This is a genomic window from Leucothrix mucor DSM 2157, from assembly GCF_000419525.1.
GTDB classification, from domain to species: domain Bacteria; phylum Pseudomonadota; class Gammaproteobacteria; order Thiotrichales; family Thiotrichaceae; genus Leucothrix; species Leucothrix mucor.
Genome location: NZ_ATTE01000001.1, coordinates 3842501 through 3957843 on the forward strand (window position 1 = coordinate 3842501; position 115343 = coordinate 3957843).

Annotated in this window: 108 protein-coding genes (2 of these 108 running past the window's edge); 55 read left to right on the forward strand and 53 right to left on the reverse strand. The window is 47.7% G+C overall.

Translation table 11 applies throughout. The features are described 5' to 3' along the window. Positions 1 to 792 carry the 5' portion of an allantoinase PuuE gene (puuE, locus tag LEUMU_RS0117480; RefSeq protein WP_022953594.1) on the reverse strand. It extends 153 nt beyond the left edge of the window, so only the first 792 of its 945 coding nucleotides appear in the window; it begins with the start codon at positions 790 to 792; the stop codon falls past the left edge of the window. A 97-nt stretch (positions 793 to 889) separates the two neighbouring features. Here puuE and uraH point away from each other — a divergent pair, with 97 nt between their 5' ends. Beyond that, positions 890 to 1240, forward strand: a complete 351-nt coding sequence (uraH, locus tag LEUMU_RS0117485) for a hydroxyisourate hydrolase (protein ID WP_022953595.1) — start codon at positions 890 to 892, stop codon at positions 1238 to 1240. A gap of 53 nt (positions 1241 to 1293) precedes the next feature. On the opposite strand, the gene corA is transcribed toward uraH, so the two are convergent. Next, complete coding sequence (corA, locus tag LEUMU_RS0117490; RefSeq protein ID WP_022953596.1) at positions 1294 to 2355, reverse strand: magnesium/cobalt transporter CorA; 1062 nt, start codon at positions 2353 to 2355, stop codon at positions 1294 to 1296. Positions 2356 to 2549: 194 nt separating this feature from the next. On the opposite strand from corA, the gene LEUMU_RS0117495 reads away from it, so the two are divergent. Beyond that, entirely contained in the window at positions 2550 to 3065 is a 516-nt protein-coding gene (locus LEUMU_RS0117495; RefSeq protein WP_022953597.1) for a glycine cleavage system transcriptional repressor, read from the forward strand. An 11-nt stretch (positions 3066 to 3076) separates the two neighbouring features. On the opposite strand, the gene LEUMU_RS0117500 is transcribed toward LEUMU_RS0117495, so the two are convergent. The 8 genes from LEUMU_RS0117500 to LEUMU_RS28220 form a co-directional block, all read right to left on the reverse strand. Beyond that, positions 3077 to 3805, reverse strand: coding sequence for an LrgB family protein (locus tag LEUMU_RS0117500; protein ID WP_022953598.1), 729 nt, complete (start codon positions 3803 to 3805; stop codon positions 3077 to 3079). Beyond that, positions 3805 to 4167 carry a CidA/LrgA family protein gene (locus LEUMU_RS0117505; RefSeq protein ID WP_022953599.1) on the reverse strand — a complete coding sequence of 121 codons (363 nt, stop codon included), beginning with the start codon at positions 4165 to 4167 and terminating at the stop codon, positions 3805 to 3807. Before LEUMU_RS0117505 ends, LEUMU_RS0117500 begins: the two co-directional genes overlap by 1 nt. A 3-nt stretch (positions 4168 to 4170) precedes the next feature. Further along, complete coding sequence (locus tag LEUMU_RS26635) at positions 4171 to 5082, reverse strand: hypothetical protein (RefSeq protein WP_022953600.1); 912 nt, start codon at positions 5080 to 5082, stop codon at positions 4171 to 4173. Positions 5083 to 5105: 23 nt separating this feature from the next. Then, entirely contained in the window at positions 5106 to 6491 is a 1386-nt protein-coding gene (dbpA, locus tag LEUMU_RS0117515) for an ATP-dependent RNA helicase DbpA (protein ID WP_026744885.1), read from the reverse strand. Between the two features lie 120 nt (positions 6492 to 6611). Further along, positions 6612 to 7826, reverse strand: a complete 1215-nt coding sequence (locus tag LEUMU_RS28210) for an NYN domain-containing protein (protein ID WP_022953602.1) — start codon at positions 7824 to 7826, stop codon at positions 6612 to 6614. A 189-nt stretch (positions 7827 to 8015) separates the two neighbouring features. Further along, positions 8016 to 8636 carry a class I SAM-dependent methyltransferase gene (locus LEUMU_RS0117525; protein WP_022953603.1) on the reverse strand — a complete coding sequence of 207 codons (621 nt, stop codon included), beginning with the start codon at positions 8634 to 8636 and terminating at the stop codon, positions 8016 to 8018. Between the two features lie 171 nt (positions 8637 to 8807). Continuing rightward, positions 8808 to 9974 carry a phosphatidylglycerol lysyltransferase domain-containing protein gene (locus LEUMU_RS28215; RefSeq protein WP_051156062.1) on the reverse strand — a complete coding sequence of 389 codons (1167 nt, stop codon included), beginning with the start codon at positions 9972 to 9974 and terminating at the stop codon, positions 8808 to 8810. After that, positions 9908 to 11365 (reverse strand): putative bifunctional lysylphosphatidylglycerol flippase/synthetase, encoded by a 1458-nt coding sequence (locus LEUMU_RS28220; RefSeq protein ID WP_051156064.1) that lies wholly within the window; start codon positions 11363 to 11365, stop codon positions 9908 to 9910. Before LEUMU_RS28220 ends, LEUMU_RS28215 begins: the two co-directional genes overlap by 67 nt. An 80-nt stretch (positions 11366 to 11445) precedes the next feature. Between LEUMU_RS28220 and LEUMU_RS0117535 the strand changes: the two genes are divergently transcribed. Both LEUMU_RS0117535 and LEUMU_RS0117540 read left to right on the forward strand, forming a co-directional pair. After that, complete coding sequence (locus LEUMU_RS0117535; RefSeq protein ID WP_022953604.1) at positions 11446 to 12495, forward strand: succinylglutamate desuccinylase/aspartoacylase family protein; 1050 nt, start codon at positions 11446 to 11448, stop codon at positions 12493 to 12495. Between the two features lie 215 nt (positions 12496 to 12710). After that, a complete protein-coding gene (locus tag LEUMU_RS0117540) occupies positions 12711 to 13181 on the forward strand; it encodes a Dps family protein (RefSeq protein WP_022953605.1) in 471 nt (156 codons plus the stop codon). Between the two features lie 51 nt (positions 13182 to 13232). Here LEUMU_RS0117540 and LEUMU_RS0117545 read toward each other — a convergent pair whose 3' ends face one another. Further along, entirely contained in the window at positions 13233 to 13736 is a 504-nt protein-coding gene (locus LEUMU_RS0117545) for an META domain-containing protein (protein ID WP_022953606.1), read from the reverse strand. Between the two features lie 177 nt (positions 13737 to 13913). On the opposite strand from LEUMU_RS0117545, the gene rph reads away from it, so the two are divergent. From rph to dtd, 7 genes are read left to right on the forward strand one after another with little or no spacing between them, the layout of a single operon-like run. Continuing rightward, the gene (rph, locus tag LEUMU_RS0117550) at positions 13914 to 14633 is read left to right on the forward strand and encodes a ribonuclease PH (protein WP_022953607.1); all 720 of its coding nucleotides are present in this window, start codon (positions 13914 to 13916) and stop codon (positions 14631 to 14633) included. 24 nt (positions 14634 to 14657) lie between these two features. Further along, on the forward strand, positions 14658 to 15242 hold the full coding sequence (rdgB, locus tag LEUMU_RS0117555; protein WP_022953608.1) for an RdgB/HAM1 family non-canonical purine NTP pyrophosphatase: 585 nt from the start codon (positions 14658 to 14660) through the stop codon (positions 15240 to 15242). Next, complete coding sequence (locus LEUMU_RS0117560; RefSeq protein ID WP_084708127.1) at positions 15239 to 15985, forward strand: lysophospholipid acyltransferase family protein; 747 nt, start codon at positions 15239 to 15241, stop codon at positions 15983 to 15985. Before rdgB ends, LEUMU_RS0117560 begins: the two co-directional genes overlap by 4 nt. Positions 15986 to 16041: 56 nt before the next feature. Next, on the forward strand, positions 16042 to 17238 hold the full coding sequence (locus tag LEUMU_RS0117565; protein ID WP_022953609.1) for a M48 family metallopeptidase: 1197 nt from the start codon (positions 16042 to 16044) through the stop codon (positions 17236 to 17238). Positions 17239 to 17242: 4 nt separating this feature from the next. Further along, the gene (ttcA, locus tag LEUMU_RS26650) at positions 17243 to 18139 is read left to right on the forward strand and encodes a tRNA 2-thiocytidine(32) synthetase TtcA (protein WP_022953610.1); all 897 of its coding nucleotides are present in this window, start codon (positions 17243 to 17245) and stop codon (positions 18137 to 18139) included. 40 nt (positions 18140 to 18179) lie between these two features. Beyond that, on the forward strand, positions 18180 to 19130 hold the full coding sequence (pip, locus tag LEUMU_RS0117575) for a prolyl aminopeptidase (protein WP_022953611.1): 951 nt from the start codon (positions 18180 to 18182) through the stop codon (positions 19128 to 19130). Next, on the forward strand, positions 19127 to 19567 hold the full coding sequence (gene dtd, locus LEUMU_RS0117580; RefSeq protein WP_022953612.1) for a D-aminoacyl-tRNA deacylase: 441 nt from the start codon (positions 19127 to 19129) through the stop codon (positions 19565 to 19567). Before pip ends, dtd begins: the two co-directional genes overlap by 4 nt. Positions 19568 to 19605: 38 nt before the next feature. On the opposite strand, the gene LEUMU_RS0117585 is transcribed toward dtd, so the two are convergent. Further along, positions 19606 to 20070, reverse strand: coding sequence for a DsrE family protein (locus LEUMU_RS0117585; RefSeq protein ID WP_022953613.1), 465 nt, complete (start codon positions 20068 to 20070; stop codon positions 19606 to 19608). Between the two features lie 173 nt (positions 20071 to 20243). Here LEUMU_RS0117585 and LEUMU_RS0117590 point away from each other — a divergent pair, with 173 nt between their 5' ends. Then, the gene (locus LEUMU_RS0117590; RefSeq protein WP_022953614.1) at positions 20244 to 20960 is read left to right on the forward strand and encodes a rhodanese-like domain-containing protein; all 717 of its coding nucleotides are present in this window, start codon (positions 20244 to 20246) and stop codon (positions 20958 to 20960) included. A 77-nt stretch (positions 20961 to 21037) separates the two neighbouring features. Here LEUMU_RS0117590 and LEUMU_RS0117595 read toward each other — a convergent pair whose 3' ends face one another. The 3 genes from LEUMU_RS0117595 to LEUMU_RS0117605 are packed head-to-tail and all read right to left on the reverse strand — an operon-like array spanning position 21038 to position 23148. Then, on the reverse strand, positions 21038 to 21583 hold the full coding sequence (locus LEUMU_RS0117595) for a YggT family protein (protein WP_022953615.1): 546 nt from the start codon (positions 21581 to 21583) through the stop codon (positions 21038 to 21040). A gap of 12 nt (positions 21584 to 21595) precedes the next feature. Then, on the reverse strand, positions 21596 to 22429 hold the full coding sequence (gene proC, locus LEUMU_RS0117600; RefSeq protein ID WP_040504541.1) for a pyrroline-5-carboxylate reductase: 834 nt from the start codon (positions 22427 to 22429) through the stop codon (positions 21596 to 21598). 35 nt (positions 22430 to 22464) lie between these two features. Further along, positions 22465 to 23148 (reverse strand): YggS family pyridoxal phosphate-dependent enzyme, encoded by a 684-nt coding sequence (locus tag LEUMU_RS0117605; RefSeq protein ID WP_022953617.1) that lies wholly within the window; start codon positions 23146 to 23148, stop codon positions 22465 to 22467. A 46-nt stretch (positions 23149 to 23194) separates the two neighbouring features. Between LEUMU_RS0117605 and LEUMU_RS0117610 the strand changes: the two genes are divergently transcribed. The 11 genes from LEUMU_RS0117610 to hrpA all read left to right on the forward strand — a co-directional run bounded on the left by LEUMU_RS0117610 (position 23195) and on the right by hrpA (position 39436). Next, the gene (locus LEUMU_RS0117610) at positions 23195 to 24229 is read left to right on the forward strand and encodes a type IV pilus twitching motility protein PilT (RefSeq protein WP_022953618.1); all 1035 of its coding nucleotides are present in this window, start codon (positions 23195 to 23197) and stop codon (positions 24227 to 24229) included. Positions 24230 to 24254: 25 nt separating this feature from the next. Next, the gene (locus LEUMU_RS0117615; RefSeq protein ID WP_022953619.1) at positions 24255 to 25424 is read left to right on the forward strand and encodes a PilT/PilU family type 4a pilus ATPase; all 1170 of its coding nucleotides are present in this window, start codon (positions 24255 to 24257) and stop codon (positions 25422 to 25424) included. Further along, the gene (locus LEUMU_RS26655) at positions 25421 to 26569 is read left to right on the forward strand and encodes a PilT/PilU family type 4a pilus ATPase (protein ID WP_022953620.1); all 1149 of its coding nucleotides are present in this window, start codon (positions 25421 to 25423) and stop codon (positions 26567 to 26569) included. The genes LEUMU_RS0117615 and LEUMU_RS26655 overlap by 4 nt, the downstream gene beginning before the upstream one ends. Positions 26570 to 26588: 19 nt before the next feature. After that, complete coding sequence (locus LEUMU_RS26660; RefSeq protein ID WP_022953621.1) at positions 26589 to 26831, forward strand: hypothetical protein; 243 nt, start codon at positions 26589 to 26591, stop codon at positions 26829 to 26831. Between the two features lie 158 nt (positions 26832 to 26989). Next, the gene (locus tag LEUMU_RS0117635; RefSeq protein ID WP_022953622.1) at positions 26990 to 28513 is read left to right on the forward strand and encodes a hypothetical protein; all 1524 of its coding nucleotides are present in this window, start codon (positions 26990 to 26992) and stop codon (positions 28511 to 28513) included. Between the two features lie 13 nt (positions 28514 to 28526). Further along, the gene (locus LEUMU_RS0117640; RefSeq protein WP_022953623.1) at positions 28527 to 30362 is read left to right on the forward strand and encodes a hypothetical protein; all 1836 of its coding nucleotides are present in this window, start codon (positions 28527 to 28529) and stop codon (positions 30360 to 30362) included. Positions 30363 to 30410: 48 nt separating this feature from the next. Next, a complete protein-coding gene (locus LEUMU_RS28225; RefSeq protein ID WP_022953624.1) occupies positions 30411 to 31235 on the forward strand; it encodes an OmpA family protein in 825 nt (274 codons plus the stop codon). 15 nt (positions 31236 to 31250) lie between these two features. Further along, positions 31251 to 33470 (forward strand): primosomal protein N', encoded by a 2220-nt coding sequence (locus LEUMU_RS0117650; protein WP_022953625.1) that lies wholly within the window; start codon positions 31251 to 31253, stop codon positions 33468 to 33470. 104 nt (positions 33471 to 33574) lie between these two features. Then, entirely contained in the window at positions 33575 to 34228 is a 654-nt protein-coding gene (locus LEUMU_RS28230; protein ID WP_022953626.1) for an SPOR domain-containing protein, read from the forward strand. A gap of 152 nt (positions 34229 to 34380) precedes the next feature. Next, positions 34381 to 35607: a GGDEF domain-containing protein gene (locus tag LEUMU_RS28235; protein WP_169446453.1), complete on the forward strand. Its 1227-nt coding sequence runs from the start codon at positions 34381 to 34383 to the stop codon at positions 35605 to 35607. Next, a complete protein-coding gene (gene hrpA, locus LEUMU_RS0117665) occupies positions 35579 to 39436 on the forward strand; it encodes an ATP-dependent RNA helicase HrpA (RefSeq protein ID WP_022953628.1) in 3858 nt (1285 codons plus the stop codon). The genes LEUMU_RS28235 and hrpA overlap by 29 nt, the downstream gene beginning before the upstream one ends. 23 nt (positions 39437 to 39459) lie before the next feature. Here the strand turns inward: hrpA and LEUMU_RS0117670 are convergent, their stop codons facing one another. From LEUMU_RS0117670 to LEUMU_RS0117705, 8 genes are read right to left on the reverse strand one after another with little or no spacing between them, the layout of a single operon-like run. Then, complete coding sequence (locus tag LEUMU_RS0117670) at positions 39460 to 40116, reverse strand: hypothetical protein (RefSeq protein WP_022953629.1); 657 nt, start codon at positions 40114 to 40116, stop codon at positions 39460 to 39462. Beyond that, entirely contained in the window at positions 40113 to 40739 is a 627-nt protein-coding gene (locus LEUMU_RS0117675) for a hypothetical protein (RefSeq protein WP_022953630.1), read from the reverse strand. The genes LEUMU_RS0117670 and LEUMU_RS0117675 overlap by 4 nt, the downstream gene beginning before the upstream one ends. After that, positions 40729 to 41754, reverse strand: coding sequence for a MotA/TolQ/ExbB proton channel family protein (locus tag LEUMU_RS0117680; RefSeq protein ID WP_157474379.1), 1026 nt, complete (start codon positions 41752 to 41754; stop codon positions 40729 to 40731). The genes LEUMU_RS0117675 and LEUMU_RS0117680 overlap by 11 nt, the downstream gene beginning before the upstream one ends. Positions 41755 to 41790: 36 nt before the next feature. Beyond that, the gene (gene dacB, locus LEUMU_RS0117685) at positions 41791 to 43254 is read right to left on the reverse strand and encodes a D-alanyl-D-alanine carboxypeptidase/D-alanyl-D-alanine endopeptidase (protein WP_022953632.1); all 1464 of its coding nucleotides are present in this window, start codon (positions 43252 to 43254) and stop codon (positions 41791 to 41793) included. A 57-nt stretch (positions 43255 to 43311) separates the two neighbouring features. Beyond that, positions 43312 to 44781 (reverse strand): 4-hydroxy-3-polyprenylbenzoate decarboxylase, encoded by a 1470-nt coding sequence (ubiD, locus tag LEUMU_RS0117690; RefSeq protein WP_022953633.1) that lies wholly within the window; start codon positions 44779 to 44781, stop codon positions 43312 to 43314. Between the two features lie 9 nt (positions 44782 to 44790). Next, positions 44791 to 45192, reverse strand: a complete 402-nt coding sequence (gene fur, locus LEUMU_RS0117695) for a ferric iron uptake transcriptional regulator (RefSeq protein WP_022953634.1) — start codon at positions 45190 to 45192, stop codon at positions 44791 to 44793. 59 nt (positions 45193 to 45251) lie between these two features. Further along, positions 45252 to 46430 (reverse strand): 8-amino-7-oxononanoate synthase, encoded by a 1179-nt coding sequence (gene bioF / locus LEUMU_RS0117700; protein WP_022953635.1) that lies wholly within the window; start codon positions 46428 to 46430, stop codon positions 45252 to 45254. Between the two features lie 59 nt (positions 46431 to 46489). Next, on the reverse strand, positions 46490 to 46720 hold the full coding sequence (locus LEUMU_RS0117705) for a sulfurtransferase TusA family protein (protein ID WP_022953636.1): 231 nt from the start codon (positions 46718 to 46720) through the stop codon (positions 46490 to 46492). 209 nt (positions 46721 to 46929) lie between these two features. On the opposite strand from LEUMU_RS0117705, the gene dapF reads away from it, so the two are divergent. From dapF to LEUMU_RS0117725, 4 genes are all read left to right on the forward strand, one after another. Beyond that, a complete protein-coding gene (gene dapF, locus LEUMU_RS0117710) occupies positions 46930 to 47760 on the forward strand; it encodes a diaminopimelate epimerase (protein ID WP_022953637.1) in 831 nt (276 codons plus the stop codon). Beyond that, the gene (locus LEUMU_RS0117715; RefSeq protein ID WP_022953638.1) at positions 47757 to 48455 is read left to right on the forward strand and encodes a DUF484 family protein; all 699 of its coding nucleotides are present in this window, start codon (positions 47757 to 47759) and stop codon (positions 48453 to 48455) included. The genes dapF and LEUMU_RS0117715 overlap by 4 nt, the downstream gene beginning before the upstream one ends. Then, positions 48445 to 49353, forward strand: a complete 909-nt coding sequence (gene xerC, locus LEUMU_RS0117720; RefSeq protein ID WP_022953639.1) for a tyrosine recombinase XerC — start codon at positions 48445 to 48447, stop codon at positions 49351 to 49353. The genes LEUMU_RS0117715 and xerC overlap by 11 nt, the downstream gene beginning before the upstream one ends. A 113-nt stretch (positions 49354 to 49466) precedes the next feature. Further along, positions 49467 to 49709, forward strand: a complete 243-nt coding sequence (locus LEUMU_RS0117725; protein WP_022953640.1) for a type B 50S ribosomal protein L31 — start codon at positions 49467 to 49469, stop codon at positions 49707 to 49709. 85 nt (positions 49710 to 49794) lie between these two features. Here the strand turns inward: LEUMU_RS0117725 and LEUMU_RS0117730 are convergent, their stop codons facing one another. The 7 genes from LEUMU_RS0117730 to dnaA form a co-directional block, all read right to left on the reverse strand. Beyond that, complete coding sequence (locus LEUMU_RS0117730; protein WP_022953641.1) at positions 49795 to 50445, reverse strand: hypothetical protein; 651 nt, start codon at positions 50443 to 50445, stop codon at positions 49795 to 49797. 127 nt (positions 50446 to 50572) lie between these two features. Then, positions 50573 to 51145 (reverse strand): thioredoxin family protein, encoded by a 573-nt coding sequence (locus LEUMU_RS0117735; protein ID WP_022953642.1) that lies wholly within the window; start codon positions 51143 to 51145, stop codon positions 50573 to 50575. A 92-nt stretch (positions 51146 to 51237) separates the two neighbouring features. Then, a complete protein-coding gene (locus LEUMU_RS26680; protein WP_022953643.1) occupies positions 51238 to 52566 on the reverse strand; it encodes a DUF1287 domain-containing protein in 1329 nt (442 codons plus the stop codon). 119 nt (positions 52567 to 52685) lie between these two features. Then, positions 52686 to 55097 (reverse strand): DNA topoisomerase (ATP-hydrolyzing) subunit B, encoded by a 2412-nt coding sequence (gene gyrB / locus LEUMU_RS0117745; RefSeq protein ID WP_022953644.1) that lies wholly within the window; start codon positions 55095 to 55097, stop codon positions 52686 to 52688. 72 nt (positions 55098 to 55169) lie between these two features. Further along, positions 55170 to 56252, reverse strand: a complete 1083-nt coding sequence (gene recF, locus LEUMU_RS0117750; protein ID WP_022953645.1) for a DNA replication/repair protein RecF — start codon at positions 56250 to 56252, stop codon at positions 55170 to 55172. Between the two features lie 10 nt (positions 56253 to 56262). Continuing rightward, complete coding sequence (gene dnaN, locus LEUMU_RS0117755) at positions 56263 to 57375, reverse strand: DNA polymerase III subunit beta (protein WP_022953646.1); 1113 nt, start codon at positions 57373 to 57375, stop codon at positions 56263 to 56265. A 30-nt stretch (positions 57376 to 57405) separates the two neighbouring features. Next, positions 57406 to 58863: a chromosomal replication initiator protein DnaA gene (gene dnaA / locus LEUMU_RS0117760; RefSeq protein ID WP_026744890.1), complete on the reverse strand. Its 1458-nt coding sequence runs from the start codon at positions 58861 to 58863 to the stop codon at positions 57406 to 57408. Positions 58864 to 59566: 703 nt separating this feature from the next. Between dnaA and rpmH the strand changes: the two genes are divergently transcribed. Genes rpmH through mnmE form a run of 4 tightly spaced genes read left to right on the forward strand, consistent with a single transcriptional unit; the run spans position 59567 to position 63149 of the window. Continuing rightward, entirely contained in the window at positions 59567 to 59701 is a 135-nt protein-coding gene (rpmH, locus tag LEUMU_RS28615; protein ID WP_084708129.1) for a 50S ribosomal protein L34, read from the forward strand. Positions 59702 to 59755: 54 nt separating this feature from the next. Beyond that, a complete protein-coding gene (gene rnpA, locus LEUMU_RS26685; protein WP_022953648.1) occupies positions 59756 to 60136 on the forward strand; it encodes a ribonuclease P protein component in 381 nt (126 codons plus the stop codon). Positions 60137 to 60145: 9 nt separating this feature from the next. Next, complete coding sequence (gene yidC, locus LEUMU_RS0117770; RefSeq protein WP_022953649.1) at positions 60146 to 61795, forward strand: membrane protein insertase YidC; 1650 nt, start codon at positions 60146 to 60148, stop codon at positions 61793 to 61795. A gap of 16 nt (positions 61796 to 61811) precedes the next feature. Further along, positions 61812 to 63149, forward strand: coding sequence for a tRNA uridine-5-carboxymethylaminomethyl(34) synthesis GTPase MnmE (gene mnmE, locus LEUMU_RS0117775; protein ID WP_022953650.1), 1338 nt, complete (start codon positions 61812 to 61814; stop codon positions 63147 to 63149). A 101-nt stretch (positions 63150 to 63250) separates the two neighbouring features. Here mnmE and LEUMU_RS28240 read toward each other — a convergent pair whose 3' ends face one another. Both LEUMU_RS28240 and LEUMU_RS0117785 read right to left on the reverse strand, forming a co-directional pair. Further along, complete coding sequence (locus LEUMU_RS28240; RefSeq protein ID WP_022953651.1) at positions 63251 to 64555, reverse strand: glycoside hydrolase family 26 protein; 1305 nt, start codon at positions 64553 to 64555, stop codon at positions 63251 to 63253. A gap of 255 nt (positions 64556 to 64810) precedes the next feature. After that, complete coding sequence (locus tag LEUMU_RS0117785) at positions 64811 to 65392, reverse strand: peroxidase-related enzyme (protein ID WP_022953652.1); 582 nt, start codon at positions 65390 to 65392, stop codon at positions 64811 to 64813. Between the two features lie 224 nt (positions 65393 to 65616). Here LEUMU_RS0117785 and LEUMU_RS0117790 point away from each other — a divergent pair, with 224 nt between their 5' ends. The 7 genes from LEUMU_RS0117790 (at position 65617) to LEUMU_RS0117820 (ending at position 73506) form a co-directional block, all read left to right on the forward strand. Further along, a complete protein-coding gene (locus LEUMU_RS0117790) occupies positions 65617 to 66867 on the forward strand; it encodes a YbiU family protein (protein WP_022953653.1) in 1251 nt (416 codons plus the stop codon). Between the two features lie 91 nt (positions 66868 to 66958). Next, a complete protein-coding gene (locus LEUMU_RS0117795) occupies positions 66959 to 68002 on the forward strand; it encodes a LacI family DNA-binding transcriptional regulator (RefSeq protein WP_022953654.1) in 1044 nt (347 codons plus the stop codon). A 24-nt stretch (positions 68003 to 68026) separates the two neighbouring features. Further along, positions 68027 to 69283, forward strand: coding sequence for an ABC transporter substrate-binding protein (locus tag LEUMU_RS0117800; protein ID WP_022953655.1), 1257 nt, complete (start codon positions 68027 to 68029; stop codon positions 69281 to 69283). A 94-nt stretch (positions 69284 to 69377) separates the two neighbouring features. Further along, the gene (locus LEUMU_RS0117805) at positions 69378 to 70274 is read left to right on the forward strand and encodes a carbohydrate ABC transporter permease (protein ID WP_022953656.1); all 897 of its coding nucleotides are present in this window, start codon (positions 69378 to 69380) and stop codon (positions 70272 to 70274) included. Next, positions 70267 to 71142 carry a carbohydrate ABC transporter permease gene (locus LEUMU_RS0117810; RefSeq protein ID WP_022953657.1) on the forward strand — a complete coding sequence of 292 codons (876 nt, stop codon included), beginning with the start codon at positions 70267 to 70269 and terminating at the stop codon, positions 71140 to 71142. Before LEUMU_RS0117805 ends, LEUMU_RS0117810 begins: the two co-directional genes overlap by 8 nt. Positions 71143 to 71149: 7 nt before the next feature. After that, positions 71150 to 72262 (forward strand): ABC transporter ATP-binding protein, encoded by a 1113-nt coding sequence (locus LEUMU_RS0117815; protein ID WP_022953658.1) that lies wholly within the window; start codon positions 71150 to 71152, stop codon positions 72260 to 72262. 50 nt (positions 72263 to 72312) lie between these two features. Continuing rightward, the gene (locus tag LEUMU_RS0117820; protein WP_022953659.1) at positions 72313 to 73506 is read left to right on the forward strand and encodes an AGE family epimerase/isomerase; all 1194 of its coding nucleotides are present in this window, start codon (positions 72313 to 72315) and stop codon (positions 73504 to 73506) included. A gap of 82 nt (positions 73507 to 73588) precedes the next feature. On the opposite strand, the gene LEUMU_RS26695 is transcribed toward LEUMU_RS0117820, so the two are convergent. The 3 genes from LEUMU_RS26695 to LEUMU_RS28245 form a co-directional block, all read right to left on the reverse strand. Continuing rightward, positions 73589 to 73939: a hypothetical protein gene (locus LEUMU_RS26695; RefSeq protein ID WP_022953660.1), complete on the reverse strand. Its 351-nt coding sequence runs from the start codon at positions 73937 to 73939 to the stop codon at positions 73589 to 73591. A gap of 184 nt (positions 73940 to 74123) precedes the next feature. Next, positions 74124 to 74972: a sulfurtransferase gene (locus tag LEUMU_RS0117830; RefSeq protein ID WP_022953661.1), complete on the reverse strand. Its 849-nt coding sequence runs from the start codon at positions 74970 to 74972 to the stop codon at positions 74124 to 74126. Between the two features lie 74 nt (positions 74973 to 75046). After that, positions 75047 to 76168 carry an extracellular catalytic domain type 1 short-chain-length polyhydroxyalkanoate depolymerase gene (locus LEUMU_RS28245; RefSeq protein WP_051156065.1) on the reverse strand — a complete coding sequence of 374 codons (1122 nt, stop codon included), beginning with the start codon at positions 76166 to 76168 and terminating at the stop codon, positions 75047 to 75049. 141 nt (positions 76169 to 76309) lie between these two features. Here LEUMU_RS28245 and fdxA point away from each other — a divergent pair, with 141 nt between their 5' ends. After that, complete coding sequence (gene fdxA / locus LEUMU_RS0117840; protein WP_022953663.1) at positions 76310 to 76636, forward strand: ferredoxin FdxA; 327 nt, start codon at positions 76310 to 76312, stop codon at positions 76634 to 76636. On the opposite strand, the gene LEUMU_RS26705 is transcribed toward fdxA, so the two are convergent. After that, positions 76602 to 77321: a GDSL-type esterase/lipase family protein gene (locus tag LEUMU_RS26705; RefSeq protein ID WP_022953664.1), complete on the reverse strand. Its 720-nt coding sequence runs from the start codon at positions 77319 to 77321 to the stop codon at positions 76602 to 76604. The two genes, fdxA and LEUMU_RS26705, sit on opposite strands and share 35 nt — an antisense overlap. A gap of 89 nt (positions 77322 to 77410) precedes the next feature. On the opposite strand from LEUMU_RS26705, the gene LEUMU_RS0117850 reads away from it, so the two are divergent. After that, positions 77411 to 78163, forward strand: a complete 753-nt coding sequence (locus LEUMU_RS0117850) for a 5'-methylthioadenosine/adenosylhomocysteine nucleosidase (RefSeq protein WP_022953665.1) — start codon at positions 77411 to 77413, stop codon at positions 78161 to 78163. An 83-nt stretch (positions 78164 to 78246) separates the two neighbouring features. On the opposite strand, the gene LEUMU_RS0117855 is transcribed toward LEUMU_RS0117850, so the two are convergent. Beyond that, the gene (locus tag LEUMU_RS0117855; RefSeq protein ID WP_022953666.1) at positions 78247 to 79134 is read right to left on the reverse strand and encodes a MurR/RpiR family transcriptional regulator; all 888 of its coding nucleotides are present in this window, start codon (positions 79132 to 79134) and stop codon (positions 78247 to 78249) included. 206 nt (positions 79135 to 79340) lie between these two features. On the opposite strand from LEUMU_RS0117855, the gene LEUMU_RS0117860 reads away from it, so the two are divergent. The 8 genes from LEUMU_RS0117860 to LEUMU_RS0117900 all read left to right on the forward strand — a co-directional run bounded on the left by LEUMU_RS0117860 (position 79341) and on the right by LEUMU_RS0117900 (position 88192). Further along, a complete protein-coding gene (locus LEUMU_RS0117860) occupies positions 79341 to 80390 on the forward strand; it encodes a TRAP transporter substrate-binding protein (RefSeq protein ID WP_022953667.1) in 1050 nt (349 codons plus the stop codon). Positions 80391 to 80466: 76 nt separating this feature from the next. Beyond that, entirely contained in the window at positions 80467 to 81006 is a 540-nt protein-coding gene (locus tag LEUMU_RS26710; protein WP_022953668.1) for a TRAP transporter small permease subunit, read from the forward strand. Continuing rightward, positions 81003 to 82331 (forward strand): TRAP transporter large permease, encoded by a 1329-nt coding sequence (locus tag LEUMU_RS0117870; RefSeq protein WP_022953669.1) that lies wholly within the window; start codon positions 81003 to 81005, stop codon positions 82329 to 82331. Before LEUMU_RS26710 ends, LEUMU_RS0117870 begins: the two co-directional genes overlap by 4 nt. A 7-nt stretch (positions 82332 to 82338) precedes the next feature. Beyond that, positions 82339 to 83115: an N-formylglutamate amidohydrolase gene (locus tag LEUMU_RS0117875; protein WP_022953670.1), complete on the forward strand. Its 777-nt coding sequence runs from the start codon at positions 82339 to 82341 to the stop codon at positions 83113 to 83115. Beyond that, positions 83115 to 84485, forward strand: coding sequence for a glutamine synthetase family protein (locus LEUMU_RS0117880; protein ID WP_022953671.1), 1371 nt, complete (start codon positions 83115 to 83117; stop codon positions 84483 to 84485). The genes LEUMU_RS0117875 and LEUMU_RS0117880 overlap by 1 nt, the downstream gene beginning before the upstream one ends. Before the next feature lie 4 nt (positions 84486 to 84489). Then, a complete protein-coding gene (locus LEUMU_RS0117885) occupies positions 84490 to 85881 on the forward strand; it encodes an aldehyde dehydrogenase family protein (protein WP_026744893.1) in 1392 nt (463 codons plus the stop codon). A gap of 33 nt (positions 85882 to 85914) precedes the next feature. After that, positions 85915 to 87531, forward strand: coding sequence for a GMC family oxidoreductase (locus tag LEUMU_RS0117890; protein WP_022953673.1), 1617 nt, complete (start codon positions 85915 to 85917; stop codon positions 87529 to 87531). A 235-nt stretch (positions 87532 to 87766) separates the two neighbouring features. Further along, the gene (locus LEUMU_RS0117900) at positions 87767 to 88192 is read left to right on the forward strand and encodes a PACE efflux transporter (protein WP_022953675.1); all 426 of its coding nucleotides are present in this window, start codon (positions 87767 to 87769) and stop codon (positions 88190 to 88192) included. Here the strand turns inward: LEUMU_RS0117900 and LEUMU_RS0117905 are convergent. Beyond that, positions 88189 to 88704 carry an MOSC domain-containing protein gene (locus tag LEUMU_RS0117905; RefSeq protein WP_022953676.1) on the reverse strand — a complete coding sequence of 172 codons (516 nt, stop codon included), beginning with the start codon at positions 88702 to 88704 and terminating at the stop codon, positions 88189 to 88191. The genes LEUMU_RS0117900 and LEUMU_RS0117905 overlap by 4 nt on opposite strands. A 172-nt stretch (positions 88705 to 88876) precedes the next feature. On the opposite strand from LEUMU_RS0117905, the gene LEUMU_RS0117910 reads away from it, so the two are divergent. Together LEUMU_RS0117910 and LEUMU_RS0117915 are read left to right on the forward strand one after the other, a co-directional pair. Next, positions 88877 to 89119: a type II toxin-antitoxin system ParD family antitoxin gene (locus LEUMU_RS0117910; protein WP_022953677.1), complete on the forward strand. Its 243-nt coding sequence runs from the start codon at positions 88877 to 88879 to the stop codon at positions 89117 to 89119. Beyond that, positions 89116 to 89415 (forward strand): type II toxin-antitoxin system RelE/ParE family toxin, encoded by a 300-nt coding sequence (locus LEUMU_RS0117915; RefSeq protein ID WP_022953678.1) that lies wholly within the window; start codon positions 89116 to 89118, stop codon positions 89413 to 89415. Before LEUMU_RS0117910 ends, LEUMU_RS0117915 begins: the two co-directional genes overlap by 4 nt. Positions 89416 to 89420: 5 nt before the next feature. On the opposite strand, the gene mtgA is transcribed toward LEUMU_RS0117915, so the two are convergent. The 4 genes from mtgA to LEUMU_RS0117935 form a co-directional block, all read right to left on the reverse strand. Further along, complete coding sequence (gene mtgA, locus LEUMU_RS0117920; protein WP_026744895.1) at positions 89421 to 90131, reverse strand: monofunctional biosynthetic peptidoglycan transglycosylase; 711 nt, start codon at positions 90129 to 90131, stop codon at positions 89421 to 89423. 13 nt (positions 90132 to 90144) lie between these two features. After that, positions 90145 to 91395 (reverse strand): ribonucleotide-diphosphate reductase subunit beta, encoded by a 1251-nt coding sequence (locus LEUMU_RS0117925; RefSeq protein WP_022953679.1) that lies wholly within the window; start codon positions 91393 to 91395, stop codon positions 90145 to 90147. 93 nt (positions 91396 to 91488) lie between these two features. Beyond that, positions 91489 to 94362, reverse strand: coding sequence for a ribonucleoside-diphosphate reductase subunit alpha (locus LEUMU_RS0117930; protein WP_022953680.1), 2874 nt, complete (start codon positions 94360 to 94362; stop codon positions 91489 to 91491). 557 nt (positions 94363 to 94919) lie between these two features. After that, complete coding sequence (locus LEUMU_RS0117935; RefSeq protein ID WP_022953681.1) at positions 94920 to 95876, reverse strand: hypothetical protein; 957 nt, start codon at positions 95874 to 95876, stop codon at positions 94920 to 94922. 99 nt (positions 95877 to 95975) lie between these two features. Between LEUMU_RS0117935 and LEUMU_RS0117940 the strand changes: the two genes are divergently transcribed. Further along, on the forward strand, positions 95976 to 96989 hold the full coding sequence (locus LEUMU_RS0117940; RefSeq protein WP_022953682.1) for a CDP-6-deoxy-delta-3,4-glucoseen reductase: 1014 nt from the start codon (positions 95976 to 95978) through the stop codon (positions 96987 to 96989). Between the two features lie 17 nt (positions 96990 to 97006). Here LEUMU_RS0117940 and LEUMU_RS0117945 read toward each other — a convergent pair whose 3' ends face one another. Beyond that, positions 97007 to 97912, reverse strand: a complete 906-nt coding sequence (locus LEUMU_RS0117945) for a phosphoribulokinase (protein ID WP_022953683.1) — start codon at positions 97910 to 97912, stop codon at positions 97007 to 97009. Positions 97913 to 98962: 1050 nt separating this feature from the next. Here LEUMU_RS0117945 and rimO point away from each other — a divergent pair. The 3 genes from rimO to LEUMU_RS0117960 all read left to right on the forward strand — a co-directional run bounded on the left by rimO (position 98963) and on the right by LEUMU_RS0117960 (position 102132). Then, entirely contained in the window at positions 98963 to 100303 is a 1341-nt protein-coding gene (gene rimO / locus LEUMU_RS0117950) for a 30S ribosomal protein S12 methylthiotransferase RimO (protein WP_022953684.1), read from the forward strand. Between the two features lie 74 nt (positions 100304 to 100377). Continuing rightward, positions 100378 to 101067, forward strand: a complete 690-nt coding sequence (bamJ, locus tag LEUMU_RS29330; RefSeq protein ID WP_022953685.1) for a BamJ family beta-barrel-assembly machinery protein — start codon at positions 100378 to 100380, stop codon at positions 101065 to 101067. 15 nt (positions 101068 to 101082) lie between these two features. Next, entirely contained in the window at positions 101083 to 102132 is a 1050-nt protein-coding gene (locus LEUMU_RS0117960) for a coproporphyrinogen III oxidase (RefSeq protein WP_022953686.1), read from the forward strand. A 54-nt stretch (positions 102133 to 102186) separates the two neighbouring features. On the opposite strand, the gene LEUMU_RS0117965 is transcribed toward LEUMU_RS0117960, so the two are convergent. From LEUMU_RS0117965 to speA, 9 genes are all read right to left on the reverse strand, one after another. Further along, a complete protein-coding gene (locus LEUMU_RS0117965) occupies positions 102187 to 103791 on the reverse strand; it encodes a sensor histidine kinase (RefSeq protein WP_026744897.1) in 1605 nt (534 codons plus the stop codon). After that, positions 103782 to 104483, reverse strand: coding sequence for a response regulator transcription factor (locus tag LEUMU_RS0117970; RefSeq protein WP_022953688.1), 702 nt, complete (start codon positions 104481 to 104483; stop codon positions 103782 to 103784). Before LEUMU_RS0117970 ends, LEUMU_RS0117965 begins: the two co-directional genes overlap by 10 nt. After that, positions 104480 to 104995: a M23 family metallopeptidase gene (locus LEUMU_RS0117975; RefSeq protein ID WP_022953689.1), complete on the reverse strand. Its 516-nt coding sequence runs from the start codon at positions 104993 to 104995 to the stop codon at positions 104480 to 104482. Before LEUMU_RS0117975 ends, LEUMU_RS0117970 begins: the two co-directional genes overlap by 4 nt. A 113-nt stretch (positions 104996 to 105108) precedes the next feature. Next, positions 105109 to 107094, reverse strand: coding sequence for a sensor domain-containing diguanylate cyclase (locus tag LEUMU_RS0117980; protein ID WP_169446455.1), 1986 nt, complete (start codon positions 107092 to 107094; stop codon positions 105109 to 105111). Between the two features lie 250 nt (positions 107095 to 107344). Then, the gene (locus tag LEUMU_RS0117985; RefSeq protein WP_022953691.1) at positions 107345 to 108796 is read right to left on the reverse strand and encodes a pyridoxal phosphate-dependent decarboxylase family protein; all 1452 of its coding nucleotides are present in this window, start codon (positions 108794 to 108796) and stop codon (positions 107345 to 107347) included. A 20-nt stretch (positions 108797 to 108816) separates the two neighbouring features. After that, the gene (locus LEUMU_RS0117990) at positions 108817 to 109863 is read right to left on the reverse strand and encodes an alpha/beta fold hydrolase (RefSeq protein WP_022953692.1); all 1047 of its coding nucleotides are present in this window, start codon (positions 109861 to 109863) and stop codon (positions 108817 to 108819) included. 182 nt (positions 109864 to 110045) lie between these two features. Next, entirely contained in the window at positions 110046 to 111212 is a 1167-nt protein-coding gene (nspC, locus tag LEUMU_RS0117995) for a carboxynorspermidine decarboxylase (RefSeq protein WP_022953693.1), read from the reverse strand. A 2-nt stretch (positions 111213 to 111214) separates the two neighbouring features. Beyond that, positions 111215 to 112423, reverse strand: coding sequence for a saccharopine dehydrogenase family protein (locus LEUMU_RS0118000; protein ID WP_022953694.1), 1209 nt, complete (start codon positions 112421 to 112423; stop codon positions 111215 to 111217). Between the two features lie 47 nt (positions 112424 to 112470). Continuing rightward, positions 112471 to 114393 (reverse strand): biosynthetic arginine decarboxylase, encoded by a 1923-nt coding sequence (speA, locus tag LEUMU_RS0118005; protein WP_022953695.1) that lies wholly within the window; start codon positions 114391 to 114393, stop codon positions 112471 to 112473. 180 nt (positions 114394 to 114573) lie between these two features. Between speA and LEUMU_RS26715 the strand changes: the two genes are divergently transcribed. Next, complete coding sequence (locus LEUMU_RS26715; protein WP_022953696.1) at positions 114574 to 115188, forward strand: tetratricopeptide repeat protein; 615 nt, start codon at positions 114574 to 114576, stop codon at positions 115186 to 115188. Between the two features lie 45 nt (positions 115189 to 115233). On the opposite strand, the gene LEUMU_RS0118015 is transcribed toward LEUMU_RS26715, so the two are convergent. Continuing rightward, on the reverse strand, positions 115234 to 115343 hold the 3' portion of the coding sequence (locus LEUMU_RS0118015; RefSeq protein ID WP_022953697.1) for a D-amino-acid transaminase. It continues 751 nt past the right edge of the window; the window shows 110 of its 861 coding nt (coding positions 752–861); its start codon lies off the right edge, out of view — the gene reads right to left on this strand; its stop codon occupies positions 115234 to 115236.

Sequence of the window (115343 nt, forward strand, 5' to 3'; positions counted from 1 at the left end):
AATTGACAGCATTTTGGGCTCGGTCTCCCCTTCGGCATACAGCACATCAAAGGAATCCCGCAGATAACTAAAGAATTGCTCTCCACTATTAAAGCCTTGAGGTGTGGCAAAGCGCATATCATTAGTGTCTAAGGTATATGGAACCACCAGATGCGGCTTTGTGCCATCCGCAGTAGTTTCAACTTCCGTCCAGAATGGCAAATCATCACCATAATAGTCGGAGTCGTAACTAAACCCACCCTGCTCAACCAATAGGCGGCGGGTATTTGGACTATCGCGGCCGGTGTACCAACCTTTAGGTTTGCTACCGGTTAGCGACTCAATAATCTCAATCGCCTGCTGCATATGCTCCCGCTCTTGCTCTTCGGGCATTTCCTGATAATGAATCCAGCGCAAACCGTGGCAGGCAATCTCATGGCCTTGCTCGACAAATGCCTTAGTCAGTTCAGGGTGACGTTGCAAAGCCATCGCAACCCCAAAAATAGTTAGCGGTAATTCACGCTTTTCAAACTCTTTCAGGATTCGCCAGACACCAGCCCGCGAGCCATACTCATAGATAGACTCCATACTTAAGTGTCGATCGGGATAAGACTGCGCACCAATGATCTCCGACAGAAACTGCTCCGAGCCCTTATCGCCATGCAATACACAGTTCTCGCCACCCTCTTCGTAGTTCAGCACAAACTGCACTGCAATTCGGGCATTGCCAGGCCAATTTGCCTGTGGCGGCTTGCCTCCATAACCGATCAGATCGCGGGGATAATCATTACCAGGGTTCGCTTGTTGGCTCATTGCTCAGGCTCCTTAAAGTATCCGGCTCAATTGAGCGCGGGTTTTCGTTGATATTACAAAGTCGCAGCGTTAAATTGAATTAAAAGGAGAAATAAATATGGGTAAGTTAACCACGCACATTTTAGATACTGCACATGGCAAGCCGGCGACTGGCGTTGCGGTTCGACTATTCAGCATCGGCAGCGAACGAGTTTTACTGAAATCTGATACGACTAACTCTGATGGCAGACTGGATACTCCCTTATTAGAGGGCGACACCATGGCTAAAGGCACGTTCGAGATCGAGTTTGATATCGGTGAGTATTTTCGTAAATTGAAGGTCCCCATGGATGATCCTGCATTTGTCGATGAAGTGGTTCTGAGATTCGGGATTGCCAATGTGGACCAGCATTATCATGTGCCACTAGTGGCAACGCCTTGGAGTTATTCCACCTATCGTGGGAGTTAAGCCTTAAAGGCTAAATACCCACGATGGCTGTAAGCACTACGCACCTGCCGCGCTTACAGCCAGTTTTTGCGCCGGAACAGCCATACCATCACTGCGACAATCCCAATCATCACCCCCCATAGTACGGGATAGGCATAGGGCCACTGTAACTCGGGCATATTAGCGAAGTTCATCCCGTAAACGCCCGCCAGAAAAGTCAGAGGAATAAAGATGGTTGAGATAATCGTTAGTAGGCGCATGACATCATTCATACGGTTACTGGCGCTGGATAAGTAAACATCAAGCAAACCACCCAGCATTTCCCGATAGGTCTCAATGAGATCAATAATCTGAATGGCATGATCATAGCAATCACTAAAATACGGGCGATGTTCTTGGTCTAGCTTGCCCTCATCATCCCGTAATAGATGACTCAGTACTTCCCGATGTGGCCATAAGCCGCGTCGAAGCAGTAATAAATCACGGCGAACCCGATGCAACTCTGTCAGCACTTCTTTATCCGGCACCTCCAGAATACGCGCCTCCAAATCCTCAACCGCCTCGCCGAGTTCTTCCAATATCGGAAATGCAGCATCAATGACCGAGTCCATCAATGCATACAACAGATAATTAGCATCTTGTTTACGCAAGCGCCCTACGGGGTCCTTCAACCGTTTGCGCACCGGATCGAAAATTGCGCCATCGCCCTGACAAAAACTTAAAACACCGTGCTTGCCGACAAATAAACTAATTTGCTCCAGCTCAATATCATCACCGACCATTTTGGGTAAGTTAAGCACGATGAAGAGATGCTTTTCATGTACATCCAGCTTAGGCCGCTGCCCGGCGTTTAATACATCTTCCAGTGCCAGTTTATGCAGACCAAATGACTCCCCTAATTGTTGCATCCGTGAAGTAGACTGATTACCGATCGTATCCAGCCACGTAATATGATCAACCTCATCCGCCGGTTTAAAACTGATTACATCTGCCTCGGTATTCGGCACATAACTAATGATCGCACCATTGTAAGTCCAAAGCGTGGAATGTGCCTGAATATCCGCCCCTTCCTCAGACTCCACTAACGTACCCGGCGCCGTTCCCGGCAGATGATAAAACTTGTTAAATGGCTTCATACGCGAGCGATACTCTTCAGGCAGTTTAGGAATTACAGCAAGGTGCAAAATAACAGATAAATTTCTTGGGCTAAACTGTCATGGCATCCGTTGAACGCCACCATCACTCGCAATAAGGCAGATCATGGCTACCACCCACTGATAACTTATGTCAGTATGCCTTCATTAACAACACAGTTCTGGAGGAGTCCTTTATGCAAATGTCACTCGTTTTAACGGTTTTAAGTGATGACCGTCCGGGTTTGGTAAAAATGCTATCCGATGTCCTAAAAGAATATCAGGGCAACTGGACCGAAAGCCGCATGATTCATTTGGCTGGAAAGTTTGCTGGCCTACTGATGGTGTCGGTACCGGAGTCAGAATTTGATGATTTGGTTTCTGCGTTGCACGATCTGGAAGATGACGGACTGGAAATCAGCGTCGATGCGACTGCCAGCGAAATTGCTGCTGACACGGTTGAAACGCTGGAATTGGAAGTACTAGGCCAAGACTCACCCGGCATTATCAACCGCATGACCAATCAGCTACTGACCTTATCCGTCAATATTGAAGAGCTGAGCTCTGAGCAACGCAGCGCGCCCATGTCTGCCGAGCTATTGTTTTATGCCAAGCTAAGTTTAGGGCTGCCAAAAGACGTGACTGCACAACAGGTTCAGGATGCTTTGGAAGAATTGCCCAATCAGCTAATGGTTGATATCAACTTCAGCTAAAGCAAACCCGCTTACATAAAACCGATTACATCCAGTAGCCACGGCAAAATCACCGCCGTGGCGAACGCAGATAGCGCCATCGCCAAGCCAGAGAATGCACCCATCTCAGGGCTAACTTGGAATGCTCGTGCGGTACCAATACCATGAGCAGTGACACCCATCGCAATTCCCTTCACGCTATCATCCTTAATACCCATAAGCGCCAGTATTTTGGTGCCAAACACAGCACCCAGAATACCAGTCACAATAACCAGTACCGCAGTTAATGAAGGCAGGCCTCCAATTTGCTTGGAAATACCCATAGCGACCGGCGCAGTCACTGACTTGGGTGCCAGCGATAGTTGCGTCTGCAAACTGGCTCCCAGCCAGCGCGCGATGTAAACAGAGCTTAATATGCCAATGGTAACACCGGACAATAAGCCCACGGCTACCGGAAACCATAATCTCTTAAGCTTGGAAAATTGCTGATACAAAGGAACTGCCAGCGCAACCGTGGCAGGCCCCAATAGGAAATGCACGTATTGTCCACCAGCAAAGTAGGCTTCGTAAGTGGTCCCTGTGAGCATTAAAAAACTAATCAGCACCGCAACAGAAATGACCACCGGGTTTAATAAGGGATGCATATTGGTCAGAACGTATAACCGGTACGCCAGACTATAAGCCACCATGGTGACAGTTAACCCCAATAGTGGCGAAGCTGATAAATAAACCCAGAGTGTTGCTAAATCCGTTTCTGGCATTATTTAGGTTCCGGCTTAGAGATCAAGCGATTGCAAGCCACCATAATACCGGCAGTGGCTGCGAAGGTAATAATGGCACTTAGCAAGATTGCCACACTGATTGGCAGCCACTCATTACCGATGCGCTCAAAGTGAACCATAATGCCAACGCCCGCAGGCACAAATAGCAGGGATAAGTGACTCAATAAATTACCAGAGGCAGTCGCCAGCGAGTCAGGCGTGCCGCGACGCACTAATAAAGTGATAAACAGTAAAATCATTCCCATCACCGGGCCGGGTACAGGAAGCTTCAGGTAAAGTACCGTAAACTCCCCCACTAGCTGATAAATCAGCAATAGCGTTAACCCGTTCAGAAATATCATGACCTATTCCTTATCGTTACTACGCCCGAGTATCCGGTTCCAAGCCAATTTGCTTGAGCCTTTACTCAAGGCATACGCCAATACACCAATCACGAATAAAATTGGCAAGTAGTACCAGAAGAACGCCATTAACGCTGACCAACTCTCCCAGCCCCAAACATTCGTTGCGCCCTGATAAGCGAATACGGAGCCTAACCCAGGCATCAAACCGATCACAAAAGCCGCCGGTGCGGCTAACAATCCGTGCCAGTCAAAACCATCGGCCAACCAAGCGTAGATTGCAAACATCTCAATGGTTGCCATCAAGAAGTAAATCGACACCCAAGCACATCCCGAGCGGCTCTTCCATTTACTGTTACGACGCTCATGCAGTAATTGCATCGCATACAGAATCCGGCCGCTATCCCCACGCTTTAGCGAAGGAAACACTTCCAGCAGGATTTCAGCGCCTTTCAGCACGCCGTCATCCCCACCTTTCAGGCACTCAGCCATCGTTTTTGGAAATAAGGGGCGCAGTACTTCCATGTCTTCGGAGGTAGACTCTTTAGCCAGAAACGCCTGTAACGACTCACCGGCAGCCTCTACCCGCAAACGCTCTTCACGCCACATCTTGCGGCCTTTTTTCAAGCGCTCAGAGTAGTCAGCAACTTCTTTCCATTGATCACCAAAGCGCTGGCGAAACACAGTGAACTGCAAACCTTTGCGTGAAAGCTCCGAGAACGCTTGGCTCAGGTCCTGATACTCATCTTCAAAAAATAATTCACCATCACGCTCAGGCTCCCAAATGATCAGTACTTCACGCTGATCATAAGCCTGTCGATACGTCGTCTCATCTACCCCAAATTGCGCATGCACTAACTCATAAGCGTTATCCGCCTGAAGTAGTCCACCCACCTTAATTCCATATACAAACATATAGGATTATTTTCCCGAACCGTTTAGTCCCGCACTGCGCGCGCGCGGAAGGTACGGCCTTTTAGTTTTCCAGTACTCAACTTTTTAAGTGCCGGTTGTAATGCCTCACATGCAACTGCAACATAAGCCCAATTATCAAACAAATGAATTTTACCCACTTGCTTACCGGCAATCCCCTGCTCGCCGGTTAATGCGCCAAGGATATCACCCGGCCGCACTTTTTGCTTTTTACCCCCATCAATCAAAATCGTACTCATATTTGGCTGAATAGGTGCCTGATCCAACAAGTTCATTGGCGGTAACTCTTCAGCGCCATTGATAGGGTCAATATCACCATCGATGAGCGCTACACGATGCGCTTCATCTTCGCTGTATAAAGAGCAAGCAATACCTTTACTGCCCGCACGGCCCGTGCGTCCGATGCGGTGTAAGTGAATTTCAGGATCGAAAGCAATGCGGTAGTTAACCACCATATCAATGCCATCAATATCCAAACCACGCGCCGCGACATCCGTTGCAATCAATACCGATACGCTCTTATTCGCAAAGCGCACCAGTGTTTTATCACGGTCACGCTGCTCAAGGTCACCATGCAAAGCCACCACACTAAAGCCGTTTTGATGCAAAGCATCCGCCACATCTTGAGTTTCACGTTTAGTATTACAAAACACCACCGTCGACTCAGGGCGGAAATGCTGCAATAGCAAACGCAACGCCATCAGTCGATAAGCATCTTCAGTTCGGTAAAAGTGTTGAGTAATCACTGAGTTTTCGTGAATGGATGGTGCTTTAACCATAACTGGCTTCTGCATAATCCGATTGGCGATCTTTTTGATCTGACTAGGAAAGGTTGCGCTAAATAGCATCGTTTGACGCTGCTCTGGCATCTTTTCAATAATCGCGTCGATGGTATCCTGAAAGCCCATTTCCAACATACGATCGGCTTCATCCAACACTAATGTGTGTACATGGTCCAGATTAAGCGTGCCACGGCGCAGATGATCATCAATACGACCTGGCGTTCCAACGATAATGTGCGCGCCATGCTCTAGCGAACCCGCTTGAGGGCCGAACGGCATACCGCCACATAAGGTCAGGATTTTAATATTGTGAATCGAACGCGCCAACCGGCGAATTTCTTTAGCGACCTGATCGGCCAACTCGCGAGTCGGGCACATAATCAACGCCTGAATCCGAAAGCGTTTAACCTCTAAACGCTCCAGCAGGCCAAGACCAAACGCAGCGGTTTTTCCGGAGCCGGTTTTACCCTGAGCGATAATGTCTTTGCCTTCCAGAATGTCTGGCAAGCTCAGCGCCTGAATCGGCGTCATCTCCTTGTATTCAAGAGAATTAAGATTCTCCAGTAATTCGGGTTGTAGTCGTAGAGATGAAAAAGCTGTCTGGCTCACAATAGTATCCTGATAAATAGCGGAGCCAATTGACTCCGACAATAGTTTACATCGTTTTAGTCACTAGCTAGGATCAAAATTGAGAATTTATGATCAATACATTAGGTAAGCCAAACACGCTTAGTAGTTCAGATTAATCAGCTTAGTACTGGCATCGGATACCAATTGGTGCTGCTCCTGCAAGCTATAACGACCATATAACAACGCTTCTATGACTGTTAAATCAATGACTTGCTTATGCTCATCAATTGCAGTTAGCAAGCGAGTCAGCAGTGAAAAGTCGATATCCCGAATATAATCCGGCTTCTTCTCCAGCTTCCAGAGCTTGGTATCCCGAGCAGCCCCATCGCTTTTCAGTGACAGGTTGAACAAACCTGACTTCATAAACACCGTCAGACTGTGATGAATCAAATCGCGAGAGACGTGACGATTAAGGTTTGCCGCAAGGCGATTTTCCAAATCCACCATCGACATGGCTTCCAAAGCCGCAGTCGCATGATAGATACGAACCAAAACGCTTTTACTAACTGGGTGCCAACGCTCGTTACGTAAATAGCGCTGATATTGTTCCAGTGTAGTCTCGTTCTTTTCAGTACTTTCAGAGCTTGTTTCAGGTGCAGCCGGTTTCGGTGTTTCCAGCTTCATATCAATGTAAGCCACCATCTCATGGCTGTCGGTGATCGGCGTTAAGCGAATGGCATTAATCCGCTCAAGAAACGCTTTAAAGGTTGGGAAACCGTGCTTTTTCTCATCAAACTCCGGATCAATCAGCAGCATGCGTTTTTTCAGCTCAGAGCAATGCGCATAACCGTTTAAGTTACGTAGCGTATTGCGAGCTAATGCCATAGCCTTATTAAATCCGGAGCTGGTCAGGCGTTGCGGCTTTTCGCGGACAATATCGGTATACACATAGCGTGAGCAGGAAGATTCCACACTTTTGCTTAATGGAGACTTTGGCCCTACACCAATGACTTCTTTACCCATTGCCCTCAGCGCGCGAAACAGCGGAGAAAAGTCAGAATCACCCGTGGCTAGCACAAAGCAGGTCAACTCCGGCATCCGCCATGCATAGTCCATTACATCAATAGTGAGTTGAATATCGGCCGAGTTTTTACCACTGACCGGATGAAAATTGTGAGATAAATCAAAGCCGAAGCGATCAAGGCTTACTTGTAGTGAACTAATAGCGTTATTTGACCAGTTGCCATACGCTTTTCGTACCGTTACCGAACCCTGATCGTGCAGGGTTTCCATGAGATATTCGGGACCACAGTGTTTAACCCAATTCGTCAGGTTTTCCACATCCACGAAGATCGCAATATTTTTAGCAGTCATGTCTTATCCCCTGTTGTTAGCCGGTTTTAGAATATTATTGATTTCAATTGGCTGTAGCGGACTTTCAGATCATTCATTCACCTCCGTTAATCAATTTTTATAAAAGAGAGATGTTTTTAGAATATACAGCAGAATCGCTGAAGAACAAGCCCTAAAAGCTAAACATTGGTTCAGGTTCGAAGAGTGGCTTTAAGTGCGGCGAAAGACATCCACACGAGCTGGTGGCAAATTGGCCCAGATCAATTGTTTATGCTTTGGTTTGAGCTGCTCATCCTCATCAATTGAGGTAACGGCTAGGTTATAGCTGAATTGCACGAAAACACCGTCTTTGACTAGCAACTGTTTAATTTGTTGTTTGATGGCAGAGACGACCGGCTTGGGGAGTGAGCGAAATGGCAAACCAGAAACAACAGCACTAATCTTGTCAACATCCGCTGGGAGCAAGCTGTCCAACACACTGGCATCGCCTTCGATCACACGGATTTGTGGGAACTGTTTACGCAGCAAAGCCGCTAAGGTTGGCGAGCGCTCCACGGTAATTAAACGATCTGGCGCAACACCCTGCTCCAACAACGCTTTAGTAATAATGCCAGTGCCGCCACCCAGCTCCACCACAAAACCTGATTGCTCACAATCAACCGCAGTCGCCATCGCTGTGGCTAGCTTAGCAGAGCTCGGACAACAGGCCCCGACTTCCCGTGGATGCATAAGGATTTCTTTAAAGAAAATCAAATTCGGACTGATTTTACGCTGATACTTTCCCGCCTTTTCCGCAAAAAACTCAACTTGTCGCTGCACCAATGTGATCATAAGGTTTAATTTTCTATTCGTCGTTGGTAAGAAATTATCTATTATTATTAGTGATTTTCCCCAGAGGCCAACCAAGGCCAGAGCGGTGATCAATGCTATCAAAAGAACTCAGTTGATAGCAAAATAAACCAACAACTATTCAGTTGGTTCTAAGCGCTATCTATTCTGTCTCTATTTTTTCAATGCGCCTTTTAAGCTACCCGAAATCAGTACTGCTGCATCCAGTAAGCCACGCGGCGCATATAAATTACTGCGTACGGCCAGATAGCTTGGCTGCCATACTGGGTTAAACTTTTCTTTGTAGCGCCGCAAACCTTCGAAATTATAGAACTGTTCACCGTGCTGGAACATTAAATTACCAATCTGATGCCACACGGGTGCTAAGCGATGCTTTTCCAGCCCTGATAATGGAGACATTCCTAAATTAAACCAGTGGTAGCCCTGCGCTTTCGCCCACAAAATGGATTCCACAAACAAGTAATCCATTACACCTTTTGGTGCATCACTGTGATAACGCATTAAATCAATCGCTACCTCTTGCTGCTGACCACTGCACCAGAGATTACCAAAGCCAACCACTTTCCCTTCAAAACGCACCACGGCACAAGGAAAGTGATGTAAGTAGTCGGTATTAAACGAGCCAATCGAAAAGCTTTTCTCACGCGTATTTTTGCTGCCCATCCAGTTTTCAGAAATCTGCTGAAGCTCGGGCAGTAACGGCGCTAGCTGTTCGGCTGATAATACCTCAAAGCTCAGATTCTCACGCTTACCTTTACTTAATGCTTGGCGTAAGTCGGCCTGTTTTTTACCTTCCAGTGTGAAGTTAGGGAGCTCAACCAAGGCACTCTCACCTAACTTTAATAACGCCATCCCCATATCGATATATAGCGGTAACCACTGAGTTGAGACCTGATAAAAAACGGTTTGCCCGCCTTGCAGGTCACATTGCTCGCGGAAGGTCCATAGCAACTCTTCAAAATCCAACTCATCGCCGACCGGATCACCCATTGTAATCCAGCTCTTACCCTGAATTTGATACATCAGAAAACTGCGGCCGCTGTCGCTAAACAGAATGAACTTATCCGCCAGCAATACCAAAGCAGCATGCGCACACTGGCTATTGACTAGAATCGCAGCGGCTTTATCGAGACTTTCCTGATCAGGTAATTCCGGTGTGATGCAGCTCGGCCGCAACAAACGATATAGCGCAAAACCAATTCCCAGCACAATCAAAACGACACTGGCCCGTAAAAAGCGTGAGACATTGCCATCTAATGCAAAAGACCACCAAAGGTCCGCTCGGTATTCAACATGCTTAAAGGCAAAAAACCAAGCCATAAGCTGCCGCCAACGATCACGCCTGTCAGCAGCAACCACTCAGGTGTCATTGCCTGTGCCATGAGCGAGGTTTTACGGTAAAACGCGCGTCGTCCGCTCCAAAGCAACGCCAGCATAGTTAATGACAATAGTGCTATTTCGTAATCTAAGCCTTTGAATAGGCACGTTACGGCACTTAACATTAGCAGCCAAGCCGTAATATGCCATGCGCCATCCAAACGATTAAACAGTCCATGCGCCAGAATTAACAAGCAAAATCCCGTGGCGCTGGCTAACAAATGAGAGGCTTCAATCAAGCTTAATGGGATAAATTCACCCAATAAAGTTTCCCGAGCGGGATCATTGGGTATTGAACCGGAGAATAGTAAAAACGCTCCCAACATAAACACTAGCGTTCCCAGTACTTGCGGGAAGAAGCGATTAATCCAGCGCTGCGCTTTATCACCCCAGCTTTGCACGGTACTGCGATGCTGTCCCCATTCGTGGACCAATAACAGCACGATGGTCACCAGAAACGGCAGGATGTAATAAAACAGTCTAAACACTAACAAAGTCGCCAGCATAATATCCTGCGGGACTTGTGGCAGCGCCAAGGTCATTGACGCTTCAAACACGCCCAAGCCACCCGGTACATGACTGATAATGCCAATCACCATAGACAGCACAAAAGCGGTGAGAATTTCGGTATAAGTGACTTGCACACTGTCCGGCAGCAGCAAATGCAGCATGTATACGATGACAAAAATATCCAGCACAACCAGAATGATTTGCTGCAAGATCATCGAGCCTGATGGCAAGGCGAGTTGCCAATGCCGGAGCGTAATCAGCCGGCCATTCTTTCCAGTCCACAGCATAATGCCCGCTAGCGCCAGCAAGATTGCTACACCAGAAGCGCGTAGTTCTGTTTCCGACAGCATCGACAATTCAGTCAGTACAACCGGCTCCACCGCTAAGGCAATACCCAGCATGGCGGAGATACCAAAGGTAAACGTCAGTGAGGTCAGCAGGATGACATTCGCGATTTGCGAAGTATTGAGCCCCGCCAGTGAATACAAACGATAGCGAATGGAGCCACCAGATAATGCCGCTAGCCCCACGTTATGACCAACCGAATAAGCCGTAAATGAAGTCAGCGCCACTTTAGAGTACGGGATTTTCACCTTCATATAGCACAATGCCAGCACGTCGTAACAAGTCAGCATGAGGTAGGCAACCACAGTCACTAACCCCGCCAATACGAGCTGCCAAGGCGAAATGGCATGTAGGGCCGCGAGCACATCGCCGGGGTTGATCGACTTGGCAATCTTCGATAAGCCAAACAAAGCCATGCCAAAAATGCCGAGGCTGAGGAGTGCGACCAGCCAATGCCAGTTAAATTGCGGTAATTTCATTCGCTACCTTATGAAAATAAATGTAACTTTTAGGAGTGTCTACGCGTCATATAGATGGTTAATCATAAACATGAGCTATTATGAAAGAAAAAAATCAAAATGATATGCTAACGTTTGGGGAACATGTCATTGCTCCCGGCGAGCGAAAAAGCATTGAACTGCCGGTCACTGACCTTTACACCCACACCACGCTGACCATGCCGATTCAGGTTATTCGCGGTAAGCGCCCCGGCCCTATCTTGTTCGTCAGCGCAGCGATTCACGGCGATGAAATCAATGGTATTGAGATTGTTCGGCGCGTACTGGACTATAAGGGCTTGGAGAAACTACGTGGAACCTTAATCGCAGTTCCCATTGTGAATGTGCAGGGCTTTTTAGCGCAAACCCGCTACACGCCAGACCGTCGAGACCTCAACCGTAGCTTTCCCGGTAATAGCAAAGGTTCAGTTGCTGGCCGCTTGGCTCATCTATTTGTTGAAGAAATCGTTTCTAAATCAGACTGCGGCATCGACTTACATACTGCCGCAATTCACCGCGATAACCTCCCTCAGATTCGCGCCAAACTAGACAACCCTGAAACGCAGGCACTGGCTGAAGCCTTTGGCGCGGCGGTTATCATGAATGCTAATTTACGCGATGGTTCACTACGCCATTATGCGGCAGAAAATGGCATTCCTATGTTGTTGTTTGAAGCCGGTGAAGCATTGCGTTTTGATGAGTCCTGCATTCGTATCGGTATGCGCGGTGTGCTGAATGTCATGCGCCAACTGGGTATGTTGCCTAAGAAAAAATCTAAAAAACAGATCAGCTCGGTGATTGCGCATTCCTCGCATTGGGTGCGGGCACAGAGTAGCGGTATTTTGCGTGCCAAAGCTGAGCTTGGTACCCACGTTAAGAAGGGGCAGTTCTTAGGGACTATTTCCGACCCGTTTGGCATGCAGGAAGAAACCATTAGCTCGCCCTATCGCGGCATTATCATTGGTTGTACCAATCTACCCCTATTGCACGAAGGCGATGCGGTCTTTCATATCGCGCACTTTGATGATGAGCATGGAGCAATCGAAAGCATCGAAGCGCTGCACACTGAAACGGCAGAATGGGAAAATCCAATGTGGGCTGAAGTAAACTAAGCCGATACTACTCACCTGGCAATCGCACTTAAACAGCCATAGCCTAAGCCCTATGGCTGTTTCATTTTCAGTGATTGATTTAGTCGAATGTAACGTCCGGTATTATCAATTTCACTTTCTAAAGTGAGCCTCCTACACTGTGTTCATTGATTTGAGGCGGCTCCAATCGGAGGCCACCATTCATTCTTTCACGACTATTCTTGGAGAATATCGCAATGAGCACAATCGACATTGGCATTAATGAAACGGATCGTACAAATATCGCCAACGGCCTCAAGCGTCTACTGGCAGACTCTTATACGCTCTACTTGCAAACCCATAATTTCCACTGGAATGTTACCGGTATGCAGTTCCGCGAATTGCACCTGATGTTTGAAGAGCAATACACCGAGATGGCGATTGCGGTGGATGATGTGGCAGAACGTATTCGTACACTGGGCGTTGCTGCACCGGGTACTTACAAAGCCTTCGCAGAGCTGAGTTCAATTAAAGAAGTCGATGGCGTACCAGAGGCAACTGAAATGGTTGCACTGCTAACCAAAGGCCATGAGCAGGTGGTGAGAACTTGCCGCGAAGTACTGAAAATCGCACAAGCTGCGGATGATGAGTCTACTGCATCACTGGTTTCTGACCGGATGCGTCTGCATGAGAAAACAGCGTGGATGCTGCGAGCTATTCAGAAGTAAGCTCAAACGTTATGAAAAAGCCGGGACTTGCTCCCGGCTTTTTATTGTCTATTACTTTTTAATGACCGCAGGTGTGCCTTTAAAATTCATCACGCGAGCATCGTCGGTTAACAAAGCCAGCGAAGTGCCATCTACTCTGTAGGATGTTACTTTTGATAAGTAATCGCTGACTTCACCATCTGCCTGCATCAAAGTACCTGGGCAAGCACGACGCGTACCCATCATTGGGCCGATTTTGATCTTATGCGCTGCCTCTAAAGTGATGCCACCGCCCATAATATTACAGCCGCCACGCACGCCGATTCGGTTATCGACCAAAGTCACTGAATAACGGTTTGCCGCATCGCCTGACTTCAGAGTCGGAGACGCTGTTTTCCCAACCATGCCGACACTGCTTAATTGCCAAGTCATCGCAGCAAGCGCTTCACTTAAATCAGCCGGTTTAGCTGTTACAGGGGTCGCTTTAGGGGCCGTTGCAGAGGTTCCGACACAGGCAGTGAGTAGCACAGTGCTCAAAACAGTCGCAATATAGGCACTTAGTGGTCTTGTTTTCATTATTACTACTCCGGTAAATTTAGTGATTTTAACCATTCATATCCGGCTGTAAACCCTAATGTCGACTTTTTACGCTCGCTTAACCTTAACTCAAATCCAGAAAGCAAAAATTAATCCCCCTCATTCGCGCCCAAGCCGTATAATTCATCCCATTTAGATTTTCCCTCAGGAGCTCCTATGAGACCAAGCGGTCGTGCCACCGATGAAATGCGTAAGATAAGCTTTACCCGTGACTTTACGTGTCATGCAGAGGGCTCAGTATTGGTTGAGTTTGGCAACACCAAAGTGCTGTGCACTGCCAGTGTTGAAGAAAACGTACCCGGCTGGATGCGCGGCAAAGGTAAAGGCTGGGTGACTGCAGAATACGGCATGCTACCTCGCTCTACGCACTCTCGCATGGGACGTGAAGCAGCGCGCGGTAAGCAAACCGGTCGTACTCAGGAAATTCAACGCCTGATCGGACGTTCTTTACGGGCTGTGATGAATTTAGAAGCACTGGGCGAGCGTCAGGTTATTATCGACTGTGATGTGATTCAGGCTGATGGCGGCACCCGTACTGCATCAATCAGTGGCGCTTATGTGGCCCTGCATGATGCGATGACCAAGCTAATGAAAAAGCGCAACCTGAAGCGCAATCCACTGCATGCCCAACTGGCCTCTGTTTCTGTGGGTATTTTCAATGGCGCGCCAGTATTGGATCTGGACTACCCTGAAGATTCCAATGCCGAAACGGATATGAATGTGGTTATGAATTCTGGTGGTCATTTCATCGAAGTTCAGGGCACGGCGGAAGGCCACGCCTTTACTCGGACAGAAATGAACGACATGCTGGCCTTGGCAGAAAAAGGCATTAACGAGATTATGGCGGCACAAAACACAGTGTTAGGCCTGGAGTAACGACCGGTTAAGAGGACCAATGAAATGCAAGTAGTACTCGCAAGCAGCAACGCCGGCAAGGTGCGTGAATTCATGCAACTGCTGGCCGGTGTCGGGATGGATGTGCGTCCGCAGTCTGAATTTAATGTGCCAGATGCGGATGAGACCGGCCTCACCTTTGTCGAAAATGCCATTCTAAAAGCACGAAACGCGGCAGAGCTAACTGGCTTACCGGCAATTGCCGATGACTCAGGAATCGAAGTGGATTCGCTGCAAGGCCAGCCCGGCATTTACTCAGCGCGTTATGCGGGCATTGGTGCGGGTGCTGCGGCTTGCAATCAAAAGCTGCTGTATGAGTTGAAAGGTGTTCCGGAAGCTCGGCGTACTGCACGCTTTCGTTGCTGCATTGTGATGCTGTTGCATGCCAATGATCCATCCCCCATTATTGCCGAAGGTACTTGGGAAGGTCGGATTTTGGAACAACTGAGTGGTGATCAGGGTTTTGGCTACGATCCCTTGTTCTTTGTGCCAACTCACAATATGGCAGCAGCACAAATGGACCCTCAGGAAAAAAACCGCATTAGCCACCGAGGACAGGCTTTACAACACTTACTGGAGCGCTTGTCATGAAACGATCTCCAATAATGACGGCTTGGTTGGGTTTTCGCTCGCTGTTACTGCTGGCAGGATTTTTTCTGATTACCGGCGTGATGGGCGTGTTTTCACCCTTTCTCGGTATTTTCCCTTACCCATGGCGAGTGAAATACCTGCAAACCTGGGCAGGCTTGAGTATTGGCTGGGCGCGCCTGACCTGTGGCATCAAGTGGAAGGTGCAGGGCTTTGAGAATCTGGATCTTAATGAGCCAGCGATTATCTTGCCAAATCATCAGTCGACTTGGGAAACCATGTTTCTGCTGAACTTCATGCCTTCTATGTCATTTGTGATAAAGCAGGAGTTGTTGAGCATTCCATTTTTCGGTTGGGGCATGGCCAAGTCACGCCCGATCGCAATTGATCGTAAGGCTGGTGGCTCAGCTGTTGAACAGATCAATGTGAATGGTAAAGAGCGCTTAGATGGCGGTAACTGGGTGTGTATTTTTCCGGAAGGCACTCGCGTAATGCCACAAGGAAAACCACTACGCTTCAAGCAAGGTGGAGCGTTACTGGCGCTTCACAGTGGTCGTCCAGTGTATCCGGTCGCTCACAATGCCGGTGAATGCTGGCCGCGTAATGGTCTGATCAAAACACCGGGAACGATTACGGTGAGCTTTGGCCCACGCATTGAAACTACGGGAAAAACTTCAGAACAAATTATTAAAGAAGTTGAAGCTTGGATTAAAGCGGAGCGCGCGAATTTGCCACCGGTTCGCTAATCCTTGCGTATTTGTAACGCCCGCACCGATAAAACAAGAAAAACGGAGAGGACATCATGAAACCAGAAGCCATTCGTTGCCAAAACGATCTTCAGCTATATAACACGCTGCTGACTTATCCCGACGTGATCAAAGTGAATGAGATGATCGCGCGTCATGAAGAAAAAGGCCCGACCGGATTGCGGCGTCATTTACTCGCCACGTCGGTGCGTTTGAGTAAAGGCATGGCACCGGATGTGCATCGCATGGCGGATGAGTGCATCGAAACGCTGCAAATGGATATCCCTCTGGAGTTGTATGTTTACCCTAGCCCACAGTTTAACGCCATGTGCTTTAAACCGGAGGAAGGTCGACTGCATGTGATGTTCTCCTCCAGCCTGCTGGAAGGCTTTAAGGATGATGAACTGAAGTTTGTAATCGGCCATGAGCTTGGGCATCACGTTTACAAGCATCATGATATTCCCATCGGTTATTTGCTCAAAGGTGAAGCGCCGGTTGGTCCTCGCTTAGCGCTGGAGTTGTTTGCCTGGTCTCGCTACGCTGAAATCTCTGCAGACCGTGCCGGTGCTCATTGCGCACAAAATCTGGATGCCGTGGCACGGGCTTTATTTAAACTGGCCTCTGGTCTAACCGGCAGCTTGGTGCAATTTGATTTGCAGGACTTCCTAAAACAAGTCAATGAGATGCAGTTAGTCGATGCAGAGCCCGGACAAGGCGCACCCAAGCAAGACTGGTTCTCAACTCATCCATTTAGCCCCATGCGAGTTAAAGCATTGGATTTGTTTGATCAGTCTGAACTGGGTAATGGCACGCTTTCCAAAGATGATTTGGAAGTGGCGGTTCAGGGCGTCATGAGCCTGATGGAGCCTAGCTATCTGGAAGGCCAAACTAAAACCGCCATTCATATGCGCCGCTTATTATTTGCAGCCAGCTTGTGTGTTGCCGATGCCAGTGACGGTATTTCTGAGGAAGAAATCAAAGCGTTTGAAGCGTTCTTCGGCAAGGGTGAATTTGATAAGAATCTCAATATTGAACAACTAAAAGTCACCCTAGATGAGCGCATTAAAACCGCTAAAGAACTGGCCTCAACACCACAATTGATGCAGGTCATGCGCGACTTATGTACTATGTCACGCGCCAGTGGCCACACCACTGAGGCAGAACGTGATGTGATGAATGAAATCGCTGATAAATTAGGTGTCCCGCGCAGTTTTATCTGTCAGGCACTTGCTCAAGCTGTAGAACCGGATTAATACCATGAACCAACCACAAGCCACTGCTTCCATCGAATTTTCCAAGTTGCAAAAGCGCCTGCGCAAAGCAAGCGGTGAAGCCATTGTGGATTACAATATGATTGAGCCCGGCGACCGGATTATGGTTTGCCTGTCCGGCGGTGCCGACAGCTACACCATGTTGGATATACTGCTACACATGCAGCAAAAAGCGCCGATTGAATTCTCAATCGTTGCGGTAAATCTGGACCAAAAACAGCCCGGTTTCCCTGAGCATGTGCTGCCTGCCTATTTAGAAAAACTAGGCGTTGAATATAAGATTTTAGAGGAAGATACCTACAGTATTGTGGTGGATAAAGTACCCGAAGGTAAAACCACCTGCGCGCTGTGTTCACGTTTACGACGCGGTATTCTCTATAATGCGGCACAGGAACTGGGCGCAACTAAAATTGCCCTTGGCCACCATCGCGAAGATATTTTAGAAACTGTGCTGCTGAATATGTTCTATGCCGGTAGCTTGAAAACCATGCCACCTAAATTGGTGTCGGATGATGGCCGCAATATTGTGATTCGCCCATTGGCTTATTGCAAAGAAGCGGATATCAAAGCCTACTCCCAAGCTCAGGCGTTCCCAATTATTCCCTGTAATTTATGCGGCTCACAGCCAAACCTTCAGCGCCAGGCCATGAAGCAATTGCTCAGTGAGTGGGATCGTGATTTTCCCGGCCGCTTATCAAGCATGATGAGTGCGCTTGGCAAGGTCAGCCCATCCCATCTGCTCGATCGTAATTTATACGATTTTGTGGGCATTCAAACTCAGGATAAGCCCTTGGAAGATGGCGATACCTTGTTTGATGCACCACAGATTCCCATGCCAGTATCACCAAGCACTCAATCCGTGATACCTATCTGGAAAAAATAAGCTATTATCAAAGGCTGTTTACTGAGCAATTGAGTGGTATATGTCAGACTTGTATCCAGCGATCCACCCGAATCATCACTTTATGCTTAAGGTCGATGATATTCATACCTTATATGTAGAAGAAAGCGGCTCCGAGGATGGGATTCCGGTGATCTATCTGCATGGTGGACCGGGAACAGGCTCAATGCCTTATCAGCGCTGCCTGTTTGATCCCGAAGAATATCGCATTATCCTGTTTGATCAGCGTGGCTGCGGACACTCCACGCCACATGCTGACTTGCGCAATAACACCACTCAGGATTTGATCAGCGATATTGAGAAAGTCCGTGAAAAACTGGGTATTGAGCGCTGGGTCGTCACCGGTGGTTCTTGGGGTGCAACGCTTGCACTGGCTTATGCTCAAGCGCATCCTGATCGAGTGTCTGGCTTGATTGTGCGGGGTATTTTCCTCGGCACTAAATCAGAAGTGAATTGGTTTTACCAGCAAGGTGCCAACCAATTCTATCCCGATTATTGGCAAGATTACATTGCACCGATTCCCGAAGCGGAACGTGGCGATATGCTCAAGGCTTACCATAAGCGATTAAATGGCGATAATGAGATTGCACGCATGGGTGCTGCAAAAGCCTGGGCAGTTTGGGAAGCGCGTGCGGCCACGCTTAACCCGCACCCTTCGCTGATGGAACAGTTCTCAACGCCGCATCGCGCGTTAAGTTTGGCAACCATTGAAGCGCACTACTTTATGAACAACTGCTTCTTTGAAGACAATCAATTACTGAACAATGCGGACAAGCTAAAAGACATTCCAGGCTACATTATTCATGGCCGCTATGACATGATTTGCCCGCTGAAACAGGCTTATGACCTACATAAGAAATGGCCATTGGCTGATCTGTTTATTGTGCAAGGCGTTGGCCATGCAGCGAATGAGCCAGCCATCAGCGCTGCCTTGGTAAATGCCAGCAAAGGCATGCTAGGAAAGCTTTCATGATTGGTTTGATCCAACGGGTACAAGCGTCGCAGGTTGAGGTTGATCAGCAAGTCGTTGGTAAAATTAATCGTGGAATTTTACTGCTGCTTGGCGTGCAAAAAGGCGATACCCAAGCACATGCCGACAAATTGCTACATAAAGTCATCAATTATCGAATTTTTCAAGATGATGCAGACAAGATGAATCTGTCACTGCTGGATATTGGTTGCGAGTTGCTGGTCGTCTCGCAATTCACCTTGCCTGCGGATACCCGTAAAGGCCTGCGCCCAAGCTTTACTCCAGCCGCCGACCCACAAACCGGTCGTGAATTGTATGATTATTTTACGGAAAAAGCAGCTACCAGCTTAACTACAGGTGTTCAAACCGGTGAGTTTGGTGCTGATATGCAAGTGAGTCTGATCAATGACGGGCCTGTCACTTTCTGGCTGGAAGTGTAAATACTACCAGCCACCTCTAGAGAGTATTCGTTCAGCGATTAAGGACGTACGTAGGAATAACCTTCTTCCTGCAACTCGATAATTCTGGCAACACCGGTTTGCGTCATACCGACATTTTTAATTAATTCAGGCCGCTTACCGGTTTCTGACTCAATCGTATCCATAGTGTTACCGCAGGCAGTAAATGTCACTTCTTGCTGCAACAAGCTGGTAATTCGCTCCAGTGATTTGCTTTCCTTCGTCAACATGCTCAAGCCCGGACCATAAGCCACTAGCTCAATCGTAATATCATCAATGCCGTAGTGCTTTTGCAGGTTAACGATATTATTCAGCGCCATTGCTTGTATATCCGGATCAGCAGTATTCACCTGCATCACTAAGCGATGTTCGATATCTTCCATGGCGCTATCATCTGCGACCACCGGATTACTGGTTAGCGCAGCGCCTCCGGCCAGCAACAAACCACTCAGTAATAAAGCCGTGCTCAATAATTTCAATGTCATGGTATTCCTTCCTTTTTTATCTCGTGTTTATTCCTTGGCTATCGGCCAGAGCCACGCTCCAGCGCCATCTTCAAAGAAATATTGACGGCATCCAAGCGGATATGCAACTAATACAGGGGGCAAGCCTGAGAAATGGCTTATATCTAATTTAGGATTTATCCGGAGGCGATCACATGAAAGCAATACAATCACTCAGCGCGCTAAGTCTGGTACTTGGCATCGGCTTTAGCACTGCAGCACTAGCCGAGAGTCATGGCGGTAAGCCAGTAGGAATTACCGCCGACTTAATGAGCCTTTCAGTAATGCACAATGGCAAGCCCGTCACCATCCAGCGCAATCAAGATAATGAAGCGGTGATTAATCCTGACTTTGCTAAAACCTCTCGCGCCTGCCCGCCGTTTTGTATCCAACCGATGAGCGTAGCTGAGGGTGTAGAAACCTTGGGTGAGTCAGAAGTCATTGATTATATTGCCAAGATGAGTGCGGGAGACTCCAATATTATGGTTGTTGATTCACGCACGCCAGACTGGGTGAAGAAAGGTACGATTCCCGGCTCCGTGAATGTTCCATGGACGAGTTTGGTACCAGCGCAAGGGGCAACCACGGAAGGCATTATCAAGGTGATGATGGATAGTTTTGAGGTAACGCTAGCCAATGATGCCGATGTAATGGATGTTGATGAAGCCATTACCGATGGCGACCCTGCCGAAGTATTTGACTACTCCCGCGCCAAAACGCTGGTGCTGTTTTGTAATGGCATGTGGTGCGGACAATCACCCGCCAGTATTAAAACCTTACTGAAGTATGGCTACCCGACTGAGAAACTTAAATATTATCGAGGCGGTATGCAGACTTGGGAAATTCTGGGCTTAACGACAGTAAAACCCTGATTGTTGATTGCTTAAAACGAAAAACGCGGGCCGTTACTTTACGTAAGGCCCGCGTTTTTATGGATTACTTTAGCGAGTTAAAACAGTCCGCTTAGAATAATCTGTAGGATATATAAACCCAACATTGCCACCATCGGCGATAGGTCCAGCATACCAACCGGCGGCATTACCCGACGGATTGGAGCCAGCAACGGTGCAGTCAGACTATTGATCAAAGGCACAACCGGATTACCATTTGCGCTACCAATCCAGCTAATCACCGCCATCAGGATCAAAGCGATAATATAAACCCAGATCACGCCATTTAGCAGATCACGCAGCGCGATAATCAACACACCAAATACATTCGCGCTCTGCCCGACAATTGCCAGCATTAGCAGCATTTTAACCACTGTCAGCGCATAGGCCAGCACCACCGCTGAGGTATCCAGCTTACCCATCGACGGAATAAAACGGCGCATGGGAACCAGTACCGGATTGGTAATCTTAACCAGAAACTGAGATAAGGGATTATAAAAATCGGCCCGCGCATACCCCAGTAAAAACCGTAAGATGACCGCTGTGATATACAGCGATAGCAAGGTTTCGACCAGAAAAAGACCGATTTGCTGAATGACTGACATAGTAAATTATCCTTATGATTTTTCGATAGCGGTTTTAGAACCACTCAGTGCAACAGAACGTAACGCTGCGGCTTGCAGGGCTTTGTCAAAAATGTCTTCCAGACCTGCACCTTGTAACTGAGCGATAGCCGCTTCAGTCGTGCCACCTTTAGAGGTTACTTTTACGCGTAACTCGCCTGCATCATCCGGACTTTCCAGTGCTAACTTAGCCGCACCAAAAGCGGTTTGCACAACCAGTAAACGCGACTCTTCTTTGGTTAAACCAAAGCGCTCAGCCGAAGCTTGCATGGCTTCCATCACCAAGAAAAAGTACGCTGGGCCAGAGCCTGAAATGGCAGTCACGGCATGCAGTTTTTCTTCGTCATCAAACCACAAGGTCATACCGACAGCACGCATAATGCTCTCAGCCAGACTGCGCTGTTCATCGCTGACATTAGCGTTTGCATATAAACCTGTCATGCCGGACTGTACTAAGGCAGGCGTATTCGGCATGCAACGCACAACCGGCAATAAACCACCCAACCAACGGCTTAAGCTAGACTCACTGACACCCGCTGCAATCGAGATAATTAACGGCTTTTTCTTTTGTACGGTTTCCGCCAAGCTTTCGCACACGGCTTGCATGACCTGTGGCTTGACCGCCAGGATAATGACTTGCGCATTGCTAATCGCATTCAAGTTATCGGTCGTGGTATGACAAGCGGGCCATTTACCACGAATCATATCCAACTGATCTTCAGTCGGATCGGAGACGGTCACTTCAACCGCGGCGTTATCTTCTACTAAACCGGCAATCAGGCTGCGCGCCATGTTTCCGGCACCAATAAACGTAATTTGTGTTTTCATTTCAGTATTCATCGTTTGATTGTATCAATTTCCGATCAGTTTCGGGCACCAAAGATGGCCGTTCCAATGCGAACCATGGTTGCGCCTTCAGCAATGGCGGCTTCCATATCGTCACTCATACCCATTGACAAGGTATCCAAATCATAACCCGCTGCATTTAAATCAGCCTGAGCTTTGGCTAATATCGCAAAGTTGGCGCGTTGCTGGACGGGATCATGAGTTGCTTCCGGAATCGCCATTAAGCCTCGCAACTTAATACCCGGCAATTCGCTCACTTGTGCGGCTAACTCTGGTAGCTCTGCAACACTCACACCAGACTTACTGGCTTCATCGTTCACATTCACTTGTAAACACACCTTCAGCGCAGGCAAATCGGATGGGCGTTGTTCACTTAATCTGCGGGCAATTTTCAAGCGATCAATAGCGTGTACCCAATGTGCAGTTGCTGCGACATCCTTGGTTTTATTGGATTGCAGCGGACCAATGAAGTGCCACTCAATTTCCAGCGCTGACAACTCCTCCGCCTTTTCCAACATCTCCTGAGCATAATTCTCACCGAAGGCACGCTGACCGCAATCATAAGCTTCGCGAATAGCATCTGCAGGGTGGCGTTTACTCACGGCCAAAAGCCGGACACTGTGAGCGGGACGGTGATAGCGTTCGGAGTATTGTGCAATCTCCGCGCCAATTGTCTGAAGGTTTTGAGGGATTTTAGACATTTGTGGTAGGGTCGGATTGTATTCTCAATAATAAAAAAACATCATCATGGATATTACACAACTGCTGGCATTTTCGGTAAAAAATAACGCGTCTGATCTGCACATTTCAGCAGGTCAACCTCCTATTATTCGTGTTGATGGCGACATGCGCCGCGTCAATCTACCCATTCTGGAACATAAAGATGTTCACAGCATGGTGTATGACATCATGAATGACAAACAACGTAAAGACTTTGAAGAAAACTGGGAAACTGACTTTTCCTTTGAGATTCCGGGTGTCGCACGCTTTCGTGTTAACGCATTTAACCAAAACCGTGGTGCGGGCGCCGTATTCAGAACCATCCCGAGTAAGATTCTCTCGCTGGAAGATTTGAATGCACCATCTATTTTTAAAAAGATCACAGATAACCCGCGTGGACTCGTACTAGTAACCGGCCCGACCGGCTCGGGTAAGTCGACCACGCTAGCCGCAATGATCGATTATAAAAACAAAACGGATTATGGCCATATTCTGACACTGGAAGATCCAATCGAATTTGTTCACGAGAGCAAAAAATGTCTGGTCAACCAACGAGAAGTGCATCGCGACACCAAGAGCTTTGAAGCCTCATTGCGCTCAGCGTTGCGTGAAGATCCGGATACTATTCTGGTTGGAGAGATGCGTGACCTTGAAACCATTCGCTTGGCGCTAACGGCAGCAGAAACCGGTCACTTAGTATTCGGTACGTTGCATACTACCAGCGCACCAAAAACCATTGACCGTATTGTGGATGTGTTCCCAGCAGCGGAAAAAGACATGGTTCGCTCAATGATTTCAGAATCCCTGCAAGCCATTATCTCGCAAACATTATTGAAGAAAACCGGCGGCGGACGTGTTGCCGCACATGAAATTCTAATCGGAACCCGAGCCATTCGCTCGATGATCCGTGAAAACAAAATTGCTCAAATGAAATCAACACTGCAAACCAGCTCTGGCGAAGGTATGCAGACATTAGATCAGTCATTGCAGAAGTTAATGTCCCAAGGCCTGATCTCCCGTGAAGTTGCTATGTCCAAAGCAGACAGCGCTGCATCCATCTAAATAATAAAAATAATACCCGGAGTGAATGAGCGGTATGGATAAAGAAGGTGCAATGGCATATGTGCATAGCCTGCTACATAATGTCTTAAAACAAAAAGGCTCGGATCTGTTTGTGACCGCAGGCGCACCGCCTAGTGTCAAAATTAATGGCTTAATGACACCACTATCGAGCCAAGGCTTGAGCGAAGAGCAGGCAAGAATGTTGGTTCGTTCAATCATGAATGACAAACAACTGCGAGCGTTTGAAGAGTATATGGAAGGGAACTTTTCCATTAGCCTGCCCGGTTCCGACCGCTTTCGTGTGAATGCGTTTACGCAGCGTGGTTGCTCCGGCATGGTGTTGCGACATATTCCCAGTGAAATTCCGAGCTTTAAGAAGTTGGGCGTGCCGCCGGTATTGAAAGACATCACGATGGCAACGCGTGGCTTAGTGATTATGGTTGGTGCAACCGGCTCAGGTAAGTCGACCACCCTCGCCTCCATGGTTGATCTTCGAAATGAATCAACCCAAGGACATATCATCACGATTGAAGATCCGATCGAATTCACGCATCCCCATAAGAAATGCTTGGTGACTCAGCGAGAAGTTGGTTTGGATACCGACAACTACGCGATCGCCATGAAAAATACCCTGCGACAAGCACCGGATGTCATTCTGGTGGGAGAGGTACGTGATCGTGAAGCGATGGAGTATGCAATTTCCTATGCGGAAACCGGCCACCTATGCCTGACAACGTTGCACGCCAATAGCACCAACCAAGCCATTGACCGGATTATCAACTTCTTCCCGGAAGAGCGTCGCCCACAACTATTAATGGATTTATCGCTTAACCTAAAAGCCATTGTCTCACAGCGACTGACTCGTCGACGCGATGGCAAAGGTCGTTTCCCAGCCGTTGAAGTCATGATCAATACACCGATGATGGCAGACCTGATTCTGAAAGGTGACATCTCTGGTATGAAAGAGCTGATGGCCAAATCTAACCAGCTCGGCATGTGTACTTTTGACCAGGCACTCTTCCAAATGATTGATGCCGGAATTATCAGCGTGCAAGAAGGCATGCGTAATGCCGACTCCATCAACGACCTGCGCTTACAACTAAAACTCGGTAGCCGTAACTCTAAGAGTAATGACTTCTTTAAAGGCACTGAAGAGTTGTCGATCGAAGCAATTAGTGACGAGGCTGCCTTATGAGCGATCCGAATCAGTTACAAATCACCGCATTTTTGGCGGCCATGGTTAAGCACGAAGCATCCGATTTATACCTTACGACGGGCGCACGAGCCTCCATCAAAGTCATGGGTGGCTTCAAACATCTCACTAAAGAATCACTAAAACCTGGCGTGGTGGCGGCTTTAGCCAAAGGCATGATGAGTGATGTCGAGTGGGAAAACTTCCGTACTAGCAAAGAAATGAACAAAGGCATGGCCATCCGCGATGTCGGCCGCTTTCGTTTAAATGCCTACCATCAGCGCGGTGAAGTATCGATGGTGATACGCCATGTACGCTCGGATATTTTAACGCCGGAGCAATTGGGATTACCTGAAGTCCTGAAAGAACTGGTGATGAAAAAAGACGGGCTAGTCTTGTTCGTCGGTTCAACCGGTGCCGGAAAGTCGACATCAATGGCTTCGCTAATTCAATATCGTAATGAGCGCCATGCCGGACATATCCTGACGATAGAAGACCCTATCGAGTTTGTATTTACTCACAGTAAATCGATTATCGGTCAGCGGGAAGTCGGGTTCGATACGTTATCCTATAAAAACGCAATGCGTGAGGCGATGCGCGAAGCACCCGATGTGGTGATGATTGGAGAGGTACGGGACACTGAAACAGTGGACTCTGCAATGGGCTTTGCAGATACCGGTCACTTAGTGATTACAACCCTGCATGCGACCAATACCACACAGGCGTTAGACCGTCTGCTGTACTTATTTCCACCCGATCAGAAGCAACGCATTCTGATGGATTTATCGCTTAATTTAAGGGGTATTGTGGCACAACGCTTGATTCCTGATGTTAATGGAAAACGGGTACTGGCGAGTGAAGTACTGGTTAACACACCATTCGTTGCGGAGATCATTCGTAAAGGTGCCACGCATGAGTTAGCACAAATCATGGAAAAGGGCTCAACGGACGGTATGCATACCTTTGACCAGTCTTTAGCGATGCTGTGCACCACGGGCAGAATCAGTAAAGAAGAGGCATTAAGTAACGCAACCTCCAAGAATAATCTGGAGTGGCGTCTTAACTTTGAACAAAAAGCTGGTGATGATAAGCCAGATTCGGTAGCCTCCGCGCCGGGCTCCACCGCATTGCCCACATTAGAAATGTAAACTATTCAGGACAATAATAATGAAACAACTAACCATACTTGCTTTACTGAGCAGCACTATATTGATCACAGGCTGTTCCGGTCAGCAAGTAGCCGATGGGGCAATTGGCGTCGCAAAACTTCCTTTTAAAGTCGCGGGCGTTGCAGTAACCGCAGCAGCCGGAACCGCAGGCGCTTTAGCTGGAACAGCAGTAGGCGGCCCTATTGGCGGCGCAATTGGTGGCGCGGTCGGTAGTGCTGTAGTTGGCGCAGTCGTTAACTAAATTAAAATATCCTAATAAAGGACTATCAGATTTTGTATAAAAGTCTGCTATAGTTATTGCCGTAATGTACCGGATTTCACTATGGACCGCGGCAATAATTATTATAATCTGACCACCTCTGGCAAATTTTCTCAAGCAAGTAACGGCGAGGTTTTTTCGTGAAAAAAACCGAGACCGATCCTCAGAGTCAATATCAAGAAGCCGAAGCTCTACGTAAAGCGCATCGTAATGATGAGGCCCGTGCTCGCTACCAACAAGCGATTAACAGCAGCGATACTCGTACTCAAGAACGTGGCGAACGCGCACTGACCCGGCTTGAGGGTGTCAATCGCCGTTTAGGTTGGCGCATCTATCCCTATGTATTACTGCCCTTTGTATTAGGTGGCGTGCTGTATGCCGGTTACCACTTATTAAATGAGCGCTTTGAAACGCAGCGCGCCGAAACAGACCCAAAAAACTTTGTATTTATTGAATGGCTAGCCGAGCAACAAACTCGTGAAATTGTCAGCAATTTAATGCAAGCCAACCCAGAATTACAGTTCAGTTTTAATCGTGCGACCTCCGACTCAGCAATGAGCCCACTGGAGGCCATGCAGACATTAATGAGCCAACGCCTGCAAGACCAAATTCGTGAAGGTAATCAGCCCGGCGATGACAGTGCCGCTGGTGACGGCGAAGGAGATGGCGAGCCTCCCTTCAGCTGTAGCGTGGACAAACCGGTCGCCTGCTCTAGCGTGGATAAGCCAACCGCTCCTGGAGAAAGGCGTGAGGATATTGCCTTGTTGGTCCGTTCTTACCGTACCGTTTTGGATAATGAAAAAGACTGCAGCAAAATCGAAACAGCCATTCAATCACTCGCCGAACAAATCCAATGGCGTAGTAGTGAGTCCACCGTTAAAGCAGAACTTGAGCATCTGGCACTGAGTTGTTATTCACGCCAGAAAGATAATGAAAAAGTCATTGAGCATGCCCGTAAACTGCAATGCGCAGGCGACACCAACTCGGTTAATACCAGTTACTGGTACCTGACCGCCAGCTATCATCAAACGGGTGACTTAGCGGCCGCTCAACGCATGTATACCTGCTTCAATGAAACCGTAGACCATCTAGCCAAATATAAATTTGAGCCTTCAAATATTGCCTCGCGTCATCGTGAATCGGGTGCTTTAGCCTGGTTGTACTTTAACGACCTTAATGCGGCTGTCGGCGAACTGGAAAAAGCCCGTAATATTCTGCAGAAAGCTAAAACCAATAATTTGAGTCTTGAGTATGTCGCCTCCGAGGTGGACTTGGATTTGATGGAAACCTACGTCACCGCCAATATTGATTTACCAACGTTTATCGCACTGCATGAAGACATCAATAGTAGTGGTCTACTGACCGATGGCTATAAACAAATCAAAGATACGCTAGCCGGTATTTACTACCTGCAAAATAAGCAAAATGAAAAAGCCGTGATTGCACTGGATAATGTCGCTACCCGTTTTGAACAGCTGCCAGAATACATTTGTAGCTGGGATTGGTCTGGTTTTCAGCGCGCGCTAACTGACTCAATTGCTGACCCGCAATTGCGCCAAAAGGCTGATCAGTTGGTTGTCGCCACCGATTGCTATGTGCCTCAAAGCATCGACCAGCGTATTCAAAAAGTGCGCGAGGTTGTTCAATGGCTACAAAGGCCTTAGGAGCGTTTACCGCATGATTGATAGTCTCTTATATCAGCTGATTACGGCTGAAACAGACAGCAAGCACATCGACCCAATGCAAGCGGATGACTTTGAGCGTCCGGCGTTCTATGCGCACTGGATATCACCGGTACGCTACCTCTTGGCTCGACGCTACATTAAGCACAAGAAAGCCATTCTGGAGCAGTTTAACAAACAAGGGATTTATCCTGTATTCAACCGCGATTTCACACCTGAGCTACTCGCACGTTTGCACAAAAAGTCATGGTTTTCCTGGCTGAAGCAACCGAAGCACTGCTTTTTTCCATTTTATATCACCATTTTTTATCCCTTATTAGCTGCCGTTATTATATTCGGTAGCTGGCAAGCTCATATTTGGTATGAGAATAAAACACTGCATCAGGCATTAGCGGATCGGATGCCTTATCACTCAGAGTTACTCCACCGTACGCTGGTTGCGAAGCAATATCAGAACATCCCGCTAATGGAGCAATATCAGCAGAAAGCAGATGAGGAAGCGCGCAATATTATTGCGGCGGTTCCGGATAAAGGTAACGTCAGAAACTTAATGCAGTTGGCACTCGACAACCTATCAAATGTCAGCATGACTAATGCCCAAATCATGGTGCTTTTTAAAAACCTGAATGCCGAAATGGACAGTCAGGGAATCCCTTATTATTTATCGCCCAAACTATTTAATAGTAGCTGCTCAAGCTTTGCGCCCGGCCTTGATAAAGGCAACGCTGACATGTTCAATACCTTGGCTGACCTGTTTAATCAGTATAAAGAAGACGGAAAAGCTGATGCATCTAAAGCACCAGCAATCACTGGCTGCAGAACGGGTATCGTCACCGTTTACAATGTGACCGAGCGTAATAAGCTTGATTACGTCATGACCGAAGCGGATAAAGTCAGCCTGCCATTGTTTCATGTGAAACGTGCGGACCGCGTTCCTGCAGCCGATGGCGCTTTAGGTCTGACCTTTAAAAGTCAGGGTATTGGCTCGCTGATCCTATTGGATCAGATTGACCGTTTTGCCGAGGAATCCATCCTTCCTGCACTCACCTTTCAAGGGCGCTCCTTTATCATTCCGTATTGGCTTCAGGGCTACTACGATATCGAAGAAAGCATTACTAAGAATTACCAATCTGAGCTAGGCGAGTTGTTTAGCAATCCTGAATCTCTGCGCTTACTGCGCGAAGCTGCTAAGGAAATGCTGCGGGATAGGCAACACTTGTCGGCTTCTCGTATGCAGCAAACATTGCAGCGCTCAACACCCGGCGCAGGTGATGGTGGCATTTTAAGCGGCAGTTTGGATGTTATCAGCGGCATGATGACTAAGTCGGATAAAGACATAAACCATGCAGCCAGAACAGCCGCCAGCAAAGAAATCACTGCCCTGTCAGAAAGCTTGCTGCCAAGTATTGAGTATCACGAAGCCTATCACCAAATCGAGAAAGAAGACTGGAAGCAGCCCTATTGGGTACCCACTTTACTTGAAGGCCTCAGTGAAAATGGCATTGAAAGCAGCTTAGAAGAACTCGGTGCTTACCTGACTCAAATGGTTTATACACCGGATGGGCAGAAAGTTTGGCTAACTAAATTGCTGCTGTTCTCGCTCAACTCAATGACCCGGGATCAGCCTGAGTTTTATGCCTCCTCCATGATTTTTTCAGCCATGCGGGATGAGTATTTATTGCAAGACATTCGGGCGGATTTTAGTTTAGATGTGGATGAGAAAGTGCGTATTTACAAAACACTATCCACGATGGAACCAGCAGAGTTACAACGCATGGCAGCCAAAGTCTTCACGCATTTATTTGCGCGTCCGGTGGTGGTATTGCAGTAAACTCGTTAGTATGCACCACTCAGTTCATTGCCTCGGGGAGGGCAAATTATGCAGCGTAATAATTTAAAAAAATCAGCAAAGTCACTCCTATTAATCAGTGTGATTAGCTTTACTGCAGCCTGTAGTAATCAATCTATTTCAATACCGGGTAGCCAACTCTTCCAGCAGAATGAGCCTGACTGTGTTGATAAAAAAACTGGCAAGCCAATCGCTGGCTGTAAAACAGAAAATAAACCCGCAAGCAAAACAACGTCTGCTGCCACTCCAGCTGAGAATAAACGTGCACCTCTGATTTTATCTGCCGATAAACCTGTAGCAACAACAGAAACGGCTCCAGCTGCCGCGAAGTCAGCGGATATTGACCCCAATGCCAAGCTAGTCACTCAAGAGCCTGAGCCAGCAGTTCGTACCAATGCAGAACCAATTGAACCAGTCCTTGATGTCGCGCCAACAGTGACGGTAATTCCAGCACCCGCTAAAGTAACGACCACTAGCAATGTTACCTTAAGACGCCTGACTCTAAGCGGTGGAACCACATTCCAACTCAATAGCTCAAAGCTTAATAAAGCTGGGCGCGATAGCCTTGCCCGTTTGGCAGGCACATTAAAAGCACCCGATACAACCGTGACGCGCATCCTCATTGAAGGGCATACCGATAGCAGCGGAAACGCCGCTTACAACCAGTCCTTATCACTTAAACGTGCCAATGCGGTTGCTGATTATCTGGCACAACAAGGCATCGTACGATCATCCATGGAAACGATTGGCCGAGGTGAAAGCCAGCCAATTGCGGACAACAAAACCAAAGCAGGTCGTGCGCAAAACCGTCGGGTTGAAATCACCGCCAGTGGAACCAGACAGAGTACCCGCTAAACGGTAAATGTTGGAATGCCCAATACATCCAGAGTAGTCCGAGTCGCTATTCCCCGACCGCTCTATCAAGCTTTTGATTATCAATGTGATATTGATCCACTACCCGGCCCTGGCTACCGGGTACGGGTTCCTTTGGGCAACCGTTTTAGCATGGTTGGCATCGTGCTGGAATCTGCCATCGACAGTGAGTTTGATAAGCTAAAGCCAATTGAGGCAGTCCTGGATGAGGAACCATTATTTGATAAGGAACTGCTGGAGCTGTTGCAATGGGCCAGCCTCTATTATCACCACCCGATTGGTGAAGTTCTGTTTACCGCCCTACCAAAACGCTTGCGTGAAGGTCGGGAGCTAGTTCAAAACTATCGTTGGGTGCTGAATGATACCGACACGGAAGCTGCGTTAAAACAACTCAAACGTGCCGCCAGACAGCGCGAGCTATTCGAAAAGCTACAACAACATAGTTTGACCGAAGCACAACTAAGCAGCCAATTGGGCAACAAGTGGAATAAGCCCATGCAACAGCTGTCGGAATATGGCTTTGCACAGCGTGAGCTGATCAATCCAGATGAGCAGCAGCGCCCTGCGATTGAACACCCAAATCAACACCTGATTCACTTAACGGATGAGCAAGAGCAGAGTCTGACGCAACTGGCTGAATGGCAGACCGAGTCACAAGTCAGTCCTGTTTTGCTACACGGCATTACCGGCAGCGGCAAAACAGAAATCTATTTGCGAGCGATTAAATCGGTACTGGAAACCGGCGCTCAGGCTTTGTTGATGATTCCGGAAATCGGCCTAACCCCTCAGCTGTTTCAGCGGTTTTGTGACTTCTTTCCGAATCAAACAGTGGTCGCCCTACACTCTGGATTGAATGACACCCAACGTGCTCAAAGCTGGCAAAGTGCCTATACCGGCGAAGCGGATGTGGTAGTCGGCACCCGATCCTCTGTATTTTGCGGCTTTAAAAAGCTTGGTATTATCATTATTGATGAGGAACACGACGCTTCATTTAAACAGCAAGAAGGCTTTCGGTATCACGCCAGAGATTTAGCTGTGAAACGTGCCCGCCAATTAAATATTCCCATTTTACTGGGAAGCGCCACTCCAGCGCTGGAAACCCTGCTCAATACCGAGCGCCAGCGTTATCACTATTTACAGCTACTCCAGCGACCAGGCACTCGGCAACGCCCTGCAAGTATTGTGCTGGATATTCGGGCGACAACGCTGGAAGCCGGAGTTGCGCCACGCTTGATGAAAGAAGTTGCTGCCGAGATTAAAGATGGCAATCAGGTGATGTTATTTCTGAATCGGCGGGGGTTTGCGCCGGTACTAATGTGTAACAACTGTGGCTGGCATGCGGTGTGCCCTGCTTGTGATACCGAAATGACTTACCACGCTGCGCGCCATATTGTGCTTTGTCATCATTGCGGTCTTCAGCAACGCGTGGGCTCCGACTGCCCTTCTTGCCATCACCCTCAGCTCAATACTCAGGGACATGGAACAGAACGCGTAGAGCATCTGTTATGTTCTCATTTTCCAGATATACCCGTGGTTAGGGTTGATCGTGATACGACTAGCCGCAAGGGTGAAATGGCGCGCAAGCTAGATATCGTCCGATCTGGTGAACCTGTAATCCTGATCGGTACACAAATGCTAACAAAGGGGCATGATTTTCCAAACCTGACTTTGGTCGGTATTTTGGATATAGATCAAGCACTTTTTAGCACAGACTATCGTGCACAGGAACATTTGGCACAACAGATTGTCCAAGTGAGTGGACGAGCTGGTAGAGGGGATAAACCGGGTCGGGTCTTTTTACAGACCAGTCAGCCTCAACATCCGATGTTGAATCAGCTGATTACTCAGGGCTATCGCGCTGTTGCGCAGCAGATTTTGTATGAGCGCAAGGCGTGGCACTACCCTCCGTATGGTTTTCAAGCGTTAGTCCGGGCAAATGCACCGGAGTTCGAAGTGGGGCTACACTTTCTGCAAACGCTCAGGGATGATATTGAAAGCTTACCTGATATTCAGTCTGAAGGGGTGATGTTACTCGGACCGATGCCATCTCCCATGGAAAAACGTGCTAACCGTTATCGCTATCAATTGTTGATTAGTGCGCAGCGCCGATCATCGCTACATTGCTTTCTGGATCAATTAATTAGCGTATTACGGCAGCAGAAAAAAACGAAAGACCTTCGCTATACAGTTGATGTTGATCCTACAAACTTTATGTAAGTTCATGTTTAATCGGTATTAATTTAATTAAATAGCTTGCCTGTTGCCATTCGTGGTGGCACTATGCTAGAGAACTATAGACAATTCGGATATTGAATACTGTCATGCAAAAAGACTTTAAAAACGCAAAGCCTGTTGATTCAGGTTATAAAATGGGCATGGTTTGGATGCTTGCAGGTGTCTTCATGGGCTTGCTTGTGGGCTTAAGCATGTACTTCTACGCCAACCGCAATGCTCCCCTATTCGCTAGCGCGAGTACGGCGATCGCCGACAAAGATCCGTCGGAGCTGAGCCGCGAAGAAAGAATTTTATTGGCCAACGCTCAGAATACTGATGCGTTAGTTGGCAAAGAAACTGCGGAAGGTGTCGTCCCCCTACCGGCTTCTTTGCAAGAGCCAGCGCCGAAAGAGCGAGCGGTGTTTAGCTTTCATGCGGTACTTCCGAGTATCGATATGCCAGTTAGCCCTCGTCCGGTAGCACTGACTCAAGCGGCAATGGATGCTGCAGCTCCGCAACGCGAAGCGGTTAGTGGTGACTTTATTATTCAAGTTGCGTCCTTCCGTACACCAAAGCAAGCTGATCAATCCAGAAGCAAATTGCACGGCCGCGGCGTGACTTCACGCGTTGAAGAATTCTCCAGCAAAGGCAAGACTTGGTATCGTGTTCTGGCTGGCCCAATCGCCGAAGTACAGCTTCAGGATTGGAAAACACAGATCGTCGGCTTAGGCTATGACCCGCTTGTCAGAAAGGTCAGATAGTATGCTATGATCGGGACATATGGTTGGCGCGCTGCTCAAGGGGAATGGTGCGCTAACACCCTATAATAATAACGAGCCGTCCCGATTATAAATAAACCATCCTTATGCAAGGTTTCGGGTTGGTGGCGTCAACGACCATAGAGGTTTATCCCGTGAGTAGTAACACCGTCCAGTCGGGGGTAATGACGGAAATTAAGCAAGAACAAGTCACTACCTTATATCGACGCACTTCTCTCAGCTTCTGGGGCAACCTGATACTGATAGCGATCGTGTCGCTAATGTTCTTTAATGTCCACAATTCCGACGGCAGCACTAATCCTTATTTCATTGTCTGGCTAGCTTCGCTGGTTCTGCTGTGCTTTTACCGTTTTCATGTCTGTCGACAGTTTAATCCCGGTAGTTACTACGAGCCCGGTAAAATTGTGCTGTGGGCCAATAAATACATCCTGATTACCACCATTATCAATACCATCTGGGGCGCCTCGGGTATTATCCTGTTGTCCTCAAATCTAGCCGAGCAAGCCCTGCTCGCGTTAATATTGTTTAGTGTGCTGTTGTTCTCTGTCTCAGTTCTAGCGATTTCACGGCTATCATTTGCAATTCAAGTGTTAGCGGTACTCGTGCCTCTGTTGATCTCTTTGATTGCCACATCAACTCATCAAGGCCAACACTTACTGGCCTTCGGTATTGCGATTTTAGCGACGACCTTGTTTGTCGTTTCTGACTACATTCATACCATGTTGATTGAGCTGCGTGATACACAAGCATCGCTTAGCCGTCAGGCCAACTCCGATGCCTTGACTCAAATTGCCAACCGTCGTTACTTCGACCAAACGTTTAAAAATGAATGGCGTCGTACATTACGTGATGAACTACCGATTTCGATGCTGTTAGTTGATATTGATAACTTCAAACAGTTTAATGAACTGCAAGGTGAGCGCGCAGGTGATAAATGCCTGAAAGCAATCGCGTCATGCATGGAAGTAGTTACTCGTCGTCCGGGCGATTTAGCTGCGCGTTACAGTGGGGAAGAGTTTGCGGTTTTACTGCCGAACACCACCATGGAAAATGCGGTTATGCTAGCTGAAAAACTTCGCTCTAAAGTAGAGATGTTACAGCTCCCTCACCCCGGTTCTTCTTATAATGTCGTTACTGTTAGTATCGGTGTTTCCTGCTGTGCACCTCGCACCGACGCCGAAAAAGCGGATGACGCTGAAGAGGAAGTGATGTACCCTGCGATGCTCATGAATGCCGCTGATAATGCGATGTTCCTAGCTAAACAGCAGGGACAAAACCGAATTGCAGAACAGAAGTGCGGCGAACAACGTCTTGCCCAAGTACTGCAAAAATATGCCGCAAAAGAAGCTTCAAGAACTTAAACATAAATTATCTGAATGTCAGGGGGCTCAGCGTTTCACGTTGAGCCGTCGTCTCAAACGGGTTCAGCGCAAGCCTGATGAGTCTGCTATTTCAGGACTGCAGGCTGCTATCGAAGCATCCTGCGCACGCCGGCAACATCGCCTGCAAAACCTCCCTACTCCCCGCTACCCCGAAGAGCTCCCAGTTAGCGAACGGCGCGAGGACATTCTCGAGTGTATCCGCAATAATCAGGTAACGATTATCTGTGGTGAAACCGGCTCAGGCAAAACCACTCAGCTACCTAAAATGTGTTTGGAGCTGGGCCGAGGTGTCGACGGTTTAATCGCTCACACCCAGCCGCGACGGATTGCCGCTCGAAGCGTAGCCACCCGAATTGCTGAAGAACTGAACTCTACACTTGGCGACATCGTTGGCTATAAGGTCCGCTTTAATGAAGAAGGTAGCGAAGATAATTATATTCGCCTACTGACTGACGGGATTTTACTGGCTGAAATTCGCAGCGACCGTTACCTCAATCAATACGACACCATCATCATTGATGAGGCTCACGAGCGAAGCCTGAACATCGACTTTCTGCTGGGTTATTTCAAATGGCTGTTGCCGCAGCGTAAAGATCTAAAGTTGATCATTACCTCTGCCACCATTGACCCTGAACGCTTCTCGACTCACTTTGGTAATGCGCCTATTATCGAAGTTTCGGGGCGTACTTATCCGGTAGAGGTTCGCTATCGCCCACTAGTTACCGATGACCCTGATGAGGCTGATCGTAATCAGATTCAGGGCATTATCGATGCAACTGATGAGCTAATGCGCATTGCTCCGGGTGGTATTTTGGTGTTCTTATCCGGTGAACGCGAGATTCACGAGACGGCTGAGGCGTTGCGTAAACACCACTCGCCTAGCACTGAAATATTACCCTTATTTGCCCGCTTGTCTGCCGGCGAGCAAAATCGTATTTTCCAACCCGGAAGAAATGCCCGTATTGTGCTGGCTACCAACGTAGCTGAAACCTCTTTGACCGTACCCGGCATTCGCTATGTAGTTGATACCGGTGTTGCCCGTATCTCCCGCTATTCTTGGCGTGCTCGGGTACAACGCTTACCGATCGAAGCAGTCTCTCAAGCCTCGGCGAATCAGCGCTCAGGGCGTTGCGGTCGAACCAGTGATGGTATTGCCATTCGCTTATACAGCGAAGAGGATTATCTCAGCCGACCAGAGTTTACCGACCCCGAAATTCTACGGACTAATCTAGCCTCTGTTATTTTGCAGATGGCGATTATGAAGCTGGGTGATGTAGAGAAATTCCCATTCGTAGAAGCGCCGGATATGCGCATGATACGCGATGGTTTCAAACTGCTGTTTGAACTCGGCGCCGTGAATGAAGATTACGATATCACTGAAATTGGGCGACGATTAGCTCATTTACCGATAGATCCTCGTTTTGGGCGCATGTTGCTGGCTGCTGAGGAGTTTCGCTCGTTACAGGAAGTCTTGGTTATTGTTAGCGCATTAGCCAGTCAGGACCCGCGCGAGCGTCCGCTGGATAAGCAGCAAGCGGCTGATGAAAAGCACTCCCGTTATAAGCATGAGCAATCGGACTTCATGGCTTATCTGAACCTGTGGCAATACACTCAGGAACAGAAAAAAGAGCTCACCCAGAACAAGTATCGCCAGCTATGCAAAAAGGAATATCTCTCTTACTTACGACTACGTGAATGGGAAGATATTTACCGCCAACTACGCCAGAGTTTGCGCGATCAGAAAATCACTTTCAGTAATGAAGAGTCGAGCTATGACCCCATTCACCAGAGCCTACTCACCGGCTTATTGGGGCATGTAGCATTACAGGAAGAGAAACAAGAATACTTGGGCGCGAATGGCCGCAAGCTGTTTATCTTCCCATCTTCTGGCTTACGTAAAAAAACGCCCAAATGGATTATGGCGGCTGAGCAGGTAGAAACCTCCCGTCTATTTGCACGAACCGTTGCCAAGATTCAACCGGAATGGATTGAGAAGCTAGGCGATCATTTAATTCGTCGTACTTACAGCGAACCGCGCTGGGAGAAGCGGCCCGCACAAGTGGCTGCCGATGAGCGCGCCACACTGTATGGCATTACCGTAACCCCACAACGTCGCGTTAATTTCGGTCCAATTGACCCTGTGCTATCGCGAGAGATATTTATACGTCACGCATTGGTCTACAGCGAATTTAATAGTAAAGCCGCCTTTATTAAGCACAACCGTGACTTGATTGAGGAGCTTGAAGAGCTGGAAGCAAAGTCCCGTCGCCGCGATATTCTGGTCGATGAAGAAATCCTGTTTGAATACTATGAACAACGTATTCCAAAGCATATTTACAATGGCCGTTCCTTTGAGAAATGGGCGAAAAGACTGCAACAAGAAGATCCTAACGCACTCAAAATGACGCGTGAAGATCTCATGCAGCGCGATGATTCGCATGTACGCGAAGAGCAATATCCGAATATGCTGGAAGTGCATGGTATGCGCCTGCCGCTAAGCTATCATTTTGAACCCGGCAACGACACTGATGGCGTTACCCTACAAGTACCCGCTGCCGCGCTACATCAGCTGAATTCCTGTCGCTTCGATTATCTGGTTCCTGGTATGTTGCAGGATAAAGTGACAGAAATGATCCGTACATTGCCTAAGCAAATTCGTAAACAATTTGTACCTGCTCCAGATTACGCGCAAGCCTGTTGTGAAGCAATTCATCCTAGCGATGAGGTCAGTTTAATTGCAGCGGTTGCTCATCAATTGCATCGCATGTCAGGCACTCAAATTGATAATGAAGTGCTGCAAAAGGTTCGGTTCTCCGACCATCACAGCATGCGTTTCGCGATTATTGATGAAGCCGGTAAGGTGATTAAAGCCGGACGTGATCTGGCTGCTTTGAAAGGCGGTGTGGCACGAACCACCAGCGAGCAGTTACAACAGCGCGCTACTCAAAGCCTTGAGCGTGAAAACATCACAGAATGGGATTTTCGCGACCTACCAGAAAATGCGACGATCAAAACAGCAGGGATGCAAATTAAAGCCTGGCCTGCATTAGTGGATCACACGACCTCAGTTGCGATTCAACTGTTTGATAATGAAGCCAAAGCAATGCGTCAGCAGGGTTTACGACGCCTGTATATGCTGAGCCTGCGTAAAGAGTCACAGTATTTACTGAAGAATTTACCCGGCATTCAAAAGCTCTGCCTGAACTACGCCTCTACGGGTAGCTGTGAAGAGCTGAAGAAAAGTATTCATGACAATGCATTCCGACTAACTTTTGATTGTCAGACAATTCGTACAGAAGCCGGATTTAAAGAGCAAATAGAGTCCAATAAAGCGAAACTCATTCCTACCGCCACGACGATTTGTGAACAGCTATCTGTCTTTTTGCCATCGGTTCACGATATCCGTAAGCGCATCAAAGGCAGTATCGACCCGCAATCATTAGAAGCGCTGAGCGATATAAAGCAGCAACTGGAAACACTGGTATACCCAGGGTTTTTAGATAATCTCGACCTACACACACTGCGCCAGTACCCACGCTACCTGAAAGCCATTCAGCGACGTTTAGATAAATTGCGTGAGTCGCCCCTGAAAGACCGTCAGTTGCGTTTGCAAGTCACCAAACATATGGAACAGTACCAACAACTGATTAAGCGGAAGCCGGAGCTACAGAGCGATGAAAACCTGCAGCAGTATCGCTGGATGATTGAGGAGTTTCGGGTATCGCTATTTGCTCAGGAGCTGGGAACGGCCGCGCCGGTTTCAGATAAGCGCCTGAGCAAGCAATGGAAGCAGATTGATATCGTTTAGACGAGAGGCGTCTAAGCGGTTATTTATTGAGTTGGCTGAGGTGCCGGTGCGCTATCAGAAGCCAAGAATGACGGTAAGTAGCTACAAGCACTCACATAAGTCAGGTCGCAAATAGATGGCGGGTACTCGCCACTGACTGGCTGCCAGCCTGATTTAACTTGGCGAGTCTTTAGATACTTTCTAGCGTTGCGAAAACTTTCATAACCACTACCCGCCGTACTGCCCAAGTTGGTTTCATCATAGACAAAGAAGTATGCAAAATACTGGGATGGATCGATCTGATTCAGCTGCTTCTGTAGCTCGCTATCTCGCTTCTCAAGCTCAGTAAACTTAGACCAGTCTTCAGTATCGCGCGCGTGGAAAGAAATGCCTTTCTCAGGATCAATCTGTGCAAACAAGCCTTGATACCCAAGATCAAAAATACGCTTATTCGCTGCAGCACCTTTGCTGGTTTGCTGCGCCGCATTTAAAAACACCTGCTCCGTATTTAACACCAAAAGCCTGTCGTCTTTACTAATGATATAGGCTGGGCGCAATTCCGTTTCATGCTCGATCGGAATCTCCAGCTCATAGGTTTTATTGTTATCGTGAATCAAGTTGATCACGGCAAAGATAATCAAAATCCCCACCGAGTTGGATACGATATCCGTCAGTGAATCCACATTGATCAGATTTTTCATGGTGTTGATCCAGCGCCTGCCTGATTGTGCAGACTCAGTGCCCAGTTGGCATCCAGCGGCTCAAGTCCAACGCTAATGCTGCGTGCATTAGGTGACTCAGTCATTAGCTGACGCACCTTCTGGTAAGCCTGTCCGCCATTTGGATATACGCCAAACAGCACAAACTCTTCATAAAGAAAATTCGCTTTTAATGCCATTTCATTAATCTGTCGAATCTCATACATCCACAGCAGTACGTCTTCAGTATCTGGAGGTTGCGCGATCATATCCGGGCTGCTCTGCAAATCCATCACACGGTCAACCATCGACTGCCGGCGTAGAATAATCATCGCCAGCAAAGCTTTGGATTCATCATCCACGACCTTTTGCAGCTCTTGAATACGACCTACCGGTGGCACCACAATCACGCCATCTGGCATGGTAAAGATCTGGAAAGCAACCTTGTAGCCTTGCTCCAACTCCATGGTGAGTTTCACTTTTTGCGGTGTCGAAATACTGCTCAGAATATTGATAAATGACAACACACCCATCACGCACAGGAAAATACTAAGAAATGGAAATAAGCTTATCTCCAGTTTCTCCTGAGGCAGATAACGGGCGTAACGGGACGCTTTACTTGTCATGCTTTTTAAAGTCAGACAGACGCGATTCAAAGATCATTTCATACAGATCTTCCATCGTTTCTTGCAGCGCTGAAATTTGCGTGCTGAGCAATTTAATTTCATTAGCGACCGACTGCACCGGTGCCATGCTTGATGCAACAGAACCGTTCTCGCCAGTCATTGCAGTAGTAGATAGATTACCCACTTCAGCTACTAAGCTAGGCTTCACTTCGTGAAACCACTGCTGGTCTAATTGAATCAGATAAGCTTCTTCGCGCTTTTCCAACCAAATCATGGTCATCATCAACGGTACGCTAAGCAACAAAGCCAGCAAGGTCGTATCAAATGCAGTTGCGAGTGAATTGGTGACTAATGGTAGGTTATCTTTCAGCATTGAAGAAACATCAGTCACTGAGTTGGTGGATGTCATCGCATCGGAGAAATGCGCGATACCATTACTGATTCCCCACACCGTACCGATGAAACCTAAGATCGGAATAGCCCAAACCATAAAGCGTGACAAGGCAAAAGAACCACGCATGTATTCACGCTCGGTAATTCCAAAGCCTTCATCAACCTGCGCATCCGTTTGCGATTGACCGAGATAGAGCTGCAAACGAGTCAGCAATAAATTGTCATTACCAACCAGCTTTAGCGGTACGCTTTGACGCAATCTCTGCCATAAATCGCTGCCACCAACACCAATATTGGCTTCTTTAAGCATTGCTGGTAACGCTTTTGATACCAGCAAATGACTCTGTAATTGCTCACGACGTAACTTGCCGCGCTTCAACCATAGGTGCATTAAACTGGTCACAAAAAACCAAAGAATCAACGGTGAAATCCAGTTACCAAACAGGATTTTCAACACGCGATGCATGCTGCTCACATCGAGCATAAAATGCACGAACAATGCTGGAATTAAGACCAGTATCGCCCCCAATAACAGCGGTTGGAAAAATGCTTGTTCAATAGGGTACTGCCGGGTCATGGCTGCAGGAGCCAATGAAACCCGGGAATCAGCTTGTTGTGTCACAGTGTATTCTCTCAGCGTTATTTAGATGGCGAAAGCTTAGTAGCCCTTAGCCAGTTGTTGTCCACTTTTACCCCAGAACACCCACTCGATAAAGTTATCATGGATGCTGCGGGCACGGGTGCGGGCTGCAGGGTCGTTATGCAAAATAGAGACGACATAAGTACGACCATCTGCGGCATTCACATAACCCGCAATACCACGTACGTCACGTAGCGTTCCGGTTTTAAAGAATCCACGACCACGAACGGCAGACTTTTTGAAGCGACCCTTCATGGTGCCATCAACGCCAGCAACGGCCATTGAACGCAACCAAACATCACGGTTAGGACCGTAGTAAGCCTTGCTTAGTAGGTGAGCAATACTTGCGGTGCTAACGCGTGCATAACGGCTCAAACCAGAACCATTCTCGATACGCAGCTCGGGGAATTGTAATCCCTGACTACGCAAGTAATCATCAATCCCTTCCGCGCCTTTTTGTGGTGTACCGGGTGCGCCATAGCGCTTAGCACCAATTGCACGCATTAACTGACGAGCCATCACGTTATTACTATCTTTAACAACCGTTGGCAGTAATTCACCTAAAGTTTTGGAGTAATGCGTGTGAATCAATCGAGCATTGGCAGGAGTTGCACCGACCATGAACTGAGCGTTGATGCGGCCTTTAAGCTCTTTAGTCCAGATAGTATTAATCGCAGAATACATAGTATTGGCCGGATCAGTCACCGCCATACTAAAACCACGCGCACGACAACGACGCGCCATATAGCCACTAAAGGTTACGGTGACTGCATCACCTCTGCCACGCGAAACACTGGTTCTGACTGAACAGCTCTTCTTCGCGCGCTTAACCTTATTTACAATTCTTAAGTTGTGCGCAGGCGTTGAAGTGCTGGCATGAATCTTATTGCCACTGCGCCATACGCGAAACTTTGAGAGACGCTCATTAAACATCAGCGCATCTGGCTGTGCGTTGTAAGCGCTATACGGTTTACCATCAAAAGCACCCGGATCAATTTTCGGACCATTAAAGAACGTGTCATCGAAAATCAGGCGACCCTGAATCGTGTGAATCCCTTTGCGGCGCAGTTGCGAGAGCATTTCACGCAAACCTTTCGTATCAAAGTCTGGCGCACCATAACCTTTAATATAAACATTGCCGGATAACACGCCAGCCTGCAGTTGACCATTGGTTGAGATTTCAATCGGCCAGCGATAATTGGGCCCTAATGACCCTAGCGCAACGTAGGAGGTCAGTAGCTTCATCACCGAAGCTGGGTTACGTGCAATCTCAGCATTGTGTGAAATCAGCGGTCTTGGCGAGCCAATGGCTTGCACATAGGCGCTCATTCCCCACGGAGACATACCGGAGGAACGTAATAGCTTCTGGATTTCAGGAGGAAGTTGCGGATATATCGGCTCTGCGGCCGTTGCATTACTGCTGATCGTTAGCGAGAGTGCGCTTGCACAGAGTAATGTTTTTAAAATAGCCCTAAATTTCATTTCAACGAGTACCTTATACTTTCATGTGTTTATTTTTATTTTATATTTTCGACACAATTACAGATCAAGTCCCAAATCCGACCACATATCATCGACTTTAGCTTTGACGTCTGCCTGCATTGTAATTGGTTCGCCCCACTCGCGGGTTGTTTCCCCAGCCCACTTGTTCGTTGCATCAAACCCCATCTTCGAGCCCAATCCTGACACTGGCGATGCAAAATCCAGATAGTCGATTGGTGTATTCTCTACCATCATCGTATCACGAGCCGGGTCCATTCGGGTAGTCATTGCCCAAATTACGTCCGTCCAGTCTCGCGTATTTATATCATCATCAACCACAATGACGAACTTAGTATACATAAATTGTCTTAAAAAAGACCAGACTCCCATCATTACCCTTTTGGCATGTCCTGGGTATTGCTTCTTCATACTCACCACCGCCATGCGGTATGAGCAGCCTTCTGGTGGCAGGTAAAAATCGACAATCTCCGGAAATTGCTTCTGTAAAATCGGTACGAATACCTCATTTAGCGCAACCCCGAGTATTGCAGGCTCATCCGGTGGACGGCCGGTGTAGGTACTGTGATAAATCGGATCAACACGATGTGTGATGCGCTCGACCGTAAAGACCGGAAAGCTATCCACTTCATTGTAGTAACCCGTGTGATCACCATACGGCCCTTCTGGCGCCATATCATCCGGATAAATAAATCCTTCCAATACAAACTCAGCCGATGCCGGCACCTGTAAATCATTTCCTAAACATTGCGCTAACTCAGTTCTCGAGCCCCGCAATAAACCGGCAAACGCATATTCCGATAAGGTATCCGGTACGGGTGTCACCGCACCTAAAATGGTTGCAGGATCAGCACCCAATGCCACGCTCACTGGAAATGGCTCGCCCGGATGCTCTTGCTGCCATTCCCTAAAATCTAATGCCCCACCACGATGTGATAACCAACGCATAATCAGACGGTTACGCCCTAATACTTGCTGGCGGTAGATCCCAAGATTTTGCCGCTTTTTATGCGGCCCTTTGGTAATCACCAAGCCCCAAGTTATCAATGGTGCCACATCACCGGGCCAACAATGCTGAACAGGAATTTTTCCAAGGTCAACTTGGTCGCCTTCTATCACCACAGCTTGGCAGGCTGGCTTACTGATTTTCTTAGGCGCCATGTCCAATACTTTGCGGTATTTTGGAATCAGATTGAGCGCATCCCGAAAGCCTTTTGGTGGCTCAGGCTCTTTCAGCATGGCGAGTAGTTGACCCACGCCACGCAAGGCTTCAACACTTTCTTCGCCCATTCCCATGGCAACCCGCTTAGGGGTACCAAACAAGTTGGTTAGCACTGGCGTGTTATAGCCTTTGGGGTTTTCAAATAACAATGCAGGCCCGCCAGCCCGCAGCACCCGATCAGAAATTTCAGTCATTTCCAAATGGGTATCGACCTCAGCCGCAATCCGTTTTAGCTCACCCTGCTTTTCCAGCTGTTCGATGAAGTCTCTGAGGTCCTTGTATTTCATGCTTATCCTTTATTTGAATTCGCCATAGAGAATCAGGCTGTGGTCAGCTAGCTCAAAGCCATATTCTTCTGCGATTTCACGCTGGCGTTGTTCGATAATGTCATCGTGAAACTCAACGATTTTGCCGCTTTTCAGGCAAACCATGTGATCGTGATGCTCGCCATTATCCAACTCAAACACGGCTTGGCCGCCTTCAAAGTTATGGCGAATCACCAAGCCAGCCGCTTCAAATTGCGTCAAAACCCGATACACAGTTGCTAATGCAATATTACTGTCACTGTCATTCAACAAGATGCGATAGACATCCTCAGCACTCATATGGCGCTCTTTTGAGGTCTCTAATATCTGCAAAATTCTGGTGCGTGGCAGCGTTACTTTAAGTCCCGCCAGTTTGATTTCGTTCGTACCCATGTTTGCTCCTGTCTCATCTTTATCAGTGTGCCCGAGACACCTGACCGATACAATTATCCTTACTCTATCGGTTTACTTATCTGCAAGCTCTCCAGTGCATTAAGCAGCTGGTCTATCTGTACTTCGCTGTGCCCCGCCGTAATCGTAATACGTAGCCGCGCTTCACCATCCGGCACCGTCGGTGGTCGAATAGCTGTTACTAAAATTCCTTGCTCCAGCAATTGCAGGCTATAGCGCATCGCCTGATCACTGCCACCCACCAATAATGGTTGAATGGGCGTGTCTGATGGCATTATTGGCAAACCCAACTGTGCAGCGCCCTGCTTAAATCGTTGAATCAGTGATTGTAACTGTTCCCGCCGCCAGGTTTCTTCCTGAATCACCTTTAAGCTGTAATGCGTTGCCGCTGCAACCGCAGGTGGCATGGCCGTGGTGAATATGTAAGTGCGCGCAGATTGTATCAGGTATTCAATCAGATCATCGTTTCCGGCAACAAATGCGCCAGCTGTGCCGATGGCTTTGCCAAGCGTGGCCATTAACACCGGTACTTGGTCGCTATTCAAGCCTTCTTGTTCGACTAAACCCGCACCATGCTTTCCGAGTACGCCAAAGCCGTGTGCATCATCCACCATCAACCAACCTTGATGCTGCTGAGTGAGTGTAGCTAACTCAGTTAACGGCGCACAATCGCCATCCATACTAAACACGCCATCAGTGACAACTAACTTATTCTCAGCCTCGCTTTTCGCCATACGCCTGGATAGATCAGCGATATCGTTATGCCGGTAGCGCCACATAGTCGCATCGCTTAAGCGGCCACCATCAATTAACGAAGCATGATTTAAGCGATCCTGAAAGATGACGTCGCCTTTCTCGGTCAGTGCATTAATAACGCCTAGATTGGCCATGTAACCGGTTGAGAACAGCAAAGCTCGCTGCCGGCCCGTGAACTCTGCTAACGCCTCTTCTAGTCGCTGATGCTCGATATGATGACCATTAACTAGATGGGCAGCACCACTACCAACGCCATACTTTTCTGCCGAGCATTGTAGTGCACCAACAATTCCGGGATGGTTGGCCAGCCCCAAATAATCATTACTGCAAAACGCTAATACTTGGCGGCCATCAATCTGCATCAACGGCTGCTGCGCTGACTCATTTAAGCGAGGCTTTCGATAAAGGTGCTGTTCCTGCTGACTTTGGAGGTAAGCACGCAGCTGTTCAGGATTATTTCTCATCGCCTCATTATACAAATAAAAAAGACACCCGAAGGTGCCTTTTACGCATTGTTGATGATCTAGTTTTTCTTGATCATAAAGACGGACTTACCATCTTCATCGCCACTACTGAGTAGCTCGTGACCGGTCTGATTACAGTAGGCTTCAAAATCTTTAGCTGCGCCCGGATCTGTAGCAATCACCTTAATGGTTTGACCTGCCTCCATGCCGTTCATGGCTTTCTTACAACGTAAAATTGGCAAAGGGCAATTTAAACCGGTGGCATCCAGTTCCTGATCGTACTCACTCATCGTCTTCTCCACTACATTAGTAAAATCTTATATTTATCACCACATCGGTAAAAAACAGGCTCGCCAGTAATGATGAATTCGGGTTGCCGTTAATACCAAACACTCTATATCATGCTATATATAATTGATTATCGCCAATTAATGGCATAATAGAACCAAATTTCGTAACCCTTTTTAGATAGCCGTTGCTGCGGCTTATGGCACTTTCTATGCAACTCGAATTTACAAAAATGCACGGCCTTGGTAATGACTTTGTTGTGATCAATGCTGTTACTCATCCCGTTACACTTAGTACTGAAATGGTTCGCCAAATTGCAGATCGCCATTTGGGTATTGGCTGCGATCAGTTGCTTATGGTTGAGCCTTCTCCTGTTGCAGATTGTGATTTTCGCTACCGAATTTTTAATGCGGACGGTGGCGAAGTAGAGCAATGCGGTAATGGTGCGCGTTGCTTTGCCCGCTTTGTAGTCGATCAGGGCTTAACTGATAAAACAGAAATTCCGGTGCTCACAGCCGGTGGCCGGATTGTGCTTAAGCTGGAAAGTGATAGGCAAGTTACCGTTGATATGGGCTTACCGATACTGGAGCCTGCGAAGATTCCCCTGAACCAAGACAGCCAGCAGACGACTTATCAAGCACGGCTTGCCGATCAGGATATTTCCTTTGCCGCCGTCTCAATGGGTAATCCGCACGCCGTAATGTTAGTTGATGATGTGGCTACTGCTTCAGTTACGGAGATTGGCCAAGCTTTTCAGGAAATGCCACTGTTTCCGCAGCAAGTGAATGCTGGGTTTATGCAGATTATCGACCGCAATCAAGTGCGCCTGAGAGTCTATGAGCGGGGCGCTGGGGAAACCATGGCCTGCGGGACCGGCGCTTGTGCGGCAATCGTGGCCGGCCGTCTCCAAGGCTTATTAGACACTCCGGTAACTGTTATACTGCCGGCTGGCAATTTGCTGATTCACTGGGCAGGTGAAAACACCCCTGTCATGATGACAGGCCCTGTCGCAACCGTATTCCATGGAACCATAACAATATGAATACTTCGGCTCAACCGGTACTTCCATCGACACTCAATGACGAGCTTGTCAGAGACTATTTGCAACAACACCCTGATTTTCTAATCGACCACAGCGACTTGCTGGAATCGCTAAAAGTTAGTCAGGGAGTTATCGGTGCGACGTCCATGTTGGAACGTCAGGCAACCGTATTACGGGATAAAAATAAGCACCTTGAACAACAGCTAGATGAGTTGATTCGTGCCGCACGCAGCAATGAGCAAATCATGAAGCGTTTGCAGCACCTAACATTGGAGTTGTTACGGGCCGATAACCTGGATGGATTACTCAGCACCACGCAGGATGTGTTGCGCGATGATTTCAACGCAGACTTTGTCGCTTTTCGACTGTTTCATGACAGTACAGAAGTCGACTTACCGGGCTTACATCACGTAAAAACATCCCATCCGATCATGAAAGAATTTGATGGTCTGTTCCGCACGCTTAAACCCGTTTGTGGCCCTTGCAAAGATACCCAGCTAAATTTTCTGTTTCGCGAAAATGGTCCACGGATCAAATCGGTTGCGCTGATTCCATTGCAAGGCAATCACAGTATTGGCTTACTGGCATTAGGTAGCCTGGAAGCCGAACGCTTTCACAAAGGCATGGGCACCGTATTTTTAAGTCTCCTCGGTGAGCTAATCGCAACAGCGATCGCACAACACATTGAGCACTGAGAACCCACTACAGGATTTTCTGGAGTACCTTCGCTATGAGCGTCGCTACTCCCCGCATACCTCAGAAAACTATGAGCGGGATTTGTTACAGTTTTCTGCATGGCTGGCAAAACAGGAAACACCTGTCGTATTAGATGCTGTGTTGGAATATCAGGTACGGCAATGGATTACCCAGCTACATCGCCAAGGAATCAGCTCTTCGACCATCCAACGCAAACTGTCATCGCTACGCAGTTATTACAACTACCGCATTAAGCACAAGTTGCAGAGCGTCAACCCAGCCATTGACATTCGTGCGCCCAAAGATACTAAGCACCTTCCTCAAACGCTGGATATTGAACAAGTCACCCAGTTACTGAACATTCAGGGCGATGACTTCATCAGTGTGCGCGACAAGGCCATTTTGGAGCTGTTCTATTCCTCCGGACTACGACTTGCGGAACTTGCCAGCTTGCAGATTGGCAGCGTGAATCTGGATGAAGCGAGCGTGATGGTTGTCGGTAAAGGAAACAAAGCGCGTCAGGTTCCAGTCGGCAGCCATGCCATTACCGCATTAAGGCACTGGTTAGACATGCGTGCGCAATATGCTGCCCAGCAAAGCAATGATCTATTTACCAGCAAACAAGGAAAGGGGATTGGTCACCGGAATATTCAATTGCGAATTAATCACTGGCAAAAGAAGCAAGGCATTCCGCAGAGTATTCATCCGCATAAGCTACGACATAGTTTTGCCTCTCATTTGCTGCAGTCATCCGGTGATTTAAGAGCCGTGCAGGAGTTTTTAGGGCACAGCGATATCAGCTCAACCCAGATCTATACACACCTTGATTATCAGCACTTAGCATCGGTGTATGATAAGGCGCATCCAAGAGCCCGAAAAAAGCCGGAAAAAGGCTAAAACTTCCTTATTTACCCTATATTTAGCGAAAAAAGCAGTTTGCATGAAAAGCCGCTCTCTGATAGAATTTCGCGTCTTTAGATTTATTCACCAAATTTTTGAGGATCTTCACTATGAAGGCCGGTATTCACCCAGATTACAGAGAAGTTGTGTTTCAAGACATGACTAGCGGATTCACTTTCCTGACACGTTCTACAGCTTCATCAAAAGAAACGATCACATGGGAAGACGGTAACGAGTACCCAGTTATTAAGCTGGATATCACTAGTGAATCACACCCTTTCTACACCGGTAAGCAGTCAGTAAATACTTCTGCAGGCCAGGTAGACAAGTTCAACAAGCGTTACGCACGATAATTACATCTTACGTTGCTTGTAGAAAAGGCACCTTAGGGTGCCTTTTTGTTGTCTGCGATTTGTGTTTGCCTAAGGCAAGCCTGAATTAGTTATTCAGGCTAATCGACTCTTCACGAAGCGGTGCTTCAAACTTCTTAACGAATAGAGTCATGTAATAACGATCCAGACCATTAGATGGGAAATCCAGGTTAGTCTGCTCCCCCGCTGGAGAAAGAAAGGTTTTCTCAAGAATGGTGACTTCCTGCTGATCAGTGCCCATATCTTTTCGTACAGACTCTTTGCCAATCTCTTGGTAACCAACTTTCTGTAATGCCTGATTCATCTGATCATAGCTAAACAGTATTTCACCGGTGTTTCTATTTTTTACCAGTACATCGGTAGTACAACCATCAACTTCTGGCGATACTGCGTAACTGATGCCGTCTACCTTCGTCTCGTAGACGCCAATGAAGCCTTTGGCTGGCTGGAAGCGCGAATCGCTGTCTAGCGCTGATACCAGGCTTTCACGAGAGGTAAATGTTTTCTCACAAAACTCACTGTGTAGCTTCATGAACATCGATAAGCCTTTGGCTGATCGAGGCTTCGCCTGCACTTCAACAGCAGCCGTTTTTACCGGCTCTTGGTGTTCGGCCTGACTAACTTTTGAGACATCCGCCGCCTCCTCTGAACCGCAACCGACCAGAGTAATTGAGAGTGCAGCAAACAATGCTGCTTTGGATAGAGTTGAGCCTTTCATCTGACTACCTTTATATTTGTTGTTATTGTTTTTATATTATTAATATAACGTTTGCGTGTTTCGCAAAACAAATAAACTTGGATAAAGTGGATTTTCTGCCCCTCCACGTTATCCAATGTTCTATTGTTTAGTATCCGGGTTCGTTATCCGGTTTCCACTTTATGCCACAACCTAATGAGGCTTTTTGCTCAGTTGGCGCAGGCAATTTATTCAGCAAGCTTTCAACCGCAAAGCGCATATCCGCACCACTTGCTTTAATGCCATTACCTGGGCGTGAATCATCATACTGCCCACGATAATATAAGTGATGATTAGCATCAAACAGGAAGAAGTCTGGCGTACATGCCGCTTGATAAGCTTTCGCGACCGCTTGAGTTTCATCAAACAGATAAGGATACGTGAGTCCGTACTCTTGTACTTCCTCAATCATTTTCTCCGGACTGTCATCGGGAAAACGCTCTACATCATTGGCATTAATCGCCACCACTGCCAACCCCTTCTGTTCAAAATGCTTCACAAATTCTGTGAAAGATTCCCGAAGGTTAATCACGAACGGGCAGTGATTGCAGGTAAACATGATCAATAAGGGCTTATCTGCAAAATCACTTAATGAGACGAGCTTACCGCTTAGCGGTTCGATCAGTGAAAAGTCCGGAGCCTTAGTCCCTAGCTCCAGCATGGTAGAGGGTGTTCTTGCCATGGTTTTAAATCCTACTGCGAAAGACGATCCCGCCAGTGTATGCACATTAGCGGGATCTCACAAGCCACCTGGAGTGGCGTTATCTTTGTTTATTATTTACCCATCAACAACAGTGCTGCATCTAACTGCGCCAACTGGATCGGGCGAGCCGTTTTAGTCGCTGCCTGAATCAATGGTGGCTTTGCTGGTGTTGTTTTAGCCTTTGGAGCAGGCTTTCCTATCAGGTACTTACTCGCCTCTACCAACTGCGCATAAGTCGCCGCACTGGTTTGTTGCTTCTTACGTACAGAAGCTGGTGGCGGTGTTTTTGCAAAGTGCTGCGCCGGATTAACCGTACGGTGCTTTGGTGTATATCGGTAATGCCCAGTCATTGGGAAGCTAAATAAAATATCTTCAATTTGTGGACCACGACCGATATTGTGCGAAATCATCAAACGATTTGGATCAGCTTTTGATGGCACATTGACGACCACACCGATGTGTGGAAACTGAGGACCAACCATCCAGGTTACCAGATCACCCGGCTTATAATCGCGCGGATTTTTAGAGCGTGGAAGCTCTGCTTTATGACGCTTAAAGAAAGCCTGTAAATTGTAAACTCTGCGATGATCAATGTTCGGATCAGGACGCTCAAGTCCCCACTTTGTTAAGTTAGGATAAGCATAGAAATCCGACTTAATGTCTTTATGAACTTCCTGCTGTAGATCGATTCCCAGCTTGCGGTAAGAGCGAATAACAACGTCTGTACAAACGCCAATCGACTTTGGTACATCACCCCAAGGGTAACCGATCTTCAAGTATTTACCGTCATAACGAACATTGTGACGAGTACGTTCAATTGCAGCATTTGATAAGGCATAACCAAATGATGAGTTTGGATCGATGCGTTGCACTCTGGATTTTTGAATCGCTTTTTGAATGCGTGGTTTTGCAGCTCGATTATTTGATGCCAGCATTGGACGAACCGTTGGTCTAACCACAGCAGCTCGTTTAATGACGGGAGCAGGTGCTGCACGTGTTGCAACTCTCACTGCTGGAGCACGTTTCGCAACGACTGTAGGAGCGCGCTTTATAACTCGTTTAACCGGAGCCTTGGCAACCACTCTTTTAGCAGGCGTTCTGAGAACTGCTCTTGGTGCTGGTGCCTTAGCAACCACGACTGGCTTAGCCTGAGTAGCTCCACCGAATGATGCTTGCTTAGCGGCTACATTTGTTTTTCCAAGTGCTGCAATCGCTAATTTTTTTTCTGCTGCTTGCTTACTACTTAATGTAGCGGATTTCGAGGTAGTGCTTACTGGATTGCTTTTTTTAGCACCTGCCACAAGGTTTTCTTCTTCAACCGGATTTCCTGAGCATGCCGACAAAACCACTGCGATTGCAGCGCACCCAGCAAAGCTACCAACTTGCCTGATTCTTTTCATTGTAATTTCCCTAGCGATTATTAGGTAGTTTTGAGGTACTGCTTACCCAATCACAAGCAGTACCACAACATCACTATCACTACCCCGGACTCCTCCCTGTCCTTTCCATTATGAACAGATTAGATATCCAAATTAGATACCGACAGTGCATTATTTTCTATAAACTCACGGCGAGGTTCTACCAAGTCTCCCATCAGTGTTGAGAACACTTCATCAGCTTGATAAGCGTCTTCGATGGTTACCTGAAGCATGCGACGTGAGGCGGGATCCATAGTGGTCTCCCAAAGTTGGCCCGGATTCATCTCCCCCAGACCCTTGTAGCGTTGAATATTTAATCCCCTTGAGGCTTCTTTCATGAGCCATTGCATCACACCATCAAAGCGCAATACTGGCTCTTTTTTCTCCCCACGCTCAATCCAGGACTCTTCGCTAAGTAAGCCTGCGAGATCTTGATTAAGTTTATTGAGGCGAATGATTTCATCATTTGCAAAGAGCGATTCACCGAACAGTATTGTTGTATCAACCCCATGCATGCGACGGACCAAATGAACGCACCAGCTGCCTTCTTCGGTTGTTTTCATCTCTGACTGATAGTGACGTGTTCCGTTAAATTTATGATTAAGGTCACTACAGACATTCGACATCCATGATTCAACAATAGCCTTATCCAACTGAGCAGAACCTGAATCAGTGAACACCATCGATTGTAATATTTCAAGATCGTAGCGTCTGGCCAATCGCTTAAGGCCATTCATTACATGCGTATAGTCTGCTGCTAAGCGACCTAAGCCCTCGCCTCTAATCGCTGGCGTATGCTCATCTGGATATAAAGCGGCATCTTCAAGCGCGATCTGTAATAGGTGCTGATCCAGCTCCTCATCATCTTTTACGTATTGCTCGCGCTTACCTTTTTTCAGCTTATACAGTGGTGGCTGAGCGATATAGATATGACCACGCAACACCAGCTCATGCATTTGACGATAGAAAAATGTGAGTAGCAAGGTACGGATGTGCGAGCCATCCACGTCGGCATCGGTCATGATAATGATGCGGTGATAACGTAATTTATCTGGATTGAATTCTTCCTTACCGATACCACAGCCCAGCGCTGTGATAAGCGTTCCCACTTCAGCAGATTGCAGCATTTTATCAAAACGGGCTTTTTCAACGTTTAGGATTTTACCCTTCAAAGGAAGGATTGCCTGAGTACGACGGTCACGTCCCTGCTTTGCAGAACCACCCGCCGAGTCTCCCTCCACCAGGTATATTTCAGAAAGCGCCGGATCTTTTTCCTGACAATCTGCCAACTTACCGGGAAGCCCTGCAATGTCTAACGCACCTTTTCGGCGAGTCATCTCACGTGCTTTACGAGCCGCTTCACGTGCGCGTGCTGCATCGATTACCTTGCCAGCAATGATCTTAGCTTCAGTTGGATTTTCCAGCATGAACTCACTTAAGCGCTCACTCATTGCTGACTCAACAATACCTCGAACCTCTGAGGAAACCAGCTTATCTTTTGTTTGAGATGAGAACTTAGGATCAGGTACTTTCACCGATAATACGGCTGTTAAACCTTCACGGGCATCATCCCCACCTGGGGTGATTTTTTCTTTTTTCAGCAGCCCTTCACGCTCTAAGTACTGATTGATAGTACGCGTCAGTGCCGCACGGAATCCCGCCAAATGCGTTCCACCATCGCGCTGTGGAATGTTATTAGTAAAGCAGTAAATGTTTTCCTGATAGGTATCATTCCACTGCAATGCCACTTCAACGCCTACATCATCTTTGCTGGTGCTGATATAAACCGTGTTAGGGTGAATCGCCGTTTTATTGCGATTAAGATGCTGAACGAAAGAACTGATACCACCTTCGTACTCAAAGATGATGGACTCGCCATCACCACGCTCATCCATCAAATTGATGCGGACGCCCGAGTTCAGGAAAGATAATTCCCGAAGGCGCTTGGCCAAAATATCGAAGTTAAATTCTGTAATTGCAAAGATTTCTTTGCTAGGCAGGAAGCGAATTTCAGTTCCGGTTTCTTCCGTCACTTCACCCATCTCAAGGCGATCTAAAGGATCACCTAAATGATATTCCTGGCGATACACATTGCCTTCGCGCTTGATGATCAGGTTCAGCTTATCTGAAAGCGCGTTTACAACCGAAACACCGACTCCGTGAAGACCACCGGATACTTTATAGGAGTTGTCATCAAATTTACCACCAGCATGCAGTACGGTCATAATAACCTCTGCAGCGGAAATCCCTTCGCCTTCATGGATATCTACTGGGATACCACGACCATCATCAGATACCGACACAGAGCCGTCAGTATGGATGATTACCTTGATTTCGGAGCAGTGCCCTGCAAGTGCTTCATCGATCGCGTTATCGACGACCTCGAAGACCATATGGTGTAAACCTGTACCATCATCGGTATCACCGATATACATTCCTGGGCGCTTGCGAACCGCCTCTAAGCCTTTAAGAACTTTAATATTGGAAGAATCGTAGGTTTTCGCGTCCGACATAGAAATATCCTTGTTTTATACTCTCAGGATTATACCACTTTGTCCCTTTTAGAACACGCTAAATGACTGTTTTCATAGCGTTGTAACCTTTCCCCGTTTCACGTGAAACATGCGATCAGTATCTAATAATGGGATCAATTCTGCTTGTGTAGTGGTCAGTAATAATTGCTGCTCAAGACCTCGCAAAGTGGTTAACAATGACTGCTTATTTTCACCATCCAATTCAGCAGCCAGGTCATCAATAGCGATAATCCCTTTGCGTAAATCATCAGGGTCAATACTTCGGCTTTGTGCCAGCAGCATGGCAATGGCAATTAATTTGAGTTGTCCACGAGAAGCACTCTGTTGGGCTAAATGACCATTGAATATAACTTGTAACTCCGCTCGATGAGAGCCCGATAATGTTCGTGCGGACTTGATATCCGTTTCTCGTTTTTGCTGGTAGAACGCTTTTTGAGACTCTGGCGACAAATCCATTCCCTGAGCGAATCCTGTGGTCAGCTCAATATCAAGCTTCTGCCCTTCCAACAACTGCTCACTTAATAAAGCAAGCTGAGGCTTTAAAACCTCCAAAGAATGTTGGCGGTAATTTTGAATAACTATCTGCGACTTGATTAACTCATCGGTCCAAATTGGTAGCGCAGATAAATAAGAAGAAACACGCAAACACAAATTACGCTGCTTCAGCACTCGCTGATAGTTCTGCCAGATCTTGTGAAATTCAGGGAATAAGTAAAAAGCAATCCAGTCAATAAATGCCCTGCGGATAGAAGGAGAACCAGTGATTAAATCGATGGAATTTGGATGAATAATCGTCACGGGTAAGTAACGACTGAGTGCAGCCTGAGAATTGATATCCTGTTGATTCACCCGGATACGAGTAGTGCTTTTGCTTTTTTGAATACCGATACGGTAGTGATGATCTTGCTCGGTACACACAGCACGAACTAACAAAGACTCTTCAGTACTACGAATAACATCAACAATTCGGGAGGAGCGAAAAGAGCGACCACGAGAGAGAATGGAGACGGCTTCAAGAATACTGGACTTTCCAGAGCCGTTGTCACCACAGATCAGATTGACCTGCGGTGACAAGCTTAATTCAGCGCTTTCAATAATTCGGCAATGACTAACTGAAAGCTGCTCAAGCAACATGTTGAGACGATTACAGACGAACCGGCATCACCACATAACGCACACCATCGTCATCATCGGATGACAACAAAGCACTAGCGGCAGAGCTAGTGAAATTGAAGTTAACCGTTTCACCGTCCAAATGATTGACCGCCTCTAAGAGGTAGTTAACGTTAAAACCAATCTCAAAGACTTCACCACTGTAGTTCACATCGATCTCTTCCTCCGCACTCTCCTGTTCTGGGTTATTCGACATAAGTGTCAGCAAACCATCAGTCAGGCGCAGACGAATTCCACGGAATTTTTCATTCGACAAAATAGCAACACGCGCTAAGGTGTCACGAAAGACCATACGGTCTAATTGGATTTTTAGCGTGGTGTTGGCAGGTACCGCTGCTTTGTAATCAGGGTACTTTCCATCGATTAGTTTTGATGTGAAACGGACATTATCTTTTTCAACACGAATATGGTTTTCACTAAGTTGAACCCGTACTGACACATCAGAACTGGATTCTAGGATACGCGACAATTCTAAAGCACCTTTACGCGGAACAATAATACCGACACGCTCTGCAATCGCAATTGACTCATCACGGCAATCAGCCAGTGCCAAACGATGACCATCGGTTGATACACTGGACACCATGCCGGTCGTGATATCGAGTAACAGACCATTCAAGTAGTAGCGCACATCTTGGTTTGCCATACAAAAAGCTGTTTTATCCAACAAACGCTTAAACTGACTTTCCATCAACACCAGTTCATTGCTTAATGGAATCTCATCCAACTCCGGGAAATCTTCAGCAGGCAATGTGGCCAATTCAAAACGGCTTCGTCCGCCCTTAATCAGTAAGCGTGAACTGTTTTCATCTTGCTCGACTAAAATAAAGGAGTCGGATGGCAACGCTTTGGTGATATCTAACAGTTTACGAGCGGGTGCAGTAACCGCCCCTTCCCTGTCAACCTGAATATTAATACTGGCACTTAACTCGATTTCAAGATCAGTACCAACCAGACGTAAACGTTCGTTCTCAACACTCAGCAGGACATTCTCAAGAATTTTAGTGGTATGCTTTTTTTCAACGGCACCCACAACATTGGCAAGCAGTTCTACAAGGGTGTCTCTGGCAACTGTAAATTTCATAGCGGTTTCATTATCCGTGTAGCAGCACAATTAGCTGCGCAAGGTTCTAGACAAAATTCGATGAGCCTCTTCAAGGCGACTATCCGATTGTAACAGCTCCCGTACTTTTCGACAGGCATGCAAAACGGTTGTGTGATCGCGTCCACCAAACTTCTCACCAATTTCCGGCAAACTGTGATTGGTCAATTCTTTGGCCAATGCCATGGCTAGCTGTCTTGGACGAGTAACGGTTCGGGTACGACTTTTAGAATCCAAATCCGAGATACGGATATTGAAATACTCGGCGACCAGTTTTTTGATGCTGTCGATGGTAACCATCTTATCCATCACGGCCAATTGATCACGCAGCGCATCCTGAACGAAGTCCATTGTGATATTGGTCGTATTGCGCAGTCGTAAAATCGCCAATACGCGAAGTAGTGCACCTTCCAAGTCACGAATATTGGAGCGGAAGCGACGTGCAATAAAGAAAGCCACATCATTTGGAATATCCAAACCAAGGTGCTCAACCTTTTTGCGCAAAATCGCGACACGTGTTTCAACATCGGGCGGCTCAACTTCTACCGACAGACCCCAGACCAATCTGGACTGCAAGCGATCATCAAGATTTTCAACCTCACGAGGTAAGCGGTCACCTGTCATGATAATTTGCTTCTGGCATTCCAACAACACGTTAAAGGTATGGAAAAACTCTTCCATACTTCGCGTTTTGTTGGCAAAAAATTGAATATCATCAATCAGTAATGCATCAGCCGAGCGGTAGTGGTTTTTAAATTCTTCAATTCGATTGTGACGCAAGGCCGCAACCATACCATTTACAAATCGCTCCGAATGCACATACACCACATTAGCAGCCGGATTGTGCGCCAATATATGATTACCAACAGCGTGCATCAAGTGAGTCTTACCCAACCCTACACCACCAAAAATAAACAATGGGTTGTAGGAAAAGCCTGGATTTTCACCCACCTGCATTGCAGAGGCGCGTGCTAGTTGATTGGACTTACCCTCAACAAAGTTATCAAAGGTCAGTGCAGGATTTAAGTTGTTAGCGAAAATCGTTTGATTGTCGACACTCGACAATCCGTTATTTTCAACAGGCCGGTGAACCGGTGGTGCTTGAGTAGGTTGGCTTGGCGGTCTGGGTGCAGGGTAGCGATCCGCTTGAATATGCGGCTCCGATGAGGACTGCAAACCGGAAGCATTCAATGACTCAGGCACGGGAACGGTGCTCACCACCCGCATCACAGGTTCAGCGCTACCAATTTGTAGTCGCACCTGAAAGTTTTCATTGGCTTTGATTTTACGAACAATTGAAACAATCCGATCCAGAAAATAGGTCTGAACGTGCTTCATGACGTAGTCATTGGGCGCCAGCAACAGCAAAATCTCATCATGCTCTTGGCCATGCAACGTTCGCAACCAGGTATTGAGGTCATGATCGAGTAAATCGTTTTCCAACATTTTGAGGCAATCAGACCAAAGCATAAGACGGACACTTTTCGCAGTAATGAGTTATCAAGCAGGGCGAGTAAGTTTACTAGAAACCTGTTTTTATCCACAACTAAATTATTTTTATTTTTTTACTTAGTGTGAAATAAAACCATAAGTGATTGTTTAATAAAAACAAATCACACTCATCAACAAGCCAAGGCAGCACGCTGCTTATTTTTTAATCTATTTTTATTCACAAAATTATTTTTCCCTACTGTTAATCAGAAATATATTAAGCAGATCAATGGATTGGAGTGGAAAGCCAGATCCAGAAATGCCCAACTGATGACGGACGAATTCCATGTATAAGCTAGTGAATCCCAGACAGAACAACAACTGAATACTTTGTGGATAACTATCAACCATATACTTATCCACATTTCTCTCACATCTTATCATTCAGATAAACAGCGTTCATACAGAAGAGTAGTGATTGCTAAGTCTCTGTAACAAAATGCAAAATATCAGTCATCCACAAAAATGACGCTGCATTATTATTGTTATTAGCTTTTAATATAAAAGATACTAACTACAATCATAAGCACCTTGGTCAGCCTCTCAGGAAACCAAAAGCGTTTTGAAATAAAATATATTTGACATTTGGATTGCATTGCATTATTTTCTTCGCCCTTCCCGCTACACTGACGAAAATTTTCAGTGTGCAAAGCTAAATAACGTTGATTGTAGGTCTACTACCATGAAAAGAACATTCCAACCCAGCAACCTGAAGCGTGCACGCACCCATGGTTTTCGTCAGCGCATGAGCACAACTGGCGGACGTAAAGTCATAAAAGCACGTCGTGCCAAAGGCCGCGCATTGCTTTGTCCTTAATTTCCGGATCCGGACTGAGTGTTTACTAACTCAGTCCCTTCCCGGAGGTTAACAATGACAGGGCAAGCATTTAGCAGACAGTACCGACTGACCAAAGCCGAAGAGTACCAATACGTTTTCGACAATGCGCGGCGGTTTGGTAATCCTGCGTTTACCCTGTTAGTTAGACCCAATAACCTCGGATACCCCAGGTTAGGCTTAGCTATAAGCAAAAAAAACGTCAAGTTAGCAGTTAATCGCAACCGTATTAAGCGATTGATTCGCGAAAGCTTTCGACATCAGTTATCTGAACTCCCCTCTGTTGACATCATTGCCATGTGTCGTACCGGCGCGGTAGTATTACCTAGCGCTGAAATTCTCAAGCAACTGGACTCTCAGTGGCACTACATGCGCAAGAAACTGGATACCCACTCAACGACAGATAGATCATCCTAAGGATAATCCATGGAACAACAACGCCCCCTTCTTTACCTGATGCTGGCCTTCATCGCCTTTATGATTTGGTCCAGCTGGCAAGAAAGAAATGCCCCACCTGTAAGCTCTGCCCCAACGACGCAAGTAACCACAGCCGGTAATGTCGCCAATCAAGCTGATGTCCCACAGTCTCCTAATTTGACTTCTGCATCTGTTGCTGGTGTACCGACGACGAATGCGGTCACGGGTAAAAATATCCGTGTTAAAACAGATGTATTGGATTTGCAGATCAGCTTAACTGGTGGAACAGTACTTCAAGCAGACTTGTTGACTTACCCTGTCAGCTTGGACGAGCCTGAAAACCCTGTACGGGTACTGGATGTTGCTAAAACTTATGCAGCGCAGTCTGGCTTAGTTGCAAGCGAAGGGGACCCTAAACTGGCACCTAATCACTATGCAGAGTTCTCTACTGAAAAAAGTGAGTACATCTTAGAAGGTGATACGCTGGAAGTACCATTGGTATGGCGTGGTGAGAACGGCTTAACGGTTACCAAAACATTTACCTTCAAACGGGGTAAGTTCTTGGTTGATGTCCAGCAAACACTGAATAACCAATCTGGTAATGCCTGGAATGGAATTGAATATCATCAAATAACGCATGGTACTCCAGAGAGTCAGGGCATAGGTTTGGGTACAGTTTCCTATGTTGGTGGTGCGTATTATGATGATAAGTACGTAAAAGTTGATTTTGGTGATATTGAAAGCGAAAATCTTAAAAAGCAGATCAAAGGTGGCTGGGCCGCCATGCTCGAGCATTATTTTATTAGTGCTTGGATTCCTGGTCCTGATTCATTAAACACCTATGAAACACTGTTCATCCCAGAGCGTAGCAGTCACATATTGCGTGTGAGCTCTCCATCATTGTCTGTTCCAGACGGTAAAGCAGGTATTTTCAAGAGTCAGTTTTACGTTGGCCCTAAGATTCAGAAAAATCTGGAAGCCATGTCACCAGGTCTGGATCTGACTGTGGATTATGGTATTTTCAGCTTTGTTTCTAAGCCTATTTTCTGGATTATGAATCGCATTCAATCAGTCGTTTCCAACTGGGGTTGGACGATTATTCTGATGACGATTTTGATCAAGTTATTCTTTTTCTGGCCTTCAGCGATCAGCTATCGCTCAATGGCGAAAATGAAGAAACTGGGCCCCAAGATCAAAGAAATCAACGAAAAGCATAAAGCTGATCCTCAAGCGAAGCAAAAGGCAACAATGGACTTTTACCGTAAGGAAAAGATCAATCCATTGGGTGGTTGTTTGCCAATCCTGATTCAGATGCCTGTGTTTATGGGGCTGTACTGGGTGCTGCTTGAGAGTGTGGAATTACGTCAAGCACCTTGGATTATGTGGTTTAAAGATCTGTCGGTTATGGATCCATACTACGTACTTCCACTGTTAATGGGTGCAAGTATGTACATTCAGCAACGCCTGAATCCGCCACAAATGACAGATCCTATGCAGCAGAAGATCTTCCAGTTCTTACCGGTTGTATTCACTGTAATGTTCTTGTTCTTCCCTGCTGGTCTTGTACTGTACTGGGTTGTGAACAACGTTCTGTCTATTGCTCAGCAGTATGTGATTACCAAACGAATTGTGGGTGATGATGCCCCCGTTCTGAGTTAACTATTAGGTAACAACCATGCTTCAAAACGACACCATCGCGGCCATCGCTACCCCGGCAGGTCGCGGTGGTGTTGGCATTATCCGCCTCTCAGGCCCACGTGTTCAGCACATTGCAGAGCAGATGCTGGGTCAACTCACAAAACCTCATCGTGCTGCACACCGACAATTTCTTGGAAATGATGGGCGTGTGTTGGATGACGGTGTTGCTATTTATTTCCCCGGACCTCACTCCTTTACTGGCGAAGACGTGCTTGAGTTACAAGGACACGGCGGCAAAATTGTCTTGGATATGTTGCTGCAGGCTTGCTTACAGTTTGGGGCCCGTTTAGCCCGCCCTGGTGAGTTTTCAGAACGCGCATTTCTAAATGACAAGTTGGACCTGGCTCAAGCCGAAGCCATTGCCGACTTGATTGATAGCAGTAGTGAACAAGCAGCACGCTCTGCACTGCGCTCCCTTCAAGGTGACTTCTCGGCTGCGATCAACTCCCTACTCACTCAAATCACTGAGCTTCGAATGTATGTCGAGGCAGCTCTGGATTTTCCGGAAGAAGAGATAGATTTCCTCGCTGATCAACGAGTCTTAGATAGGCTCAGCAATATTCAACAGCAGCTAAAAACCATCTTCGATAAAGCTCGTCAAGGCAGCCTATTGCGCGAAGGTATGCAGCTAGTAATTGTTGGCAAACCCAATGCGGGTAAGTCTAGTTTGCTCAATGCTTTAGCCGGTCAAGATACTGCCATTGTCACCGAGTACGCAGGTACTACCCGTGATGTGCTTCGTGAGTCAATTAACTTAGATGGCATGCCTTTGCATGTGATTGATACGGCAGGCTTGCGAGATAGTGATGACCCCGTGGAACAAATCGGTATTCAGCGTGCTTGGCAAGCAGTCGAAAAAGCAGATCTGATTTTGTTTTTAGTGGATGATACTGAAGCGGCTGATCAGAGCCATCATAGTCTGTTGGAAAGAATGCCCTCGCACCTACCTCGAATTACAGTACACAATAAGATCGATAAGAGCGGTCATGCTGTTGGACAGCATGGCGAACATCTTTATATCTCAGCTAAAGAGCAAATCGGAATTGATAACCTACGTGAGGCGTTGAAACAGCGTATGGGCTATCAGGCTGATAGTGAAGATCTGTTTATCGCAAGGCGTCGACATCTACAAGCATTAGAGGATACGCAGCAGGCAGTTGATCGTGCCTCCGAGCAGCTACAAACATTTAATGCTGGCGAGTTAATGGCGGAAGAGCTTCGCTTGGCGCAAGACTCATTAGGACAGATTACAGGTCGATTTACTCCAGATGATTTGCTTGGGGAAATCTTTAGTTCGTTCTGTATTGGTAAGTAGTTCCACGTGAAACATTGCATGTTTCAGGAATAAAAAATCGTAAGAAATATTTCTAAAAGGCATTACACTGTCAAAGTGCGATGCCTTTTTTATTGGGCTATTTACTGGTTACGCTTATCTACATCCGCAGGAAGAATGCTCTCCAAGCGCCATTTTTTAAGTAGCTTGCGATTCATTTTACGAAGACCAGCGGCTTCTTTTTTGAGCTTGGAAACACCTTTGATCTCAGGCCTTTTACTAAGACCGTAAGCATTACCCTTAGAAGATGAGTCCGCAATTTTCACTGGTCTATTATTGTCTGACTTAGCTTGTAGAAGCTTTTCTGTTGTAGCTGTATCTCCAGCTCTTGCTTGCAAGCTTGGCTCAGACAGACTACTGGCTTCAGTTTCAATAAGCTCTGGATTCATTGTCCCTGCGAAATAAGGATCAGAGACTGCATGGTTATAAGCAGATAAGCCTGTATTGCCTTCAAGATTTAAACCCCATTTCAGCTCCTTGTTTGTGTTAAACCAAACAATCGATTTAATTGCAGGATAGTAAGATTGAATGCTTTGCATCATGTTAGCAACCCATTCTTCTTTGCTTTCACCAGCATCGCTGTCATCGCCATTCTGGCCCCAGCTGGCATTAGGAAGATCGTGTGGTTCTGCTGAACTAACCTCACCCAACATAATTGGTTTGTTGGGGTAGTTGCTGATCATGTTCACATACTGCTGACTGAAGGTTTCATCAAATGACTTCCAGCTACTAAACGAATAATTACTGCCCCAGTTATAACCATCCAATGACAGCCAGTCCACCACGTCATCGCCAGGATAGTACTGAGTAATATCATCATAACTGTCGACATCAACATTATTGGCACACCACACCCAGTCAACGGCATCACCAATTCCGGCAGCCACAAACTTGGCATGCAGGTAACGCCAAGCCGTTTTTAAGTCCTCGGGCTTATCTCCCCAAGGGTACCAAGTGCCATTAAACTCATGCGCAAAGCGCAGGGCAATTTTTGGCTGTTGGTCAGCTGGATACGTACTACGCCAATATTTAAAGCCATCAATCCAACTGTAAATATAGCCATCAAATTGACCGCTGCTAATTTCTTGCAGAATATTGGCATCAGGGCGGTCACGCTTATAAGGCATCCACGTGATTAGTGGGGTGGCATTGCGAGATACAATATTGGAAGCTTGGTAACGCAGATGTCCCCACCAGTTGTAGTTAAAACTTGAAAACAGGTTAATGGTAGCTGCAGTGCGAGTTGTGGAATCGTTGAGTTCATCGATAGTACGAGTCGTCCAACCATCATGATTCACATAAGCACCAATTGCGGTATCAGCAATAGCCGTTCCAGAAAATAGTAGGCAAGCGAGTGCGGCAGATAGTACGTTTTTTGTTGTATTCATTGAATTGTCTCTATAAATCGCCTGCTCAAAACAACTCTCAAAAAGTGAAAGCGAGCGGGACGGATTGGGGTTGTAAAAGAACAATCAATCGAACGGGCATGCACTATTGGGGGATAGGCAGCAGGAGCAATTATTGATTTTTTTGATACTAGAGAGGGACAACTGAATCAAATGTGAATTAGCTCTGGTCTATCAGCTCTACCTGCTGAAGGGTAGAGCTGTCAGACCAGAGGGAGATAATATTGCGAGGTTGGTTTATTGACGAGGCTGTCTTCCCAGCATATAAAACTCATCATTAGGTCGGATGCTCGCCATATTCACCAATCGATTAGATAGGCCGAAAAATGCCGTAATCGCTCCGATATCCCAAATATCATCATCATTAAAGCCATGCTCATAAAGCGTTGCATAATCAGTATCGGAGACAGTTTCGGCTTCTTTACAAACCTTCTCTGCAAACGCCAGCATAGCCTTCTGACGTTCACTAATATCACCCTTGCGATAATTGACCGCTAGCTGATCGGCAATCAACGGGTTCTTGGCGCGGATTCTCAAAATGGCACCATGCGCCACAACACAATATTGGCATTGGTTTAATCCGGAGGTGGCGACCACAATCATCTCCCGTTCGGCCTTCGTTAAACCTTCGTCCTTCTCCATCAGTGCATCATGATAAGCAAAGAACGCTCTAAATTCGGCAGGACGGTGAGCCAACGCTAAAAAGATATTTGGCACAAAACCGGACTTCTCTTGCACCTCTAAAATCAGTTCGCGCATATCATCAGGAAGGTTATTGAGTTCAGGAATTGGGTGGCGGCTAATTGCAGGTTCAGACATCGTAGGCTCTCAGTTGGGCAAAGCTTAAGTGTATAAGATGCGATTAATTTGCTTTACTGAGGAGGCGAACATTTTTGTAAAGCAGTGGTAAATTGAGCGTCAGCATAGGTGCCAGAGACTTAAAGATTGAGTTAAAAAATCAGCTTGGTTAGGATGAATTGATCTTTTCAAAGTGCGTCTTTGGAACCTTTCAGGTCGCACAGGTCATTACAGGAGGAAGTAGCATGAGCTTAAACGTGGAAAATATTCCGCAAGCGATTCGCGAAGCAAAGGCACAGCTGAAGCAGTCATGCGGAAATTTTAAAGACAGCTTTGAAGGAATGACGGCATCCATCCAAGCAGAAATTGATGAGATAAAAGCGCTGCAAGCTAACGGCGATAATGTCATTCCTGAACTCAATTATGCCGACTTACTCGAAGGTGGGGTCACTGAATCACAACAGGCCATGATTCGTAAACGTGGTTGCGTCATTGTGAGAAATACCTTTCCTGTAGAGCAAGCACAAAAGTGGAATCAGCAAATCGCAGATTATTTAGATACGCTTGATTACGTGAATACACCGGACAAAGGTCTCGATAAATACTTCTCATCCCTGCAACAGGGTAAGCCACAAATCTTCAGCGTGTACTGGTCAAAACCACAAATCATGGCACGCCAATCTGAGAATATGGCAATCACCCGCCGCCATCTCAATCGGGTTTGGAATTACCAACACGAGGGTGAGCAGGTATTCGACCCTGACCGTGAATGTACTTATGCCGACCGGGTTCGGCGCAGAGAACCCGGCGATAATTCTTTAGGGCTCAAACCGCATATCGATGGTGGCTCGGTTGAGCGTTGGATAGACGAGCAAGGTTTTCGAAAAGTATTCCGTCATTTGATTGATGGCAACTGGGAAGCCTATGAACCTTTTGATGCGGCCTTCCGAAACCAGACTCAGGAAATCCCATCGCCAGCCGTCTGCAGTATGTTCCGAACCTATCAAGGCTGGGTCGCTTTAACGCCGCAAGGACCAGGTGATGGCACGCTCAATTTGGTCCCAGTTTCCAGAGCCTTGGCTTGGATGTTTTTACGTGCGTTGCAAGATGATGTGCCTGATGATGAGCTTTGCGGTGCGATGGCTTCACGAGCATTATTGTGCGATCCCAAGTGGCATGCTTTATTGTTGGAAGCGCTCATGCCCATTCCAATGATGCAACCAGGCGATACGGTTTGGTGGCATCCGGATGTGATTCATGCGGTAGAGGATCAACACCAAGGTCAGGGCTACAGCAATGTGATGTACATCGGTGCGGCTCCCTATTGCCAGAAAAATGCGGACTACCTGAAAGCTCAGGCAGATGCCTTTTTAGCCGGTAATAGTGCTCCTGATTTTGCCGCCGAAAATTACGAACTCAACTTCGATGCTCGAGCCACTGAGGATGACCTCTCCGAGTTGGGTAAAATTCAAATGGGCTTAGCGGATCAATCGTAGTCAATCAGTTCACTAAGACATTCGTTTGGAACGTTCCAGATTTTGTGCTAGATTAAATAGAACAGCACAAAATCTTAGGAGGAATTTGTCGATGCAAGACCTGCCAACCAAACCGGAAGGGCGCAGAGTGACCCTGCTGGATGTGGCAAAACACGTTGGCGTGTCGAAGTCGACCGTGTCTCTGGTTTTGAGGCGCAGTGCTGATGTTAATGAAAAAACCCGCGAACGTGTTCTCAAGGGTATCGAACAAACCGGCTATGTTTACAACCGTAAAGCAGCCGACCTCCGCCAAACCGCTACCAGTGATTTACTGGGTGTTATCGTCAATGTATTGAACACACCTTACAGCGGCGAGCTGCTCAATCATTTTGAGCAAGAAGCACTTAAGCTGGATTTAGTCCCGATGTTTGTCAGCAATGGCGAGCAGCTTAAGCAGCAAGAAACCCTCGTCAGAAAGTTAATGGAATACAATGTTAACGGTCTGCTGATCTGCCCCGCTCCCCTAACCTCCGCCGCTTGGCTGGAGCAAATATTTCGTAACGGATTTCCCGTTGTGCAGATCATGCGAGAAGTGCCCTTTGGCAATTTTCCGACCGTGATCGCCGATAACCGTAATGGCGTGTATACCGCCACCCAACACCTGATTCAGTTAGGCCATAAAAAAATCGCCTTCATTGGCGGCGTGGATCATACCTCGGATTATCACGAACGGCTTGCCGGTTATATGGATGCCATGAGCGATGCTGGTTTAAATGTTCCAGCGGGATATGTGTACCAAGTGATGCAAGGTCGTGCAGCCGGCCGAGAGTCCCTAAAAGCCGTTTTAAACTACGATCCTGAAATCACCGGCGTGATGTGTTTTTCAGATTTGATGGCATACGGTGCGCTGAGTGGGGCGCGCGAAATGGGACTGGAAGTAGGCAAAGATCTGGCCGTGGTTGGCTTTGATGATATTGCCGATTCCAGTTTGACGCACCCTGCTCTAACCACTGTAAAAGTGTCTGCAGCAGCCATCGCCGAAGCGGCCATCGAGCTGCTGCAAACTTATATTAAAGATCGCAATGCGCCACGCCAGCGAATTGTGATTCCGACCGAATTGATTGTTCGCGAGTCTTGTGGCGCGCCTCGATCATAAACTGAAACCCTGAGGAGGGATGAAATGAACGTGCGTAATTTTAAAGTGAAATTGTTAGCAGCCTCATTAGCATTTGGTCTAAGCGGTGGTGCGATGGCTGATGATGTCGAAGTACTGCATTGGTGGACATCAGGCGGGGAAGCAAAAGCGCTAACCGTACTGAAGGATGATTTGAAAACTCAGGGAATTGGTTGGAAGGATATGCCGGTTGCCGGCGGTGGTGGTTCCAATGCCATGACCGTATTGCGTGCGCGTGTACAAGCGAAGAACGCTCCGACTGCCGTTCAAATGCTCGGTTTTGATATCCAGGATTGGGCGGCAGAAGATGCCACTGCAAATTTAAATGAACTGGCCGAAGCCGAAGGCTGGGACAAAGTGGTTCCTGCTGCGCTACAGCGCTTCTCAAAATATGAAGGCAATTGGGTTGCTGCTCCGGTCAATGTGCACTCCACCAACTGGGTGTGGGCCAACAAAAAAGTCATGGATGAAGTCGGCGCAACTGAGCTTCCAAAAGATTGGGATGAGTTCATTGCCGTATTGGAAAAGATCAAAGCCAAAGGCTATACCGCACTGGCACATGGTGGTCAGCCTTGGCAGGATGCGACCCTATTTGATGGTGTTGTGATGACGACCGGCGGTATCGACTTCTACAACAAATCGATGGTCAACCTGGATGCTGAAGCACTTGGCTCTGAGACTATGGTGAAGGTGTTTGATCGCATGCGTCAGCTGCGTGGTTTTGTCGATGACAACTTCTCCGGTCGTGATTGGAATCTAGCTTCTGGTATGGTCATCGAAGGTAAAGCCGGTGTACAGATCATGGGAGACTGGGCAAAAGGCGAATTCATCAAAGCCGAAAAAATACCGGGTGAAGACTTCCTCTGTTTTCGAGTACCGGGCACACAAGGCATGGTGTCATTCAACTCCGATCAGTTTGTGATGTTTGCCGGTGAAGAGGCTGGTAAAAAATCACAGCTGGCCATGGCCAAAGCCGTGATGTCTCCGGGCTTCCAATCAGCGTTTAACGTGGTTAAAGGCTCTGCGCCAGCCCGTACCGATGTACCGAATGACGCCTTTGATGCCTGCGGTAAAAAAGCCATGAAAGACTTGGCTGAAGCTGCCGCAAGCGATCAACTCGTCGGTTCAATGGCACACGGTCATGCAGCTCCGGCTTCCGTGAAAAATGCCTTGTACGATGTCGTGACCAAACACTTCAATAGTGACAACAGCTCCGCTGATGCCGTCAAAGAGTTGGTAGCAGCCATCGAAGGCGCGAAGTAAGCGGGTGTAAATAAGAGGTAAAACCTGGATAGCTTTTGCGGTGGTGTACTCCTCCCCAGCCACCGCAAAGCTTTCCATTTCACAAGGCTTTTATATGAACGACAACACTTCCGGCTGGGCGGGTTGGTGGCGGCGTAACCTGCCAAAAATAGTCCTCTCGCCCTCCTTTGCCATCACCTTGTGTTTTGTCTACGGCTTCATTATCTACACCGGTTATATTTCTATGACTGCGTCGAGGATGTTGCCCAAGATGAAATACATCGGATTGGACAATTACGAGAAGCTCTGGAAAACGCTGAACTGGCAAGTTGCTCTGGATAACCTCGCAATCTTCGGTATCTTGTATATCGGGATCTGCGGCATCCTAGGTTTGTTTCTGGCAATCCTGTTAGACCAGAAAATTCGCGGCGAAGGTTTCCTACGGCCCATTTATTTATACCCAATGGCTTTGTCGTTTATCGTTACTGGAACCGCTTGGAAGTGGTTCTTAAATCCAGGTCTCGGTCTGGAAAAAACCATGCACGAATGGGGTTGGAGTAGTTTCAGTTTCGACTGGCTGGTCAATTCCGAAATGGCAATCTATACCGTGGTCATGGCGGGCGTCTGGCAAAGCTCCGGGTTTGTTATGGCAATGTTTCTGGCTGGCTTACGTGGAATTGATGGCGAACAAATTAAAGCAGCGCAGCTGGATGGAGCATCCACTTTTCAAACCTATCGACGCGTGATCATTCCTCAGCTGGGTGCGGTGTTCCTAAGTGCCTTTGTCGTGCTGTCACATATGGCGATTAAATCCTACGATCTAGTTATTGCCTTGACTGGCGGTGGGCCGGGGAATGCCACCGAGCTTCCGGCGACCTTTATGTATTCCTATACTTTCACCCGTAACCAAATGGGTGTCGGTGCGGCTTCGGCAATGATTATGCTAATGACCATTGCCGCGATTATGGTGCCGTATCTGTATGCTGAAACACGGAGTAAACGCCATGAGTAATCAATCCGCTGGCGTAGAAAATGGACGCTTCTGGCGAGTCGCTTTATATACGACCTTGCTGGTGTTCGCCGTATTTTATCTGTTGCCGCTGTTCGTGATGTTGGTCAGCAGCTTTAAGTCGCTGGATGAAATTCGCCAAGGCAATATGATGATGTTGCCCGAAGTCTGGACGTTTGAGCCTTGGCTAAAAGCCTGGGGCAGCGCGTGTATCGGACTGACCTGTGAAGGCATCAATGGCTACTTCTGGAACTCGATTAAAATGGTCGTTCCCGCCGTGCTTATCGCAACAATTCTGGGCGCACTCAATGGCTATGTACTCACCAAGTGGCGCTTTCGAGGTCACCGCTGGGTATTCGCGTTAATGCTGTTTGGCTGCTTTATTCCGTTTCAGATTGTGCTCATCCCCATGTCGCAAGTACTCGGAAATTTAGGTTTAGCAGGCAGCACAGCCGGTTTGGTGCTCGTGCATGTCACCTATGGTATTGGCTTTTCAACGCTGTTTTTCCGCAATTATTACGAAGCGTTTCCCAGTGAATTAGTGAAAGCAGCGATGATTGATGGCGCGAGTTTTTTCGGTATTTTCTGGCGCATCTTGTTGCCCAGTTCCGGCCCGATTATCGTCGTGACCGTGATTTGGTTGTTTACCAATATCTGGAATGACTTTCTATTCGGCGCTTCATTTGCCGCTGGCGAAGGTGCACCGATGACTGTCGCGCTTAATAATTTGGTGAACAGCTCCACCGGCGTTAAAGAATATAACGTCGATATGGCAGCGGCAGTGATTGCCGCCTTACCTACCCTGTTTGTTTACATTGTGGCCGGACGATATTTCGTGCGTGGATTAATGGCCGGCTCAGTTAAAGGATAATCAGTGCATGGCTTCTCTTGAAATAAAAAACGTCCGTAAAGCATTTGGCTCCGTTGAAGTACTGCATGGCATTGATATTGCGATTGATGATGGTGACTTTCTGGTGCTGGTCGGCCCTTCCGGTTGTGGTAAATCCACGCTGCTAAATATGATTGCAGGGCTGGATGATATTACTGCTGGTGAGATTGTGATTGGTGGAGAAACCATGAATAATCGCCACCCGTCGCAGCGTGATATTGCGATGGTGTTTCAGTCCTATGCGCTGTACCCAAACATGACGGTCGAGAAAAATATCTCCTTCGGTTTGGAAATGCGCAAAGTCGATAAGGCCATTCGCAAACAGCGGGTTGCCGAAGTTGCGCAGATGTTGCAAATCGAACCGTTGCTAAAACGCAAACCGGGTCAGTTATCTGGCGGTCAACGCCAGCGTGTGGCCATGGGACGCGCCTTGGTTCGTGAGCCGAAAATCTTCCTGTTCGATGAGCCGCTCTCCAATCTGGATGCCAAGTTACGCGTGGATATGCGTACCGAAATTAAAAAATTGCATCAGCGTTTGGGAGCCACCATTGTCTATGTCACACATGACCAGATTGAAGCGATGACATTGGCTACTCGCATTGCGATTATGAAAGGCGGTGAATTGCAGCAACTCGGTACACCACAAGAAGTCTACGATGATCCGAAAAACTTATTCGTCGCAGGCTTTATGGGATCGCCATCCATGAATTTACTGCCGGTGGAGTTGATCAAAACCGGAACCGGCATTGCGGCAAAACTGATACAACCATCCGGTGATGTGATTCACCTGCCAATGAAAGCGGGGACTCATTATGATCAATGGGTCGGCAAAACCGTGACCTTAGGTATTCGCCCTGAAGCCATCACCGACCCCGGTAGCGCCGAACATGACAATGCACTGGTGTATGAAATTGAGTGCATGGTGGAAGTCACCGAACCAACCGGCGCGGATTTATTTGTATTTACGACGCTGTGTGGTGAAGAAATTGTGTCGCGTATGCGCTCAAACTGTGGCGCCGCTGTCGGACAAAAAGCACCGTTTTCTGTCAATATGAGCAAGGCCATTGTCTTTGATCAGGAAACTGGCGATCGCATTGACTAACGATTTAAGCAGCAAATATTCAACAACCCAACAACGATTATTGGAGCAGTATGCAGTTCCCAAACTTTAAATCCGCTGATGTTTTAACGCAGCACATTCAACAAACGCTGGCGTTTTATAAGCCCAATGTATTGGATGAAAACGGCGGTTTTTTTCAGCACTTCCGTGATGATGGCAGTATTTATGATGCGGACACTCGCCACTTGGTGAGCAGCACCCGTTATGTGTTTAACTATGCAATGGCTGCGCGTACTTTCAAAGACGACAGTTTATTACCATGGGTTGAGCACGGGCTAAAGTATCTGGAAACAGCCCATCGCCAACCAGAGCACAGTGCAGGTTATATCTGGCTGCTGGATGAAAATGGCGTGGCGGATAGTACGAACCATTGCTATGGATTAGCCTTCGTTATTGTCGCTGGAGCAACAGCTTTATTGGCTGGAGTAGAAGCCGGTCGCACATCGCTGGAATCTGCATGGGACTTAATGGAAGCACATTTCTGGGATGCTGAGGCTGGTTTGTATTGCGATGAAGCCAATGCAGACTTCTCTGAGATCGGCACTTATCGCGGCCAAAATGCCAATATGCACAGCTGCGAAGCGATGCTGTGGGCTTATGAAGCAACCGGCGAAACGCGTTATCTGGATCGTGCTGCCCTGCTAGCCACCAATATCACACAACGCCAAGCATCGCGTGCGGGTGGTTTGGTGTGGGAGCATTATGATCAGGATTGGCTGGTCGATTGGGATTACAACAAAGATGACCCTAAGCACCTATTCCGTCCTTGGGGCTTTCAACCCGGTCATCAAACGGAGTGGTCTAAACTGCTGCTGATTTTAAATCGTCACCGTCCGATGGATTGGTTAATTCCAACCGCACAGGAGTTATTTGATCGTGCACTGGAAGCCTCTTGGGATGAGAAAAATGGCGGGATTTGCTACGGCTTTGCACCCGGCGGTGGCATTTGCGATGGCGATAAATACTTCTGGGTACAGGCAGAGAGCTTTGCGGCTGCGGCTTTATTAGCCGAAGCAACGAGCGATGCGCGTTATCAGGAATGGTATCAGAAGATCTGGGAGCACAGCTGGGAGCACATGATTGATCACAAGCACGGCGCTTGGTATCGCATTCTAACGCAGGATAATCAGAAATATGATGATCTGAAATCACCAGCGGGCAAGACGGACTATCACACGATGGGCGCTTGTTATGAAGTGTTACGCTCAGGCTTTCTAGACAAGTAACGGTCAGCTAGTCGCAAATAGAGTACTGCAGCAACGCCCTGACTCAGGGCGTTGCGCATTTAGTTATAACGCAAAGTTAAACTTATGACTCAGATTCTGCTTCTGTTTCAGCAGGCTCTGGTGGATTGCCTTCATCATCACAAATCGGCAATGCCTCTTCTGTGTCTTCAGCATCATCCTCAACCGGCGCGTTTCCATCTGATGGAGCGGCTTCTTCGGCTTCGGCCTCATCACCTGGCTGTTCTTCAGTTGCCTCGGCAGCAGCTTCCGCTTCTGCTTTTGGAATACATAAGCGGGCAGGTGCTTCTTCGCTGGCTTCTGTTGGAGCGGCTGCTTCTGCTTCGGGGGTTGTAGTGCTGTCAGCCCAGGCAAAAGTTGCAAAAGCCAGAATAACGGCAACGCTTGAGGTCAAAGCAATATTTTTAGTCATCATAAAAATTCCATCCTTGGTTAAATTATGAAAAGCTGGAAATCATTTTCCAGCCTCATTACAGACCAACGGAATGGCAATTAGTTTTAATAAATTGTAAAAATATTAAGCGAATTTTCTTATCTATCACTATAGCCAGCTTTGATTAGATTAATTTAGCTAAAAACTGCAAGCTAAGCGGTTGGCCTCAATCACGAGCAATCGGTAATTCTGGTCTTGCGCCCCACTCACTCCATGAGCCATCAAATACAGATAGTTTGGGGTAGCCGCTTAATGTCGCCGCCAAGGCTAAATGACACGCTGTTACTCCCGAGCCGCAGCTAAAAATCAGCTGCCGATCAGGGCTGGCGAGTGCTGATAAGCGGCTTTTGAGTTCTTCGGTGGGTCGCATATAGCCATTATCCAATAAATCTGTAAACGGCAGATTTTTCGCACCCGGCATATGGCCACTGCGTAAACCTTCGCGAGGCTCGGCTTCCTGACCTGAAAAACGACCTGCTCCGCGCGCATCCAGTACTTTGCTTGAATTATCCTGTAGCGCCATCAATACGGTTTCAGCATCGCAGAAAAGGTCTGCTTGGTAATTGGCAACAAAGTTACCGCGTGCTGGTGTTTCAGGCGCTGTCGTGGTGAGACTAAAACCTGCGGCTAACCAAGCTGGCAGCCCACCATTCAGAATGGTTATCTGCTCATGCCCCATCGCGCGAAACATCCACCAAACGCGTGGGCTGGCAAATAACCCTAGGCTGTCATAAACCACGATCTGGCTGTCTTGGTTCACACCGAGTGCCTGCACTGCTTCGCTAAATAGCTCAGGGCTTGGCATGGTGTGCGGATACTCAGCATCCGGATCGCAAATCTTGGTATCAAAATCAAAGTGCTGAGCATTGGCAATACGTTGTTCTTTCCACTCGGCTACACCATCGCGCTGCATTGCCGGCATAAAATAGCTCGCATCCAGAATCACTAAATCAGGATCATTCAGGCGTGCTGAGAGTTGTTCAGCGCTAATGAGTGGCGTAGGCAATGCGGTCATAATGATTCCTTAAAGTTGGTTTGGATTAGGCAAAACTGAGCAAACCAGTTTACCCAGCCAAGGTCAGAAGTAGCTTAACGAGGATGACGCTTAAAGAATAACCAGATTATTTCAGAAATATTCGGCCCACGCGACTCGCCATAATTACCGCCATTGGCACCAATCCAGGCATGTTTAAGCTGGTCAACCAACAGCGTTTCAACCGGTGTTACTTTGCGCCCTTGCTGGTAACGCTTATATTCCCATTTTATAGACTGGGTTTCGCCAGTAATAGGCGTTGGTTTTTGCTTACGAATACCTTTAACTTCCAACCAGCTATCGCGCAAATTAATGGCGGATTGCGGCTCCACGGTTTGGTCATTGCTGGATTGAATCACGAGCAGCGGAGCTAAGTCGCCTTTGCCGCGTAATTGTGAGTTCATGCGCTGCACGGTGACTGCCAGGCGATGATATTTAATCTTCATAAACTGACTAATGCGCACAGCTCGCGCCGACTCGCCATAAGCCACACCCGCCACGCTGGCTCCGGAGGCAAAAAGTTTGCCATGAGCAACCAAAGCAGCGACAGTCATTCCCGCCCCTGAAGATAGCCCCGTAATGTGAATGCGACGGCTATCGACATTAAACTCGCTCTGCACCTGATCGATAATCCGACGCAAATCTTCAACCTCGCCGCTGCCCGCTCGAATATGAAAGCGTTGCCACCATGCCCAGCAATTAAGGTTCCGCATCCCTAGATAAGTCGTGACATAGGGATACACCACAATAAAGCGCTCACGATCGGCAATCGCATCAAAGCCGCTGATCGCACGAATATCATGATGATTTTGGCGACAACCATGCAGAACAACCACCATCGGCAGCTGCTCTTCCAGTTGATAGCCCGGCGGCGTGTAAACAATATAATCCCGCTGTTGTGATAGTAGATACAAACCAATCGGATTGACCATATCGTGCGTGCTGCCAAGCGGTAAATAGTCAGGGTTAGCCTGTCTTTTAGCGGCCGACATCAGCGACTTGGTGAAGACTTCCAGTGAGTCATCAAGCGTCGGAAGTGGGCTGGTTTGAATCAGTGGCTCAACGACTTCAGGGACTTTACGAGGTCGGAAGCGTTGCAGTTTGGTGGTGGCTTTTTCAAGCAGGGTATCGATTACCGCATCGATACGGGTGCGAAATTTGCCGAAAAACTTTTTCATTTTAATAATCAACGGTCTCAGCACTTGCAACCTCAGTTACACTAATCGGATAATGTTATTATAACTTGGTAGATTATTAGTTAACTTATAGTTCACCAAGCCCTGTATTAAGTTCGAATCAATAGTTTAGGAATATCCCTCATGACCTTCGTTGTTACTGACAATTGTATCAAGTGTAAATACACGGATTGTGTAGAAGTATGCCCCGTGGATTGTTTTCACGAGGGTAACAACTTCCTGGTCATTGATCCAGATGAGTGTATTGATTGCTCACTTTGCGTACCAGAGTGTCCGGCAGAAGCCATTTTTGCTGAAGATGACCTGCCCGAGGATCAACTGCACTTTATCAAAATTAATGCTGACTTGTCGATCAAATGGCCTGTTATTAGTGAGATGAAAGATCATCCTGAAGATGCCGCGGAGTGGGATGGGGTTAAGGATAAGCTGCAGCACTTAGATCAGAGCTAAGCGCTTCAATCCAAAGCCGATAACCGTTTGTGCTTAAATGCAATCCATCCCCATTATGTAGGGTGGATTGCAGATTTCTGCTGCCATCCTTAAATTGTTCCCCAAGCGCTGAATAAGCATAGCCTTGGCTATCCGCTAGCCCTTTGATTCCTTCATTAAGCTCTGTGATTCGAGCATTAAACCCCGCAAACCCTAAGTGCTCATCCACCGGAAAAATGCCATGTACCAGCACCGGTACATCCTCCGGCAATGCCTCTAGTATCAACTTATAAGTCTCTAAAATCTTTGAATTGCTTCGATTAGTTCGTATCAGATCATTAATGCCGATATTAACCACTATCTTCAATGCGCGAGATAGTGACTGATATTGCGGTATCCGCTGCAATAATCCCTCCGTCGTATCCATGCCAATACCGTAATTAATAGCCGGATGCGCCACTGCTGCTACATTCAGCCCCTGCGTAATGCTATCGCCTAAAAAAATTACCGAACCCGCCTCAACGCTGCCATCCATTTGCAGATGGCTGCCCAACATATTGTCGTAAAACTGCCCCATATTCTTTGGTGAAATCAGGTCTAAGCCTAATTTGCGATCAATACGATACGGCAAGTCGGTTTTCAAAAGCGCTAGTGCGGCAAAAGCATGCAAGCCAATCAGCCAGATAACAATGAGAGTTTTAGTCATGTAACTATCATAAAGCCATTCCCTATTTGACGAAATATTCTGATACAGTTTCGACATCTTAATTCCTGATTTGATAAGGAGCATGCCCGATGACGATTGCTATTTTAAGCGCGATGGCGGAAGAAAACGCCTCACTAATGGCACATATGACTGATGTGCAAATTACTGAAGCCGGCCAGCGCACCTATTATCAGGGGCAGTTATGGGGCCAATCGGTCGTCGTCGTATTTTCGCATTGGGGCAAAGTGGCTGCGGCCAGTACAGTGACCTATCTAATCAGCTGCTTGGGCGTGGATGAAGTGATCTTCACCGGTGTAGCCGGTGGCATGGATCGCAGGCTAAAAGTCGGCGATATTGTGGTGGCGGATAAGCTCTATCAACACGACATGGATGTGCGCCCGATTTTGCCACGCCATGAAATCCCGCTATTAGGCAAAGCGGCGATGGATAGTGATGATGCGCGGCGTCCGGCTCTGCTGCAGGCGGCTCAGGATTTTGTAAATCAGGATCTAAACAAATTACTCTCACCAGAGCTTATTGATGAATTCAATCTACGCCACCCCGATGTCATCACGGCGGATATTGCCAGTGGCGATCAGTTTATTTCCAGCAATGAAGCGGTGCAGGATTTACGGGAGCGCTTGCCCAGCGTGGCTTGCGTAGAAATGGAAGGCGCTGCAGTGGCTCAAGTGTGTTCAGAGTTTGGCATTCCATTTTCAGTGGTACGAACCATTTCAGACTCAGCTGATCACTCCGCACACGTTGATTTCCCCAAATTTATACAAGAAGTGGCACAAGTTTACTCCTTGGGAATAGTGCGTAATTTATTATCAAAAATGTAGTACTTACAAAGCTATTAAATACTGGTTAACCTTTTAGGAATCAAAGGCTAAGCCTCAAAACGCGAGCAGCAAAAAAACGGTGCTTAGCCACGATCTACCCGCTTTTTAAAGCGCTCAGTCAGGTCAAACATTCCCTCCAACTCCCGCATACGCTTGGAAGTCTGCGGCCACAGCTTCTCTTCCAGCGCCACAATCAACGCTTCAACAAAAAACATAATCGTCACGCCAGAATCCCAACCAGAGCGCCCTTCAATCTTAATCGGCAGAATATGCGTGGCTTGCGCCGCAATTGGCGATAGCCACTGATCAGTAAACAAAATGATCTTCGCCCCACGCTCCGCTGCCAGTTGGCTTACGGTCAGCAAATCCGGCTCATAACGCCGCACATCAAACATCACCAATACATCATCCTGCTTAATTTTCAGCAAATGATGTGGCCACAGCGCAACCGAGGGTGGGAAGTTGTAAATATTTTCCCGCATGACCTCAAGGTGAGTATTCAGGTAGTGCGCAAAAGAAGTAGTAATGCGACCACCAACAATATGTACCGCGTGGTCCTCAGTAACAAGCAATTCAATCACCTGATCAAATAGCTCATGGCTGATCTGATTGAGCGAGTGGCGCAGGTTAGTGGTCACGGTATCGGCAACCGTGTTGAGCACGTGAGTACTCGGGGCTTCAGCCGCCCATTGATCATGCTTGGTAATTGGGTCAGAAAGCGTCTTTTGCAGCTCTTCTTTAAGCGCCTTCTGCAAGGTGGTAAAGCTGGTGTGGCCTAGCTTTTTCAGGGTGCGCATTACGGTTGGAGTAGAGACGCCGCTAGCGTCTGAAAGCTCAGTAATCGAGACCAACCCTGCCATCGGATAGTTGCCCAGCAAGTGGTTCGCCAAACGAATCTCCGCCGGTGTGAAATTTTTCATCTGCTGGCGGATGAGTTCGGCAATAGTCGAGGATTGCTCTTTTTTTGACATAAGTTCGGGCCTATTTTGGCGCTTGGTGTGATTACTTAATATGCTGATTTTTATGACTATTTCAATTAAATATTAAAATATTTGACATAATATTTGTAAGCTGTGTATATTTTTACAGGACTTTGACGGAGAAATCAAAAATAAGAAAGCCGCTCAGTATTTGGATACGTTTTGTTGCTTGATGACCTCACCATTGGAGAATTAACATGAATAAACGCCAGTTCCTGAAGACCGCAGTTACCACCGGAGGTGCAGTCGCCGCTGCAGCGGTGGCCCCACACGTTCACGCCGCTTCCAAAACTAAAATCAAATGGCGCTTACAAACTTATGCTGGCCCTGCGCTGGCAGAACACGTTATCAAGCCATCGATTGATGCATTCAACAAAGCCGCCAATGGCGAAATGGAAATCGAGCTGTACTATGCGGATCAGCTAGTGCCAACCGGTGAATTGTTCCGTGCCATGCAAAAAGGAACCATTGATGCGGTACAAAGTGATGATGATTCAATCGCTTCCCCCGTCGATATCTCCGTATTTGGGGGTTACTTCCCGTTCGCAACCCGTTACAGCTTAGATATTCCCGTACTGTTCAACCAATACGGCCTGAATGAAATTTGGGAAGAAGCTTACAGCGAAGTCAAAGGTGTGACCTGGCTAGGCGCTGGTGCCTGGGACCCTTGCCACTTCGCCACTAAAGACCCCATTACCAGCCTGGCTGACCTCAAAGGCAAGCGCGTATTTACCTTCCCAACCGCGGGCCGTTTCCTGAAGCGTTTCGGCGTGGTACCCGTCACTTTGCCTTGGGAAGATATTGAAGTAGCTATGCAAACCGGTGAGCTTGATGGTATCGCATGGTCGGGTATTACCGAGGATTACACGGTCGGTTGGGCGGATGTCACCAAATACTTCCTGACTAATAATATTTCCGGCGCATGGTGTGGTTCCTACTTCGCCAATGAAGACGCTTGGGCTAAAGTGCCAGAGCATCTGAAAGTACTGTTTAAGCTGTGCATGGATAGCTCGCACTACTACCGTCAGCACTGGTACTGGGGTGGTGAAGCTAAGCTGCGTACCGAAGGCACTAAGCTGGAGCTGACGTCAATTCCCGATGCAGAGTGGGCAACGGTTGAAGCCGAAGCGCACAAGTTCTGGGATGAAATTGCCGAAGTAAGCCCACGCACCAAAAAGGTCGTGGAAATCTTCAAAGCATATAACGAGACCATGTCCAAAGCAGGACGTCCGTACCGTTATGGTTAATCCGCTAGACGTTTGACCTTAGCGCCTCCCTTGTTCTGAGGGAGGCGACTCTTTCAACAATTTCTGGGTTGTCACCGTGTATAACGCTATTCAGTCATACGTGCGTTTCATCAGCAAATTCAATCGTGGCGTTGGGATTATTGCCATGTATCTGGTGCTGATGATGATGGGAATACTCCTATTTTCCTCGATCTCCAAAGGCCTTGGCTCACCGCAATATTGGGTCATTGAAATGGCGCAGTTCACCATGGCAGCCTACTATTTGTTGGGTGGCGCTTACACCATGCAAATGGACTCGCATGTGCGCATGGATGTGTTCTACGGCACCTGGACGCCGAAGCGACAAGCCACCATCGACGCGATTACCGTATTGTGTCTGATTACCTATCTGGTGTTATTGCTGTATGGCGGAATCTCCAGCACCACCTACGCGCTTGAGTATGGCCAGAAGAACTACTCCTCTTGGGCACCTTATATGGCACCCATCAAAATCATTATGACGTTTGGAATCTTTATGATGTTGCTGCAAGTGCTGGCAACTTTTTTCCAAAATGTCGCAGCCGCCAAAGGCATTCCCTTTGATATCAAGCAACACCCTGAGGATATTGTCGTATGAGCCATGAAATGATTGCCATCATGATGTTTTCAATGCTCATGCTGATGCTATTAACCGGGCAGCGAGTATTTGGAGCCGTCGGCTTTGTCGCAGTGGTTGCCGGATTGTTTTTATGGGGCGATGGCGGCTCCGAAATGGCCTTTAACGCCAGTATCAAACTACTAAACTGGTATCCATTACTGACATTGCCATTGTTTGTCTTTATGGGCTATATGCTCTCAGAATCCGGTATCGCCAGCGATTTGTATCGAATGTTACATGTCTGGATGGGCTCGTTAAAAGGCGGCTTGGGAATTGGAACCATTATCTTGATGGTGGCGATTTCAGCCATGAACGGGCTCAGCGTGGCGGGGATGGCGATTGGTACCAGTATCGCACTACCCGAAATGCTCAAACGAGGTTATGACAAGCGCATGGTAACCGGCGTCATTCAAGCCGGTAGCTCGCTAGGAATCCTCGTACCACCCAGTATTGTACTCGTCCTCTATGGCATGATCGCGCGCCAACCCGTCAGTCAGTTATGGCTAGCTGGCGTAGTTCCGGGGCTAATGCTGGCAACCATGTTTATCGGCTACATCGTGATTCGCTGTAAGTTACAGCCTGAGTTAGGTCCGGCTTTGCCTTTGGAAGAGCGCCAAGCCATTACGCGGCAGGAAAAAATCCGCTTATTGGGTGCGGGTGTGCTGCCATTGTTCATTATCTTCTCGGTAATTGGTTTGTTCCTGATGGGCTATACCAGCTTGGTTGAGTCCTCAGCCGTTGGTGCCTTAGTTGCCATGCTGGCCGCACTGGTTAAAGGCCGCATGAGCTTTAAAGTGCTACACACCACACTGCGTAAAACCTTAAGCATCAGTGGTATGTTCATGTGGATTATTATGGCGGCACTGTGTTTTGGTGCGGTATTTGATGGCTTGGGTGCCGTTAAAGCCATCGAAAGCTTATTCTTAGAAAAGTGGGGCCTCACGCCTTGGGAAGTGCTGCTACTGATGCAGCTGACCTACATCATTATGGGCATGTTCTTAGATGATACAGCCATGTTGGTTATCGTGGCCCCTCTGTATATCCCGCTAATTATTGCGTTGGACTTTAATCCGATTTGGTACGGTGTGCTATACACTGTGACCTGTCAGATCGCTTATATGACACCGCCCTTTGGCTACAATCTGTTCTTGATGAAAGCCATGGCCCCCAAAGAAATTGGGTTGGTGGATATCTATAAGTCGATCATTCCCTTTGTCGCGATTATGCTCGTGGCTTTATTCATACTGATGTTGTTCCCGCAGCTGACATTGTGGTTGCCTGAGCTCGTCTACGGAAGTAGGTAGGTGCATCATGGAACGGAGTGAACAAGTAGCCGCCTTGAGCGGTCTGGAACAGGCATCTGCGGTGGTTCATAACCCGCAAGGTGCCTCTGAAATCATCTTGGTCTGCGAACATGCCAGCCATTATATTCCCGCCGTGTTTGGCAATCTGGGCTTGTCGGATGATGAGCGCCTAAGCCATATCGGCTGGGATCCCGGAGCGGCAGCCACCGCTAAAAAGCTGAGTAAGCTATTGGACGCACCACTGGTGCTCCAGCAATACTCGCGCTTATTGTATGACTGTAATCGACCACCAGAAGTGTTGAGTGCCATCCCGCAGCGCAGTGAATACACGGAAATTCCGGGAAATATTGAGCTTAGCGCTGAGGAACGTGACTATCGGATTAAGCAGATTTATGATCCGTTTCATGCAGCAATAGATGGCTTAATTCGCGAGCACGTTGCGGCCGATAAACCCTATATCATCGTCACCATTCACAGCTTTACGCCGGTGTTTTTAGGCGCACAGCGGGCGGTTGAGTTAGGGGTAATCTATGCGCCAGAAAATCGCTTTGCCGAACGCTTTTATCAGCGCAGTAAAGCCATGTCTCCACGAGATATTCGAAGTAATGAACCCTATGGCCCGTCCGATCCGGTATTACACACGATCGGGCGACACAGCTCACCAAAGCATGGCGCGGTGATGCTGGAAATTCGTAACGACCTGCTCAGCAGCGATGCAGATCAGCAATACTGGGCTGGCTTTATCGCCAAAGCCTTGCACGCGACAATTAACGAGGAAAAATAATGACACCTGCCCTAACCCTGGATCAATTAAAAAACGAATTTGCAGAAGGCCTGATTGATACCGTGCTGGTGTGTCAGGTTGATATGCAGGGACGCCTGATGGGTAAGCGTTTTCATGCCGACTTCTTCCTGAAAAGTGGCTACGAGGAAACCCATTCCTGTAACTATTTGCTGGCAACTGACTTGGAAATGGAAACGGTTGAAGGCTACAAAGCCACCAGCTGGGATGCAGGCTACGGCGATTACATCATGAAGCCGGATTTAAGTACGTTGCGTCGCGTTCCTTGGTTGGAAGGCACAGCGATGGTGCTCTGCGATATTCTGGATCATCACACGCACAAGGAAGTCCCTCATTCGCCCCGTGCCATTTTGAAAAAGCAGATCGCTAGGCTTGAAGAGATGGGCATGCGCCCGATGATGGCAACTGAGCTGGAGTTTTTCCTGTTTGATCAGACCTTTGAAAGCGCCCAGGAGTCCGGCTACCGCAATATGAAGCTGGCCAGCGCTTACAATGAGGATTACCACATCTTCCAGACCACCAAGGAAGAAGATACCATTCGCGCTATGCGTAATGGCTTGTACGGTGCGGGCATCGAGGTGGAGTGTTCCAAAGGTGAAGCCTCAGCCGGTCAGGAAGAGATCAATGTAAAATACAATGATGCGCTGACGACGGCTGATCATCACACCATCGTTAAAAATGGCTGTAAGGAAATTGCTTGGGCCAAAGGTAAGTCCATTACCTTTATGGCGAAATGGAATTATTCTGCGGCGGGTAGCTCTTCCCATGTGCATCAGTCGCTGTGGGATTTGGAAGGCAAAACCCCACTATTCTTTGATGAAAATGCCGAATATGGCATGTCGGATCTGATGAAACATTACATGGCAGGCCTGCTGGAATATGCCGATGAAGCCACCTGTTTCTTAGCGCCTTACATTAACTCCTATAAACGTTTCCAGTCTGGTACCTTTGCACCCACTAAAGCGGTTTGGAGCCCTGATAATCGCACGGCGGCCTATCGCATGTGTGGCGAAAACAGCAAAGCAGTACGCGTGGAGTGTCGGGTTGGCGGGGCCGATTTAAACCCCTATCTGGCACTGGCAGCACAACTGGCTTGCGGGATTGCGGGAATTAATCAGAAACTGGAGCTGGCACCGGCTTATACTGGTGATGCTTATCTGGATGACTCTTTGAAAATCATCCCGAGCACCCTGCGTGACGCCACTGAGATGCTGGATAAATCGTCGATGTTCCGCGCCGCCTTTGGTGATGATGTGATTAACCATTATGTCCATGCTGCCCGTTGGGAGCAGACTGAATATGATCGCCGCGTAACCGACTGGGAAGTCGCCCGTGGCTTTGAGCGAGCTTAAACCCATGAAAATGATTCAATGTGTGTCGCCGGTAGATGGCAGTGTGTATGCGGAACGTCCGGTTGCTAGTGAGCAGGCCATTCGCGAAGCCTTTGCCGAAAGCCGCGCGGTACAGCAGGAATGGAAACTACTGAGTATTGCCGAGCGTGCTGTCTATTGTAATGCCGCAGTGGATGCGCTGATCGCCATGAAACCACGCATTGTGGAAGAGCTGGCATGGCAGATGGGGCGTCCGGTTGCATTTGGCGCAGGCGAAGTCGGCGGGCTGGAAGAGCGGGCGCGTTATATGATTTCGATTGCGGAATCCTCTCTGGCCGACCTTGATCCTGGTGAAAAGCCCGGCTTTGTGCGACGCGTTTCACGTGAAGCATTGGGCGTGGTACTGACCATTGCGCCCTGGAATTTCCCGTATATGACGGCGGTTAACTCCATTATTCCAGCGTTAATGGCAGGTAACACCTTAGTCCTAAAGCATGCGGCGCATACCTTGCTGGTTGCCGAGCGCTTTCAGGAAGCGTTTGATCAAGCCGGTGTACCAAAAGGCGTATTCCAACATTTAGTCATGGATCATGAGCAAACCGCTGAGGTGATTAGTGGCGGTATGGTCGATATGGTGTGCTTCACTGGCTCTGTTGGCGGTGGTAAAGCCATGGAAGCAGCTGCTTCTGGTGCCTTTATTCCGGTTGGTTTGGAGTTGGGCGGTAAAGACCCTGCTTATGTTCGTGCTGACTGTAATCTGCAACATGCCATTGAAAATCTGGCGGATGGAGCATTCTTTAACAGCGGCCAATCCTGTTGTGCGATTGAGCGAATTTATGTGCATGAAAGCATCCACGATGAGTTTGTAGCGGGTTTAGCAGCCGTTGCCAGCACCTATGTGCTTGGAAACCCTTTAGAGTCTGAAACAACGCTGGGGCCAATGATTAAACCCGCTGCAGCAGACTTTGTTCGTGGGCAAATTAAAGAGGCACTCGCCGCTGGCGCAACAGCGCATGTGGATACCAGCGCCTTTGAGCGTGAGCAGGAAGGTTCTGCCTATATGGCTCCGCAAGTATTGAGCGATGTGACGCACTCTATGTCCGTAATGCGCGATGAAAGCTTTGGTCCAGTTGTTGGCGTGATGAAGGTCAGCAGCGATGAAGAGGCCATTACGCTCATGAATGATTCAGAGTTTGGCTTAACTGCGGCAATTTGGACGGAAGATGTTGCCGCCGCAGAGCGTATCGGCGCACAATTAGACACCGGTACGGTGTTTATGAATCGCTGTGACTATCTTGACCCTGCGCTGGCATGGACTGGCGTTAAAAACACCGGTCGTGGATGTACGCTTTCAGCGATGGGCTATGAATCACTCACGCGGCCTAAGAGCTATCATTTCAGAACGCAAACCAGCTAATTTTTATTACATTATTGACCAAAGGAAACCCTGATGACCGCGTATGACTACATTGTGATTGGTGCCGGTTCGGCTGGCTGCGTAGTCGCAAACCGTTTAAGTGCCGACCCTAAAGTCTCGGTGTGCCTGATTGAAGCCGGTGGCCCAAATCAGAACCCGTGGGTGTCGGTGCCAGCGGGTGCCTTTGTGCTCTATGGCAATAAAAAATACGACTATACCTATCAGGGTGCGCCACAAAAGCATTTGGCCAATCGGGTGATTACAGTCAACCGTGGCAAAGGGCTTGGCGGCTCCAGTGCGATTAACAGCATGGTGTATATCCGTGGAAACCGTAAAGATTATGACACGTGGGAAGCTTTAGGCTGTCGCGGTTGGTCGTATGATGATGTGTTGCCTATTTTCAAAAAGCTGGAAAACAATCAGGTCGATCAATCATCGGAGTTTCATGGTTTCGAGGGTGAGTTAAGCGTTGTTCAGCCACAGGAAACCAATGAAGTTGGTCATATGTTTGTGGCAGCTGGTAAGCATGCCGGATTACCAAAAAATGATGATTTTAATGCCGAATCGCAGCTGGGTCTTGGCGTATACAATGTTAAGCAGCAACGCGGCGAGCGGGTGAGTAGCTATACGGCGTTTATCAAGCCAGTGCTTAAACAGCGCCCGAACCTGACTGTATTGACGCAAACCGAAGTGCTCTCGCTTAATATCGAAGGCGATCGGGTAGTCAGTGTCAATATCGAGCAGCAAGGTCAGGCATCCGTGCTGACCTGTAATAAAGAAGTAGTCCTAAGTGCCGGTGTGATTGCCTCGCCACGTATTTTGCTGGCTTCCGGCATTGGTAATAAGTCTGAGCTTGAAGCCTTGGGCATTGAATGCAAACACGATGTGCCGGGCGTTGGTGAAAACCTGCAAGATCATATCGACAGCATGGTTACCGTGCGCTCCAGCAGTGCCAAATCCATTGGTGTATCGCTGCGAACTCTACTACCTCATGTGCTCCCTGCCCCATTTAAATATTGGCTACAGCGCAAAGGCTGGTGGACGACTAACTACGTTGAAGTGGGCGGCTTTGCAAAAACCAAATTCGCCGAAGCCACGGGCGATGACCCGGATATTCAATTCCATTTTACGCCCTTATTCCGCAGTCATCGTGGCCGCAAGTTTGAGTTTGGGCATGGCTATTCCTTATTCACCTGTGTGCTGCGCCCCAATAGTACTGGCTCGGTAAAAATGGTGAATGATGGCATGCATCGCAATATGCTGATCGATCACAACTTCTTTGCCGATGAGCAAGATCGCAAAGTGCTGGTTGAGGCGGTTAAAAAAGCCCGTGAAGTACTAGCCTCGCCAGTGTTTGATGAGATCCGTGGCGAAGAAATGGCACCCGGCAAACACATTCAAACCGATGAGCAGATTTTGCAGTACCTGAGAGAGACGGCTTCGACGGTTTATCATCCGGTTGGTACCTGCAAAATGGGTGTGGATGAGATGGCGGTGGTCAGTCCAGCTGATCTGAAAGTCCGTGGTATGCAGAACCTGCGAGTCATTGATGCGTCGACTATGCCCAAGCTGATTAGCGGCAATACCTCCGCACCGTCTATGATGATTGGTGACAAGGGTGCGTCGATGATCTTAGCGGATCAGGCGTAGTGTCCTGATTTTTAGCGCTTCTCTGAACAGTTTTCGTAAGCGCTGAAATAATGGCAGATGGCTATATTGCTGGTGCTGAATAATATCGATATTGGCATGCCAAGCAACTTCCTCGAACTCAATAGGCACACGACTTATAAACATATCGCTTTTACCGATGGTATCTAATTGGTAGGTATCCTGATATTAGATGAAAATGGTCACTCTGTCCTATTAACGCTTGGAGTTGTTAATTATGAAAAACAGAGAACGCGTTTTTCATGCCGTGTCATTTGAAATTATATTGCTGGCTATTTTTATTCCCATGTCAGCCTTGGTCACGCAAAAACCGTCGGGTGATTTAGCCATTGTTGGCGTCTCGCTAAGCCTGTTGGCCGTTGCTTGGAACTATGTCTACAACATTGGCTTCGACAAACTGTTTGGTGCAGAACGCATTCAGCGGGGCATGAAGTTGCGGGTGTTGCATGCGGTATGCTTTGAAGCGGGAATGGTGGTGCTGGGTGTGCCATTAATTGCCTGGATGCTGCAAATCAGTTTGCTGGCGGCAATTATTCTGGAAGCGGGCTTTTTGGTGTTTATTCTGATCTATACCCTGCTGTTTAATTGGCTGTATGACCATTACCAACCTTATAAAAACTGGTTTGGCGAGCAGAAAGCCTAAAGTAGAGAAAGCTGTGGGGTGGTTTCAGTGTCTTTTGGAATCGCCCGCACCGTGTCATTCAAACGGATGATACCGGATTGAATCACGCTGGCCGTAATACCACCATGGCCACGCACTGCGTTATAACCGCCATCACCAAAGACTGTTTCCATAAAGGAACAAGGGTGGCATAAGCCGGTGAATTCTAAGATTGCATCGCCGATTTGAAAGCGCCGACCTTTAAGTGCCAACAGGTTTAACCCACTCACACAGATATTGCGGCGTAGTAAGGCAGGATCAACCGAGTCGCGCGCTAATAACGATGCCATAACCGGTAAATGCTCAGCTTGAATCAGTGTAACTTGGCGTTTTCCGGCGGTGCCTGCGTAACGATCACCAGCTAAGCCCATGTCTTTGATGGCTTCTACTTGTTGAACGATATCAATAGTGGCACGGCGATATGGGCGTAAGCCAATCCAAGTGACGGTACCAGTTTGTGGGAGCATGTTGAGTAGGGTTTGGATGGTTATCATTATTTTCTCCTCATCCGATAATATGCAATTAGAAACCTATGACTATCGATTTCGTAAAATTATCGGTCAGTATTATAAGTAATCTGACCCTAGTATGGCTTTGAGGCGAGTGTTTTACACATTTATTCATAACCAGTATGATTGAGTATGAATTTTAACTAGGGAAGCAATCATGATTAGACACACTATTTCCGTTCCTGAGCCGATGAGCCATTATATCGAGAGTCAAATCACTTCGGGAAAATACGGCAATATCAGTGAGTTCTTTCGCGATCTTATTCGTCGAGATCAAGAGCGCCATCAACTCGCTATTCAGGAGCTTCGCAAGATGGTTGATGCAGCCGAAGCAAGTGGCATAAGTACGCTATCTATGAGCGATATCAAGGCTGAAGCATTGCGTGATATGGGCATATGACGGTTAGGTTTACTGAGGATGCAAAGTCCGATATTAAAGCAATCTACATCTACTCTTATCAAAACTTCGGACGACAGCAAGCCGACAAATATTTTGATGCACTTAGTGAGAAAATGGAAACCCTGTCAGATGTCGTTATCTGCTCGGACTATAGCTTTGTAAGAGAGGGGTTGAAGCGTCTAAACCATCAGAGTCATGCGATTTATTATCGGGAAGATGAGGATGATGTATTGGTGCTGATAGTGTTACATCAGCGGATGGACCCTGCTCTGCATATGAGAGATGAACCGACTTAGGGTCGCTACAAATCCGCTAAATAATCAACGCCACCCAGTTGCCGCATTTGCTTTTGAATCGCTTTACGCCGCTTAAGAAGATACCGAGTGGGTTTAGTTACGCTATAAGTCGCTGGTGACGGCAGTACGGCTGCCAGAGCGGCTGCATTTTCAGTAGTAATCTTATCAACCGGCTTCTTCAATAAGTTCGCCGCTGCCGCACCCACGCCATAGTCCGCGGCGCTAAACTGAGCAATATTCAAATACACTTCTAAAATACGGCGTTTGCTCCACAAAGCATCAATCAAGATCGCTAAGCCCCACTCGAGACCTTTGCGCACATAGCTGCGGCCACTCCAGAGGAACATGTTTTTTGCGACTTGTTGAGTAATGGTGCTACCGCCTTTTGCGGATTCGCCATTGAGAGAGGCTAGTATTGCGGTTTTAGTTGCTTCACGATCTATTCCCCAGTGCTCAGGAAACAGCTGATCTTCAGAGCTCACCACAGCCAATGCGACTTCAGGTGGTATCCGCTCCATGCTTACCCAGTGATGGCGAACGGCAGGAACGTCTTTATCCAACCAGCTAGAGACTGTTTGTTGCATCATAAATGATGAACTAGGCAATGGCACCCAACGGAAAATGATGATCAACAAGATTGCGACCATCAACAAGCCGAGAGGTAGGCGCCATAACCAATGTAGCCAAGCGGTTTTGAACCGCTTAGGCTTATTCAAGGGGGCTACTAAATCAGTCCCACTTCAACGCCCCACCCGTTTGGTATTCTGTCACACGCGTTTCAAAGAAGTTTTTCTCCTTCTTCATATTCGCTTGCTCATCCAACCAAGGAGTGCGGCTTTGTGCGCCCGGGAACGGCTCTTCTAAGCCCAGCTGACGTGCACGGCGGTTCGCAATAAAGCGGAACTGCTCGATATGATCATCCGCGCTATAACCCAGAATCGGATCACGCAGAATGTAACGTGCGTAACCAGCTTCAGCAGCTTCAGACTCATCCCACATCTTGCGGATTTCTTTAGGATCAAGACGAACGTCATTCTCCAGCAGAATCTGCTTCACCACACGAATACCAAAGGATGCATGCATCACTTCGTCACGCATAATGTACTGCAGCTGCTCGGAGGTGCCTTTCATCAAACCACGACGTTGCAATGAGAAGATTGGAGTAAAGCCGTTGTAGAACCAGCTGCCTTCGAAGATGCCAGAGAAGAACATGTAAGACATCACAAAGCTGTTCAGATCGTCCTGATTTTTCAGGTCCATATCTGAGCGCATTACATCTTCCAGACGGCGGTTAGCCAGCTGAATCTTCTGGTTGATCTGTGGCACTACGCGGTAGCGATTGTAGATCTCGGCCTGATCCAGACCTAAAGTCTCGATGCAGTGCTGATAAGTCCAGGTATGCAGTGCCTCTTCATACACCTGACGTGCCTGATAAATTTGCAACTCCGGCGCAGTCATCTTTTCCATGACGGCTAAACCGATATTGCGCATTGCCAGAATGTCAGACGTCGTCAGATAAGCCAGTACGTTTTCATATACGTGCTTCTCTGCATCCGTCAGGGTGTGATTGTAGTCATGCACATCCTGCGCCATATTGATATCAAGCGGCGTCCAGTGATTCTTGTTGGCATTCAGGAAGTATTCCCAAGCCCAAGGGTACTTGAACGGTGCCAATTGATTGACATCGCCTTCACCATTAATCACACGCTTATCATTGGCGTTGAATGCGGTCATTACCTTGCCGGTAACGCCCATTTGCTCTTGCAGCATGCCAGTCTTAGCCTCAGTAGCGACTGCGGGTGCAGCAACCACAGGCTTCGGCTCTGCGATGACCGGCTTAACGGGCTCCGGAGTAGCAGTGCGTGCCTCGCTCAGCGCATTGCTGACCGAGTAAGACTGTAGAACAGGGGCAGCCGGCTTGGCTGCCTCCGTAGACTTATTCGCCGTTGCTGGCGATAGTGGGTTGTCCCAATTTAGCATGGTGCGTTGTTCTCCTTTTCTGCCGCGTAGTATTCAGTCGCGCGGTTGTCTTTTTCATACGGTTTGCGGTACTACGGGATGCAAATTTACGTTTTACTGACATGCTTCACACTCTGGGTCTAGGATTGAACAAGCACTAGGTGCCGCTTTTGGCGCGGCATTATCAGGCAGTTCGCGACTAGATGCAACTGGTTCGTCACCAGAAGTTTTCTCCATGTGAGTAGCGCCCATAGAACGCAGATAATAGGTAGTTTTCAGGCCGCGTACCCAAGCCAGCTTATACAGATTATCCATTTTAGAACCGGATGGCTCAGCCATGTACAGGTTCAATGATTGACCTTGGTCGATCCATTTTTGACGACGGCTGCCCGCTTCAACCAACCAACGAGGGTCGATTTCAAAGGCGCTCGCGTACTTTTCACGAACATTTGCCGGAATGCGATCGATCTGCTGCAAGCTACCATCGAAGTATTTCAGGTCGTTGATCATCACGTCATCCCACAAATCCAAGCTCTTCAGCTCTTCAACCATGTAAGGATTCACAACCGTGAACTCACCCGACAGATTCGATTTAACATACAGATTCTGATAAGTCGGTTCGATCGACTGACTTACACCACAGATGTTAGAAATCGTCGCGGTAGGAGCAATCGCCATCACGTTCGAGTTACGCATGCCGTCAGCTTGTACTGATTTACGCAGCGTGTCCCAATCCAAAGTGCTGGACTTGTCGATTTGCAGGTAATCACCACGCTCTTTTTGCAGCAGTTCCAGAGAGTCGATTGGCAAAATACCGCGATCCCATAAAGAACCTTTGAAGCTTGGGTATGCGCCACGCTCTTTAGCCAGCTCGTTCGATGCATTGATCGCAAAGTAAGACACTGCTTCCATACTGGTATCAGCAAACTGCACGGCACCTTGTGAGGCATACACTAAGTCCTGCTTGTACAGCGCATCGTGGAAGCCCATCAGACCCAAACCAACCGGGCGATGTTGCAGGTTAGAACGACGCGCTTGTGGCACGCTGTAGTAGTTGTAGTCGATGACGTTATCCAGCATACGCATCGCAGTCGTTACTGTTTTCTTCAGTAACTTCATGTCCAGACCATTCTTAGTGGTATGCGCTGGCAGGTTGATTGAGCCTAGGTTACAAACCGCAATCTCATCTTCGTTAGTGTGCAAGGTGATCTCAGTACACAGGTTTGAGCTGTGAACCACGCCAGCGTGCTGGTTGGTGTAACGAATGTTGCAAGGATCTTTAAAGGTGATCCAAGGATGGCCTGTTTCAAACAACATGCCCAACATCTTACGCCACAAGTCTAGCGCCTTGAGTTTCTTGAATAATTTGATCTCGCCGCGTGCTGCTTTTGCTTCATATTCAACATAACGCGCTTCAAAGGCAGAACCAAACAGATCATGCAGATCTGGGGTGTCATCGGGTGAGAATAGGGTCCATTCGCCCTCTTCTGCAACACGCTTCATGAACAAGTCAGGAATCCAGTTCGCGCTGTTCATATCGTGCGTACGGCGACGATCATCACCGGTATTTTTACGCAGCTCGATGAACTCTTCGATGTCTAAGTGCCAAGTTTCCAGGTACGCACATACTGCACCCTTACGCTTGCCGCCTTGGTTGACTGCAACAGCGGTATCGTTAGCCACTTTCAGGAATGGAACCACTCCCTGTGATTTTCCATTAGTGCCTTTGATGTGTGAGCCTAAGCCACGCACTGGCGTCCAGTCGTTACCCAAGCCGCCTGCGTATTTAGATAACAGTGCGTTATCTTTAATCGCATCGTAAATGCCGCTCAAGTGATCTGGAATCGTCGTCAGGTAGCAAGAAGACAACTGAGGGCGCAAGGTACCTGAGTTGAACAACGTTGGCGTACTGCTCATGAAGTAGAAGCTAGACAGCAGATCGTAAAACTCGATCGCACGCTCTTCACGCTGAACTTCATTGATCGCCAGACCCATTGCCACACGCATAAAGAAAATCTGTGGCAGCTCAAAGCGCACGCCATCGGTATGGATGAAATAACGGTCGTACAGTGTCTGCAGGCCAAGGTAAGTAAACTGCTGATCGCGCTGTGGCTTAATCGCATTACCCAGCTTTACTAGGTCATAACGGCTTAGTTCGTCATCAACTAATTCCAGCTCAACCGCTTTGCGGATGTATTTAGCCAGCATTTCAGGGTAGATGCCCTTCATCTCAGCCTGAGTCGCGTCAGTTGGGCGACCGTTTAGCAGTGTAAGCCCTTCAGTGCGGATGGTATCCATCAGTAAACGTGCGGCAACCTGAGAGTAGTTAGGATCTTTTTCGATCATCACGCGAGCAGACATGACCAGTGCAGATCCAACGTCTTTCTCTTTGATGCCATCAAACAGATTGCGAGTTACATCAGTCATCAGTACGTCAGCGCTAACGCCTTCTAAACCAGAAACGGCTTCATTGATGATTTTCTTCAGACGCTTCATATCCAAAGGCTTAGTGTCGCCATTCAGAGACACAACGTTGATAACGTTTGCCACGGCTTTCTTGCCTTTGCCAGTTGGCTTAACTTCTTTCTCAGCACGTAAACGTGAACGCTCTTCGCGGTATAACACGTAGCTACGAGCAACTTTTTGCTCGCCAGAACGCATCAGCGCCAGCTCAACTTGGTCCTGAACATCTTCGATATGCACCACGCCGCCATCTGGCATGCGACGGAACAATGAATCGCCAACTTGAGCGGCTAATTCTTTAACTTCCTTATGAACGCGGGAAGAGGCTGCAACCACGCCACCTTCAACTTCCAGGAATGCTTTGGTCAAAGCGACTTCAATTTTGCTTTGATCAAACGGCGTTACACTGCCATTACGGCGAATAACTTTATAGTTACTGTCAACTGCCTGAGGCTTGTTGGCGGTGTTTGCTGCAGGCACGAGTGCCTCTTGTGGAAACTTAAGATTGTCGCTTGCTGCGCTCATCGATTATGCCCTTTATGCCTTTGATCTAGCAGGTTTTAGCCTGCATTTAAAAACTGTGTTGTAGATTATTGCCGATGATTAAGAATAAGACCAACGACAAACAGATTGTCGGTCACTATATCATGGCCCAGTTGTGACTAAAACTACAATTTGTGCTCGCAAAGGGCCTTGGAAAACTATAGAGTGTGTTGAATCGACGTATGAACTACTACATGTAGTGTTTACTCTTGCAGGCAAGCTGTGAGTAAGTTGTGGATAACCGCTGTAAAACAATCGTATAACTCTATTCTCCAATAAGTTAATATCAAGCCATTAAAGTGCTGAAGCAAAGGGTTTTAAAAGCTTTCAGGATTTGTTTTTAGATAATTTTTCCCGTCGTCAATATTCGTTCTGACTGAGCTTATCGGTTTTGACGTTGGCGGAGTCTAGTTGTGGTGGTGATTAGTGTCTATTTTATTTGATTAAATTTTTGAATAGCGTCATCAATCAGCACAAAAAATACCGGAGAATAAACCGGCCTCAAGTAAAGACTCAAGACCGGCTCATGCATTCAGGATTTATTTCTTAAAGCCCCGAACCAGATTGGTTCCGATCACCTTAAACCAAGTCACATGCGGTGGGCCTTCCCAGCCGCGCTTCACGCCAGCGACTAACAACGCCACTCGCTCTTGGTCTGAACCGCGCAGATAACCGATGACTTCAACATCCATAATCCCGCTCATTTTTTCGTACTTTTCACTGTGTACGGTTTTGCTGCCACGTTGAGCCGACTGCACAATCACCTGATATTCACTCACCATCGCAACATTGCCAAAATCTGGCTCCGCGCGCAGTTTCTTAGTGACGTTATATTCCAGTGAATCATCACCCTGACTGATCGGGCCAGCATACAAAGCGCTATTCTCTGCTTTGCTAATCTTGAACTTCGCTAGCTGCTCATTAATGGTTTTCTCATTCGCCATCCAATACGCTGCAAAACTTTGTGGACCTTGGTTCGACTCCGGCGCACTTTGGTAGTTATCTTTCCAAAGAATCTTATCCGTCACCAAGTCTTGAATGTAAACATTCAGAAAGTAACTACCAACCGCCTCATCAGGTGGCTCAATGGCATAAGCCAATTTTCCGTCAGATGACCAACCCAAAGGATAAAACACTGAATCTAAAATCGGTGCGCCACTGGGGCCTTCCAGCAAACCACTAAAGCGTGAATGCACCACATCGCTTAGGATCAACGGGCGTGGAATATCCATTGTAGGAACAGGCTGTCCGGGGACTAATGCTTCCTCAGCGACTTGGCCAGGTGCAGGAATGACATCGTCCTCTGCTGGCATAAGGGTAACGTCGGTGTCGCCATCGACGCCCGGAATTTTTAGCTCAACCGGTGGTAAACGGTCGGCACTCTCTTCAATAACGAGTGGTGCCTGGGCTTGTGTTTCACTTGAATCTGGCTCATCGCTACAGGCGGTTAGTAGCAATAAGGTCAGGCATGCGGCACTGATTTGGATCGATCTCATCAAACGCTCCTTGATATGATGGTTTTGCAGATTTTAACTGATCTATTGGGTAAGATTGTGCAAATTTGAAATAATTCTCCGAGCTAGGAAAAAAGTCTAATGACATATCAGGTAACGATTCAGCCGAGCGGACACCAATTTAATATTGAGGAAGGCGAGTCGATACTGGATGGCGCGTTAAAACATGGCATTTTATTCCCCTATGGCTGCCGTGGTGGCTCTTGTGGAACCTGCTTTGGCAAAGTGTTGGAAGGCAAGATTGAATTTCCGGATGGCTTGCCGCTGGGCTTGATGGAAAGCGAGCGCGAGGAGGGTAAAGCCTTATTTTGTGTCGCCGAGGCGCGCTCTGATCTGATTCTTGATGTGCGGGAAATTCGCAGTCGTGAAGAAATCCGAGTTAAAACGCTTCCAGCGAAAGTGATCTCACTCAAAAAGCTAGCGCCAGATGTTATGCAAATGCGCTTGGTATTGCCTGCAACCGAGCGCCTGATGTTTCGTGCCGGACAATATCTGGACTTTCTGCTACGCAATCGACGTCGTCGTTCATTCTCCATTGCCAATGCGCCGGTACATGATGAGTTTCTGGAGCTACACATTCGACATGTGCCTGATGGCGAGTTTACGGAAATGGTATTTTCGAAGCTTAAGGAAAACTCCTTAGTGCGGCTGGAAGCGCCCTTGGGAAATTTTTATGTGCGTGCAGAATCCAACCGACCATTGCTGATGATTGCAGGTGGTACTGGCTTTGCGCCCATCAAAGGCATGGTTGAGCAATTGCAGGCAGAGGGAGACACGCGCCCTATTCTGTTTTACTGGGGAGCGCTGGCTGAGCAGGACTTGTACATGCGAGAGCTGGCTGAGCGATGGGTAAAGCCGGGCGTGTTCAAATTTATTCCTGTGCTTTCAGCGGCTAAGCCTGGTGATCATTGGGCTGGCAGAACCGGTTATGTGCACGAAGCGGTCGCCAATGATATCCCTAACCTTGCGGCTTACGATGTGTATATGGCAGGCCCTCCGGCCATGATAGTGGCGGCGCGTAAGCAGTTTTTACAGCAAGGCTTGCCCAGCGAGCAGCTGTTTTCAGATTCCTTTGAGTACAGTCAGGACGACTGAAAGCAGGGCGCTTGCACTTATTGCAGGCGCTTACTTTGTGACAGCAGCTTTTCCAAAATCGGCGTGAGAATGGTCTCCATGGCCAGCGACATTTTATTGCCGGGCACGACAATCGTATTGCGGCGTGACATAAACGAATGCTCAATCATGCTCAGCAGAAACGGAAAGTCGATATTGTATTTGGATGGCGACTTAAAGCGGATTACTACTTTGCTCTCGTCCAGCGAGGGAATATCTCTGGACACAAAGGGATTTGAGGTATCCACCATGGGTACACGCTGAAAGTTGACGTCAGTTAATGAGAATTGCGGTGTGATGTAATGCACATAATCCGGCATTCGACGCAAAATCGTTTCAATCACCTGTTTTTCATCATAGCCGCGATGTGAGTGATCGCGATGGATCTTCTGAATCCATTCCAGGTTGACACTTGGCACGACGCCAATTCCCAAATCCACAAACTTCGAAGTGTCTACGCCTTGCGCTTCGTCAACTACATTGCCATGCAGACCTTCATATAGCAGTAAGTCAGAGCCTGTTGGTACATCTTCCCACGGCGTAAAATTGCCGGCATCTAATTCGAGGCCTAGTCGCTTGCTGTGTTCTCTAACGCGCAACTCATTATGTAGGTAGTAGCGACGGCGCGTTTCGCCGGTTTCGCCATATTGCCGATAGGTTTCTTGCAGCGCTTTAAAGTCATTGGCTTCGGGGCCGAAGTGACTGTAGTGGTTGTTGCCTTGCTGGGCTTCTTCAACAACGCGCTGTTTAAACTCTTCGCGAGTGACGCTGTGAAAGCTGTCGCCTTCAATAATGGCCGCCTTGATGCCTTCGCGGCGAAAGATGTTGATAAAGGCATCTCGCACATAAGTGGTTCCAGCACCAGACGAGCCGGTGACTGCAACAATGGGGTGTTTCGCTGACATGGTTGGGCTCTCCGGCGGGCTGACGCGGGTAGTCGAAGTAAGTGCTATTAGAACACTAAAGCAGACTACCGCAAAAGGGGAACATCTCACCAATACCTTGTTTTTCGGTATTTTTAGAGTAATAAATGAACACTTTACATGACTCAGTGCAAGACAAACTAACCCGAATGAGTGATAAAACTAATACTTAAATGTTTATTTCAGTCTGAACAAACTTGACAGAAGCGTTTATCCCCATTTTTGATAACTCTGTGGATAACTCTGTTGATACACTTTAGCTAACTGGGATAGACCCCTATAAAAGCCTGTTTTCGGGTATTTGACTGGTTTTTAGTATTTATTCATAAGTTTAATTTAAACAATCACTTATAAAAATAATTTGGCTAATTTTTAGTATCCAATCCGTTATTTTAGAAGATTATGAACAAAATATGAATGATGTGCATAACTGTGCAAGCTTCGGATTAGAGGTAACTTGCTGTAGTGTCTCGTTCAGTTTCGATTAAGCAGAAATTCAGCTAATTAACGCGTCGATCTGAGCCAATTAACCGGTTTAACACCGTTTAGACGAAAGGCGGTATTTAGAGCCACAACAAAGCTAAGCTATTGTTTGTGTTTGAAATATCTAATTCAACTGATTTATCCACGGCATCCTGTGGATAACTTTGTGGATGACTTTGATAAGTGTTTACTGGGCTTAGGGTTTTGTCGTTTGGCCGGATTTCTAACGTGTTCGTTTGAATTCTGGTAATTCTTATTAAATCAATGGCTTATAAATTTAAATGAACGTCTATTAATGTTTATCCACGCTATGTTAAAAAAATATTACAAAAAACAATACTTGTGAATAAGTCAATATGGTCTGTGTGAATGTTAAAACACTATATATTGTGTTTGTCCACTCATTGCGCACCGCACATTACCAGATCTTAAGCGCAGTGATGTGAGCCAGTTGCTAACATCATTCACACGTCGATGCCCTACTCTCTGATTCATACGAGGAAAGTTTGGTGTACAATGACCCGATTTATCCCCAGAGCGTCCAGATTCATGATTAAAGCAACACAAGATCAACCTAAAAATAACCGCGTAGGCATGATAAGTCTGGGGTGCCCTAAGGCTCTGGTGGATTCGGAGCGGATTCTGACACAGTTGCGCACCGAAGGGTACGAAATTAGCCCTGATTATGACGGCGCAGATGTCGTTATTGTAAATACCTGTGGTTTTATCGATGCAGCGGTTGAAGAATCACTGGATGCGATCGGTGAAGCCCTGCAAGAAAACGGTAAAGTCATCGTGACTGGCTGCTTAGGTGCAGACTCTCAAAAAGTATTGGATGCGCATCCTGGTGTTTTGGCAGTGAGTGGCCCTCATGCTTATGAAGAAGTAATGACTGCTGTTCGTTCCACCATTAAACCACCACAAAATCATAATCCGTTTATTGATCTGGTTCCGCCGCAAGGTATCAAGCTGACACCTCGTCATTATGCTTACCTGAAAATTTCTGAAGGCTGTAACCACCGCTGTTCTTTCTGCATTATCCCTTCAATGCGCGGGGATTTAGTCACCCGTCCGGTGGGCGATGTAATGCAAGAAGCTGAGAATCTGGTTAAGGCCGGTGTTAAAGAATTGTTAGTGGTGTCACAAGATACCAGTGCTTATGGTGTTGATGTGAAATATCAGACGGGCTTCTACAATGGCCGTCCGATGAAATCCCACATTCAGCAGTTGTCTGAAGCATTGGGTGAGTTGGGTGTTTGGGTGCGCTTACATTATGTATACCCTTACCCACACGTTGATAAGCTGATTCCATTAATGGCTGAAGGCAAAATTTTGCCGTACTTGGATATTCCATTCCAGCATGCCAGCCCACGTATTCTGAAAGATATGCGTCGCCCGGCTCACGCTGAGAAAGTATTGGATCGTTTACGCGTATGGCGTGAGATCTGCCCGGATATTACGGTGCGCAGTACCTTTATCACGGGATTCCCCGGCGAGACAGAAGAAGATTTCCAGATGTTGTTGGACTTCATTCAGGAAGCCAAGCTGAGCCGTGTTGGTTGCTTTACGTACTCTCCAGTGGATGGCGCGACAGCCAATGATTTACCGAATCATGTTCCGGAAGACGTCAAACAAGATCGTCTGGAGCGCTTTATGGAAGTGCAGGCTGAAATCAGTGCCAGTATTTTGTCATCACGAGTAGGCCAGCGTATGACGGTACTCACGGATGACGTTGGGGAAGATCTGACGATTGCCCGCAGTAAGATGGATGCACCGGAAATTGATGGCGTGGTTCACATTGAAGGCGAAATGTTGGAACCGGGCCAGTTTGTCGAAGTCGATATTACACATGCCGATGAGCATGACTTGTGGGGCACGCTAGTAGAGTAGTGCTTCATTGAAAATTTGCACTATACTGTGCGTATCTGTATTGAAAATCATCAAAAAATAGATAGGATTATTACATGAAAAAGACGCTGATTGCCGCCGCGCTGAGTTTATCAATGACTGCAGGTTTAGTGCAGGCTGAAGACTTAAAGCTGACCAATGATGATGACCGCCTAAGCTATAGTTTGGGTATGTTGATTGGTGACCGCATTCTTAAGCAATACTCTGAAAACATTAACTATTTTGTATTGTTGGAAGGTATCCGTGCTCAACATAAAGGCGAAACCACTGTCTTGACGATGGATGAAGCACATCAAGCCATGCAGCAGAGCGAAGACCGTGCTTTAGCCGCTTCTTCCTCGAAAGCAAAAGAAGCCGGTGCAGCTTACTTGGCTGAAAATAAAAAGCGTGAAGGCGTTAAAGAAACTGACAGCGGCATCCAGTACGAAGTATTGACTGCGGCAGAAGGTGATAAGCCTGTTGCGACTGATCAGGTTAAAGTACATTACAAAGGCAGTTTGCTGGATGGCACTGTGTTTGACAGCTCATATGACCGTGGTGAGCCAGCGCAGTTTGGTTTGAATCAAGTGATTCCAGGCTGGACTGAAGGTGTGCAATTAATGAGCGTTGGTAGTAAATATCGCTTTGTGATTCCTTCTGAACTGGCTTATGGTGATCAGGGCGCAGGTGGCAATATCGGACCAGGCGAGACACTGATTTTTGAAGTGGAGCTGCTGGATATCGTAAAACCAGACGCGGATAAATAAACAACGGAGGCAGCCATGCAACGGCTCGAGGCAAAATCATCTTCAGCACAGCGCGCGAATGAGTTAGTGGTTCGTTTGCAGCAACAACTTGTTGCTCGAATGGAAGCAATTAGTCAGGCAGCGGGCACTAACAGTGCTTTCGAGCCAGTGGAATGGTTTCGCAACGAGGGCCGGCATGGCGGCGGAATGCGATATGTCGCCAATGATGCGGCGGTGTTTAACCGTGGCTCAGTGAATGTATCGCAAATCCAGTACGATGATGATCCGGCAAAGTCACTGGCTTCGGCCACGGCTTTGTCGAGTATCATTCATCCGCAAAACCCGCTGGCACCTTCCATGCATTTGCATGTGAGCTGGACTGAAATGAAGTCTGGCGAAGGCTATTGGCGAATCATGGCGGATTTAAACCCTGCCATTGAAGATCCGATTGCCACGGCGCGCTTTAAACAAGTCCTGCACGATGCCGCACCGCATCAGTTAGATGAAGCCTGTGCGCAGGGCGATCGTTATTTCTTTATTCCAGCCTTGCAGCGCCATCGCGGTGTTTGTCATTTCTATCTGGAAAACTATGCAACCGATGATGCTGAAGCAGATTTTGCTTTAGCCGAGCAAGTCATTAGCAAAGTGATTGATGGCTATGCGGATATACTGGAAGCGGCGATTAATAACAATCCGGTTCCTAAAGAAGCGGATTACCGTAAGCAGTTGGAATACCACACTTTATACTTCCTGCAAGTATTGACCTTAGACCGTGGAACGACCTCTGGATTGCTGATTCATGATCAAAATGATATCGGTATTTTGGGCTCATTACCGGCGCGTATTGATAAGGCACTGCTGGCATCATGGCGCAATAAAATGCCATCGCCGCAAGATGCATTGTTGGATCGCTTGCTGAAGTTTACGCCGGAGCCAGAAGGTGAGTTGGGTGCGAGTAAAATTGATAGCTTTGTAAAAGAGTCATTGGCTATTGAAATGCGCGAACACTACCGGAAACATCCCGCTGCGCTGGACTTACAAGCAACGGCAAATGTTATTCCGCCAACTGTGGCTAATCACAGCTAACAGCGTTTAAATCTATTTAATTGTGCTTAATTGAATGGATTGTCAGAGATAATGTTAACCCTGAACCAGCTTCAGGGTTATTTCAAAGCGGACGCCCCGTTCGCTTTCCAGTAGTCGGATAGACCCCTTCCAGGTTTGTAGTAAAGACTGCACGATTCCCAATCCTAAGCCCGTACCACCTTGCTCACGTTGCGTGGTAAAAAATGGTGTGAACACCTTGTCCTGATTGGCTTTTGAAATACCTCTGCCATTGTCTTGCACGATAATGCGGCAGACTGATTGATCGGTTTCCCAGCTGATATCCACCTGATTAGCGCCATGTTGCAGGCTGTTCTCAAATAGGTTTCCTAAAACCGTTTCTAAGGCCACTGGTGCGATGTTTAGGCATGGCCCGACTGATGATGTCTGTTTCTCTGAAATGGCCTGTGTGCTTGATTTGATGACGAGTGAGCGCTCGATATAACGCGACCGTAGCATGATGAGTATCGGGTACAGCCGTGTGCCTTCCGCAGAGGGTTGCAAGGCATCTGCCCTCGCCTGCTCTAATAAGCGACTGACGAGTCGGCGTAAGCGCTGGGTATCTTCATATAAATTGTTTAAAAAAAGCTTCCGCTGTTCGGGGGGCATGTCATCCGCATGTTCCTGTAGTAATTCCAGCGCCCCTTGCATGGCGGTTAACGGTGTTTTGAATTCGTGCGAGACATGTGAGGCAAAGCGGTCAATATAGAGCGAGCGCTCATGCAGCGCTTCGGACATTTCAGCAAAGCTTTGTGAGAGTTGTGCCAGCTCATACGTACCGGGCTGCTTTAACACCGCAATGGTATTGCGCTCGCCACGGGCAATATGTTGTGTTTGCTCAATCAGCTCACGAATCGGTCGTGACAAGCGCGAGGAAATAAATAACACCAGTAAGCCGGTCACAAATAGCAGCAACAAGCCCAGCAGTGTGAGTTTGCCGCGAATCTGATACATGTGCTTGAGGATATTTTGTGGTGTGCGTGAGAGGTAAATCACGCCCAGTATTTCACCTTGCTCAATCACTGGAAAAGCGGTGAATACCCGAATGCCCGTGCCGCGACTGATCGAGGCGAGCGGCGGCGGAGGCTCATCTGAAACCCGCTCACGAATCACTGCACGGTAGTTTCCGGATAAGGCATTACGTACTTCCAGCACATGGCTTAAGGATTGGCCGACTTCTGCGCGTCCTGCAATCACAATGCCTTTAGCATCCAGCACTCTCATACCCGCCAAGGTATAACGCTGGGTGTTTAATAGGATATTTTGCATGCGCAAGCCAACTTGCCAGTCTTTCGCGGCAATCGCTTGTTGTGTGGCTCTGGCGATATCGCGCCGTGGTAATACAGTTTGGGTGGAAAGCTCTAGTATTGGATTAATCGGTGTGTAGAAGTCCTGATTATATTGGCGTTGGGAGTGTGTTAGTAGAGCGCTTGGTTCTCGCCTCAATTCACGGAAAATAGCCGCCAGTGCCGCAGATTGGTCGATTAATTGCGCTTCGGTGCGCCGGACTAATTCATTCTCATAAAAACGAAACAGATACACGCTGGCAACCGGCAGTAGTAACACCGACAGCATCACCACTAATAAAATAGTACGTAAACGAAATAGTCGCCGGCTGCTAGGTTTGGCGTTTATTCGCATGACGCAAGCTTGTAGCCGACACTGTGCAAGGTTTCGATAATGCTCTCGCAACCGGCGGCATTAAATTTGCTGCGAATATGTCGGATATGGCTGTCGATCGTGCGGTCGCTCACATGGATATTAAACTGGTACGCGCCACTCATAATGCTGTCGCGACTAAACACCTTGTTAGGATGGCGCATAAATTGTTCCAGAATCGCAAATTCGGTCGCAGTGAGGCTGATTGGCTTGTCCTGCCAGCTCACCGCATGTTGTTCGGTATCCAGTTGTACTTGGCCGTGGTTTAAACAGTGCGCTTGTGTCGTTGGTGCTTGCGGGGCTGCAGTTTGAGTGCGTTTTAAAATGGCATTGATACGCGCCACCAATTCACGGGGGCTAAAGGGCTTGGTCACATAATCATCGCCACCAATCTCAAGGCCTAAAATGCGGTCAATCTCATCATCACGGGATGATAAAAACAAAATTGGCACATCGGAGGTTTTGCGAATTTCACGGCAACAAGCCAGCCCATCCATCTCTGGCATATTGATATCCAGCACAATGAGGTCGCAGTCCGTTTGCGGGAATATATCCACCGCTTGCTGGCCATTTTCAGCATTAACTACCTGCATTCCCGCTTTTTCCAGTGCGAAACGAATGACTTCACGAATGTGTGAGTCATCATCGACCACCAGAATTGTTTTATCCGTCATTGGGGTGCTCCAGTTAAGAATTTTCCGGGGTCTAAAAAGAAGGTTCGCTTCCACGGTGCAACGTAGCGATTATCGTAGGTCCAAACGCGTGGGAAAGCACTGCGAATGGTGTAGTGCAGATGTGGTGACTTTCCCTGTGCATTGCCACTGGTGCCGACAGAGCCGATTTGTTCACCCGCTGATACCGGCGTAAAGGCAGAGACATTCACGCTTTCAAGGTGCGCGTAATAGTGGAAACGCCAGTTAGCGCCGAGCATGTAAACGACATTGCCGCCAATGCCATAATAACCGCTGTAGAGCACTATGGCATCGGTGGTGGCATAAACGGGTGTACTGCGCCTGGCGAAAATATCAATCCCTTTATGCATGCCTGAAACGCCCCAAGGGCTGTACCAAAATGATTGTGGATTCCAGTCGCGTTCGGTCGCGCCGGATACCGGCATAACGCGCTGCTCATTGGGCAAAAAGCCCAGCAGAAATATTAGGATGGCGAATAGGATTAAAGCTCTCATGGGTCTGATTGTCCTTGATTGGGACAAAAAGACAACCGGAGGGCTTTGTTAATTCAGCGTATTTAATTTGCAGGTTTTGTGCAGACAGCGGCCCGTAAGCCGCTGCTGTACGCTTACTTTGCAGAGCTGATGGGCTGGGAGAGCAAATTGGATTGCTTGGAAGATGAGTCATAAAACTCAACCCGGTTACGGCCATTATGCTTAGCACGGTAGAGTGCCTGATCCGCATGCTCAACAATGATTCGCTCGCAATTGGCGTCAGCACAGGAGGCAACCCCTAAGCTGATCGTAATCGGACTACCTAGGCCAAAGTCAGTTTCTGCGACTAAGAGTCTAAGCTTGTCAGCCTGTTTGGTGGCATTTTCAAGCGAGGTATTGGGGAATAAAATCAAAAACTCTTCACCACCCCAGCGGCCTAGAATGTCCGTTTTTCGGATATGACTGAGCAGTAGTTTGGAGACTTTAATCAGGACGTTATCACCCACTTGGTGGCCAAAATTGTCGTTGACCAGTTTGAATTTATCGATATCCAGCAGGGTGACTGACATCGGGTTTTTATCCCGTTTGGCACGCGCCAGCTCGTAGCCTAGTACTTCGTCTAGTTTCAGGCGGTTATAGACCTGGGTTAATTGATCGGTGATTGCTAAGCGTTCCAGCTGTTTGTTTTTATGCTTCATTTCCCGATTCATGCCGCGGTACTTATCTTTGGCAATTTGGATTTCAACATTCAGATCCAGCAGGTCATCCAGCTCTTTGATATTCACATGCATGCTATCCAGTTCTTTATGATCGCTCTTGTTAAAGCGAGAAATGTACTGGGAGATCTTATTAATCGGTCGGGTAATACGATTCGACAGCTCTTTAGAAGCAATCAGCAAGTAGATAAAGAACACCACGTAAAAGTTGAGAATTAGCAGCACCAGCAGTAGGCCTAAGTCGGTGTACTCTTGTTGCTGTTGGTAAATGGGTGCGTAAACATTGTCCAGTGGCGTGAGCACCATCAGGCGCCAGCCCGTCTCATTAATGGTTTGCTGTGTGGCCAGAAACTTTTTACCGTTGATTACAAACTCGCTGGATTTCTGTTCGCCCTTAAATAGCTTGGCAAAATTAGGAGCAAACGAGTCTTTCGCCTCGAATATATTGTAGTGCTTTCGTTCGTTAGAGGCGTCTGATGATTCTTGCTGTGCAATATTGGAATCCTTATCCGATACCAAAATGTTCTTGAACGCATCAGACATCGCCAGGACGGTTCCCTTGTCATCCAGCACAAAAGGACCACTTTCCCATGGCAGCTCTTTGGACATAATCTGCTGAGTGAAGCTTTTGATCGTAATATCTAAGCCAGTCACACCTTCCAGAAAGTCACCATTGTAGATCGGAACAATGGCCGAGGTGATCCATCCACTGCCGGCAGGATCAAAGTATGCACTAGTCCAGACAGGCTTGCGGCTGGGGTTATGTTCTGCATCTGCTTCCAGATAAAAAGGCGCATCATCAATCCGTAAAGTCGGTTCAAAGGCCTCGTAAACATTGTCTATGAATGGGTAAAAGCGGCTGAAACTATCCCAGGAGTTGAAATAGGCGCTGGTAATACTGGGGTTGTTGTCGGAGATACTGGCAAAGCTGCTATCCATCGCCTCTGTCAGGCGAATACGATTAATCACCGAGGGAGTTACTTTGGTCCCCCTCGAAACGAAAATGCTAGAGCCTTGCTGGTTCGTCTTATAGGTGACGCCATTGTGAGCGACCGTTAAAGCCGGTGCATCAATATTAGGTAGTAGTCGATCGGCATGTTGGAACAAGTCTTGTTGTTCTTTTTGTAGCTGTAGGGCGTCGCGGTTAACTTCTTTAAGCTGGTGTCCCAAATTTCGCGCTTCGGCGAAGGACAGATTTTCGAGGCTTTCTTTAGCATTTGTATACAAAATGTCCAAACTTTTTTCTGTCGTGTAATAAATGCTAGTGAAGTAAAGAACGATAAGCAGCACCTCTACACCTAGGATAGGAATAAGGGACGCCTTTAGAAATTGTTTGTAAACGACTGACTTCAACGAGTTGCGCTTAGAGCCGCTTTTATCCATATTGGTACTTTTATTATTCATGCCACCAAAAACCCACATCGATTCGGCACATTGATCATCCAAGGTTAATTTGGAACTGATTTTGACGCAGAGTTAATGCTAATCCCCACCGTCGTCAACATTACCATATTTTTTATAATTGCGATCATTATGTGTTATGGAATGTAATTATTGACTGAACAAATTCGGCCGCCCGCCGAAGGGTAGTGATTGGTGTTGTGGGTGGTGGTATAAGCGCGATAGATGGCGCTTATACCTAGGTTGGCTAAACTTACAGCAAGTTATTTTCGAGCGTTGCGCCCCAATTTGCTGACTGCTTCACGATGTCGTTCAGCATTGCCTGAGTTGTCCTGAAGTTGACGCTACAGGCCCGCATAACCACACTGCCATCCAGTAGCTCCGCCCTGGAAATCAGCGTTTGCTCATGCTGGCTAAGCTTTTCAACAATGGCTAACTGCAGTTTGCTAAGTTGTTCCTTATCCAAGGTTTCGCGTGGATTATAGCGCCAGCAAACCACGGATAACTCCGGCTCCATAATTAACTCAAGCGAGGGTGTCGCTTTAATTAATTCAGCCGCTTCATGGATGATGGCGATGTCGTGTTCCATCATTTCCCGATAAGCATCCAAGCCGTGATATTGGATTCCCAGCCAGATTTTTAGCGCCCTGAAAGGTCGTGAATTCTCCGGCGTGTAATCAATAAAATCGATGATTTCACTTTCCGGATTCTTCTGCACATAGCTAGGCTGCGCACTAAAGGTATTGACCAGATCACGCCCGCGCTTCAGCAAGGTAACCCCTGCGCCCACTGGCGAGTAAAACCACTTGTGTGGGTCAAATGCAATCGAGTCTGCTTGGCTAATCGCCTTCAAATCATCGCTGGCATAGCGGGTAATGACTGCCGGTGCGCCATAAGCCCCATCGGCGTGTAACCAGATGTCATAGCGCTTGGCGAGCTCGACCATTTTAACGATCGGATCGACCATTCCGCAGCCCACTGAACCGGCATTGGCGATAATGGCAATCGGAATCACACCGTTGGCGATATCTTCTTCAATTAAAGCCTCTAAAACCTCAATATTAATCAGGTAATCTGGCGTAACTGGCACCGAACGCAGGCTATTACTGCCAAATCCGAGCATTTCCAGCGCTTGTTTATGACAATAGTGCGCTTGGTTGCTGACATAAAATGCGTACTTTTGCCCGGCTGGCAGGCCTTCGCTGCGCACATTCGGAATCTTGTGATTGCGCGCGGCGCTAAGCGCCAGAATATTGGCAAACTGGCCGCCACTGGAGTAGATGCCGGAAGCCTCTTTATCGTAGCCCATCATGTCTTTAAACCAGCTCAGTGTTTGCATTTCGATGGCTGAGGCAGCGGGTGCGATTTGGCTAATGCCGGGATTTTGATTAATAGCAGCGGCTAAAAAGTCACCCATCACGCCGATAGGATCAGCGGCAGCGGTAATATAGGCTAGAAACTTTGGATGATTGTTGTAGCCGCTGTTTTCCACCAAGTGCTCTAGCTTGGGCAGTAAGCTATCCAGCGATTGACCGCTGGCAGGCACCTCGCTTTGATAGTGGCTGAGTATGTCGGTATGTGAATCGATTGTTGGAATCGGGTCGCGAGATTCCCAGTTACCGGAGGCTTCTTTGACTAGTTTTCCAAATACCCCTAAGGCCTCATCCCATTGTTGGTTGTTCCAGTCGAATGGTTGTTGTGACATTGATTTTCCCCTCCTTTGGATTAATGACTCAGAAAATTACTGATCGTTGACTGGTATAAGTGGGCTTCCTGAAGGCAGGAATCATGACCACTTAAGGAGGTTGCGGTATGGTGCTGGTAGTCCACCACATGCGGCTTCAGGTAGTTAATCAGTGCCTCTTGCTCGCTTTTCGGGAAGCAACGGTCATCATCAATCGACAAAATCAACCAGCGCTGATGTTGTAAGCTGGCAGGCTTTGGTCCTTCCAGCTGGTATTGATTCATGGCTTTGAGTAGTGCCATATACGAGTGCTCAGAGAAGCGCTTGTGGAATGAGAGGGTATTCCAATGCAGGAATTTCTCCAGCGGGTGCTTCAGCGTGTAGCCACTGCAGGATAAGTCCTTTTTAGGAATGGCATTGGTATTGGTGTCGATATTTTCCGGTACCAGAAAGGTCTTCATGGAAATCATGCGTGCGATCGCCATTCTTAGCTTGTCATCGCAGCCCGCCTCTTTCAGCGTGTTAAGCACTAAAATCTGTTCGAAGTTAATCGCAATTTGAGTGGGTGGAATCCGGTGGCTGGAGGCAATGGAGATCACCCGTTGCGTACGGTTCGGTGCTTGGCAGACAAATTCCAACGCCAGCAGGCCACCTAAAGAAGGGCCAACCACGGCATACAGGTTCTCAATACCCAGTACATCCAAGACCGCAATCTGTGAGCTTACGATGTCTTTCAGGCAAATGTCCGGAAAGTGTTCGCCATAAGCCTGACCGGTATCCGCATCAATGCTGAGTGGTCCGAAACTGCCATTGCAGCCGCCGAGGTAGTTTATGCAAATAATGCAGAATTGATTGGTATCTAAGGTTTTGCCCGGCCCGATAAAGGCATCCCACCAGCCTTCACTCAATGCGCCGGCCTTATTGCCGTTTTGCTCTCTCACCGCTTGGTGGGAGCTGGTAAGTACATGAAACAGTAAAATGACATTGCTTTTATCATGATTCATTTCGCCATACGTGCTGTATGACATGGTGACATTCTTTAATTCCTGTCCTGAATGTAGCGTCAACTTCCCTATAGTCGCATCCATTAGTTAAACACTCCTGTGTTGTATAAGTATTATAAGGGGATAGCCCCTAAACCATCATTAGCCGAACGATGGCCTTATACAAGCAAAAAACCACTGCGCTAACAGTGGTTTTTTTTATGGATATGATTAGCTAAGTTGTTGATAGTACGGAATTTAAGCAGCACCATAACGAAAGGGTTAATCTATGATAAGCGTTGCTTAAAATCAAGATAACCAAACTCACGGACCGTCTTGAAGTTATTGGTATTAGAATTCCATATAACTAAGGCCGGTAAGCGTGTGCCATTGAAGGTTGTGGTCTTTACCATGGTGTAATGTGCCATATCTTCGAATATCAGGCGTTGGCCAACCTGTAATGGCTCGGCAAAACTGTAATCCGAGATCACATCACCAGCTAAACACGTCAAACCACCTAAACGGTAGGTGTGAGCCAACTCTCCGGCCTCACCTGAATCGCTGATATCGGGCCGGTATGGCATTTCCAGCGTATCCGGCATGTGGCAGGTGGCCGAGATGTCTAAAATCGCCTGATCGACCTGATTCCAAGTAATATCTAAGACTTCAGCCACTAACACGCCGGTGCCAATAGCCACCGCTTCACCTGGCTCCAGATACACTTGCACATCGTATTTTGCTGAGAATGCTTTAATCCGCTCAATCAATTCATGCAGCTGGTAGCCTGGCGCAGTAATGTGATGACCACCACCAAAATTCACCCATTGCATTTGTGGCAGCAAATGACCGAACTTCTCTTCAACCGCATCCAGTGTACGCGATAACGGCTCAAAACCTTGCTCGCACAAAGTGTGAAAATGCAGTCCGCTAATGCCATCTAGCTGCGTTTCATCCAGCTGCGATAAGGGAATACCTAAGCGAGAGCCTGGAGCGCAAGGGTCATAAATTGGTACCGCGCCTTCAGAATGCTCAGGGTTAATCCGCAAGCCAAATTGCATGGAAGGGCGCTCAGCAAGTGCTTCTTTAATCATGGGCTGAAAGCGTTGCCACTGTCTCATGGAGTTAAAGACGACATGGTCTGCAAAGCCTAATAGCTCTTGTAAGTCCGCCGCACTGTAGGCCGCCGAAAATACATGCACTTCCCCGCCGTATTCTTCATGGCCCAGCCGTGCTTCGTGTAAGCCACTGGCGCAAGTGCCGTTTAAATACTGGCCAGTCAGTGGTGCAAGATGCCACATGGAAAAGGCTTTGAGCGCCGCGAGCACTTTGGCTCCCGACGCATCGGCCACCTGCTTTAAGATCGCCAGATTGCGCTCAACAGCCACCTCATCCACTACAAAGCAGGGAGAAGGCAGGCTGTTGAGATCCAGCTTGCTAAAGTCGGTAAACTGCACGATTAAGCGTCCTGATCCAGATTGAACTCATCCAGCTCAATCACTTTCCATGGCAGGCCGTACTTGTTCATGTCTTCCATGAATGGGTCTGGATCGAACTCCTCGATATTCCAAACGCCCGGCGCTTTCCATTTTTCTTCAAGAATCATCTTGGCGCCAATCATGGCAGGTACACCGGTAGTGTAAGAAATCGCCTGAGACTGGACTTCTTTATAGCACTCTTGGTGATCGCAGGTGTTGTACAGGTACACGACCTTCTCTTTGCCATCTTTCACGCCGCGCACCACACAACCAATGCAGGTTCTGCCTTTAGTGCGAGGGCCAAGGCTGGATGGGTCTGGTAGCATTTTTGCCAAGAATTGAATCGGTACAATTTCCTGACCGTTGTACATCACCGGCTCAATGCCTGTCATGCCCACATTGCCCAGTACTTCCAAGTGCTTCAGGTAGCTGTCACCAAAGCTCATCCAGAACTGCGCACGCTTCAGTGATGGGAAGTGCTTGCTAAGTGATTCCAGCTCTTCGTGGTACATGCGGTAAATATTGTAAGTACCCACATCTTCCGGACAGGTAAAGCTCGCTTTTTTGGACATCGCAGGCGTAGTAACAAACTCACCGTTTTCCCAATGGCGACACTCTGCGGTGACTTCACGGATGTTAATTTCCGGATTGAAGTTAGTCGCAAATGGATAGCCATGATCGCCGCCGTTGACATCAATGATATCCAACTCGTGAATTTCATCGAAGTAATGCTTAGCCAAGTAAGCTGTAAAGACATTCGTCGCGCCAGGGTCAAAACCACTACCCAGCAATGCCGTTAAGCCTGCCTCTTTAAAGCGCTCCTGATACTCCCACTGCCATTTGTATTCAAACTTGGCGGTATCCAACGGCTCGTAGTTAGCCGTATCCATATAATCGATACCGGCTGCCAGACAGGCATCCATAATGGTCAGATCCTGATATGGCAGTGCCACATTGATCACCAAGTCGGGGCGCTCTTTTTTTAACAATGCAGTCAACTCGGGAACGTTATCCGCATCCACTTGCGCGGTTGCAATTTCACGGCTTAGTTGAGCGGCAATCGCTTTACACTTAGCTTCGGTACGGCTGGCAAGAATAATCTCACCAAAAACTTCCGGCAGCTGCGCACATTTGTGTGCAACCACTCCGCCAACACCACCGGCGCCAATAATCATGACTTTTTTAGACATATAAAATTCCTGAATTATGAGTTTATCGTCGGGAGCTACTTCGGCGCTTAGCGCTCGAAATAGGTGTAGCCTTGCAAGCTCTCACGGAAAGCTTTCATCATTTGTTTGCGCATGGCGACTGTAATCTTGCCGTCACGCACTGCCGCTTCTGCTTTCTTGCGGAATTGTTCCTGCATGGTTGTTGGGTTGTACTCCACATAGCTGAGTACATCAGAAATGCTGTCACCCTCAAACTCACGCTGGAAGTTGTAGCCACCATCTTCTTCTTCGATCTTGACGCTGACCACGTTGGTGTCGCCAAACAGATTGTGTAAATCGCCCAGTGTTTCCTGATAGGCACCGACTAAGAATACGCCCATGTAATACTCTTCATCCTTCTTGATTTCATGAAGTGGCAAGGTATTAGCATGGCCGGTTGGCAATGAGAATTTGTCGATCTTGCCGTCGCAGTCGCAGGTAATATCCGCGATGGTCGCCTGACGCGTTGGCTCTTCATTTAAGCGATGAATTGGCATAATCGGGAATAGCTGATCAATCGCCCACACATCTGGTAGCGACTGGAACAGACTGAAGTTGCCGTAGTAAATATCGGACAGCAGCTCCGGTAAATTTTCCAGCTCAGAAGGAATTCGCGTCATCTCTGGCAATAGCTTGGCGATATCGCCGAGTACTGAGAGATTAATGTTTTCAGCCAGCGCACGATCACGCAAAGTGGCATGACCACGATGGAATAATTCACGCACTTCATCGCGGTAATAAATGGAGTCGTTGTAGCACTCCTGAAAGTTATCGATATTAATCGTGCCTTTCAGCGCAAATAAGCTGTGCAGGACTTCCGGGCTGTCTTCATTAATTTCAGCAGGAATTGGCGCAGGCGTTTGATTGCGCACATCCAAAATATTAAATAGCAGCATGGACGAGTACGCCACGGTGGCGCGGCCAGATTCGGAAACTAATACCGGATGCGCAACCTCTTCGCTGTTCATGGCTTCCGCCACGGTTTCAACGATATTCACGCAGTACTCGTCCAGCTGATAGTTCATGCTGTGAGTGCTGTTACTGCTGCTTCCTTCATAGTCCACGGCTAATCCGCCACCGAGGTCAAGATAGCCCATTGGCGCGCCTTCTTTCACCAAACCGCAGTAGAAACGGCAGACTTCCGCCACACCGGTCCGTACATTGCGAATGTTCGGAATTTGCGAGCCAAGGTGGCTGTGCAGTAATTGCAGGCAATGCAACATATCATGCTTTTTTAGCTCATCAACCACATCCAGTAGTGCGGAGGTTGAAAGGCCGAAAATAGAGCGGTCGCCACTGTCATCTTTCCAGTGGCCATCAACCGTGGTCGATAAGCGCAAGCGCACACCAATTAGTGGCTCGATGCCCAGCGCTTTACTGCGCTCGATAATGATTGGCAGCTCGGTTGGCGTTTCTAGCACGAAGAAGCAGCGAATGCCGATCTGACGGGCATACAGGCCTAGCTCAATGAATTCGGCATCTTTGTAGCCGTTACAAATGATCAGGCTTTCGTGATCGGTGAGCTGCGATAGGGCGATAATTAGCTCGGCTTTACTGCCGGCTTCTAAACCGTGGTTATAGCGACTACCGAAGTTGGCGATCTCCTCAACCACATGGCATTGCTGATTCACCTTAATCGGGAATACGCCGCGATAATGGTTTTGGTAGCCCACTAACTCAATAGCTGCTGCAAAGGCTTCATTAAGCTCGGTAATCCGGAAATCCAGCAAGTTTTCAATCCGCAATATGCACGGCATTTCCATGCCACGATCTTGCATACCCTGAACGATATCCATAATCGCCACGGTAATTGTCTTGCCATTAATCTCAACCGTGACGGCAGCGTTGCCATCTTCTGTCAGATCAAAATAACCCGCGCCCCACTCCCGGATGCCATACAGGTCGGCACTATCTTCTACGGTCCAGTCTTGAGGCTGTTGCAAATTAGTCATTAAGGAAAGTTTCCACGGTTCAGAAAATTAGAGACAAAGATTGTAACACTTATTGTCTTAGGCGCTACCACAAAGCCCCTGGCATCAATTTATTTAACACCAGTGAAACATTAATGATAATTGTTCAAATTACGGCAGGTCTCCTATAATCGGATTTAAGCAACCAAAAAGGTGAGTGGCATGACCCGGATTTTACGCACGATGACCGCTCTGATTGCCAGTGGGGCGCTACTGTTTCCACCCGCATTTGCAGAGGACTCGATCGAATATGCCACGAAACCAAATCGTGGTCTGAACGCGATCCAGCACAACCAATTAGATACCCTGTTTGATGCCTTGCGTCATTCTAAAAGCAAGCAGGAAGCGCAGGACCATGAGCAGGAAATTTGGCGCATTTGGATGACGCCCGATGACACTGAAATCGGCGCGTTAATGGATCGGGCCATGCTGGAAATACAAGAACAGCGCTACAGCGAATCTTTGCAGACACTGGATACCATTGTTAGTCGCTCGCCCAAGTATGCGGAAGCGTGGAATCAGCGAGCTTTGGTGCATTTTCAGTTGAAACAATATGATACCTCGCTGGAAGATATTGCGGCCACACTCAAGCTTGAGCCGAGACATTTCGGCGCATTGATCGGGCGTAGTAAGATTTATCTGGAGCTGGGAAAAAGTAAATTGGCTGAGGAAAGTTTATTGAAAGCCTTGCGCTATCATCCTTATTTGCCAGGTCGGGGGCTGTTGTTAATGATCCCCGCAGAGCCGATTGCAGAAGAAGATCTCCCCTTTATTTGAGGAGACCCCTTCGAGGCGTTGCCTGAGTCAGGCAACGCTGATCAATCAGGCTGACTCAACTTCAGCCAATGCCATGCCGATGTATAGCTCACGCAATTGCTGAGCAACCAGACCCGGACGGCCATCGCCAATTTGCTTGTCATCAATTTTCACAA

Coding starts and splice junctions, on each gene's coding strand:
- LEUMU_RS0117595 (WP_022953615.1), bottom strand. CDS start 21,583: ATGTCAGTCATTCAGCAAATCGGTCTTTTTCTGGTCGAAACCTTGCTA.
- rdgB (WP_022953608.1), top strand. CDS start 14,658: ATGCAAGTAGTACTCGCAAGCAGCAACGCCGGCAAGGTGCGTGAATTC.
- fur (WP_022953634.1), bottom strand. CDS start 45,192: ATGGGTACGAACGAAATCAAACTGGCGGGACTTAAAGTAACGCTGCCA.
- LEUMU_RS0117905 (WP_022953676.1), bottom strand. CDS start 88,704: ATGATAACCATCCAAACCCTACTCAACATGCTCCCACAAACTGGTACC.
- dapF (WP_022953637.1), top strand. CDS start 46,930: ATGCAACTCGAATTTACAAAAATGCACGGCCTTGGTAATGACTTTGTT.
- LEUMU_RS0117525 (WP_022953603.1), bottom strand. CDS start 8,636: ATGATCACATTGGTGCAGCGACAAGTTGAGTTTTTTGCGGAAAAGGCG.
- rpmH (WP_084708129.1), top strand. CDS start 59,567: ATGAAAAGAACATTCCAACCCAGCAACCTGAAGCGTGCACGCACCCAT.
- LEUMU_RS0117910 (WP_022953677.1), top strand. CDS start 88,877: ATGATTAGACACACTATTTCCGTTCCTGAGCCGATGAGCCATTATATC.
- LEUMU_RS0117675 (WP_022953630.1), bottom strand. CDS start 40,739: ATGACAAGTAAAGCGTCCCGTTACGCCCGTTATCTGCCTCAGGAGAAA.
- LEUMU_RS0117500 (WP_022953598.1), bottom strand. CDS start 3,805: ATGCCAGAAACGGATTTAGCAACACTCTGGGTTTATTTATCAGCTTCG.
- LEUMU_RS0117590 (WP_022953614.1), top strand. CDS start 20,244: ATGAAAGCAATACAATCACTCAGCGCGCTAAGTCTGGTACTTGGCATC.
- LEUMU_RS28210 (WP_022953602.1), bottom strand. CDS start 7,826: ATGACTGCTAAAAATATTGCGATCTTCGTGGATGTGGAAAACCTGACG.
- LEUMU_RS0117990 (WP_022953692.1), bottom strand. CDS start 109,863: ATGGATGCGACTATAGGGAAGTTGACGCTACATTCAGGACAGGAATTA.
- LEUMU_RS0117965 (WP_026744897.1), bottom strand. CDS start 103,791: ATGCGAATAAACGCCAAACCTAGCAGCCGGCGACTATTTCGTTTACGT.
- LEUMU_RS28230 (WP_022953626.1), top strand. CDS start 33,575: ATGCAAAAAGACTTTAAAAACGCAAAGCCTGTTGATTCAGGTTATAAA.
- LEUMU_RS0117605 (WP_022953617.1), bottom strand. CDS start 23,148: ATGTCTAAAATCCCTCAAAACCTTCAGACAATTGGCGCGGAGATTGCA.
- LEUMU_RS0117610 (WP_022953618.1), top strand. CDS start 23,195: ATGGATATTACACAACTGCTGGCATTTTCGGTAAAAAATAACGCGTCT.
- LEUMU_RS28215 (WP_051156062.1), bottom strand. CDS start 9,974: ATGGCTTGGTTTTTTGCCTTTAAGCATGTTGAATACCGAGCGGACCTT.
- LEUMU_RS0117735 (WP_022953642.1), bottom strand. CDS start 51,145: ATGGCAAGAACACCCTCTACCATGCTGGAGCTAGGGACTAAGGCTCCG.
- LEUMU_RS0117505 (WP_022953599.1), bottom strand. CDS start 4,167: ATGATATTTCTGAACGGGTTAACGCTATTGCTGATTTATCAGCTAGTG.
- uraH (WP_022953595.1), top strand. CDS start 890: ATGGGTAAGTTAACCACGCACATTTTAGATACTGCACATGGCAAGCCG.
- LEUMU_RS0117925 (WP_022953679.1), bottom strand. CDS start 91,395: ATGCTAAATTGGGACAACCCACTATCGCCAGCAACGGCGAATAAGTCT.
- LEUMU_RS0117785 (WP_022953652.1), bottom strand. CDS start 65,392: ATGTCTGAACCTGCAATTAGCCGCCACCCAATTCCTGAACTCAATAAC.
- mnmE (WP_022953650.1), top strand. CDS start 61,812: ATGCTTCAAAACGACACCATCGCGGCCATCGCTACCCCGGCAGGTCGC.
- recF (WP_022953645.1), bottom strand. CDS start 56,252: ATGTTGCTTGAGCAGCTTTCAGTTAGTCATTGCCGAATTATTGAAAGC.
- LEUMU_RS0117830 (WP_022953661.1), bottom strand. CDS start 74,972: ATGACCGCATTGCCTACGCCACTCATTAGCGCTGAACAACTCTCAGCA.
- LEUMU_RS0117670 (WP_022953629.1), bottom strand. CDS start 40,116: ATGAAAAATCTGATCAATGTGGATTCACTGACGGATATCGTATCCAAC.
- LEUMU_RS0117705 (WP_022953636.1), bottom strand. CDS start 46,720: ATGAGTGAGTACGATCAGGAACTGGATGCCACCGGTTTAAATTGCCCT.
- LEUMU_RS0118000 (WP_022953694.1), bottom strand. CDS start 112,423: ATGTCTAAAAAAGTCATGATTATTGGCGCCGGTGGTGTTGGCGGAGTG.
- LEUMU_RS0117585 (WP_022953613.1), bottom strand. CDS start 20,070: ATGACATTGAAATTATTGAGCACGGCTTTATTACTGAGTGGTTTGTTG.
- corA (WP_022953596.1), bottom strand. CDS start 2,355: ATGAAGCCATTTAACAAGTTTTATCATCTGCCGGGAACGGCGCCGGGT.
- LEUMU_RS26660 (WP_022953621.1), top strand. CDS start 26,589: ATGAAACAACTAACCATACTTGCTTTACTGAGCAGCACTATATTGATC.
- LEUMU_RS0117795 (WP_022953654.1), top strand. CDS start 66,959: ATGCAAGACCTGCCAACCAAACCGGAAGGGCGCAGAGTGACCCTGCTG.
- LEUMU_RS28220 (WP_051156064.1), bottom strand. CDS start 11,365: ATGAAATTACCGCAATTTAACTGGCATTGGCTGGTCGCACTCCTCAGC.
- LEUMU_RS26705 (WP_022953664.1), bottom strand. CDS start 77,321: ATGACTAAAACTCTCATTGTTATCTGGCTGATTGGCTTGCATGCTTTT.
- LEUMU_RS26715 (WP_022953696.1), top strand. CDS start 114,574: ATGACCCGGATTTTACGCACGATGACCGCTCTGATTGCCAGTGGGGCG.
- LEUMU_RS0117980 (WP_169446455.1), bottom strand. CDS start 107,094: ATGAATAATAAAAGTACCAATATGGATAAAAGCGGCTCTAAGCGCAAC.
- LEUMU_RS0117880 (WP_022953671.1), top strand. CDS start 83,115: ATGACACCTGCCCTAACCCTGGATCAATTAAAAAACGAATTTGCAGAA.
- LEUMU_RS0117800 (WP_022953655.1), top strand. CDS start 68,027: ATGAACGTGCGTAATTTTAAAGTGAAATTGTTAGCAGCCTCATTAGCA.
- yidC (WP_022953649.1), top strand. CDS start 60,146: ATGGAACAACAACGCCCCCTTCTTTACCTGATGCTGGCCTTCATCGCC.
- bamJ (WP_022953685.1), top strand. CDS start 100,378: ATGAAAAAGACGCTGATTGCCGCCGCGCTGAGTTTATCAATGACTGCA.
- ubiD (WP_022953633.1), bottom strand. CDS start 44,781: ATGAAATACAAGGACCTCAGAGACTTCATCGAACAGCTGGAAAAGCAG.
- LEUMU_RS0117640 (WP_022953623.1), top strand. CDS start 28,527: ATGATTGATAGTCTCTTATATCAGCTGATTACGGCTGAAACAGACAGC.
- LEUMU_RS26695 (WP_022953660.1), bottom strand. CDS start 73,939: ATGATGACTAAAAATATTGCTTTGACCTCAAGCGTTGCCGTTATTCTG.
- LEUMU_RS0117810 (WP_022953657.1), top strand. CDS start 70,267: ATGAGTAATCAATCCGCTGGCGTAGAAAATGGACGCTTCTGGCGAGTC.
- LEUMU_RS0117975 (WP_022953689.1), bottom strand. CDS start 104,995: ATGAGAGCTTTAATCCTATTCGCCATCCTAATATTTCTGCTGGGCTTT.
- LEUMU_RS0117890 (WP_022953673.1), top strand. CDS start 85,915: ATGACCGCGTATGACTACATTGTGATTGGTGCCGGTTCGGCTGGCTGC.
- LEUMU_RS28245 (WP_051156065.1), bottom strand. CDS start 76,168: ATGAAAAAGTTTTTCGGCAAATTTCGCACCCGTATCGATGCGGTAATC.
- LEUMU_RS0117940 (WP_022953682.1), top strand. CDS start 95,976: ATGACATATCAGGTAACGATTCAGCCGAGCGGACACCAATTTAATATT.
- speA (WP_022953695.1), bottom strand. CDS start 114,393: ATGACTAATTTGCAACAGCCTCAAGACTGGACCGTAGAAGATAGTGCC.
- gyrB (WP_022953644.1), bottom strand. CDS start 55,097: ATGTCGGACGCGAAAACCTACGATTCTTCCAATATTAAAGTTCTTAAA.
- LEUMU_RS0117915 (WP_022953678.1), top strand. CDS start 89,116: ATGACGGTTAGGTTTACTGAGGATGCAAAGTCCGATATTAAAGCAATC.
- LEUMU_RS0117560 (WP_084708127.1), top strand. CDS start 15,239: ATGAAACGATCTCCAATAATGACGGCTTGGTTGGGTTTTCGCTCGCTG.
- LEUMU_RS0117960 (WP_022953686.1), top strand. CDS start 101,083: ATGCAACGGCTCGAGGCAAAATCATCTTCAGCACAGCGCGCGAATGAG.
- LEUMU_RS0117790 (WP_022953653.1), top strand. CDS start 65,617: ATGAGCTTAAACGTGGAAAATATTCCGCAAGCGATTCGCGAAGCAAAG.
- LEUMU_RS0117935 (WP_022953681.1), bottom strand. CDS start 95,876: ATGAGATCGATCCAAATCAGTGCCGCATGCCTGACCTTATTGCTACTA.
- LEUMU_RS0117535 (WP_022953604.1), top strand. CDS start 11,446: ATGAAAGAAAAAAATCAAAATGATATGCTAACGTTTGGGGAACATGTC.
- ttcA (WP_022953610.1), top strand. CDS start 17,243: ATGAACCAACCACAAGCCACTGCTTCCATCGAATTTTCCAAGTTGCAA.
- LEUMU_RS0117725 (WP_022953640.1), top strand. CDS start 49,467: ATGAAGGCCGGTATTCACCCAGATTACAGAGAAGTTGTGTTTCAAGAC.
- LEUMU_RS0117885 (WP_026744893.1), top strand. CDS start 84,490: ATGAAAATGATTCAATGTGTGTCGCCGGTAGATGGCAGTGTGTATGCG.
- LEUMU_RS0117730 (WP_022953641.1), bottom strand. CDS start 50,445: ATGAAAGGCTCAACTCTATCCAAAGCAGCATTGTTTGCTGCACTCTCA.
- LEUMU_RS0117985 (WP_022953691.1), bottom strand. CDS start 108,796: ATGTCACAACAACCATTCGACTGGAACAACCAACAATGGGATGAGGCC.
- LEUMU_RS0117930 (WP_022953680.1), bottom strand. CDS start 94,362: ATGAGCGCAGCAAGCGACAATCTTAAGTTTCCACAAGAGGCACTCGTG.
- fdxA (WP_022953663.1), top strand. CDS start 76,310: ATGACCTTCGTTGTTACTGACAATTGTATCAAGTGTAAATACACGGAT.
- LEUMU_RS0117900 (WP_022953675.1), top strand. CDS start 87,767: ATGAAAAACAGAGAACGCGTTTTTCATGCCGTGTCATTTGAAATTATA.
- dnaA (WP_026744890.1), bottom strand. CDS start 58,863: ATGCTTTGGTCTGATTGCCTCAAAATGTTGGAAAACGATTTACTCGAT.
- LEUMU_RS0117650 (WP_022953625.1), top strand. CDS start 31,251: ATGCCCAATACATCCAGAGTAGTCCGAGTCGCTATTCCCCGACCGCTC.
- LEUMU_RS0117715 (WP_022953638.1), top strand. CDS start 47,757: ATGAATACTTCGGCTCAACCGGTACTTCCATCGACACTCAATGACGAG.
- LEUMU_RS0117870 (WP_022953669.1), top strand. CDS start 81,003: ATGAGCCATGAAATGATTGCCATCATGATGTTTTCAATGCTCATGCTG.
- LEUMU_RS0117820 (WP_022953659.1), top strand. CDS start 72,313: ATGCAGTTCCCAAACTTTAAATCCGCTGATGTTTTAACGCAGCACATT.
- rph (WP_022953607.1), top strand. CDS start 13,914: ATGAGACCAAGCGGTCGTGCCACCGATGAAATGCGTAAGATAAGCTTT.
- hrpA (WP_022953628.1), top strand. CDS start 35,579: ATGCCGCAAAAGAAGCTTCAAGAACTTAAACATAAATTATCTGAATGT.
- LEUMU_RS0117855 (WP_022953666.1), bottom strand. CDS start 79,134: ATGTCAAAAAAAGAGCAATCCTCGACTATTGCCGAACTCATCCGCCAG.
- rnpA (WP_022953648.1), top strand. CDS start 59,756: ATGACAGGGCAAGCATTTAGCAGACAGTACCGACTGACCAAAGCCGAA.
- LEUMU_RS28240 (WP_022953651.1), bottom strand. CDS start 64,555: ATGAATACAACAAAAAACGTACTATCTGCCGCACTCGCTTGCCTACTA.
- LEUMU_RS0117815 (WP_022953658.1), top strand. CDS start 71,150: ATGGCTTCTCTTGAAATAAAAAACGTCCGTAAAGCATTTGGCTCCGTT.
- proC (WP_040504541.1), bottom strand. CDS start 22,429: ATGAAAACACAAATTACGTTTATTGGTGCCGGAAACATGGCGCGCAGC.
- LEUMU_RS0117805 (WP_022953656.1), top strand. CDS start 69,378: ATGAACGACAACACTTCCGGCTGGGCGGGTTGGTGGCGGCGTAACCTG.
- LEUMU_RS26635 (WP_022953600.1), bottom strand. CDS start 5,082: ATGTTTGTATATGGAATTAAGGTGGGTGGACTACTTCAGGCGGATAAC.
- LEUMU_RS0117860 (WP_022953667.1), top strand. CDS start 79,341: ATGAATAAACGCCAGTTCCTGAAGACCGCAGTTACCACCGGAGGTGCA.
- LEUMU_RS0117615 (WP_022953619.1), top strand. CDS start 24,255: ATGAGCGGTATGGATAAAGAAGGTGCAATGGCATATGTGCATAGCCTG.
- LEUMU_RS0117565 (WP_022953609.1), top strand. CDS start 16,042: ATGAAACCAGAAGCCATTCGTTGCCAAAACGATCTTCAGCTATATAAC.
- dacB (WP_022953632.1), bottom strand. CDS start 43,254: ATGAAATTTAGGGCTATTTTAAAAACATTACTCTGTGCAAGCGCACTC.
- LEUMU_RS0117495 (WP_022953597.1), top strand. CDS start 2,550: ATGCAAATGTCACTCGTTTTAACGGTTTTAAGTGATGACCGTCCGGGT.
- LEUMU_RS0117875 (WP_022953670.1), top strand. CDS start 82,339: ATGGAACGGAGTGAACAAGTAGCCGCCTTGAGCGGTCTGGAACAGGCA.
- LEUMU_RS0117545 (WP_022953606.1), bottom strand. CDS start 13,736: ATGAAAACAAGACCACTAAGTGCCTATATTGCGACTGTTTTGAGCACT.
- LEUMU_RS0117850 (WP_022953665.1), top strand. CDS start 77,411: ATGACGATTGCTATTTTAAGCGCGATGGCGGAAGAAAACGCCTCACTA.
- LEUMU_RS0117540 (WP_022953605.1), top strand. CDS start 12,711: ATGAGCACAATCGACATTGGCATTAATGAAACGGATCGTACAAATATC.
- LEUMU_RS0117945 (WP_022953683.1), bottom strand. CDS start 97,912: ATGTCAGCGAAACACCCCATTGTTGCAGTCACCGGCTCGTCTGGTGCT.
- dnaN (WP_022953646.1), bottom strand. CDS start 57,375: ATGAAATTTACAGTTGCCAGAGACACCCTTGTAGAACTGCTTGCCAAT.
- bioF (WP_022953635.1), bottom strand. CDS start 46,430: ATGAGAAATAATCCTGAACAGCTGCGTGCTTACCTCCAAAGTCAGCAG.
- LEUMU_RS28225 (WP_022953624.1), top strand. CDS start 30,411: ATGCAGCGTAATAATTTAAAAAAATCAGCAAAGTCACTCCTATTAATC.
- LEUMU_RS26655 (WP_022953620.1), top strand. CDS start 25,421: ATGAGCGATCCGAATCAGTTACAAATCACCGCATTTTTGGCGGCCATG.
- pip (WP_022953611.1), top strand. CDS start 18,180: ATGTCAGACTTGTATCCAGCGATCCACCCGAATCATCACTTTATGCTT.
- rimO (WP_022953684.1), top strand. CDS start 98,963: ATGATTAAAGCAACACAAGATCAACCTAAAAATAACCGCGTAGGCATG.
- LEUMU_RS26680 (WP_022953643.1), bottom strand. CDS start 52,566: ATGAAAAGAATCAGGCAAGTTGGTAGCTTTGCTGGGTGCGCTGCAATC.
- dtd (WP_022953612.1), top strand. CDS start 19,127: ATGATTGGTTTGATCCAACGGGTACAAGCGTCGCAGGTTGAGGTTGAT.
- LEUMU_RS0117970 (WP_022953688.1), bottom strand. CDS start 104,483: ATGACGGATAAAACAATTCTGGTGGTCGATGATGACTCACACATTCGT.